At 38.4% G+C, this 109,052-nt stretch carries 106 protein-coding genes, 15 tRNA genes, 2 rRNA genes, 5 pseudogenes and 3 riboswitches (1 of these 131 cut by a window edge); of the genes and pseudogenes, 88 read left to right on the top strand and 40 right to left on the bottom strand.

What is annotated here, in order from left to right:
- From ACFW35_RS16865 to ACFW35_RS16780, 18 genes are all read left to right on the top strand, one after another.
- Nucleotides 1-88: ribosomal RNA gene (locus ACFW35_RS16865) — 23S ribosomal RNA — on the top strand; the annotation flags it as partial.
- A 67-nt stretch (nt 89-155) separates the two neighbouring features.
- Nucleotides 156-271: ribosomal RNA gene (rrf, locus tag ACFW35_RS16860) — 5S ribosomal RNA — on the top strand.
- Nucleotides 272-280: 9 nt separating this feature from the next.
- A tRNA-Asn gene (locus ACFW35_RS16855) sits at nt 281-355 on the top strand.
- Nucleotides 356-359: 4 nt separating this feature from the next.
- A tRNA-Ser gene (locus tag ACFW35_RS16850) sits at nt 360-451 on the top strand.
- 25 nt (nt 452-476) lie between these two features.
- Nucleotides 477-551: transfer RNA gene (locus tag ACFW35_RS16845), tRNA-Glu, on the top strand.
- Nucleotides 552-577: 26 nt separating this feature from the next.
- Nucleotides 578-653: transfer RNA gene (locus ACFW35_RS16840), tRNA-Val, on the top strand.
- 162 nt (nt 654-815) lie between these two features.
- Nucleotides 816-892, top strand: a tRNA-Met gene (locus ACFW35_RS16835).
- Between the two features lie 89 nt (nt 893-981).
- A tRNA-Asp gene (locus ACFW35_RS16830) sits at nt 982-1,057 on the top strand.
- Nucleotides 1,058-1,103: 46 nt separating this feature from the next.
- Nucleotides 1,104-1,179, top strand: a tRNA-Phe gene (locus tag ACFW35_RS16825).
- A 9-nt stretch (nt 1,180-1,188) separates the two neighbouring features.
- Nucleotides 1,189-1,264 (top strand) — tRNA-Thr (locus tag ACFW35_RS16820).
- Nucleotides 1,265-1,345: 81 nt separating this feature from the next.
- Nucleotides 1,346-1,430, top strand: a tRNA-Tyr gene (locus ACFW35_RS16815).
- A gap of 28 nt (nt 1,431-1,458) precedes the next feature.
- A tRNA-Trp gene (locus ACFW35_RS16810) sits at nt 1,459-1,532 on the top strand.
- A 17-nt stretch (nt 1,533-1,549) separates the two neighbouring features.
- A tRNA-His gene (locus tag ACFW35_RS16805) sits at nt 1,550-1,625 on the top strand.
- 9 nt (nt 1,626-1,634) lie between these two features.
- Nucleotides 1,635-1,709, top strand: a tRNA-Gln gene (locus ACFW35_RS16800).
- Between the two features lie 29 nt (nt 1,710-1,738).
- A tRNA-Gly gene (locus ACFW35_RS16795) sits at nt 1,739-1,813 on the top strand.
- 14 nt (nt 1,814-1,827) lie between these two features.
- A tRNA-Cys gene (locus ACFW35_RS16790) sits at nt 1,828-1,902 on the top strand.
- A gap of 24 nt (nt 1,903-1,926) precedes the next feature.
- Nucleotides 1,927-2,011: transfer RNA gene (locus ACFW35_RS16785), tRNA-Leu, on the top strand.
- A gap of 486 nt (nt 2,012-2,497) precedes the next feature.
- Nucleotides 2,498-4,954 (top strand): YhgE/Pip family protein, encoded by a 2,457-nt coding sequence (locus ACFW35_RS16780; protein ID WP_379847333.1) that lies wholly within the window; start codon nt 2,498-2,500, stop codon nt 4,952-4,954.
- A gap of 599 nt (nt 4,955-5,553) precedes the next feature.
- On the opposite strand, the gene ACFW35_RS16775 is transcribed toward ACFW35_RS16780, so the two are convergent.
- A complete protein-coding gene (locus ACFW35_RS16775) occupies nt 5,554-6,207 on the bottom strand; it encodes a B3/B4 domain-containing protein (RefSeq protein WP_379847331.1) in 654 nt (217 codons plus the stop codon).
- 79 nt (nt 6,208-6,286) lie between these two features.
- Between ACFW35_RS16775 and queG the strand changes: the two genes are divergently transcribed.
- The 5 genes from queG to ACFW35_RS16750 all read left to right on the top strand — a co-directional run bounded on the left by queG (nt 6,287) and on the right by ACFW35_RS16750 (nt 10,375).
- A complete protein-coding gene (gene queG, locus ACFW35_RS16770; RefSeq protein WP_379847330.1) occupies nt 6,287-7,432 on the top strand; it encodes a tRNA epoxyqueuosine(34) reductase QueG in 1,146 nt (381 codons plus the stop codon).
- A 59-nt stretch (nt 7,433-7,491) separates the two neighbouring features.
- A complete protein-coding gene (locus ACFW35_RS16765) occupies nt 7,492-8,028 on the top strand; it encodes a methylated-DNA--[protein]-cysteine S-methyltransferase (protein WP_379847328.1) in 537 nt (178 codons plus the stop codon).
- A gap of 67 nt (nt 8,029-8,095) precedes the next feature.
- On the top strand, nt 8,096-8,980 hold the full coding sequence (locus tag ACFW35_RS16760; RefSeq protein ID WP_379847327.1) for an amidase domain-containing protein: 885 nt from the start codon (nt 8,096-8,098) through the stop codon (nt 8,978-8,980).
- An 86-nt stretch (nt 8,981-9,066) separates the two neighbouring features.
- Nucleotides 9,067-9,540: a tRNA (uridine(34)/cytosine(34)/5-carboxymethylaminomethyluridine(34)-2'-O)-methyltransferase TrmL gene (gene trmL / locus ACFW35_RS16755; protein ID WP_379847325.1), complete on the top strand. Its 474-nt coding sequence runs from the start codon at nt 9,067-9,069 to the stop codon at nt 9,538-9,540.
- A 265-nt stretch (nt 9,541-9,805) separates the two neighbouring features.
- A complete protein-coding gene (locus ACFW35_RS16750) occupies nt 9,806-10,375 on the top strand; it encodes a DUF5366 family protein (RefSeq protein WP_379847324.1) in 570 nt (189 codons plus the stop codon).
- 173 nt (nt 10,376-10,548) lie between these two features.
- On the opposite strand, the gene ACFW35_RS16745 is transcribed toward ACFW35_RS16750, so the two are convergent.
- Nucleotides 10,549-12,387: a transglycosylase domain-containing protein gene (locus ACFW35_RS16745; protein WP_379847322.1), complete on the bottom strand. Its 1,839-nt coding sequence runs from the start codon at nt 12,385-12,387 to the stop codon at nt 10,549-10,551.
- 169 nt (nt 12,388-12,556) lie between these two features.
- Between ACFW35_RS16745 and ACFW35_RS16740 the strand changes: the two genes are divergently transcribed.
- The 10 genes from ACFW35_RS16740 to ACFW35_RS16695 all read left to right on the top strand — a co-directional run bounded on the left by ACFW35_RS16740 (nt 12,557) and on the right by ACFW35_RS16695 (nt 23,342).
- Nucleotides 12,557-14,452 carry a PrkA family serine protein kinase gene (locus ACFW35_RS16740; RefSeq protein WP_379847321.1) on the top strand — a complete coding sequence of 632 codons (1,896 nt, stop codon included), beginning with the start codon at nt 12,557-12,559 and terminating at the stop codon, nt 14,450-14,452.
- A 192-nt stretch (nt 14,453-14,644) separates the two neighbouring features.
- Nucleotides 14,645-15,220 (top strand): signal peptidase I, encoded by a 576-nt coding sequence (gene lepB, locus ACFW35_RS16735; RefSeq protein WP_379832565.1) that lies wholly within the window; start codon nt 14,645-14,647, stop codon nt 15,218-15,220.
- Between the two features lie 32 nt (nt 15,221-15,252).
- Nucleotides 15,253-15,429: a hypothetical protein gene (locus ACFW35_RS16730; RefSeq protein WP_379847319.1), complete on the top strand. Its 177-nt coding sequence runs from the start codon at nt 15,253-15,255 to the stop codon at nt 15,427-15,429.
- Between the two features lie 193 nt (nt 15,430-15,622).
- Nucleotides 15,623-16,789: a sporulation protein YhbH gene (yhbH, locus tag ACFW35_RS16725; RefSeq protein WP_379847318.1), complete on the top strand. Its 1,167-nt coding sequence runs from the start codon at nt 15,623-15,625 to the stop codon at nt 16,787-16,789.
- A 384-nt stretch (nt 16,790-17,173) separates the two neighbouring features.
- Nucleotides 17,174-18,031 (top strand): ComEC/Rec2 family competence protein, encoded by an 858-nt coding sequence (locus ACFW35_RS16720; protein ID WP_379847316.1) that lies wholly within the window; start codon nt 17,174-17,176, stop codon nt 18,029-18,031.
- Nucleotides 18,032-18,113: 82 nt separating this feature from the next.
- Complete coding sequence (locus ACFW35_RS16715) at nt 18,114-18,779, top strand: HAD family hydrolase (protein ID WP_379847314.1); 666 nt, start codon at nt 18,114-18,116, stop codon at nt 18,777-18,779.
- A complete protein-coding gene (locus ACFW35_RS16710; RefSeq protein ID WP_379847550.1) occupies nt 18,779-19,171 on the top strand; it encodes a VOC family protein in 393 nt (130 codons plus the stop codon). Before ACFW35_RS16715 ends, ACFW35_RS16710 begins: the two co-directional genes overlap by 1 nt.
- Nucleotides 19,172-19,206: 35 nt before the next feature.
- On the top strand, nt 19,207-20,757 hold the full coding sequence (locus tag ACFW35_RS16705; protein WP_379847313.1) for a GNAT family N-acetyltransferase: 1,551 nt from the start codon (nt 19,207-19,209) through the stop codon (nt 20,755-20,757).
- Between the two features lie 455 nt (nt 20,758-21,212).
- On the top strand, nt 21,213-22,961 hold the full coding sequence (locus ACFW35_RS16700) for a phospho-sugar mutase (protein ID WP_379847311.1): 1,749 nt from the start codon (nt 21,213-21,215) through the stop codon (nt 22,959-22,961).
- 117 nt (nt 22,962-23,078) lie between these two features.
- Nucleotides 23,079-23,342 (top strand): metal-sensitive transcriptional regulator, encoded by a 264-nt coding sequence (locus tag ACFW35_RS16695; RefSeq protein WP_130296841.1) that lies wholly within the window; start codon nt 23,079-23,081, stop codon nt 23,340-23,342.
- Between the two features lie 681 nt (nt 23,343-24,023).
- On the opposite strand, the gene ACFW35_RS16690 is transcribed toward ACFW35_RS16695, so the two are convergent.
- From ACFW35_RS16690 to ACFW35_RS16675, 4 genes are all read right to left on the bottom strand, one after another.
- Nucleotides 24,024-24,611 carry a YitT family protein gene (locus ACFW35_RS16690; protein WP_379847309.1) on the bottom strand — a complete coding sequence of 196 codons (588 nt, stop codon included), beginning with the start codon at nt 24,609-24,611 and terminating at the stop codon, nt 24,024-24,026.
- A gap of 118 nt (nt 24,612-24,729) precedes the next feature.
- Nucleotides 24,730-25,191 (bottom strand): ArsI/CadI family heavy metal resistance metalloenzyme, encoded by a 462-nt coding sequence (locus ACFW35_RS16685; protein WP_379847548.1) that lies wholly within the window; start codon nt 25,189-25,191, stop codon nt 24,730-24,732.
- A 21-nt stretch (nt 25,192-25,212) separates the two neighbouring features.
- Nucleotides 25,213-26,505 (bottom strand): arsenic transporter, encoded by a 1,293-nt coding sequence (locus tag ACFW35_RS16680; protein WP_379847546.1) that lies wholly within the window; start codon nt 26,503-26,505, stop codon nt 25,213-25,215.
- A 41-nt stretch (nt 26,506-26,546) separates the two neighbouring features.
- Nucleotides 26,547-26,867, bottom strand: coding sequence for an ArsR/SmtB family transcription factor (locus tag ACFW35_RS16675; protein WP_077363606.1), 321 nt, complete (start codon nt 26,865-26,867; stop codon nt 26,547-26,549).
- A 137-nt stretch (nt 26,868-27,004) separates the two neighbouring features.
- Here ACFW35_RS16675 and arsC point away from each other — a divergent pair, with 137 nt between their 5' ends.
- The 4 genes from arsC to ACFW35_RS16655 all read left to right on the top strand — a co-directional run bounded on the left by arsC (nt 27,005) and on the right by ACFW35_RS16655 (nt 31,741).
- Entirely contained in the window at nt 27,005-27,406 is a 402-nt protein-coding gene (gene arsC / locus ACFW35_RS16670) for an arsenate reductase (thioredoxin) (protein ID WP_077363604.1), read from the top strand.
- Nucleotides 27,407-27,496: 90 nt separating this feature from the next.
- Complete coding sequence (locus tag ACFW35_RS16665) at nt 27,497-28,732, top strand: TolB family protein (protein ID WP_379847307.1); 1,236 nt, start codon at nt 27,497-27,499, stop codon at nt 28,730-28,732.
- 265 nt (nt 28,733-28,997) lie between these two features.
- The gene (locus ACFW35_RS16660) at nt 28,998-30,236 is read left to right on the top strand and encodes an MFS transporter (RefSeq protein WP_379847306.1); all 1,239 of its coding nucleotides are present in this window, start codon (nt 28,998-29,000) and stop codon (nt 30,234-30,236) included.
- 95 nt (nt 30,237-30,331) lie between these two features.
- Nucleotides 30,332-31,741 (top strand): SpoVR family protein, encoded by a 1,410-nt coding sequence (locus tag ACFW35_RS16655; protein WP_379847304.1) that lies wholly within the window; start codon nt 30,332-30,334, stop codon nt 31,739-31,741.
- Between the two features lie 57 nt (nt 31,742-31,798).
- Here the strand turns inward: ACFW35_RS16655 and ACFW35_RS16650 are convergent, their stop codons facing one another.
- A complete protein-coding gene (locus ACFW35_RS16650) occupies nt 31,799-32,770 on the bottom strand; it encodes a magnesium transporter CorA family protein (protein WP_379847303.1) in 972 nt (323 codons plus the stop codon).
- A 214-nt stretch (nt 32,771-32,984) separates the two neighbouring features.
- Nucleotides 32,985-33,147, bottom strand: a riboswitch (M-box (ykoK) riboswitch).
- 39 nt (nt 33,148-33,186) lie between these two features.
- On the bottom strand, nt 33,187-34,140 hold the full coding sequence (corA, locus tag ACFW35_RS16645) for a magnesium/cobalt transporter CorA (protein WP_379847301.1): 954 nt from the start codon (nt 34,138-34,140) through the stop codon (nt 33,187-33,189).
- Between the two features lie 281 nt (nt 34,141-34,421).
- On the opposite strand from corA, the gene ACFW35_RS16640 reads away from it, so the two are divergent.
- From ACFW35_RS16640 to ACFW35_RS16585, 12 genes and pseudogenes are all read left to right on the top strand, one after another.
- Entirely contained in the window at nt 34,422-35,861 is a 1,440-nt protein-coding gene (locus ACFW35_RS16640; protein WP_379847300.1) for a hypothetical protein, read from the top strand.
- 180 nt (nt 35,862-36,041) lie between these two features.
- A pseudogene (locus tag ACFW35_RS16635) lies at nt 36,042-36,674 on the top strand (SpoVR family protein); the annotation flags it as partial.
- A 191-nt stretch (nt 36,675-36,865) separates the two neighbouring features.
- A complete protein-coding gene (locus ACFW35_RS16630; RefSeq protein WP_379847298.1) occupies nt 36,866-37,159 on the top strand; it encodes a hypothetical protein in 294 nt (97 codons plus the stop codon).
- Between the two features lie 111 nt (nt 37,160-37,270).
- Nucleotides 37,271-37,606, top strand: coding sequence for a hypothetical protein (locus ACFW35_RS16625; protein WP_379847297.1), 336 nt, complete (start codon nt 37,271-37,273; stop codon nt 37,604-37,606).
- Between the two features lie 266 nt (nt 37,607-37,872).
- Entirely contained in the window at nt 37,873-38,328 is a 456-nt protein-coding gene (locus ACFW35_RS16620) for a DUF4304 domain-containing protein (protein WP_379847295.1), read from the top strand.
- A gap of 163 nt (nt 38,329-38,491) precedes the next feature.
- A complete protein-coding gene (locus ACFW35_RS16615; RefSeq protein WP_379847294.1) occupies nt 38,492-38,770 on the top strand; it encodes a hypothetical protein in 279 nt (92 codons plus the stop codon).
- 184 nt (nt 38,771-38,954) lie between these two features.
- Nucleotides 38,955-39,422 (top strand): DUF4188 domain-containing protein, encoded by a 468-nt coding sequence (locus ACFW35_RS16610; RefSeq protein ID WP_379847292.1) that lies wholly within the window; start codon nt 38,955-38,957, stop codon nt 39,420-39,422.
- 122 nt (nt 39,423-39,544) lie between these two features.
- Nucleotides 39,545-40,084: a GNAT family N-acetyltransferase gene (locus ACFW35_RS16605; RefSeq protein WP_379847291.1), complete on the top strand. Its 540-nt coding sequence runs from the start codon at nt 39,545-39,547 to the stop codon at nt 40,082-40,084.
- 731 nt (nt 40,085-40,815) lie between these two features.
- On the top strand, nt 40,816-41,067 hold the full coding sequence (locus tag ACFW35_RS16600) for a hypothetical protein (protein ID WP_379847289.1): 252 nt from the start codon (nt 40,816-40,818) through the stop codon (nt 41,065-41,067).
- A 191-nt stretch (nt 41,068-41,258) separates the two neighbouring features.
- Nucleotides 41,259-41,891 (top strand): annotated as a pseudogene (locus tag ACFW35_RS16595) (SpoVR family protein); the annotation flags it as partial.
- A gap of 450 nt (nt 41,892-42,341) precedes the next feature.
- On the top strand, nt 42,342-42,803 hold the full coding sequence (locus ACFW35_RS16590) for a CarD family transcriptional regulator (RefSeq protein ID WP_139343125.1): 462 nt from the start codon (nt 42,342-42,344) through the stop codon (nt 42,801-42,803).
- A 564-nt stretch (nt 42,804-43,367) separates the two neighbouring features.
- Nucleotides 43,368-43,532: pseudogene (locus tag ACFW35_RS16585) on the top strand (stage V sporulation protein R); the annotation flags it as partial.
- 350 nt (nt 43,533-43,882) lie between these two features.
- Here ACFW35_RS16585 and ACFW35_RS16580 read toward each other — a convergent pair.
- Complete coding sequence (locus tag ACFW35_RS16580; protein WP_379847287.1) at nt 43,883-44,185, bottom strand: hypothetical protein; 303 nt, start codon at nt 44,183-44,185, stop codon at nt 43,883-43,885.
- Between the two features lie 178 nt (nt 44,186-44,363).
- Here ACFW35_RS16580 and ACFW35_RS16575 point away from each other — a divergent pair, with 178 nt between their 5' ends.
- Nucleotides 44,364-44,594, top strand: coding sequence for a WGxxGxxG family protein (locus ACFW35_RS16575; RefSeq protein ID WP_379847286.1), 231 nt, complete (start codon nt 44,364-44,366; stop codon nt 44,592-44,594).
- Nucleotides 44,595-44,733: 139 nt separating this feature from the next.
- On the opposite strand, the gene ACFW35_RS16570 is transcribed toward ACFW35_RS16575, so the two are convergent.
- Nucleotides 44,734-45,240, bottom strand: coding sequence for a DUF3231 family protein (locus ACFW35_RS16570; protein WP_379847544.1), 507 nt, complete (start codon nt 45,238-45,240; stop codon nt 44,734-44,736).
- Between the two features lie 251 nt (nt 45,241-45,491).
- On the opposite strand from ACFW35_RS16570, the pseudogene ACFW35_RS16565 reads away from it, so the two are divergent.
- Nucleotides 45,492-46,126, top strand: a pseudogene (locus tag ACFW35_RS16565) (SpoVR family protein); the annotation flags it as partial.
- A gap of 203 nt (nt 46,127-46,329) precedes the next feature.
- Nucleotides 46,330-47,277, top strand: a complete 948-nt coding sequence (locus ACFW35_RS16560; RefSeq protein WP_379847284.1) for a nucleoside hydrolase — start codon at nt 46,330-46,332, stop codon at nt 47,275-47,277.
- Between the two features lie 236 nt (nt 47,278-47,513).
- On the opposite strand, the gene ACFW35_RS16555 is transcribed toward ACFW35_RS16560, so the two are convergent.
- Nucleotides 47,514-48,404 (bottom strand): LysR substrate-binding domain-containing protein, encoded by an 891-nt coding sequence (locus ACFW35_RS16555; RefSeq protein WP_379847283.1) that lies wholly within the window; start codon nt 48,402-48,404, stop codon nt 47,514-47,516.
- Nucleotides 48,405-48,522: 118 nt separating this feature from the next.
- Here ACFW35_RS16555 and ACFW35_RS16550 point away from each other — a divergent pair, with 118 nt between their 5' ends.
- The 4 genes and pseudogenes from ACFW35_RS16550 to ACFW35_RS16535 all read left to right on the top strand — a co-directional run bounded on the left by ACFW35_RS16550 (nt 48,523) and on the right by ACFW35_RS16535 (nt 51,929).
- Nucleotides 48,523-48,735, top strand: a complete 213-nt coding sequence (locus ACFW35_RS16550; protein WP_379847281.1) for a hypothetical protein — start codon at nt 48,523-48,525, stop codon at nt 48,733-48,735.
- A gap of 2 nt (nt 48,736-48,737) precedes the next feature.
- A pseudogene (locus ACFW35_RS16545) lies at nt 48,738-50,023 on the top strand (MFS transporter).
- A gap of 144 nt (nt 50,024-50,167) precedes the next feature.
- A complete protein-coding gene (locus ACFW35_RS16540) occupies nt 50,168-50,866 on the top strand; it encodes a response regulator transcription factor (RefSeq protein ID WP_379847280.1) in 699 nt (232 codons plus the stop codon).
- Nucleotides 50,859-51,929, top strand: a complete 1,071-nt coding sequence (locus tag ACFW35_RS16535) for a sensor histidine kinase (RefSeq protein WP_379847278.1) — start codon at nt 50,859-50,861, stop codon at nt 51,927-51,929. The genes ACFW35_RS16540 and ACFW35_RS16535 overlap by 8 nt, the downstream gene beginning before the upstream one ends.
- A 33-nt stretch (nt 51,930-51,962) precedes the next feature.
- Here the strand turns inward: ACFW35_RS16535 and ACFW35_RS16530 are convergent, their stop codons facing one another.
- Nucleotides 51,963-52,526 carry a YdhK family protein gene (locus ACFW35_RS16530; protein ID WP_379847277.1) on the bottom strand — a complete coding sequence of 188 codons (564 nt, stop codon included), beginning with the start codon at nt 52,524-52,526 and terminating at the stop codon, nt 51,963-51,965.
- Nucleotides 52,527-52,723: 197 nt separating this feature from the next.
- Here ACFW35_RS16530 and ACFW35_RS16525 point away from each other — a divergent pair, with 197 nt between their 5' ends.
- The 3 genes from ACFW35_RS16525 (at nt 52,724) to ACFW35_RS16515 (ending at nt 54,370) form a co-directional block, all read left to right on the top strand.
- A complete protein-coding gene (locus tag ACFW35_RS16525; protein ID WP_379847275.1) occupies nt 52,724-53,059 on the top strand; it encodes an ArsR/SmtB family transcription factor in 336 nt (111 codons plus the stop codon).
- Nucleotides 53,060-53,343: 284 nt separating this feature from the next.
- Nucleotides 53,344-54,210: a permease gene (locus tag ACFW35_RS16520; protein WP_379847273.1), complete on the top strand. Its 867-nt coding sequence runs from the start codon at nt 53,344-53,346 to the stop codon at nt 54,208-54,210.
- A 28-nt stretch (nt 54,211-54,238) separates the two neighbouring features.
- On the top strand, nt 54,239-54,370 hold the full coding sequence (locus ACFW35_RS16515) for a hypothetical protein (RefSeq protein WP_379847272.1): 132 nt from the start codon (nt 54,239-54,241) through the stop codon (nt 54,368-54,370).
- A gap of 210 nt (nt 54,371-54,580) precedes the next feature.
- On the opposite strand, the gene ACFW35_RS16510 is transcribed toward ACFW35_RS16515, so the two are convergent.
- Complete coding sequence (locus ACFW35_RS16510; protein ID WP_379847270.1) at nt 54,581-55,768, bottom strand: chromate transporter; 1,188 nt, start codon at nt 55,766-55,768, stop codon at nt 54,581-54,583.
- A 16-nt stretch (nt 55,769-55,784) separates the two neighbouring features.
- Nucleotides 55,785-56,093 (bottom strand): PadR family transcriptional regulator, encoded by a 309-nt coding sequence (locus ACFW35_RS16505; RefSeq protein ID WP_379847269.1) that lies wholly within the window; start codon nt 56,091-56,093, stop codon nt 55,785-55,787.
- A gap of 253 nt (nt 56,094-56,346) precedes the next feature.
- On the opposite strand from ACFW35_RS16505, the gene ACFW35_RS16500 reads away from it, so the two are divergent.
- Nucleotides 56,347-57,171: an STAS domain-containing protein gene (locus tag ACFW35_RS16500; protein ID WP_379847267.1), complete on the top strand. Its 825-nt coding sequence runs from the start codon at nt 56,347-56,349 to the stop codon at nt 57,169-57,171.
- A gap of 68 nt (nt 57,172-57,239) precedes the next feature.
- Here the strand turns inward: ACFW35_RS16500 and ACFW35_RS16495 are convergent, their stop codons facing one another.
- Nucleotides 57,240-57,524, bottom strand: a complete 285-nt coding sequence (locus ACFW35_RS16495; protein WP_379847266.1) for a hypothetical protein — start codon at nt 57,522-57,524, stop codon at nt 57,240-57,242.
- Between the two features lie 123 nt (nt 57,525-57,647).
- Here ACFW35_RS16495 and ACFW35_RS16490 point away from each other — a divergent pair, with 123 nt between their 5' ends.
- Entirely contained in the window at nt 57,648-58,913 is a 1,266-nt protein-coding gene (locus ACFW35_RS16490) for an ATP-binding protein (protein WP_379847264.1), read from the top strand.
- A 52-nt stretch (nt 58,914-58,965) separates the two neighbouring features.
- Here the strand turns inward: ACFW35_RS16490 and ACFW35_RS16485 are convergent, their stop codons facing one another.
- From ACFW35_RS16485 to ACFW35_RS16460, 6 genes are all read right to left on the bottom strand, one after another.
- On the bottom strand, nt 58,966-59,334 hold the full coding sequence (locus ACFW35_RS16485) for an SET domain-containing protein (RefSeq protein WP_379847262.1): 369 nt from the start codon (nt 59,332-59,334) through the stop codon (nt 58,966-58,968).
- A gap of 137 nt (nt 59,335-59,471) precedes the next feature.
- Nucleotides 59,472-60,050: a 5' nucleotidase, NT5C type gene (locus tag ACFW35_RS16480; RefSeq protein ID WP_379847261.1), complete on the bottom strand. Its 579-nt coding sequence runs from the start codon at nt 60,048-60,050 to the stop codon at nt 59,472-59,474.
- 12 nt (nt 60,051-60,062) lie between these two features.
- The gene (gene ribD / locus ACFW35_RS16475) at nt 60,063-61,151 is read right to left on the bottom strand and encodes a bifunctional diaminohydroxyphosphoribosylaminopyrimidine deaminase/5-amino-6-(5-phosphoribosylamino)uracil reductase RibD (RefSeq protein ID WP_379847259.1); all 1,089 of its coding nucleotides are present in this window, start codon (nt 61,149-61,151) and stop codon (nt 60,063-60,065) included.
- Nucleotides 61,138-61,899, bottom strand: coding sequence for a GTP cyclohydrolase II (locus tag ACFW35_RS16470; RefSeq protein WP_379847258.1), 762 nt, complete (start codon nt 61,897-61,899; stop codon nt 61,138-61,140). The genes ribD and ACFW35_RS16470 overlap by 14 nt, the downstream gene beginning before the upstream one ends.
- A gap of 159 nt (nt 61,900-62,058) precedes the next feature.
- Nucleotides 62,059-62,709 carry a DUF2642 domain-containing protein gene (locus tag ACFW35_RS16465; protein WP_379847256.1) on the bottom strand — a complete coding sequence of 217 codons (651 nt, stop codon included), beginning with the start codon at nt 62,707-62,709 and terminating at the stop codon, nt 62,059-62,061.
- Between the two features lie 39 nt (nt 62,710-62,748).
- Entirely contained in the window at nt 62,749-64,110 is a 1,362-nt protein-coding gene (locus tag ACFW35_RS16460) for an arsenic transporter (RefSeq protein ID WP_379847255.1), read from the bottom strand.
- Nucleotides 64,111-64,397: 287 nt separating this feature from the next.
- On the opposite strand from ACFW35_RS16460, the gene ACFW35_RS16455 reads away from it, so the two are divergent.
- The 4 genes from ACFW35_RS16455 to ACFW35_RS16440 all read left to right on the top strand — a co-directional run bounded on the left by ACFW35_RS16455 (nt 64,398) and on the right by ACFW35_RS16440 (nt 68,528).
- Nucleotides 64,398-65,891, top strand: coding sequence for a LysM peptidoglycan-binding domain-containing protein (locus ACFW35_RS16455; RefSeq protein ID WP_379847253.1), 1,494 nt, complete (start codon nt 64,398-64,400; stop codon nt 65,889-65,891).
- Between the two features lie 307 nt (nt 65,892-66,198).
- A complete protein-coding gene (locus tag ACFW35_RS16450) occupies nt 66,199-66,750 on the top strand; it encodes a sigma-70 family RNA polymerase sigma factor (RefSeq protein ID WP_379847252.1) in 552 nt (183 codons plus the stop codon).
- On the top strand, nt 66,743-67,852 hold the full coding sequence (locus tag ACFW35_RS16445; protein ID WP_379847250.1) for a hypothetical protein: 1,110 nt from the start codon (nt 66,743-66,745) through the stop codon (nt 67,850-67,852). Before ACFW35_RS16450 ends, ACFW35_RS16445 begins: the two co-directional genes overlap by 8 nt.
- 157 nt (nt 67,853-68,009) lie before the next feature.
- Nucleotides 68,010-68,528, top strand: coding sequence for a DinB family protein (locus ACFW35_RS16440; RefSeq protein WP_379847249.1), 519 nt, complete (start codon nt 68,010-68,012; stop codon nt 68,526-68,528).
- Between the two features lie 54 nt (nt 68,529-68,582).
- Here the strand turns inward: ACFW35_RS16440 and ACFW35_RS16435 are convergent, their stop codons facing one another.
- Both ACFW35_RS16435 and ACFW35_RS16430 read right to left on the bottom strand, forming a co-directional pair.
- A complete protein-coding gene (locus ACFW35_RS16435) occupies nt 68,583-70,040 on the bottom strand; it encodes a flavin monoamine oxidase family protein (RefSeq protein WP_379847247.1) in 1,458 nt (485 codons plus the stop codon).
- Between the two features lie 120 nt (nt 70,041-70,160).
- Entirely contained in the window at nt 70,161-70,523 is a 363-nt protein-coding gene (locus tag ACFW35_RS16430) for a winged helix-turn-helix transcriptional regulator (RefSeq protein WP_379832610.1), read from the bottom strand.
- A 158-nt stretch (nt 70,524-70,681) separates the two neighbouring features.
- Between ACFW35_RS16430 and ACFW35_RS16425 the strand changes: the two genes are divergently transcribed.
- A complete protein-coding gene (locus ACFW35_RS16425) occupies nt 70,682-71,887 on the top strand; it encodes an MFS transporter (RefSeq protein ID WP_379847246.1) in 1,206 nt (401 codons plus the stop codon).
- A 57-nt stretch (nt 71,888-71,944) separates the two neighbouring features.
- Here the strand turns inward: ACFW35_RS16425 and ACFW35_RS16420 are convergent, their stop codons facing one another.
- Together ACFW35_RS16420 and ACFW35_RS16415 are read right to left on the bottom strand one after the other, a co-directional pair.
- Nucleotides 71,945-72,970, bottom strand: coding sequence for a DUF2332 domain-containing protein (locus tag ACFW35_RS16420; RefSeq protein ID WP_379847244.1), 1,026 nt, complete (start codon nt 72,968-72,970; stop codon nt 71,945-71,947).
- 54 nt (nt 72,971-73,024) lie between these two features.
- A complete protein-coding gene (locus ACFW35_RS16415; RefSeq protein ID WP_379847243.1) occupies nt 73,025-74,254 on the bottom strand; it encodes an MFS transporter in 1,230 nt (409 codons plus the stop codon).
- A gap of 112 nt (nt 74,255-74,366) precedes the next feature.
- Between ACFW35_RS16415 and ACFW35_RS16410 the strand changes: the two genes are divergently transcribed.
- The gene (locus ACFW35_RS16410) at nt 74,367-75,281 is read left to right on the top strand and encodes a LysR family transcriptional regulator (protein WP_379847241.1); all 915 of its coding nucleotides are present in this window, start codon (nt 74,367-74,369) and stop codon (nt 75,279-75,281) included.
- A gap of 71 nt (nt 75,282-75,352) precedes the next feature.
- Here ACFW35_RS16410 and ACFW35_RS16405 read toward each other — a convergent pair whose 3' ends face one another.
- On the bottom strand, nt 75,353-75,679 hold the full coding sequence (locus ACFW35_RS16405; RefSeq protein ID WP_379847240.1) for a hypothetical protein: 327 nt from the start codon (nt 75,677-75,679) through the stop codon (nt 75,353-75,355).
- Between the two features lie 120 nt (nt 75,680-75,799).
- Nucleotides 75,800-75,903, top strand: a riboswitch (guanidine-I (ykkC/yxkD leader).
- Nucleotides 75,904-75,951: 48 nt separating this feature from the next.
- Here ACFW35_RS16405 and sugE point away from each other — a divergent pair.
- Nucleotides 75,952-76,275 (top strand): quaternary ammonium compound efflux SMR transporter SugE, encoded by a 324-nt coding sequence (gene sugE, locus ACFW35_RS16400; protein WP_379847238.1) that lies wholly within the window; start codon nt 75,952-75,954, stop codon nt 76,273-76,275.
- Nucleotides 76,276-76,439: 164 nt separating this feature from the next.
- Here sugE and ACFW35_RS16395 read toward each other — a convergent pair whose 3' ends face one another.
- Nucleotides 76,440-77,225 carry a polymer-forming cytoskeletal protein gene (locus ACFW35_RS16395; RefSeq protein WP_379847236.1) on the bottom strand — a complete coding sequence of 262 codons (786 nt, stop codon included), beginning with the start codon at nt 77,223-77,225 and terminating at the stop codon, nt 76,440-76,442.
- Nucleotides 77,226-77,244: 19 nt separating this feature from the next.
- A complete protein-coding gene (locus ACFW35_RS16390; protein ID WP_379847234.1) occupies nt 77,245-77,865 on the bottom strand; it encodes a YhbD family protein in 621 nt (206 codons plus the stop codon).
- Between the two features lie 129 nt (nt 77,866-77,994).
- Between ACFW35_RS16390 and ACFW35_RS16385 the strand changes: the two genes are divergently transcribed.
- From ACFW35_RS16385 to ACFW35_RS16350, 8 genes are all read left to right on the top strand, one after another.
- Nucleotides 77,995-78,726: a TIGR02206 family membrane protein gene (locus ACFW35_RS16385; protein ID WP_379847232.1), complete on the top strand. Its 732-nt coding sequence runs from the start codon at nt 77,995-77,997 to the stop codon at nt 78,724-78,726.
- An 88-nt stretch (nt 78,727-78,814) separates the two neighbouring features.
- Complete coding sequence (locus tag ACFW35_RS16380; protein WP_379847230.1) at nt 78,815-79,885, top strand: hypothetical protein; 1,071 nt, start codon at nt 78,815-78,817, stop codon at nt 79,883-79,885.
- 101 nt (nt 79,886-79,986) lie between these two features.
- Nucleotides 79,987-81,357 carry a TrkH family potassium uptake protein gene (locus ACFW35_RS16375; protein ID WP_379847229.1) on the top strand — a complete coding sequence of 457 codons (1,371 nt, stop codon included), beginning with the start codon at nt 79,987-79,989 and terminating at the stop codon, nt 81,355-81,357.
- A gap of 55 nt (nt 81,358-81,412) precedes the next feature.
- Nucleotides 81,413-81,565, top strand: a riboswitch (FMN riboswitch).
- Nucleotides 81,566-82,055: 490 nt separating this feature from the next.
- On the top strand, nt 82,056-82,706 hold the full coding sequence (ribE, locus tag ACFW35_RS16370) for a riboflavin synthase (protein WP_379847227.1): 651 nt from the start codon (nt 82,056-82,058) through the stop codon (nt 82,704-82,706).
- 11 nt (nt 82,707-82,717) lie between these two features.
- The gene (locus tag ACFW35_RS16365; protein WP_379847226.1) at nt 82,718-83,911 is read left to right on the top strand and encodes a bifunctional 3,4-dihydroxy-2-butanone-4-phosphate synthase/GTP cyclohydrolase II; all 1,194 of its coding nucleotides are present in this window, start codon (nt 82,718-82,720) and stop codon (nt 83,909-83,911) included.
- A gap of 17 nt (nt 83,912-83,928) precedes the next feature.
- Nucleotides 83,929-84,396 carry a 6,7-dimethyl-8-ribityllumazine synthase gene (gene ribH, locus ACFW35_RS16360; protein ID WP_379847225.1) on the top strand — a complete coding sequence of 156 codons (468 nt, stop codon included), beginning with the start codon at nt 83,929-83,931 and terminating at the stop codon, nt 84,394-84,396.
- 880 nt (nt 84,397-85,276) lie between these two features.
- Nucleotides 85,277-87,034 (top strand): ABC transporter ATP-binding protein, encoded by a 1,758-nt coding sequence (locus tag ACFW35_RS16355; RefSeq protein WP_379847224.1) that lies wholly within the window; start codon nt 85,277-85,279, stop codon nt 87,032-87,034.
- A 2-nt stretch (nt 87,035-87,036) separates the two neighbouring features.
- Complete coding sequence (locus ACFW35_RS16350; protein WP_379847223.1) at nt 87,037-89,067, top strand: ABC transporter ATP-binding protein; 2,031 nt, start codon at nt 87,037-87,039, stop codon at nt 89,065-89,067.
- A 205-nt stretch (nt 89,068-89,272) separates the two neighbouring features.
- Here ACFW35_RS16350 and ACFW35_RS16345 read toward each other — a convergent pair whose 3' ends face one another.
- Nucleotides 89,273-89,425, bottom strand: coding sequence for a hypothetical protein (locus ACFW35_RS16345; protein WP_165389501.1), 153 nt, complete (start codon nt 89,423-89,425; stop codon nt 89,273-89,275).
- A 173-nt stretch (nt 89,426-89,598) separates the two neighbouring features.
- On the opposite strand from ACFW35_RS16345, the gene ACFW35_RS16340 reads away from it, so the two are divergent.
- The gene (locus ACFW35_RS16340; RefSeq protein WP_379847222.1) at nt 89,599-90,918 is read left to right on the top strand and encodes a protoglobin domain-containing protein; all 1,320 of its coding nucleotides are present in this window, start codon (nt 89,599-89,601) and stop codon (nt 90,916-90,918) included.
- 47 nt (nt 90,919-90,965) lie between these two features.
- Here the strand turns inward: ACFW35_RS16340 and ACFW35_RS16335 are convergent, their stop codons facing one another.
- The 4 genes from ACFW35_RS16335 to ACFW35_RS16320 form a co-directional block, all read right to left on the bottom strand.
- Complete coding sequence (locus tag ACFW35_RS16335; RefSeq protein WP_379847221.1) at nt 90,966-91,301, bottom strand: hypothetical protein; 336 nt, start codon at nt 91,299-91,301, stop codon at nt 90,966-90,968.
- 81 nt (nt 91,302-91,382) lie between these two features.
- The gene (locus tag ACFW35_RS16330; RefSeq protein ID WP_379847220.1) at nt 91,383-91,904 is read right to left on the bottom strand and encodes a GDYXXLXY domain-containing protein; all 522 of its coding nucleotides are present in this window, start codon (nt 91,902-91,904) and stop codon (nt 91,383-91,385) included.
- Nucleotides 91,897-93,135 (bottom strand): DUF2157 domain-containing protein, encoded by a 1,239-nt coding sequence (locus ACFW35_RS16325; protein WP_379847219.1) that lies wholly within the window; start codon nt 93,133-93,135, stop codon nt 91,897-91,899. The genes ACFW35_RS16330 and ACFW35_RS16325 overlap by 8 nt, the downstream gene beginning before the upstream one ends.
- A gap of 195 nt (nt 93,136-93,330) precedes the next feature.
- Nucleotides 93,331-94,107: an SDR family NAD(P)-dependent oxidoreductase gene (locus ACFW35_RS16320; protein ID WP_379847218.1), complete on the bottom strand. Its 777-nt coding sequence runs from the start codon at nt 94,105-94,107 to the stop codon at nt 93,331-93,333.
- A 143-nt stretch (nt 94,108-94,250) separates the two neighbouring features.
- Between ACFW35_RS16320 and ACFW35_RS16315 the strand changes: the two genes are divergently transcribed.
- On the top strand, nt 94,251-95,768 hold the full coding sequence (locus ACFW35_RS16315; protein ID WP_379847216.1) for an aldehyde dehydrogenase family protein: 1,518 nt from the start codon (nt 94,251-94,253) through the stop codon (nt 95,766-95,768).
- A gap of 243 nt (nt 95,769-96,011) precedes the next feature.
- On the opposite strand, the gene ACFW35_RS16310 is transcribed toward ACFW35_RS16315, so the two are convergent.
- Nucleotides 96,012-96,320, bottom strand: coding sequence for an ArsR/SmtB family transcription factor (locus tag ACFW35_RS16310; protein WP_379847542.1), 309 nt, complete (start codon nt 96,318-96,320; stop codon nt 96,012-96,014).
- A 169-nt stretch (nt 96,321-96,489) separates the two neighbouring features.
- On the opposite strand from ACFW35_RS16310, the gene ACFW35_RS16305 reads away from it, so the two are divergent.
- Both ACFW35_RS16305 and ACFW35_RS16300 read left to right on the top strand, forming a co-directional pair.
- The gene (locus ACFW35_RS16305; protein ID WP_066286545.1) at nt 96,490-96,681 is read left to right on the top strand and encodes an alpha/beta-type small acid-soluble spore protein; all 192 of its coding nucleotides are present in this window, start codon (nt 96,490-96,492) and stop codon (nt 96,679-96,681) included.
- 79 nt (nt 96,682-96,760) lie between these two features.
- Nucleotides 96,761-97,009: a hypothetical protein gene (locus tag ACFW35_RS16300; protein ID WP_379847215.1), complete on the top strand. Its 249-nt coding sequence runs from the start codon at nt 96,761-96,763 to the stop codon at nt 97,007-97,009.
- Nucleotides 97,010-97,042: 33 nt separating this feature from the next.
- Here the strand turns inward: ACFW35_RS16300 and ACFW35_RS16295 are convergent, their stop codons facing one another.
- The 4 genes from ACFW35_RS16295 to ACFW35_RS16280 form a co-directional block, all read right to left on the bottom strand.
- The gene (locus ACFW35_RS16295) at nt 97,043-97,696 is read right to left on the bottom strand and encodes an amino acid ABC transporter permease (RefSeq protein ID WP_379847213.1); all 654 of its coding nucleotides are present in this window, start codon (nt 97,694-97,696) and stop codon (nt 97,043-97,045) included.
- Nucleotides 97,689-98,450, bottom strand: a complete 762-nt coding sequence (locus ACFW35_RS16290; RefSeq protein WP_379847540.1) for a transporter substrate-binding domain-containing protein — start codon at nt 98,448-98,450, stop codon at nt 97,689-97,691. The genes ACFW35_RS16295 and ACFW35_RS16290 overlap by 8 nt, the downstream gene beginning before the upstream one ends.
- Before the next feature lie 325 nt (nt 98,451-98,775).
- The gene (locus tag ACFW35_RS16285) at nt 98,776-99,873 is read right to left on the bottom strand and encodes an ABC transporter ATP-binding protein (RefSeq protein ID WP_379832640.1); all 1,098 of its coding nucleotides are present in this window, start codon (nt 99,871-99,873) and stop codon (nt 98,776-98,778) included.
- Nucleotides 99,874-100,005: 132 nt separating this feature from the next.
- Nucleotides 100,006-100,887 (bottom strand): PucR family transcriptional regulator, encoded by an 882-nt coding sequence (locus tag ACFW35_RS16280; RefSeq protein ID WP_379847211.1) that lies wholly within the window; start codon nt 100,885-100,887, stop codon nt 100,006-100,008.
- A gap of 131 nt (nt 100,888-101,018) precedes the next feature.
- Between ACFW35_RS16280 and ACFW35_RS16275 the strand changes: the two genes are divergently transcribed.
- The 6 genes from ACFW35_RS16275 (at nt 101,019) to ACFW35_RS16250 (ending at nt 106,843) form a co-directional block, all read left to right on the top strand.
- On the top strand, nt 101,019-101,630 hold the full coding sequence (locus ACFW35_RS16275; protein ID WP_379847210.1) for a polysaccharide deacetylase family protein: 612 nt from the start codon (nt 101,019-101,021) through the stop codon (nt 101,628-101,630).
- A 20-nt stretch (nt 101,631-101,650) separates the two neighbouring features.
- Complete coding sequence (locus ACFW35_RS16270; protein WP_379847208.1) at nt 101,651-102,352, top strand: ATP-binding protein; 702 nt, start codon at nt 101,651-101,653, stop codon at nt 102,350-102,352.
- A gap of 79 nt (nt 102,353-102,431) precedes the next feature.
- On the top strand, nt 102,432-103,568 hold the full coding sequence (locus tag ACFW35_RS16265; protein ID WP_379847207.1) for a DUF445 domain-containing protein: 1,137 nt from the start codon (nt 102,432-102,434) through the stop codon (nt 103,566-103,568).
- Nucleotides 103,569-103,618: 50 nt separating this feature from the next.
- Entirely contained in the window at nt 103,619-103,987 is a 369-nt protein-coding gene (locus tag ACFW35_RS16260; protein WP_379847205.1) for a YlbF family regulator, read from the top strand.
- 155 nt (nt 103,988-104,142) lie between these two features.
- Nucleotides 104,143-104,994 (top strand): Cof-type HAD-IIB family hydrolase, encoded by an 852-nt coding sequence (locus ACFW35_RS16255; RefSeq protein WP_379847204.1) that lies wholly within the window; start codon nt 104,143-104,145, stop codon nt 104,992-104,994.
- A 364-nt stretch (nt 104,995-105,358) separates the two neighbouring features.
- A complete protein-coding gene (locus ACFW35_RS16250; RefSeq protein ID WP_379847202.1) occupies nt 105,359-106,843 on the top strand; it encodes an aldehyde dehydrogenase family protein in 1,485 nt (494 codons plus the stop codon).
- A gap of 340 nt (nt 106,844-107,183) precedes the next feature.
- Here the strand turns inward: ACFW35_RS16250 and ACFW35_RS16245 are convergent, their stop codons facing one another.
- Nucleotides 107,184-107,618, bottom strand: a complete 435-nt coding sequence (locus ACFW35_RS16245) for a GNAT family N-acetyltransferase (RefSeq protein WP_379832647.1) — start codon at nt 107,616-107,618, stop codon at nt 107,184-107,186.
- 29 nt (nt 107,619-107,647) lie between these two features.
- Entirely contained in the window at nt 107,648-107,833 is a 186-nt protein-coding gene (locus tag ACFW35_RS16240; RefSeq protein WP_066286575.1) for a YhzD family protein, read from the bottom strand.
- A 149-nt stretch (nt 107,834-107,982) separates the two neighbouring features.
- On the opposite strand from ACFW35_RS16240, the gene ACFW35_RS16235 reads away from it, so the two are divergent.
- Both ACFW35_RS16235 and ACFW35_RS16230 read left to right on the top strand, forming a co-directional pair.
- A complete protein-coding gene (locus tag ACFW35_RS16235; protein WP_379847201.1) occupies nt 107,983-108,879 on the top strand; it encodes an ABC transporter ATP-binding protein in 897 nt (298 codons plus the stop codon).
- Nucleotides 108,872-109,052: the start of an ABC transporter permease gene (locus tag ACFW35_RS16230; RefSeq protein ID WP_379847199.1), read on the top strand. 1,094 nt of this gene lie beyond the right edge of the window; only the first 181 of its 1,275 coding nucleotides appear in the window; it begins with the start codon at nt 108,872-108,874; its stop codon lies off the right edge, out of view. Before ACFW35_RS16235 ends, ACFW35_RS16230 begins: the two co-directional genes overlap by 8 nt.

Genomic DNA, 109,052 nt, shown 5'->3' with positions numbered 1-109,052 from the left:
CTTAGAGATGATGAGGTTGATAGGTCTGGTGTGGAAGCGTGGCGACACGTGGAGCTGACAGATACTAATCGGTCGAGGGCTTATCCTTAAAATTGCATGAAACGTTTGGAAACGTCGTATCTAGTTTTGAGAGAACATACTCTCTATATAATTGGTTCAGTGATGATGGCGAAGAGGTCACACCCGTTCCCATACCGAACACGGAAGTTAAGCTCTTCAGCGCCGATGGTAGTTGGGGGTCTCCCCCTGTTAGAGTAGGACGTCGCTGAGCCATACATATTCCACAGTAGCTCAGTGGTAGAGCTATCGGCTGTTAACCGATCGGTCGTAGGTTCGAGTCCTACCTGTGGAGCCATATTGGAGAGCTGTCCGAGAGGTCGAAGGAGCACGATTGGAAATCGTGTATACGGTCAACCCCGTATCAAGGGTTCGAATCCCTTGCTCTCCGCCAGATACATACTCTCTAACTCAAAGATGGCCCGTTGGTCAAGCGGTTAAGACACCGCCCTTTCACGGCGGTAACACGGGTTCGAATCCCGTACGGGTCACCATTTTTTATACATAACCAACTTTATATGGAGGATTAGCTCAGCTGGGAGAGCACCTGCCTTACAAGCAGGGGGTCGGCGGTTCGAACCCGTCATCCTCCACCATTAACTTTTAATACTTTATATTATCGCGGGGTGGAGCATGGAGCGTAAGCTTCTGTGAAATCACGACGACATGTCTCGACGGATACGCTTCTAAGATAAACATGTAGAGGAAGAGACAGTCAATATCATACTCGGATACATCGTCCGAAACTTTTATATCATCGCGGGGTGGAGCAGTCTGGTAGCTCGTCGGGCTCATAACCCGAAGGTCGCAGGTTCAAATCCTGTCCCCGCAACCAATAATATTTCATGAACAACGTCGAGATTCTTCTTGACCCTGAAATATCTGGAGTGCCCATAGGGTGCAACCAATTTTTTTCATGAACATGGACTCGTGGTGTAGTGGTTAACATGCCTGCCTGTCACGCAGGAGATCGCCGGTTCGACCCCGGTCGGGTCCGCCATTTTTATTTTATGGTGGCTATAAAATACCAAGAATTATTCTTTCTTGGCTCGATAGCTCAGTCGGTAGAGCAGAGGACTGAAAATCCTCGTGTCGGCGGTTCGATTCCGTCTCGAGCCACCATTTTTTTTTGCCGGTTTAGCTCAATTGGTAGAGCAACTGACTTGTAATCAGTAGGTTGGGGGTTCAAGTCCTCTAGCCGGCACCAGTTTTTTCTTCCTTAATTGGAATAAAAAACGTATTGAAAATAGGTCGTAAATAACTTACAATAGAACCTGTCTTCATTTGTGGAGGGGTAGCGAAGTGGCTAAACGCGGCGGACTGTAAATCCGCTCCCTCCGGGTTCGGCGGTTCGAATCCGTCCCCCTCCACCATTTTATTTTTCAGCATATTTATCCTTACAGGGGCATAGTTTAACGGTAGAACGAAGGTCTCCAAAACCTTTGGTGTGGGTTCGATTCCTACTGCCCCTGCCATTTAAATAAATATTGTGGCGGTCGTGGCGAAGTGGTTAACGCATCGGATTGTGGTTCCGACATTCGGGGGTTCGATTCCCCTCGTCCGCCCCATTTATGTGTTGGGCTATAGCCAAGCGGTAAGGCAACGGACTTTGACTCCGTCATGCGTTGGTTCGAATCCATCTAGCCCAGCCATTTTTTATATTTATGAATAAGATGTTTTTGCGGAAGTAGTTCAGTGGTAGAATACAACCTTGCCAAGGTTGGGGTCGCGGGTTCGAATCCCGTCTTCCGCTCCATTTGAATTTTATCTGGCGGCATAGCCAAGTGGTAAGGCACGGGTCTGCAAAACCCTTATCCCCCGGTTCGAATCCGGGTGCCGCCTCCATTCAAGTTTTAAAAGCTTTACAATGCCGGTGTGGCGGAATTGGCAGACGCGCACGACTCAAAATCGTGTTCCTTCTGGAGTGTCGGTTCGACCCCGACCACCGGTACCATTACATACAAATGACAAAGTCAATGCCTAGTGCATTGGCTTTTTATTTGTGTTAAGGATGAGATATCGATTCAACCTGCGCTCTTATGACCGACTGTATTGTTCTATGTTACTTATTCATCTTTATAAGAAATACAATGGTTTGTATAAATTGTCCAATAAAAAGCTTACCTTTTATAGTTATACAGAATAGTTTAGGAACATGGCGAATAAGTGTTTTTATTTGGCGGCATAGCCAAGCTGGGGGGCCATTTTACTAACTTACATATAAATGTAACTTCCCATTTTATAATGGGAAGTTTTTTATATATCTGATCATGAACTATAATAAGGAATAAAGTCTCATGTCATGATAATATTTTACAATTTTCTGATAAGTTAGAAGGATTTATCTGTACTTAATTCGAATAATTATTTTAATGAAATGAATGAGAATTCACTCATTATCTTCATTAGGAATTTATTTTATTATTATGGGGGTTAAGGGATGAATGTCTTTCGCTTATTTATAGCTGAAATGGCAAAGTTAGCAGCAAAGAAAGGGGTGCTGATTTCTGTCATAGCCGCTCTGCTTGTACCTGTCGTGTATGGCGGGATTCTACTGTCACCGACTTGGGGACCATATGACAATTTGTCTAACTTACCTGTTGCAGTTGTCAACAAGGATAAGGGAGCAATGTCTGGTGAGGAGCCGATTAATGTAGGGGAGGATCTGGTTGCAGATTTAAAGAAAGGAAAGGATCTTGGCTGGGAATTTGTTAGTTCAACTGAAGCCAAGAAAGGGTTAGATAATCTAGATTATTATATGGTCATCCAAATTCCAGAAGATTTTTCAGAAAAAGTAACAACAGTACTTGGGAATCAGCCTCAAAAGTTGGAGCTGACTTATATTCAAAATGAAGGTCTGAATTTCATGGCTGCTCAAGTTACAAGAAGTGCAACTGAAAAAATCCGGGAAAAGCTTGGAGACAAAATAACTGAGAAATACGCTAAAAATATGTTTGCAAGTCTTGGAGAAGTTTCTGACGGATTTCAATCAGCTGCAGATGGCTCAAAACAGCTGAATGATGGAATGATTCAACTCAATGATGGAACAAACCAACTTTTGCAATCGCTTACAGAAAAATCAGGGGATATATCAAAGTTAGCAGATGGAGCAAACGAACTTAAGGCTGGTACCGGACAAATGCTCCATTCTTTATCTGGTAAACAAGGCGATATCAGCAAACTTGCTAATGGTTCTAAAGAATTGACTGCAGGCACTGCTGAAATGCTTCGTTCCTTACAAACTAAATCAGGGGACATCTCAAAATTAGCTGCTGGTTCTGCAGCAGCTGATGAAGGAACTGGGATGTTATTGCAAGGTTTAAAGGATAAGCAACCAGGAATTAAAGATTTAGCGGAAGGAGCAAAACAATTAGAAAAAAGCATTCCTGAACTTAAAGCAGGAACTACTGGAATTTTAAATGGTTTAAAAGGTGCTCAGACAGCTATAAAGTCTGAAATTGGTCCTGGGACACAAGCAATCTCTGCCGGAGTAAATACTGTCGTTTCAGAATCACAACAGTTAGGAGCAGGACTGAAAGGTTTGTCAGCAGATTTGGATGCATTCTTAACAGCTAATCCTGCGTTAAAGAATGATCCTGCATTTATGAAAATTTATTTGACGGGTCAAGGATTGTCAGCGGCAGCAAACGATCCTGTAAAGGGTCAAAAGCTAGCAGCTCTTCAGCAAGGTGCAGCAAAGGTCGCTGGTGCTTTCACTGAGAATGCAGTCCCTAGTCCAAATTCATTAGCAGATGGGATGAATCAGCTCGTAGCAGGGCAAACAGCCATTGATAATGGTGTGACTGTACTAAATCAAAAGGTTCCACTGCTGCAAAAGGGAACAGCTTCTGTGGAAAGTGGCTGGGATACACTTGTAGGAAAGGTAGGAGAACTTCGAGCAGGAACGGCCCAGATTGCTGCGGGTAACCAATCTGTAAATAATGGATGGAGTACACTTACAGAAGGAGTCACAAAACTTAATGCGGGGGCGAGCCAGATTTCTGCTGGCAACTCAACAGTGGAAAAGGGCTGGCGTGACCTGACAAGCGGTGCTTCCAGGATTCATTCAGGCATGAGTCAAGTTAGCGATGGAAATGCTTCTGTAGAAAAAGGCTGGGGCGACTTAACAGAAGGTGTTACAAAGCTTAATGACGGAGCAGGTAAACTGAATGATGGAAGCGGAGAACTTTCTTCAGGTCTAATGGAAGGAGCAGAAAAAACGAGCGGGATCAAAAAAGCTACTGATGCCAATATCAGCATGTTCTCTTCTCCAGTTGAATTAAAGAGTGATACGGTTAACAAGTATCCTCTTTACCGGGATTCAACAGCACCATTTGTAATATCACTTGCTTTATTTGTTGGAATCTTAATCATGTCCTTGTTTATTAACTTCAAGAAACCTGAAGAGGTTTCAGCATTATCATGGTTTGGTGCAAAGTTTATGAACCTGGGATCGCTTGCTGTTGTACAAGCATTACTTCTATCTCTGGTAGTACTTCTGTTTTTAAATATGAATGTGTACAATGGTGCCGGTTTTGTATTGTTTGCTCTATTTGTAAGTCTGGTTTTCACGGCAATTGTATTGTTCTTTGCTTTGTTCGGAAATGCCGGACGTTTTATAGCTTTCGCGTTAGTGGTGTTGCAGCTTTCTACAACTGGAGCGAACTTGCCGATAGATATGCTTCCAGAAAATTTGCGTGCATTAAGTGAGTTCCTTCCATTCACTTACTCCATTGCAGGTTTTAAAGCATTTATTTCTTTGAATGATTCCGGTGCTGCTCTATCAAATATGAGCATTTTGCTGATTTACTTCGCAGTTTTTGGAGTGCTGTCAGCTGCTGCATTTTTAATGAAAAGTGGTAAAAGTCAGTCACAAAAGTTTGAAATAGCAGGATAATTGAATATGTAAGGAAGGTTCCTGGCAAGAAGCCGGGAACTTTTTTTTGAATCTTCTTCTTGTACCTTGAATAGTAAAGGGGTAGGGGGAGATGCTGATGAGCAGGAACCAGGTGTTGAGTATCTTCTGTATTGTTGTTATAACAGTTTGTATTACTTCAATCTTTTTTTTAATATTCGATATTGCCCGGTATTTAGATATAATCGATATCATGATTGCTAAAATATTTTATTCGATTAGAACAATTTTTCTTTTAACCATACTTCTTTTCTTCTGCCTGCTTATTTTATATAGAAAATAAATTAAATTTTCAAAAGAACTTGTCATAAATCCAATACATGCTGCCTATATATAGAACAAGTTAGTTGTAGGTTTTAATGCAGGGCTTCGTTGACTCAATGAAGCCCTGCATTTTTTTTGATAGGGGCGTTTAGATAAAATATTGACGAGTTTGCATGTTATATTGAAATTTACATCTAATATATTCACCAAATCACCTATTATATTGACAAAAATACATTATATTTTGACAAATATCCATGATATATTGACGAGCCTACATAATTCAACACTCTCAGCTACATAATTTAGAAACCTGTTTAGATCACCTGAATCTCAGCTGTCCCGCCATTCACCTGGGTAAACATCTTAGCCATGGACTCCAGCAGTTCTCTCGCTTCACTTCCATCCATAGATGGCTGCAAATACACGATATGCAGTGCATTCTTAACACTCTCGTCAACCATCGTCCGTTTAGAATCGACGATAGGGCTGCCAAACGGTCCAATTGAGTCTGCCGACAAAAGTTTGCCCTCCATATTCATCTCACGACCGTTTAGCCCTTCATATGTATCTTCAGCACCGCCGATCCTTACCTCTACATCGCCTTCAATTTTATCAAGGTTATAAAGTCCGATTGGTATAGCAAATCGAATGGAGAAGAAATTATTAACGTCTACACCTGAATTGATAGGCGGGAGATCTTTGCCGCTTAACACGCGGCGCAGCAGTGCTTCTGACGCTGGGCGGTACCGTGAAGGGTCTGTACCGAGCTTTTTAAATACAGATCGGTATTCGGCAACACCTGGGTAATCAGCAGCTGTTTTGTCTTCCAGTTTTAAGGATTCTAGAAAAAGCTGGAATCTTCCTTTTATCATTTGCGGAGACTCGCTAATCGCGATATCATGGTATGTAATTGTGCCTATTTTAAACTGCGGGACAAGTTCCTTTATTTTTGGCGAAATTGTTATCATAAGAGAACCCCGTTTCATAAAAATATATACTTGTAGTTTACCATACGAATTGAAAATAAATGTGAAAGGAGGGATATGCATGACAGGTGCCCAGTTGAAAGAAGAGATTGTTGCATATAGTAAAGAAATCGGAATAGATAAAATTGGCTTCGCTAATGCTGATGTTTTTGCTGAGTTAAAAGAAAGACTCCGGGTTCAGCAAGATCTTCAATACCAATCAGGATTTGAAGAGAAGGACATTGACAAAAGAACAGAGCCTGAACGGCTTTTAACAGGAGCTTCAAGCATCATTTCGATCGCTCTTGCATATCCCTCCAAAATGAAAAATGCTCCGAAAAGTATTAAAGGGGAGCGAAGAGGTATTTTTTGCAGAGCATCATGGGGTAAGGATTACCACCATATATTAAGAGAAAAGCTTGCATTGCTTGAGGCCTTTATTATAGAGAGAGTTCCAGATGCTAATATAAAATCTATGGTTGATACAGGAGAACTGTCCGACCGGGCTGTGGCCGAGAGGGCTGGGATAGGATGGAGCGCCAAAAACTGTGCGATTATGTCACCTGAATTTGGCTCCTATATGTATCTTGGCGAAATGATTACTAATATTGCATTTCCGGCAGACACACCCATGGAAGATCAGTGCGGTTCATGCAATAAATGTGTAGAGGCATGTCCCACAGGTGCTCTTGTACAGGGAGGACAGCTCGATTCATCAAAGTGTATCGCGTTCTTAACCCAGACAAAAGATTTCTTGCCGGATCAATACAGAGAAAAGCTAGGCAACCGTTTATATGGGTGTGATACGTGTCAGACTGTATGTCCGGAAAACAAAGGGAAAGATTTTCATCACCATGCAGAAATGGAGCCGGATCCTGAAATTGCAAAGCCTCTTTTACAGCCTTTATTGACGATGAGCAATAGAGATTTCAAAGAAAAATTCGGGCATGTATCCGGAAGCTGGAGAGGAAAGAAACCAATTCAGAGAAATGCGATTATAGCATTGGCCCATTTTAGAGAAGAAGCTGCAATACCTGATTTAGTTTACCTATTAAAAAATGATCCAAGACCTGTTATAAGAGGGACTGCTGCTTGGGCAATTGGTAAAATAGGCAGAAATGAAGCAGAATTAGAACTTTTATCAGCAAAAGAGCGCGAAAAAGACGATTTAGTGGCGCTAGAGATAGATAAAGGACTTAAAATGCTTCGAAATCAAGAAATTTCGTAATCGCATATCTTTAAAGTGTCCGATATAGTAAGGTCAAGTAATGAAAAGAAGGGATAATTATGTGTCAGATTAAAACGTTACTCTATTATGAAGAAATGGAAAGCGTAATCGGACCGTTAACGATCATTGCAACGGAGAACGGAATCTGCCGTCTCGATTTTTGTTCAATGGAGGATAACCTTCCATCTTTACGTTCTTGGATGGCTAAGCATTTTATTAAAGGAGAACTTATTCATTCTCCTGAATATCTAGCAGATGCTGTTCAGCAATTAAATGCTTATTTTGCAGGCAACCTGCACGAGTTTAACATCCGCTATGATTTGTTTGGTACGGCATTTCAGAAAAAAGTTTGGAACCAGCTAACGAGCATTCCATATGGACTTACGTGTTCTTATAAGGAAGTGGCACAGGGAATCGGCGCACCAAAGGCTGTTCGTGCTGTCGGAAGTGCGAATAACCAGAATCCTGTACCTGTTTTTATTCCGTGTCACCGCGTCATTGGAAGCAATGGTGCACTTGTAGGATATGGCGGAGGATTAGACAAAAAAGAAATATTATTATCGATCGAACAGAATAGCTGCAAGAAAACATCATAGAGCCCTTCAGGGGTTCTTTTTTTTTATATATCTCTCATATGTTAAAAGAAGCAGGGAGGTATGTCTGATGTGGATGGAAACGCTAAAGCAATATATTCAAAATCAGTCCCAATGGATGATACATGCTGATGCAGATGGAAGGGGCTTCTTTTTAAAAGATGAACAAGAAAGCTTTATGCGAAAAAAACAAATGTATACCGATAGAAATGCATTTATTGTTAATAATCAGGCGAACGGGAGTGTACTGCGGACTACGGAAACGGAAGACAAAATTCATGTGGATTATCTTGTTCATTATAGTTTTCTAATTAAACATGGATTTGATTTTTACGTAGAGGAAATGTCTCAGGAGAGGCGTGCTATTTTCTTTCAAGATGGAGAAATGAAAAGTGATGAGCCTGCTAATGCTGAAGGCAATTATCGGGAACTGCCGAAGATTGAACGTGAGAATGAATCCATTGCACCGACAAAGGGCGGTTATGACAGGCTGGCTGCCGTACGGTATGCGGAACGCTGGTGGAATACGTATAATCCTGCTTATAAATCATTCGAGAATGACTGCACCAACTATATCTCACAAAGTATTCATGCAGGTGGAATTCCAATGACCCCGCAATCCATTAAGTCAAAAGGCTGGTGGATGAGGAACAATTCCTGGAGCTACAGCTGGTCGGTGGCAAATGCATTAAGATGGTACTTAAGCGGTTCGAAATCAAGTCTGCAGGCTCAAGAGAAATCAGCTGCCCACCTTTTACTGCCAGGTGATGTTATCTGCTATGATTTTGACGGTGATGGGCATTATCAGCATACGACAATAGTAGTTGCAAAAGATCCGTCGGGAGAGCCGCTTGTAAATGCTCATACAACAAACAGCAGAATGCGCTATTGGGGCTATGAGGATTCAACAGCCTATACGAAAAGAATTCAGTATAAATTTTTTCATATTCTTTAAGAGTAAAGCTCGCCATCTAGAGTGATATTCCTGAAAAAGTGCTATAATAAGTACTTGTTGGAATATTGTTTTTGAGGTGAGCTTTAATGGCTATACATGTTGTTTTATATGAACCATTGATTCCTGCGAACACAGGAAATATCGCACGTACATGCGCGGGTACAGGCACATACTTGCATCTGATTCATCCATTGGGTTTTTCATTGGAAGATAAATATTTAAAGCGTGCAGGTCTTGATTATTGGGAGCACGTTAAAATTCATCACCATGATTCTTTGGATGCTTTTTATAAGGAATATCCGGATGGCGAATTTTATTATATAACGAAATTCGGAGAACAGACGTATTCTGGTTTCGATTATTCCGATTCTGAGAAAGATGTCTTTTTTGTTTTTGGAAAAGAAACGAAGGGACTGCCAAGGGAAGTAATTGATGCAAACATGGATCGATGTCTGCGCATTCCGATGAACGATCATATTCGTTCATTGAACTTATCAAACACAGCAGCGATTCTGATTTATGAGGCGTTACGCCAGCAAAGTTTCGGAGAGTTAAAATAACGAGGAAATAAAAAAACGTCCTTATCAATGAGGGACGTTTTTACTTCCATATGTATTATGGATTAGTTTTTTCCAGGACGATCGTTAAAGCCTGCTGTAAAGATTGCAGTCAGGAAGGCGAGCATCACGAGCAGGATGAGGATAAAATCCATCTGAACTCCTCCTTTGAAAGTAGTCTTATTCTTTCCAATATCTCTCCCCATTATAAATGAAAACCGTTTTCATGTGAATGTATTTCTGCGAAAGTTTACAAATTGAGGGGGATATGAGTAACAGAATGAAGAAAAACGTTTATATGACAGGGTACCTCCCATTATTTTCGATTATCTTATTTAGCTGTGGATTCGCCATTCACCTTGAACGGCTTGTTATAAAAAAGCTTAAATACTTTGGCGTTTACCAGGGGATGCTCGAATTATTTGAGAGCCATGTGATTCATTTATCGGTTGGTTTTTGTTTGTTCTTATTGTTCTTTATGGTATTTGCGGCTTTAAAACTCTTATCGGATGCACTGACGCATTTAAGCATGTTCTTTTTTTCTAAAGATACGGAAGGCATCCTGCTGCAGCAGGGGAAAAGCGGCGGCTGGTTTTTCTTTGGCGGAGGAATGCTTGCGATTGTATTAAATCACTCCATATTCCTGATGTTTATCGTGTTCATTGCCGCTTCTCTCATTTATTTCTTTTATTTTCTTTTGAAGATCGGCTCGAGTTTGTCAACAGCAGGTATCATCGGTATGGTCTTTATGCATTTGTTTTTCTGGACAGGTTTCGGCTTGCTTGTTGTATATACCGTCTTGCGATTGTATAACGCATTCGTAGCGTCGATTACATAAAAATTTTCGTGTGATTTTGTCGGAGAATGTCGACTCGTGGTTATATTTTTATTAACGTGGGATAATTCATATTAAGCAAGGAAATAATCGGTCGCTGACCTGATTTTATTACTATTCAAGAGCACCTTTAAAGCAAAAACCCTGCCACTTTAGTTAGCGGCAGGGTCATCTTTTCATTTTTGATGTGCTTTTATCATAATATCGCGCCAGATCATGACTTCTGGTGAGGATCCTTCAATCGAACGAAGACTCCCAGGTTTGTCACGGCCCACCCAGACGCCTCCCGTATACCGGTCAGTCAGCCCCACGAACCACAAATCTTTAACATCGTTTGTAGTTCCTGTTTTGCCGCCTATGTACACTGAGCCAGGAAACCGTGCATCCCGTGCGGTTCCAGAAATCGTAACCGCTGCCAGCATGTCCCTCATCACTGCATTCGTTTCCGGCTTCCAAACTTTAACCGGCTGCTCATTCCACTCGTATAAAACATTTCCGTTTTGATCTTTAACAGACGTTATTATTCTAGGTTTCACGTAAGTTCCATTATTTGCGAATGCCGTATAGGCACTTGTCAGCTCAAGGGGCGAAAATCCTTTTGAAAATCCGCCAAGTGCGCTGGCGAGCTGATGGTCCTTCTGTTCCACCGCTGAAAACTGAAACGGTTTCAGATAATTAAAGGCTCTCTCGAAACCTGTTTTCTTTACTGCCCGGACAGCAGCCGTGTTAATGGAGCTTGCCATCGCTTTTTTTAAGGAGACTGTACCGTACGAAGCACCTCCATAGTTGCTGGGACAATAGTTTCCTTCACAAATTCGCGCTGCAGATATCATTGAATTCGTTCCAAGACCGAATACATCTATGTATGGGGCATACGCGAGAAGAGGCTTAATGGATGAACCAGGCTGTCTTCTTGCCTGATAAGCCCGGTTAAACTCTTCCATTCCCACATTTTTTCCGCCGATCATTGCAACAATCTTTTTCGAAACATGATCAACTACAACGACCGAACCTTCAATTTCCTTATATAAAAGTCTTTTTTGAACAGCCTTCAATGCTTCAGCTTGCAGCTTCGGATTTAGTGAAGTTTTAATTACTGCACCGCTTCTTAACAAAGCATCTCGCTTTTTCGTCATCTGATCTGTACTCAATGCTTTATTTTCAGGAGCAGATGCGATTAATTCCATAAGCTCTTCTTTTACATAGCCAACGATTTCTGGGAAGGGAACATCGCTCTTTGGAACTTGTAAATTAATCGGTTGTTTAATAGAAGCTTCAAACTTCGGCTGATCAATATAGCCTTCCTCTTTCATCTTGAGCAGAATCCATTCCTGCCTTTTTTTAGCGTTAGCCAGATTTTTTAAAGGGTTGTATAAAACCGGATTATTCGGTATGGCAGCTAAGAGTGCTGTTTCGCTTAGAGTAAGCTCCTTAGATGGTTTACTAAAGTAATAGCGGCTGGCTTTTTCAATACCATATATTCCATTTTGAAAATAGATAGCATTGATGTAAAGCTCCAAAATTTGTTCTTTAGAAAGCTGCTGTTCGATTCGGTAAGAGATCAAAAGCTCTTTCAATTTCCGGTCATACGTCCGCTCATGATTCAGAAAAAGGTTTCGGGCCAGCTGCTGGGTGATTGTACTGCCGCCTTGCTCGATGCCGCCTTCTGAAGAGTTTGTGATAAATGCTCTTGCGATCGCTTTCCCGTCGATGCCATGATGCTCTAAGAAATTTTGATCTTCTGCTGCAATGAAAGCTTGAAGGACGGGAAGCGGAATTTCCTTATATGTAAGATGAATGCGGCTTTCATTCCCTTTAAACTCATAAAGAAGACCGCCATTCATATCTAAAAGGCGGCTGTTCTGTTCGAGAGAGATGATCTTTGCATCACCGAGTGTTTCGACAGCAGTCTGAAAAGGAATATAGTTTTCGAATTCCTTCCGCAACCCGACAAATGATAGAAACACCATACTTAATAATATAAATACAACAAAGACACCAAGCTTAGGATTCATGACTCTTTCTCCGTTTCAAAACAAATGATAAACATATTTTACCATGAAACGGTTTATACAAATTAACACTTTTTCAAATAAAAATCACTATTCAAACAGAATGATTACGGACATCCTCGCATAGAGTAGATTAACACTTGATGGAGCCAATACAATCAAGGAGGTACTCATGGATATTTTATCAAGAATCCAATTGCATCGAGAAGAAGAACAGCGTCTAGCCTGGGAAGGTACCTTCGCTGAATACCTTGATATTTTACGTGATCGGCCATTTGTAGCCCAGTCAGCGCATTCAAGAGTATACAACATGATAAAAGATGCTGGAATTTCAGAAAAAAATGGTCAAAAGGTGTATCATTTTTTCAGCGATCAGATCTTCGGATTAGAAGAATCAATCGAACGACTCGTAGAAGAGTATTTTCACCCTGCCGCTAAACGCCTTGATGTCCGTAAACGTATATTGCTGTTAATGGGTCCTGTATCGGGTGGTAAATCCACTCTTGTAACGATGTTAAAAAGAGGTTTGGAACAGTACACGAAAACACCAGAAGGCGCTGTATATGCGATAAAAGGCTGTCCGATGCATGAAGATCCGCTGCATTTAATTCCGCAGCATCTCAGAAAAGAGTTTCATGATGAATATGGCATTCGTGTAGAAGGAAGCTTATCTCCGTTAAATACAATGAGGCTGGAACAAGAGTATGACAACAGAATTGAAGATGTGATGGTTCAAAGAATCTTCTTCTCAGAAGACAAACGGACTGGTATCGGAACGTTCAGTCCATCTGATCCAAAATCACAGGATATTGCGGATTTAACAGGAAGCATTGATTTTTCTACAATCGCGGAATACGGATCAGAATCAGATCCTCGGGCATATCGTTTTGATGGAGAACTGAACAAAGCGAACAGAGGGATGATGGAGTTCCAGGAGATGCTGAAATGTGATGAAAAGTTCTTATGGCATCTGCTTTCACTTACACAAGAAGGAAACTTTAAGGCGGGAAGATTCGCCTTAATCTCCGCTGATGAATTAATCGTGGCTCACACGAACGAATCGGAGTACCGTTCTTTTATTTCAAATAAAAAGAACGAAGCCTTGCATTCAAGAATTATTGTCATGGGCGTGCCGTACAATCTGAAAGTTTCAGAGGAAGAGAAGATTTACGCAAAAATGATAAGCGAGAGTGACATGTCTCACGTTCATATTGCACCTCATGCCCTTAGGGTAGCAGCTATTTTCTCTGTACTGACAAGATTGAAAGATTCAAAGAAACAAGGTATGGATCTTCTTAAAAAGATGAGGCTGTATGACGGTGAAATTGTAGAAGGTTTCAATCATGTTGATCTGGAAGAACTGAAGAGAGAGTTCTCTGATGAAGGAATGTCAGGCATCGATCCGCGTTATGTAATAAACCGAATTTCATCTGCCATTATACGTAAAGAAACGCCTTCCATAAATGCTTTAGATGTATTACGGTCACTTAAAGATGGTCTCGATCACCATGCTTCCATCTCAAAGGAAGATAAAGAGAGGTTTATCAACTTTATCTCTGCTGCCCGTAAAGAGTACGATGACATTGCGAAAAAAGAAGTTCAAAAAGCATTTGTTTATTCTTATGAAGAATCAGCTAAAACACTTATGGATAACTATTTGGATAATGTAGAGGCATATTGCAACAAGAATAAACTCCGTGATCCGCTCACTGGAGAAGAGATGAGCCCGGATGAAAAGCTCATGAGGTCTATCGAAGAACAGATTGGTATCTCTGAAAACGCGAAGAAAGCATTCCGTGAAGAAATACTTATCCGGATCTCTGCATATGCAAGAAAAGGGAAGAAGTTTGATTACAATTCACATGAGCGTCTAAGAGAAGCGATCCAAAAGAAACTATTTGCAGATCTAAAGGACGTTGTGAAGATTACAACTTCTTCAAAGACACCTGACGAATCACAATTGAAAAAGATTAATGAAGTAATAGCTCGTCTTGTCGATGAGCATGGCTATAATACAACTAGTGCCAACGAACTATTGCGCTATGTTGGAAGCTTGCTGAATCGATAATATGCAGAACACACCCTAAGACACTGATAAGGTCTTTCAGGGTGTGTTTTTTTACACTAAAATAGGGAAAACTAAAAAAATTACAAATGAATCTTTATACATTCATTTTTACTATAAAAATATTGACCTTGTAATTGCTAACTTAAAAATGGTAAATTGATACTAATAAGCTAACTAAAGGAAGTGAGCTGTATGAGCTCGGCTCGAAAAGAAAGAAATGGACTGCTGGATTGGATTAAAGCGATTGGAATTGCACTCATTCTTGCTATTATAATAAAAAAGTTTTTGATTGAGCAGTATGTTGTTTACGGAGAATCGATGATGCCTACGATTCAAAATGGCAATCGCCTTATCGTAAATAAAATCGGCTATGAGATCGGCAACCCGGAACGTTTCGATCTTATTGTGTTTAAAGCAAATCCGAAAGAAGATTATATTAAACGTGTAATAGGTTTGCCCGGTGATCATATCGCATATAAAGATGACAAACTTTATATTAACAATAAGCCAGTAGAGGAACCTTATCTAGAAGAATTTAAAAGATTTGCAGGCAACCGAACCCTGACAGGCAACTTTACTCTCGAAGAAATCACAGGACATGATACAGTTCCAAAAGGAAAGATCTTCGTTCTTGGTGATAACAGGCTTCATAGCATCGACAGCCGCCATATTGGTTTTGTTGAAATGAAGGATATAGTAGGAGAAGCGAATATTCGTTATTGGCCAGTTGATGAACTGAGAGTTTTTAACGGTTTTAAAAAGGAATAATTGGGGGAAATTTCATTAAGAGGTGAATCCCTATGACAAAACCAAATGAAGAAGAACCTAAAAGAAAAAACAGTTCAATGGCATCAAATTTTGAAGAAATGAAAGAACACGGAAAAGTGATGGAACATGTTTCAACAAATGAAGAAGTACGTAAAAGCGGTAAAACACCTGACCCTAAACAGCATGAAAAAAAGGAATATAAGAAATAATGTGCAAGCTCTCTTTTCGATTTTGGAAAAGGGGGCTTTTTTCTCGTGAAAGTTTAGCAATTCTAGTGAGTACTTGCATAAGATAGAGTAACCAACCCTTTTTTTTATAAAAGCGGATTAAAAGGAAACAGGATATGCCCCGGGTTGATCAAGAAAAGCAGCATTGACTCTTGCTGCTCTGGAGGGGAAAACTATGAGCGAACAGGATAAGAACAATTTTGTTGTGTCCCAGGAAAATTGGTCCCTCCACCGAAAAGGATATCAAGATCATCAAAGGCATATGGAAAAAGTGCAGGAAGCCATTAAAAACAACTTGCCGGATTTGATAAGCGAAGAAAATATCATTCTATCCAACGGGCGTGATGTGATCAAAATTCCAATCCGTTCGATGGATGAATACAAAATCCGATACAACTACGACAAAAACAAGCACGTAGGCCAAGGTGACGGAGATAGCCAGGTGGGGGACGTAGTAGCCAAAGATGGACGTGCAGGACAAAATGGCGCAGGAAAAGGAAAAGGTCCAGCGGGTGATAAGCCAGGAGTGGATTATGCAGAAGCAGAAGTTTCCATATTGGAACTTGAAGAGATGCTCTTTAAAGAGCTGGAGCTGCCAAATCTTAAACAAAAAGAGCAAGACCAGATCGTTTTAGAAAAGATTGAATTTAATGATGTTCGCAAAAAAGGCCTAATGGGCAACGTTGACAAAAAAAGAACCATACTGACCGCATTTAAAAGAAATGCACTAATCGGCAAACCAAGTGTAGCACCTATCCATAATGATGATTTGCGTTTTAAAACCTGGAATGAAGTAATAAAACCAGAATCGAAAGCTGTAGTTTTAGCGATGATGGATACATCGGGTTCTATGGGAATATGGGAAAAGTACATGGCGAGAAGTTTCTTTTTCTGGATGACGCGTTTTTTGCGCTCAAAATACGAAAAAGTAGAAATCGAATTTATTGCACATCACACAGAAGCCAAGGTAGTTACTGAAGAAGACTTTTTTAACAAAGGGGAAAGCGGAGGAACGATCTGTTCATCAGCTTACCGAAAAGCGCTGGAACTTATTGAAACGAAATATTCGTCAAACCGCTTTAATATCTACCCGTTTCATTTTTCCGACGGTGACAATCTAACAAGTGATAATGCGAGATGTGTAAAACTCGTGCAGCAGATTATGGAACACTCAAATATGTTTGGATATGGAGAAGTGAATGCTTATAACCGCCACTCTACATTAATGAGTGTATATAAAAATATGGATAACCCGAAATTTAATCATTATATTTTAAAAGAAAAAGCGGATGTTTACCATGCCATGAAGAGTTTCTTCAAAAAAAGTGAAATCACCACATAATTTAGCCGCCCGCCATCCATGTATTGGATAGCGGGTTTTGTTGTTGAAACAGGCGTAATTACATATAACTAAAGATAAGATTTTTTGAACGATTTTTTTTGATTCCCTTCAATGGCAAGTTGATTGGAGCGGAAGGTGCGAGACTCCTGCGTGCCAACTACCTGAATATACATCTTGCAAGGCATGCGACGAGGAACATGCTTCGTTAGGATTGTAGACGCAGGAGCACACAAACTTACTTGAAGGTGAGACCCCGCAGACTTAAATAGCCGAGGAGGCTCACCGCACGCCCCGCGGAAAGCGAGCATCCTGCAGCAGAAATCAACCTCTCAAGGGCTACAAAGGTTAATGATAAATAAACAAAATAATAAAGGGGTGTGAAGTTTGAAGAAATATAACAAATCAGCGGCATTCGTCATTTATTTCTTACTTGCATGGATGCTTGTACCAGGAAAGACTGCACATGCCGACTGGTTTGATCCATTAAAAATCCACTTTTTAGATGTTGGACAAGCCGACTGTATTCTTGTAGAAGCTCCGAACGGACAGACGATGCTGATCGACGGCGGGGATGAGCATGATGCGGAAGAAATTATCACTTACCTGAAGCGAGAAGGCATTACCCATTTAGATATTGTAGTAGCCAGTCATCCCCATCATGATCACATCGGTTCACTAGATGATGTGATTCGTGCATTTCCGGTAAGTGTTCTGTACATGCCAAACCTGCCATATGATACAAAGTACTATCATGACCTTTTTCGTGTGATTAATGAAAAGCAAATTCCAGTAGACCGGGCAAAAGCAGGCGTCCATTTTAAAATGGGATTTTCGGTAAAAGTTGAAATGCTTGCACCTAAAGGATCGTACTACAAACATATAAACGATTATTCGGCAGTTATAAAGATCCAGCACGGAAAAAAGAACTTTTTGCTGATGGCAGATGCGGGTGCAGAGGAAGAAAAAGAAATTATGAGCCGCGGGGGAGTAAAGGCGGATGTTATAAAGATTGGTCATCATGGTGCAAACACCGGATCATCAATGGAGTTTTTAAAGAAGGTTAAAGCCAAAACAGCTGTAATTTCAGTGGGGAAGAACAACCCCTATCAATTTCCTTCTAAAGAAGTCCTATATCGATTAAATAACAGAAAGATGGCTGTCTACAGAACAGATCAGCTCGGAGCAATCATCGCAACAAGCAACGGAAAGAAAATCATGTTCAGAACCAATGTGCTGCATTAAACTGCCAGACCAGAATCGGTTTTCTTGCGTCTTTATAAAAAATTTAAGAAAATAAATAAAAACGCGGATAGGATGATTAGTATTGATTAAAGCACTAGTATTTGATTTTGATGGTACGATTCTGGATACTGAAACTCAGCATTACAATGCATTTCAAGAAATGTTTAAAGAGCATGGAAGTGAGCTGCCTTTGGAAGTGTGGGGCGAAAGCATAGGGACTCATTCTGGTTTTAATCCTTATGAATACTTAGAAAAACAAATTAATAAAAAACTGAATCATGATGAGTTAAGGACAAAGAAAACAGATAGAGCGTTAGCCTTAATTAAAGAACAAAAACCTCTTCCAGGGATAGAGAACTATCTAAAAGCAGCAAAAGAGTTGGGTTTGAAGATAGGGCTTGCATCCAGCTCTTCACGGCAATGGGTAATGGAACATCTTGAAAGAATCGGTCTCAGCCACTATTTTGAAGTGATCAAAACAGCTGATGATGTCGAAAAAGTTAAACCAGATCCTGCGCTATATCTTAAAGCGGTAGATGAACTAGGAGTGAGTCCAGAAGAGGCTATTGCATTCGAGGACTCTGTTAATGGTTCTTTAGCTGCAAAAAAAGCAGGCCTCTATTGTGTAGCTATACCAAACCCGGTAACAAGACATATGCAATTTGACGAAGTGGATCATAAATTGGAGTCAATAGCAGAGCTTGAACTGGCTGCACTTATACAGCTAGTAGAACAACAAAAATCATGATTGAGGTTCAGGGAATCAATCATATAACCGTAAGAGTTTCAGAACTATCTAGAGCCGTTCGTTTTTATCAAAATATTTTAGGTGCAAAAATAGTTCATAAAGGGAATACAGATGTATACTTGGACATTAGCGGAATCTGGTTATGTTTACTGGAAATCAAAAAAGCAAAACCTAAACAAAAAGACCAAATCGGTGTGGATCACTTTGCTTTTTCGGTTTCTGAAAAAAACTTTCATAAAGCTGCTGTTTACCTCGAAGAAAAACAAGTTATGATAACGAGGGGACCTATCGAGAGGGGCGGAGGATGGACGATAAGTTTTCTTGATCCTGACGGCAATGAACTGGAATTATATACAGGTTCTCTTTATGAGCGTATGAAAAAATGGAAGTAAGCTGAACGAGTAAGAAGGTTAGAGGAGTGGAATAGATGAGCGAGATCGATGTTTCAAAATTTGAGAAAAAGATAGAACTAAGAAATATACAATTTGAGGATATTGATGAAATTTTAAAGCTTCAAAAAGTCTGCTTTCCTGGAAACATGGAACCGTGGCAGCGGGATCAGTTGGAGAGCCATCTCCGGATATTCCCTGAGGGTCAATTTTGCGTAACGTATGAAGGGAAAATCATCGGAAGCTGTTCGAGTCTCATGGTGAATTTCGATGAATATGATGATAAACATACATGGGATGGAATCACAGACAAGGGCTATATTACAAATCATGACCCTGAAGGCTTTAATTTGTATGGGATTGAAGTTATGGTTCATCCCGAATACCGCCGTATGAAAATAGGAGCTCGATTGTATGAAGCACGTAAAGAGCTGGCTGAACAAAAAAACTTGAAGAGTATTATCTTAGGCGGAAGGATTCCAAACTATCATAAGTATTCAAAAGAGATGACACCGAGAGAGTATGTTCGAGAAGTTATCCAGCACAATATTTATGACCCTGTTTTAACCTTTCAGCTTATGAATGGTTTCACGATCATGCGTTTAAATAAAAGCTATCTGCCAGATGATAAGCAGTCTAAAGCATATGCGACTTTAATGGAATGGAACAATGTCGATTACATTCCAAATAAAACGAAAAAGTACTTTAAAACAAGTGAACCAGTAAGAATCACAACGATTCAATATATGATGAAATCAATTGATTCCTTTGAAGATTTTGCGACTCAAGTGGAATATTATACGGATGTTGCTTCGGACCAAGGTTCAGACTTTGCTGTTTTCCCTGAATTGCTTACAACACAGCTCTTATCGTTTTGCGAAGAAAAGAGCCCAAGCTTGGCGATCCGTAAATTAACTGAGTTCACGGAGCAGTATATCGAATTGTTTACGAACCTTGCAGTAAGATACAATGTGAACATCATAGGGGGATCGCACTTTGTCGAAGAAGATGGCGACATTTACAATGTAGCGTATTTGTTCAGAAGAGACGGTACAATTGATAAGCAATATAAACTTCATATCACGCCAAATGAACGAAAATGGTGGGGAATTTCAGCTGGGGATAAAGTACAAGTATTTGATACGGATTGCGGTAAAGTTGCTATTCTTATCTGTTATGATATCGAATTCCCTGAACTTTCACGTATTGTTACAGATCAAGGTGCTAAAATTATATTCACACCGTTCTGTACAGAAGACCGTCAAGGATATCTTCGTGTGCGTTATTGTTCCCAAGCTCGTGCGATTGAAAATGAAATCTATACAGCGATTGCTGGAACAGTAGGGAACTTGTCACAAGTTGAAAACATGGACATTCAATATGCCCAGTCAGGTATCTTCACACCTTCTGATTTCTCTTTCCCAAGAGACGGTATTGTCGGAGAATGCCACCCGAATATCGAGACGGTAGTGGTAGGTGATGTCGATCTTGAAATTCTGAGAAGACAGCGGAAAACAGGAAGTGTTACGCTGCTTAGAGATAGACGTCTTGATTTATATAGTGTGATCCAAAAGGATAAGAGTAAATAAACAAGGCTATTTTACTAAAAAATTGTTGCTTTCAGGTCATTGAGTAAATCCTCTTCATTGACAAGTTGATAGGAGTGTAAGATGCGAGACTCCTGCGGGAGTAGCGGGACAGGTGAGACACAGCAGGTGCTAAGCGACAAGGTGGCTCACCGCACGCCCCGCGGAAAGCGAGTATCTGAAACGGAAATCAACCACTTTCAAGAGCAACCATGATTACGAAAACAGACACAAATGCGGGAAACTTCAAAAAGCTTCCCGCATTTTTTCTATTTCTCGGGAAATATAACGAATGCTGTCGAAGTTAAGGGTAACTTTACGATTGGATTTTATTTTTTTTGATGAAAACGATATAATAAAGGCCGTATTTAATAGATAGAGCAGGAAATAATCGATTAAAATCGAAACTTAAGAAAACAAACATTTATTAAGCTTCAATAGAAAAAGGAGGCAGTACAATGTCCTGGGAGAAAACATACGAAAGATGGATACAGCACGAAGCACTTGAACAATCTTTAAAAACTGCATTAAAAGGAATTAAAGATAACAGGACTGCACTAGAAGACTGTTTCTATAAGAACTTAGAGTTTGGCACAGGTGGAATGCGCGGGGAAATTGGTCCTGGTACTAACCGAATGAACACGTATACGGTTCGTAAAGCATCACTTGGGTTAGCGCATTTTATAATGGAACAAGGTGAAAAGGCACAAAAACGCGGAGTAGTGATCGCTTATGATTCAAGACACCAGTCTCCTGAATTTGCGATGGAAGCAGCTAAGACGTTAGCTTCGAAAGGTGTACAGGCATATGTTTTTGAAAGCTTAAGACCTACACCTGAGCTTTCTTTTGCAGTTAGATACTTAAAAGCGTATAGCGGGATTGTAATTACAGCAAGTCACAACCCTCCAGAGTATAACGGTTATAAAGTTTACGGACCAGATGGCGGACAGCTGCCGCCTAAAGAAGCGGATGAAGTAATCGAAAAGGTAAATGCGGTTGATGATGAATTATTAATAGAAGTAAAGACGGAAGAAGAATTAAAAAATGCAGGGTTGATCGAAGTCATCGGTGAAGAGATTGATAAAGCTTATATGGAACAGCTGACTAAGATCAGCTTAAATCGTGAAGTTATTAAAGAAATGCATGATTTAAGCATTGTTTTTACTCCGCTGCATGGAACAGCTAATATTCCAGTAAGAGAAGGACTCAAGCAGCTAGGATTTACAAATGTTACTGTTGTCAAAGAGCAAGAGCAGCCTGATCCGAATTTTTCTACAGTAAAATCACCTAATCCTGAAGAACATGCTGCATTTGAACTGGCAATTCAGTATGGAAAAGAAAATGATGCTGAGATCCTTATGGCGACTGATCCAGATGCAGACAGAGTCGGGATTGCAGTGAAAAATAATAAAGGTGAATATGAGATCTTAACGGGTAACCAAACGGGAGCCCTCATGCTGGAATACATTCTTTCTCAGCGTAAAGAAAAAGGCAGCCTTTGTTCTAAAGGTATCGTATTTAAAACAATTGTAACATCAGAGTTAGGACGTGTTATTGCTGAATCTTATGGTTTAACATGTGAAGATACACTTACAGGATTCAAATTTATTGGTGAAAAAATAAAAGAATATGAAAAGAGCGGAGAACATTCCTTTATTTTCGGGTACGAAGAAAGCTATGGTTCATTAATTGGTGACTTTGTGCGTGATAAAGATGCTGTACAAGCATGTTTAATGGGTGCAGAAATGGCTGCATATTATAAAAAACAAGGCAAAACGCTTTATGATGCGTTAACGGATGTTTATGAAAAGTACGGTTATTATAAGGAAGGACTCGAATCTCTGACGTTAAAAGGCAAATCTGGCGCTGAGCAGATCGAAAACCTGCTTGCTGGATTTAGAGCTGATCTGCCGCTTGAGATCAACGGACAAAAGATGAATGTTACGGAGGATTATCAATCAAGTATCCGATATACTATAGATAGTGATACGAATAATGATATTATTCTTCCGAAATCAAATGTGCTTAAATATAAGTTAGCTGACGGATCGTGGTTCTGTGTAAGACCTTCAGGAACAGAACCGAAAATTAAGTTTTATTTCGGAGTACAAGCTAAATCAAACGAGAAAGCCAACGAATCATTAGCTTCATTAAAGCAGGCCGTTATGGATTTGGTTCATGAAAGAATGCAAAAGGTGGCACAATAATAAATAATGAATGGCTGTAAGGCAGTGCCTGCAGCCAATTTCATTACTTTTAATGAAACGTTTGACATAATGATGTAATATACCTCTATAGGTATTTTGCAAAGAGGAGGTGCTGATTTGGAATACACACAAGAAATGAAAAATCGTCTAAGAAGAATTGAGGGGCAAATTCGTGGTGTCTTGCGTATGTTAGAAGAAGAGCAAGATTGTAAAGCCGTTATTACACAGCTTTCTGCCTCACGAACTGCTATTGATCGTACGATTGGATTAATTGTCGGCACGAATCTTGAACAATGCTTGCGTGATCAAATGGAAAACGGAGAAGAAATGAACTCTGATCTTGTAAAAGAAGCCGTTCAGCTTCTTGTGAAAAGCCGTTAATATCTGTCATAAGGATAGCCTGTTGACAGATTCTCTTTTATCATTCAACATACCCATATGGGTATAAGTTTATAATTTTTATAAAATTTTTTGAATTTTCATATACCTATGTGGGTATATGGGTTCAAAAAAATATGGAGTAATAAGCATGAGTATTAAAGTAGATCAAGTTTTAGACTGTAAAGGGTTATCATGCACAATGCCGATTGTACGTACGAACGCTTAATAGATGCTCTTCGAAGTGGTTGATTTCCGTTCCAGGTTGCTCGTTTTCCGCGGGGCGTGCGGTGAGCCTCCTTGGCGCTATGCACCATTAGGAGGCTCACCTGACCTCTTCATGGAAGTATCCTTGCTCCTGCGTCTACAAGTAAATGCTACCGACGTGTGCTTACTCGTCGCATGCCTAGCGAGAAGCTTCTCTTGTGGTAGGCACGCACATTGCACTTCAATCAACTTGTCAATGAAGAGAAGGAACAAAATGAGCCGAAAACAACAATCTTCTAGGAAAATCTTTTAGAAAAGAGCCTTTTTGACTTTTGGATAATGTCTATAATTCTAAGAAGATAGGTTATCTAAAAATTCACAATGTGAAATTCGAGGATATGATTTATTTTTTATTTCTAAAATAAAAAATTCGGGGCTGCCAAAAGTAAGTTTACCTTATTTTTGGGACAGCCCCCTTTATGTGCTCCTATAAAATTGAATCGACCGGATCAGTGTCATTGTCATCGTTGCAAACCCTACTGAAAGAATCGTAACGAGGGAATAAAATAGAATTCCTTCTCCCATTACATAGAGTCCTCCCAATATAACGGCCGCATCAATCAAAAAGATGACCATACCGACATTGATTGAAAGCCAGCGTGATACGAAAAGTGCCAGCAGATCCGTTCCTCCAGTACTTGTTTCGTGCCTCAGCATCCAGCCGATACCTGTTCCAATAAACAAACCGCCAATTACAGAGCTCTCAATGATTGAAACAGAAAACATACCTCTTAATGGGGTCAAAAGATCAATAATTAAGGAAGAAACTAAGAGACCATGAATGCTGTTAATAAAATAGCGGCGTTCCAGCTTCCAAGCTAAAAGATAGATCGGAATGCTTAATAATATCAAGGTTAGCCCTACTTTATAGCCCCATACATATTTTACGAGAAGACTGATCCCGATCATCCCGCCATCTAATAAATGAAAAGGGACAATAAATCCATTTATTCCTATACCAAGCAGCACGCTGCCCAAAAAGATTGCTACAGTACGTCTCATCATGGCAATCATCCCTGTCTAATGTGATTAGTAAATAATATGCGGGATTGTCCAAGAATAGTCATTATGGGGAGCGATTAACATACAAAACCCCCTTGCTATTCAGCAAGGGGATGTGTGTTTATTTCTTTGTGAATCCTAATTGAATCGTTTGCGGTTTTTGTGGCGGAGCACAGCAAAGTGAAAGGTCGCGTGCATCTCCAGCGGATTCAAACTCAGAGTCTTCTTTTGTATAAAAAATCTCCCAAGCATTTCCGTCCGGGTCATAGACCCATACCTTATCTTGAACGGCATAGCAGCATGTCGTATCCATCTCGTCGATTAATAGCAGACCTGCACTGCGAAGACGTTCGCCCATAGCGAGCACATCTTCAGTGTTATTTACTTGAAAACCTAAGTGATTCAACACGCCTTCTTTTTCGAAGGGACGCACATTCAGAGAAAAGTGAAGTCCAGGTTCATCGAGCTCGAATTTCGCGTAGTTTTCTTTTACTTTTGCTGGTTCTTGCCCGAAGAAGTTTTTATAAAACACAAGTGATTTCTCTAAATTTGTACAGTTAACAGCAACATGCATACGCTGGATCATAATTTTGCACTCTCCTTTTTACGTTAGAAGCAGCAGCCATAGATATAGGCCGGTTAGAGTTATGAACAAAGTCGGGACAGTTAATAGGATCCCAATTTTAAAGTAATAGCCCCACGTGATTTTTACACCCTTTTTAGATAATACGTGCAGCCATAAAAGGGTTGCTAATGACCCAATAGGCGTAATCTTTGGTCCAAGGTCTGAACCGATAACGTTTGCGTAAATTAATGCTTCGCGGATGACGCCAGATGTTTCTGTGCCTTGAATAGCTAAAGCGTCAATCATTACAGTCGGCATATTATTCATGACGGATGAAAGAACCGCTGCAATAAGGCCCATACCAATCGTAGCAGCAAACAATCCTTGGTCTGCAACAGCTTGAATTACGTTTCCAAGCATCTCTGTAAGCCCTGCATTACGAAGGCCGTAAACAACTACATACATACCGATTGAAAATACAACAACCGTCCATGGTGCGTCTTTAATCACTTTTTTCGTATAGATAGCCGGACTTTTACGAGCAGCTAAGATAAAGATTAGTGCTGCTGCTCCTGCGATAAATGATACAGGAACACCGATAAACTCACTTGTTAAATAACCTGCTAAAAGAACAGCAAGTATCAACCATGACAGTTTGAAGAGCTTCTGATCACGAATGGCTTCTTTTGGTTGTTTTAGTTGTGAAAGGTCATAGTTTTCAGGGATATCTTTACCGAAGAAGATAAGCAGAACAAGCATGCTCGCAATTAAAGAAAAGAAGTTCGGAACGATCATCCGGCTTGCGTATTCAACGAATCCAATGTTGAAAAAATCAGCTGAAACAATGTTTACTAAGTTTGATACCACAAGCGGCAAAGAAGTCGTGTCTGCGATAAATCCGCTCGCCATGATAAAAGGAAGAACCATTGATTCTTTGAAATTAAGCGCCCGGACTTGAGCAAGTACGATCGGTGTCAGGATTAAAGCTGCACCATCGTTAGCAAAGAATGCGGAAACAGCAGCCCCAAGAAGGATGACATATGTAAACATCTTCTTACCGTTGCCGCCAGCAAGTCTTGCCATATGAAGGGCAGACCATTCAAAAAAGCCGATTTCGTCCAATATGATTGATATGAGAATGATTGCAACAAAAGCTAATGTTGCGTTCCAAACGATTCCCGTAACGGTCCAGACGTCTGCAGGACTTACTACTTTTAAAAGTAGTGCAATGGCTGCACCAATCGTAGCAGACCATCCAATTGAAAGCCCTCTAGGCTGCCAGATAACAAAAATGATTGTAACTAAAAATACAGCGAAGGCCGTTATTGCCATGCTGTCCATAATAATTCCCCCAATTGCTTTGTTTCTCTAAGTTAGCAGCAAACCTTACCGCCTGAAGCTTTAAGTTGTTCAATTTTCTCTGACATATCAGGCAGAGCATCTAAGTTTGCTTTTATAAATGGATAGATCTCACCGTCGATGGAGTAGAATATCCATTGACTGTTTCGTCTTTCTTTCACTAATTTAGCTTGCTTTAATTTTCTTAAATGCTGTGAAATACTAGGTTGTGTCATCTTCAATATTTCAACCAGCTCACATACACATAATTCTTCGTGGCGGAGTAAGGCTAAAATATTTAAACGAGTTTTGTCTGCCATTGCTTTATAGCATTCCGTTAATTGATCCAATTCCATATCGATCTCACCTCATTAGTATATAACCATATGTTTATATAGAATGTCAAAGAATATATAAATAGATATTGATATAAGGATATACTTATATTATGATGGTCACGAAAGAAGTTCTTTTATCTTAGGAGGTTTTAAACATGGCAAAACCAATTATCTATTTCCTTTGCACAGGAAACTCTTGCCGTTCTCAGATGGCTGAAGGATTCGGACACCACTATCTTAGTGATAAATATGACGTATATTCTGCTGGAATTGAAGCGCACGGGGTAAACCCGAATGCAGTTAAAGCGATGAAAGAAGTAGATATCGATATTACAAATCAGACTTCTGACGTAATTGATAAAGATATTTTAGAAAAAGCGGACTTAGTTGTAACGCTTTGTGGACATGCCAATGACGTATGTCCGGCAACTCCACCTCACAAAAAACGTGAACACTGGGGATTTGATGATCCTGCAGGAAAAGAGTGGAGCGAGTTCCAGCGTGTACGTGACGAAATCGCAGCACGAATCAAACGTTTTTCTGAAACAGGAGAATAATTGTAGCAGACGAGCTCAGAAACTAATGGTTTCTGAGCTTTTTTGTATGATTTCCCTCATTTAGTTCATGTTAGTAATGAGGTGAATGATTTGAAACGATTAACCATTCTGTTGGTTTGTATGCTGATTATTATTATGAATGTTCCGAGCCATTCTAAAGCTGCCGAGGGAAAAGCTGCTTTTATTCGTAAAGATGGACTTTGGTTAAAAGATGGGGATGTGGAAAGAAGGTTAGTTGAAGGCACTAAGCTGTCACACCCGAAATTCTCTAGTGATGGCATGTATATCAGTTACATGTCTGGTGAGGGTGCAGCAAAAGAGTTATGGGTGTACAACCGGGTGACTCGTTTAAAAAGAAAAGTGTTTACTGGTGATGTTGAGATGCCAAGATGGTCACCTGGAGGTCAGTTGCTCGCTTTCAAAAGCGGGAGTGTTCTAAATGTAATAAATGTTTCGAAGCCGGCGTCATCTTTTCAAAATGTGACCCTTGGTGCAGGAAACTATAGCTGGACTCCTGACAGTAAAGGGTTTGTTGTTTCATCATCAGCCAATCTGCTGCCAGATGGATGGACCCCTGTTCAGATTTTTACTGTCCCAGCAGATACAAAAGGCGATTTGAAAAAAGTAAAGAAGATCACGACATTGCCAGAAATGAGTGAATCATTTTTTGCAATTGGTACAACACAATTTAAATGGGGCATGAAGAACAGCGTTTTCGCTTTTATTGCCTGCCCGACTGCATCAATGTCAGCTGACAGCAATACATTGATGATTGTTTCAAAGAATGGATCAACAACGAAAATGATTGCAAATATGTTAAATAATTCAAATTGGTTTCATTGGTCTCTAAAAACTGAAAGATTGGCTTATATCAAAGGGATTGGAAGGTTGATCTCTGAAAATAAACGGTTAACTGTTTGGGACTCGCGAAGCGGAAAAGGAGTGGATCTTGGTTTCCATGGATATGCAGATGGCGATTTCACATGGAGAAGTGACCGTGAAATTGTTGTAAGCAGGCAGATTGAATGGGGATGGGAAGTGACTGAAGAAAAAAGATCTAAGCCTTTCCTAGCTTTAGTTGATACAACTACAAGAAGTGCTAAAAGATTAACTCAGCCCGTGAAAATAGCTGCAGACGAATATCCAAAAACTTTACCTAATGGGGGGATTGTTTGGGTAAGATCAGTTGAAAGTTTCAATCAATCAAAAGTGATGAAAAAGGTCGATCCGGAATCTAAAGAAACCGTTTGGATCGATAAATTAGCAAAACCTGCCGAAGAATACTACGGATGGCCAAGCGTACTCGATGTTTATCAAGTCCGATAGCAGAACAAAGAAGCATTCTCTGTTCAGAGGTGCTTCTTTTAGTATGTTGGGAAATAATTGTCAAGGAACTAGAAGATTTATGAAAGGGAAAAAGTAAAAGGTGAAAGATCAGAGTCCTTTTGGAGGATTTATATAGCTCAGAAAGCCGAAACGACGAAGGGAAATAAATTGTGGGGGGACTGTCCCCCAACAATTTATTTTTTTATAAAGGATTCTCTCTGCTTAATAAGTAATCTTATTAAGCAGAGAGAAAGGGGATTTAAGTATGCAGTCTTTACGTCAAAATTCACACCAAGAAACACAGCCATTATATAAGAATGTAAAAGTAATGAACTTGCTTGGAAGTAAGTTCATATCATTTTTAGGAGATCAAGTTTATCTCCTCGCACTTCCGTTGATTGTACTTCAGCTTACTGGTTCGGCGGTCTCTATGGGAATAATAGCCGCGGTAGAAAGGATCCCGGTTTTCTTTCAGCCTATTGCAGGATGGATTGCAGATACATATAACCGGAAAAGAATCCTTTATTTCAGTGATCTCTCAAGAGGATTTTTACTGCTGCTGCTTGCTGTGCTCTACCAAACGAATACACTTGAATTTTGGCATATTGCTGCGGGTGCATTATTGATGGGTTGGCTGACGCAGTTACATAATTCTGCTGGATTTGCTTTTCTGCCTCATCTTGTCCAAAAAGAAAGGCTTCATGAAGCGAACGCATGGGATGAAGGGTTATTTCAAACGGCAATTGTCATTGGTCCTGCTATCGGAGGACTGCTTGTGTCTATTACAGTACCAGGTGCAGGTCTATTCTTAAACGCTATCTCTTTCTTTTTAACTTTTTATATGATAACTAAAATCCAAGTTGTACCGGATAACAAAGTTACCAGTTTTAACCGACAGACATTTTTTCAAATCTTTGCTTCTGAACTCAAAGAAGGATTTAAACATGTGTTTAATACGAAGATCATTTGGTATACCAATTTGGCGCTCATGATATCAACTTTTGGAACCACGATGTTTTTAACCTTGCTTATTTTTCACTTTAAAGAAGTTCTCTTTTTAAAACCTGCTGAAATTGGGTTCATACTCTCTATAGGCGGTTTAATGGCGATTACCGGAGCTCTTGTAACAAACAGAATGAGCCGGATTTTCAGATTTCAGACGATTTTAATGATCGCCCATCTAATAGGAGGACTTTCCATAATTGGGCTCGCTTTCTCTGAAACTTTTATTACAGTCGCGGTAACGAATGCAATTGGTGTATTAGCAGCATGTATGATAAACCCGTGTATTCGAACGATTCGTCAGACGCACACTCCTGATTATTTATTAGGCAGAGTGCAAGCAACAAGCCGGTGGATGACATGGCTATTACTGCCTGTCGCAGCAATGCTATCAGGTTATTTAGCGGCATCAACCAGTTCCGCGTTTATCATCACAATAGGTGGAATTGTAACAGCGAGTACGTTTCTGTTTTATTTATTGCCCGCAGTTCGAAAAGCATAATTTTAAAACACGTCCGATTTTCGCTCTTGTTTTCTCATGAATGTCCGTTTTCTTTCATACAGTTAAAAGTAAGGAAAAAGCAGGAGGGGGAAAACATGAACTGGGACTTGCAAAATAAAGAGCTTGAAAGAGCAATTGCTGAAATTACTGAGATTGCAGACCACTTTGGCCTCGATTTTTACCCTATGCGGTATGAGATATGTCCGGCAGATATTATTTATACGTTTGGTGCGTACGGAATGCCCACACGATTTTCACACTGGAGTTTCGGAAAACAGTTTCACAAAATGAAGCTTCAATACGATTTAGGATTGAGCAAAATCTATGAATTGGTTATCAATTCAGACCCATGTTATGCATTTTTGCTAGATACAAACTCACTGATACAAAATAAGCTCATCATTGCCCATGTTCTTGCTCATTGTGACTTCTTTAAGAATAATGTCCGTTTTTCAAACACAAGAAGGGACATGGTAGAGTGCATGACAGCTACTGCAGAACGAGTGGCTCAGTACGAACTTCTTTATGGAAAAAAAGAAGTGGAAGAGTTTCTTGATGCCGTACTTGCTATTCAAGAACACATCGACCCTTCAATCGTTAGGAACAAGCTAAACTATGTATTTGGGGAAGATGATGAAATAACACCTAAGAAAGAAACGCCTTATGATGACTTATGGAAAATCGATGATAAAAAAGGTCCTAAGCCTGCACTGAAAAAGAAAAAATCTTTTCCGCCTCAGCCAGAAAAAGATATTCTTCTGTTTATCGAGCAATACAGCCGTGAACTCGAAGAATGGCAGCGGGATATATTATCAATGATGAGAGAGGAAATGCTTTATTTCTGGCCGCAGCTTGAAACAAAAATCATGAACGAAGGCTGGGCTAGCTACTGGCACGCTAAAATTCTACAAGAAATGGACCTGACCTCTCACGAGACGATCGAGTTTGCCAAATTAAACGCGGGCGTCGTGCAGCCATCGAAGACATCGATCAACCCATATTACTTAGGGCTACAAATCTTTAAAGACATCGAAGACCGCTACAACAACCCTAATGAAGAGCTGATTAGGCAAGGCGTTAAACCAGGATCTGGCCGTGAGAAAATGTTCGAAGTCCGCGAGTTGGAGTCCGACATGTCGTTTATCCGAAACTACCTAACCAAAGATCTAGCTCAGCGGGAAGACATGTACCTTTTCCAAAAGCAGGGTAAAGAATATAAGATCGTCGACAAACAATGGGAGGAAGTTCGAGATCAGCTTGTTAGTATGAGGGTGAACGGAGGGTTTCCGTATATCACAGTAAATGATGCAGATTATATGAAGAATGGGGAGCTATATCTCAATCATAGCTATGAAGATATGGAACTCGATGTGAAGTATCTTGAGAAGGTATTGCCGCAACTTCATCACCTTTGGGGACGTCCCGTACACATGGAAACGAAGATTGAACAGAAGCCAGTTTTGTTTACGTTTGATGGGAAGACTGTTCATCGGAAGTATCTCTAAAATAAAAATGTTTACAAGAAAAAGCACGCTGCTGCGTGCTTTTCGTTGTCTTTTTTCTTATAAAAGCTGATTTTTCTTAAAATATCTCCACATTCCCCAAGTCAGTATTATTAAAAAAACAAAAATAACAATTGTGGACCTAGGGTTATCCTGAAATGGTAGTGGGACATTCATTCCAAAAAATCCTGTTACGAATGTAAGGGGTAACATGATGGTTGAAATCAGTGTTAAAACGTTTAGTTTTTCAGAAGACTTAGCATTGATAATTGAATAATAAGTGTCTAGAGCACTGTTTACCAAATCTCTAAACGTCTCCGATGAATCCACTATTCGTTCAAGATGATCGATCAAATCAGTATAAAAAGGAACGTTTTCTTCCCGAATATCAAATTTCCATTTGCCATCAACTGTTAGGAAGATTCGGCGTTGTGGTAAGATGACACGACGAATTAAAATAATTGTCCTTTTTAGTGCAAGGAACTCTTCGGTAACTCCTCGGACCTCTTCATCGTAAATTTCATTCTCTAATTCATCAATACGGATACTGATGCGATCTAAGATAGGAAAATATTCATCCGTGATACCATCAATAAGAGCATATAAAAGGAAATCTGCTCCCTTATCCATATACCTCGTATGTTTGGAACAAATGGCATCCATCTTACCTAGCCATTTTAACTTGTGTTTATGGATGGTTACGACGTAATTTTCACCTACAAAAACATTTAACTCAAGGGTTGTGATTTCATTATCGCTTTCCTCGTTATAACGCAAAGCGTGAAAAACAAAAAACTTATAATCCTCGTAATTATCCACTTTTGCTCTTGGACTGTCATGTAGACAGTCTTCTAAGGCTAATGGATGGAAATCGAAGATCTTAGCTACTTCTTTTAACTCCTGTATACTTAGGTCGAAAATATCTATCCACAATAGATTGTCAGGGTTTTTTAGGTAATCTTTTGTTTTAGTTAAATCAATATCAACCTTTGTTTCTTGTGTGTCATTGTCATAAAAATATGTTTTAATCATCACTTTCACCTCTTCTTTTTTGAGGCAATGAAAGGTATTGGTATTCTCGCGTTAACTTATAGCGAGGATACAAAAAGTACCTTTGCAGCCTCGTTGTAATATGGATATGAATTTCCCGAATTGGGGTCATCCGTACTCACTGTATCCTCACCTCCAATAAAAAAAGCCCCCTTTAATCAAAAAGGAGCTTTAATAGCAATATTAATACCACTACAAAGTCCCCCCATGTTGAGTTTTAGCACTGTATAGCATAGGTTTTCACCAGCTACGTTAAAAAAGACCTTAATCCGATCTTTCCTGTTGACCCATTGGCGTCTCTCGACATTTTTGGGCAGCAGCATATCTCTATACAGGAGCCTCACCTAACAGAAGACTTTATTCAACTAACCACACTATATGCCATTGGGGATATCGTGTCAATCCTCTCTGAACCAGCCCTTTCTAATAAAATAGCTAATCATCCCTGACCCGACAAAAAACATAATTCCAAGAACAATATAATACCCATAATGCCATTCCAGTTCAGGCATGTTTTCAAAATTCATGCCATAAATACCTGCAATAAAAGTTAAGGGCATAAAGATCGTAGTAATCACCGTTAATGTCTTCATGATCCTGTTCATTCGGAATGAGTTTAGAGAAATATAGTTATCTCTTATTTCAGAAGTCATATCACGGCTAGAATCAACCATTGCACTTAATTTAATTAAGTGATCATGAATGTCATGAAAGTAAGCCATCTTCTTATTTGGAATCGGCAGCCGTTTGGATTCAGTGATTCGATAAAATAATTCACGCATCGGTAGTATGGATTTTCTAAGTTTCAGTAGATCGGTTCTAACTGAAAAGGTTTCTTGGATTATTGTCTGGTTAGAAATATTAAATTCACTTTCAATCGCTAAAATGTGATCTTCAACTTGCTGGAGGATAGGGAAATATGTATCTACGATCTTATCCATAATCTTATGGATTACCTCAGTGGGTCCTATTTGAGATAAGTTTTTTGTGCGTTGAATCACATTAAATAACTGTGTAATCTCAACATTGTCTTCCAAATGGAAGGAGACTACAAAATTCTCTCCCAAAAAAATATCGACCTCATTAGAGTTTAGTGTCTCCGCGTCAAGTGCATGAATGACAAAAAAACTGTGGTCTTCATAATATTCTAGTTTAGGTCGTTGTAAGGAATGAAGGCAATCTTCTACCGCCAAGGGGTGAAACTGAAAAAAATCGTTGAGCAATTCACTTTCATTTACAGATGGGTTGCTAAAATCTACCCAGTACCATTTGATGGCGTTATTTCGTAATGTTTCGAGTGAAGGGTCAATTAGTAGTTTGTTTTGATGATCTACTGCAATTATTCGTAGCATAAGGTCTCCTACTCATCTTTATTTAATATTAGATTATCAATTAAAAGGAACACCCCAACTAAAGGAAAACAAATTGAAAAAAAACTAAGGCCAAAGGGCACAAAAATTAACCCAATTATGATTAAGGCTATTCCTAAAAGTTTTAAAAACATCATTTCCCCCCTCCTTTTAACAGGTGCCTTCCTTGTTATGGAGGTTTTTAAACATTATTGCACAGTTACGTTTATTCATATAAGGAATGAGGAAAATATATCATAACTTTAATATAAGGGAGCCAACCGATGAACCAAGTAAACATAACAAATAAAAATTTAAATAATGCTCTCTTTCAATTTGTCTTCCCCTTCTCTTTGAAAAGTGACAAGGAACGTGAGTTAATGGACCAGCTTGAAAGTGAGGGTTACACAAGATTCAACCTTCAGGACACAGACTTAGAAACTGCTTATTACGGACCTCATCATCAAGTGTCGCATCGAAATATGGAACATTATTACTTGCCTTTTACCGCAAATGTATTATTCCCAAAATCAAGGCAAGATAAAGGCTTTCAAAGATATTCGAAAAAATTGAGCATGCATGCAGAATTCAATTCTCAAACCTTTAATCTACCTTTTATCATACATTCAGTTGACCTTTTCATCTGTCCTTTTCAATTAGGTCTTCTCACCGTACGAACAGAAATTAATAAAGAGAGCATACCCTATGATGAGGGGATTGAATTTGCTGCACGATTTAGAGTACTAGAGGACCGAACGCATCTGGATAAAAAAAGTCAAATCATTTATAACCAACAGTCATTTGATCAGGTTGAAAATTTTATATTTAATGCACTAGTCCCAAACATCCTCCCCTTTTTTAATAAAGGAGAGGTCGGCGGCTCTCACTTTGAGACGTTACCCTATTTCATTGATGAGCGAATGTATGTACAGGGATTCTTTAGTTTTAAAGAAGGAACAGAAATTGATAACACGGATGTTTTTCGAGCAGGTCAACTGGATGGATTGAACGAAGAAGGAGAACCGTGTATAGGTTCAAGTAGTATGAAATATATTGACGAATATGTTGAGAGACAGGCATACAGTAGATGGGCTCCTGATACCTATTACGTTACTGATGAACATATCTTTTGTTGTTTAACCAATCAGAAAAAGGCTAAAGTGGATGATCTAGTTAACCAGATGTATGGTGAGTATTATTATGGGTTACTCCTTAATCTCTTCCATAAAATTGTACTATTGAAACTATCTAACGAATATTCAAAAGTAAAGCTAGAAAAAGATATTGATAAAATTGAAGACTTGATTCGATCCATCACCAATTTTTCATCAAAATATTTTTTCTTGGAGTTGGCAACACAAACCCAAGGAAGAGAAGTCTTCACCCAATTAAGGAAATTATTCGGCAGTAATGAACTGTATCAAGATGTTAAGGATACTTTGGCCAGTTTATTTCAATATCAGGATAAATTGTCTTCCATACGAAACAGTTATCTTTTATTGATCCTTACGCTATATACCGTTGTGGGTGGAATATACGGTATGAATCAAGTCATTGAAGATTTAAAAGGAAACATCGAATGGAGCAAGGTTGCTGATTACTCAATATTTGAATACATCGCACTGTTTATCACACTTAGTGGATTAGTTGTAGGTTCCGTTTTAGGGGTAACGAGCATTGTGAAATGGTTCAAGGAAAAACAAAGACAACGAAAAGAATTTTAAAGTGTTTTGCCAAAAGTATTACCAGTAGCTTTAAATTGGTAATGCTTTTTGTGTGATTATATAATCAAAATCAATGAGTATCCTTGTTAATTTGGAGGCTTATTTGGGTAGTCTTGGGATGTGATTGTAGGAGGTATTTCCCTCAATTTAAAGGGTTCTCTCTGAGATCCTTAGGAGAAGGAAGGCTGGGCTAGCTACTGGCACGCCAAAATTCTCCAAGAAATGGACTTAACCTCTCATGAGACGATCGAGTTCGCGAAACTGAACGCTGGGGTAGTCCAACCATCAAAGACATCGATCAACCCGTATTATCTAGGCTTACAGATTTTTAAAGACATCGAAGACCGCTACAACAACCCTAATGAAGAGCTGATTAGGCAAGGCGTTAAACCAGGATCTGGCCGTGAGAAAATGTTCGAAGTCCGCGAGTTGGAATCCGACATGTCGTTTATCCGAAACTACCTAACCAAAGATCTAGCTCAGCGGGAAGACATGTACCTTTTCCAAAAGCAGGGTAAAGAATATAAGATCGTCGACAAACAATGGGAGGAAGTTCGAGATCAGCTCGTGAGTATGCGGGTAAACGGTGGATTTCCTTATATCACAGTCAATGACGCAGACTATATGAAGAATGGAGAGCTATACCTAAATCATAGCTATGAAGATATGGAACTCGATGTGAAGTATCTAGAGAAGGTATTGCCGCATCTCCATCACCTCTGGGGGCGTCCCGTTCACATGGAGACGAGAATCGAGCAAAAGCCCGTACTCTTCACGTTTGATGGGAAAACGGTTCATCGGAAGTATCTCTAAAATTAAAGCAAATATTTAAAAATAATGAGGAAAAGCACGCTGCTAATGGCGTGCTTTTTGTTGTATTTAGTTTTAGCTAACAGGTACTTTAAAGAATTAGAAGGAAAACGATTTATTAAATGGAAATAAGTAACAATAAAAAATGAACGGAGGTAATATAAATTTACATTTCATTTAAACGGATTCAGTTATTGTTTTTAATAATTATTTTGTTTGTAGGATTAATTGGATGTTCAAGTAAAGAGAGTGTTTTTGATATAGCGGAAGATGATCTTTTAGTTGAGCATTGGTCACAAATAGATGATGAAAGAAAATTTACTGTTGTGAGGAATGCAATGGATGAAGGTAAGATTTATATGTATCCTGAAGGCTATAAAGAGTATATAGAATATCATATTAAAATAATGGATATTACTTTTCAGAATCAAGAATATCAGTCAATTAAATTAAAAAAAGCAATAATTAAAATTTTAAATAACACTTAAATAGAACAAGTTTTTATTTGCTGATAAAACTAAATGAATCTTCAACAAACGTAGCAGGATTGCGGAGTAACTTAATTAACTAATTGATTAAAAAGGAGTAGTAATTTGAAGGTGAAAACTAAAATTTTTATAGTTATATGTCTTACTTTTCTTATTACTGGGTGTAAAATATTTAAAAATGATAAGTTGCCGATAGAAATGATTGCCTTTAATTACTTAACAAATGAAGAGCAAAATAAAATTCCAGTATCTCCTAAGGACTCCGTAGTCAAAGAAATAACTGTTAGTGAAGAATTAGGTCAAAAATTAGGCAAAAAATTAATCGGTAAAACGATTTATACTATAACCTTTAACCATACCGAAGACGATTCTTCAGGAAAACTTGTTGTATATATTGCTAAAGACAAAAAGACAGTAATAGGAAAAGGGTATGAGAAGAAAAAGTAAAATAGATATACAAGTATCGGGTGTTTTTCTTCAAGAAGGAGAAGTGCTCTTTTTATTGAAGTTAAGGGCAATTTAGTGAATTAGACCTGAATTTTACCGATATATCTTATAAGGATATTAAGGAGAACTTAAGAATGAAAAAATTATCTTTAACGTTATACATTTCTTCAAGAAAGATAAGTGCCCTTTTATTAGGTTAGATAAAGAAGGAATATTGGGATAAAATAATTTGAGAAATAATTGTAGTTAAAAAAAAGGAGTTCTTTATGGCTTCTGAACGTGATGAAATGATTAAAGTACTGAAATCAATTCTTATACCTTTATTAAGAGAAAAGGGGTTTAAAGGAACTTTTCCTCATTTTCGACGAAGATTAGATACCCGAATTGACCTTTTTTCAATCTTCTTTGATAAGTATGGTGGTGGGTTTATAGTTGAAATTGGTGCCTCGCCAATCAATGGATTTAGCATTAAGGGTGGACCTTCTATTCCCCCAGATAAGGTGAACACTACTCACCACGTTCCATATACACGACTTGAACCAACAGAGGAGCACGACTCATTTAGATATGACGAAGAACCTGTTCCAGATAATATTTACGAAAAATTAGTATATGAGGTTGTCTCTCTTTTACCCAAAGCCGAAGAATGGTGGAATTCAGATAAAATAGCTCGGATTATTAAGAAAAAAGCGAAACAACAAGGTGAAATAAATTTTGATTGAACATATCCTTCCTTATTAAACAAACGGGTTCATTTCTTTAAGATCGAGAAGTGCACTTTTTTATTAAAGTAATGGGTAAGTTAGTTTATAAAGATTGATTGGAATTTTATGGACATAGGAAACGTATAGATGCAAAATAAAGCAATAAAAAGGAACTAGATATATGGATGCTTTAATAGTAGGTTTGATGTTTTTTATTCCTGGAATACTCTTTTTCTTTTGGGTCTTATTTAAATATACAGAAGAAGAGCATCGGAAAGAAATTAAAAAGTGGAGATGGTTTCGTGAGGATAAGTCTTTGTGGGTGTGGGATCCAGAATTTGCACTTTTCCAAAAGATAGCTAATAAATCCTATTATATAGCGAAAGTGATTATTATGTTGTCAGCACTTATCCCAGTTATAATTGGTGCTTTTGCTTTATGGGTCTTCTTTAGTGGATAAAACAAAATTAATATTGTTAGGTTAACGGGTTGTTAGCTTTGGTTATTCAACGGGTGCATTTCTTCAAAAAGAGGAAATGCACTTTTTGATTTAATTAAGGCTAAAATCATATTGATTTATCCATTTATTGTTAATTTAAGATATACTTATATTATTACTGAACCATAAAAAAGGGGATATCCTTATGAATAAAATTAATAAAGGAAGATATATAGCAGAAGTAGATGATGATTTTGTATTGTTTATCATAGGAATGCGTATTAATAAATTTTTCTCTTTTAATAAGTGGATTCCAGTTTTTAAAGCTATGGGTCCAATGATAAGAGAATTATATCAAAATCCTCAATTAGGTTTTCTTCATACTGAGTTTCTTTTTAGTTGGAGAAGGATAACCCTGATTCAATATTGGAGAAGTTTTGAACAGCTCGAAGCCTACGCTCATGGTAAAACACATTTGGTTGCCTGGAAAGAATTTAATAATAAAATAGGAAACGATGGAACCGTTGGTATTTATCATGAGAGTTACAGGATCACTAAAAATAATGCAGAGGCAATTTACAATAATATGCCAAGATTTGGGCTAGCTCAAGCGTATTCTATAGCTCCTGTAACTAAAAAAACGAACTCAGCCAGAGAGAGAACTAATAAATAGATATAGTTGGTAGTAATAACTTATTCCACAATCGGGTGCATTTCTTCAAGAAGGAGAAGTGCTCTTTTTTATTGAATTAAAGGAGTGTTTAATGACAATGTATTTAGATTTGAGGTGTTAAATTGCAAATTAGAGCTGTAAAAAAAGAAGAATATAGTTTTACAGAAGATTTTGTATATCAAGTATTCAGAAACACTCCGAATTCAGACGGAATTGTTCAAAGAGCTCTAGTCAAAGAAATTAGAGAAAAGCAATTCTATATACCTGAGCTTGATATAGTTGTAGAGGAAGAGGGAACGATTATCGGCCACTTTATCCTTTCAAAATTTCCAATAAGTAATAAGTATGAAAATGAAGTTCTAATGCTATCACCGGTTTCAGTTGCTATTCAAAGGCAAGGTCAGGGTGTGGGTACATTTATGCTACAAGCAGGCATTGAAAGAGCAGCTAAAAAGGGATATAAAGGAATTATTGTTGAAGGGGATTATCGTTACTATCGGCAGTTTGGATTTAGAACTTCAACTGATTTCGGTATTTATGCATCTAAGAAAAACCTGCCTCCTGCGAATGAATATTTAATGGCTATGGAGCTATGTGCTAATGGATTGGCAGTAATCATGGGTGAAGTAGACTATTCAATGTATAAGGCTTTGGCCGAATAACTTTGATGAAACTTATTTCTTCAACAATCGGGTGCGATTGTTGAAGAAGGGATTGCTTAATTAAATTTGAAATAATTGGAATTAAATATCTAATCAAATCTTATTGAATTAGGAATTATTACAATTATTGCTATCCATATTAGTAAAAAACAAGGTAAGTAGAGTGCAAGTTAGTTTAAGATCCTTAGAGCTGTTCATTTATCTAAAGATGAAACCAATAGTGCTACTGAATTGAATGAGGATAGCAGCGTATCAAATGATAATTTTCAATTAAACGGCGTACAGGTTGCTGTTTTTATAGTAGGGCTTTTAATTCTAGTGACTTGGATAAACAAAAGGAAAAAAGAAAGAGGTTATTTTCACCCAAGAAAGTTAAGGAAATCCTTCCTGTAATATGTGTAACGGCTGCAATTATATTAGGTATGTGGTTATCATCATATTATGGAAGCAACAATGAAACTATAAGTTACTATGAGGAAGATGAAAATCCTTATAGCGAAACTAGTATCGACCATAATTGCAGTGATTTTGATACTCAAGAAGATGCACAGTTGTTTTTTGAGGCAAATGGAGGCTCTGATGAAGATCCACATGATCTTGACTGAGACGGAGATGGGATGGCATGTGACTGGAATCCTTAACGTTGAGCACATTTGCCGAATGGTTCTTATTCAACAAAAGTAGCAGTTTAGTTCATTAAAAGAGGTAATAACTCAATTGAAGGTGATTGAATGAAAGCAAATGAAAAATGGTGGTTATGGGTACTAGTCATCACATTAGCAATACTCACACCAATTATGAATCACTATTTTAAATACAGTTATTTCCTTTCAACTTTAATATTAATTATTGGATTGAATTCCACAAAAGAGTTAAGGCAAGATTTTAAATTAAATTTTTGGGGTAAATACAGGATTTTCATCATTATCTATTTGGCAATTATTTTTGTGTGTTTAATATTAGCAATATTTGTGTTTGAATAATTTTTGTATACTTTATGCTTTTTTTTACAGATACGATTGGTCTGAAATACAAAGCTTGTTTTTTATTCAAGTAACGGGGCCACATTCCTATAATTAAACTGAGTTTGTGAAAAAATGTACTTAAATTAAAGGGTGCGATTGTGGAATAAGCTATCTGAATAATAAGTTCGATCTGAAATCCTTAGGAGAAGGAAGGCTGGGCTAGCTATTGGCACGCCAAGATCCTGCAGGAAATGGACTTAACCTCACATGAAACGATCGAATTTGCGAAACTAAACGCGGGTGTCGTACAGCCATCCAAGACATCCATCAATCCATATTATCTGGGACTCCAGATTTTTAAAGACATTGAAGAACGCTACAACAACCCAGGTAAGGAACTGCTCAGACAAGGCGTTAAACCAGGCTCTGGCCGTGAAAAAATGTTCGAAGTCCGCGAACTCGAATCTGATATGTCGTTCATCCGAAACTATTTAACTAAAGATCTAGCACAGCGGGAAGACATGTATCTATTCCAAAAGCAAGGCAAGGAATACAAGATCGTCGAAAAGCAATGGGAGGAAGTACGCGATCAGCTCGTTAGTATGAGGGTAAACGGAGGTTTTCCGTACATCACAGTAAATGATGCAGATTACATGAAGAATGGAGAACTCTACCTCAATCATAGCTATGAAGATATGGAACTTGATGTGAAGTATCTTGAGAAGGTGCTTCCACATCTTCATCATCTGTGGGGAAGACCTGTTCACATGGAGACAAGGATCGAACAGAAGCCTGTATTGTTCACGTTTGACGGGAAGACGGTGCATCGGAAGTATCTATAAATTTAAACAAGTGTTTAAAAGTAAAGGTTAAAAAGCACGCTGCTAGCGTGCTTTTTGTAGTCTTTCTTCATCAATAAACGATCCATATTTTGGAATAAGGAAGGGATTTTGATGGTAATCTTGAAATTATAAGATATTCCGTTAAAGTAGCAGTTTTATTGAAGAAGGAGTTCAATGAAACTAAGCAGTTTACCCACAATTTTGACCTTCAAGGAAAAACTGATCTATGTTAATTAGTCGAGGTTTCAGGATATTCACCGAACAATTGACCTCGCCCTTATATTGGGAATCCGACACGTTCCCTATTGTTTTATGTTGTTTTTGCTTGATCTGATTTATTGAAAAAAATTTATTGACACTGAAAATAAACCCGTGTTATTATTAAATTTTTGATAAAAAAATGCTTATATGGTATGCTTTAGAAGGTTACCATATATGGAGGTGGATTATTTGTTCCAAATTGGCGATAACATTGTTTATCCAATGCAAGGAGTAGGTATAATTGAAGCCATAGAAGAAAAAGAATTCCCAGAGGGAAAACAACAGTATTATGTTATAAAAATGTCAATCAGTAATATGCAAGTTATGATTCCAACGTGTAAAATATTGAGTTCAAGTATACGACCAGTTACTGATCTACTTGCATTAAAACAAATTATACACATTTTTCAGCATGGAGAATCAGATAGATTACTAACGTGGAAACAAAGGTATAAAGTAAACACGGACAAACTTAAAACGGGTGAAATACAGGAAGGTGCTGAAGTTGTACGTGATTTAATGCGTATGAAGAAAGATAAAGCACTTAATGGAAGCGAAAAAAAAATGTTGGATAATGCATATGAATTTTTGATTAGTGAACTGGAAGTAATTAAAGGAATCACTGAAAATCAAATAAAAAGTTTCTGTTAAGGTTAATTATAGATAATGTATTGCATTCTAATAAATATCTGAATTTTTTCGGGAATATTATGATTAAAAGTAAATCATTTCAAAGACATTCAACTTCTTCAACTTACTTTTAGAACATTAACCTCTTTTGTTATTTCTACAATCTAATCCATTTTTATTATTTAGACTTCCTCTACAAACATTTGAAGTTTTATCAAAAAACTCGATATAATAATCACTTGATATTTGTAATACTGATTCACACTGGCACGGACAAGGAACCGTAAGGATGGAAGAGAGGTAGGGCTTTCATTGTTTTAGGTATATCTAAGTGATTATTTTTAGTAGAAAAAACAATCAATCTCATCTCTTTCCTTAAGAATTTCTTACATCCACAGTGTCTGTGAATAGTAATTGTTTATCTTCTTTTCAAAATAGAGATACTCCAGTTGGTAACATCTAAATATATGGTCAACGAAAAAAAATGAAGGAATTTCTAGAACGATTGTTAAGATTGTTCTTCAACAATCGGGCGATTGTTGAGCATTCGTTATTATAAGAAGTTCGATCTGAAATCCTTAGGAGAAGGAAGGCTATGAAGATATGGAGCTTGATGTGAAGTATCTAGAAAAAGTATTGCCGCATCTTCATCACCTATGGGGACGTCCTGTTCATATGGAGACAAGGATTGAGCAGAAGCCTGTTTTGTTCACTTATGACGGGAAGACGGTGCATCGGAAGTATCTCTAAATTTTAAACAAGTGTTTAAAATAAAAAAGGAAAGCACGTTGCTGGCGTGCTTTTTTCGCTGTCTTTGTACTTTAACTAAGGGCATTTTAGTTAAAGAGTCACCTTTCCTTTCTAATCAACAATCGGACAAGAAAGTGGAAGAATTGAAGGCCGAGTTTATGGATGACGGTTAACGACTTTGAATCGCTTTCTTTAAGAAGACAACCACCATACATAATAGATGTAGAAAGTGCAGAAAGAGAAGTTTCCATGCCACGACCCTTGGAGAAAAATATTGTTTTAGGTAAGACAACTAATTCCGTTTTGAGAATAAATTAGACTCAACACTTTGTTGAGTCTAATTAACAAGGTCAATATGGATATGAATATACATAAGGAGGAGCGTAACCTGTCGGGTAGTAATATGGATAATAAAATATTCTTCTTATAAAGGGAAATGGAAACCGTCTGCGGTGAAAATCATCATCGCCACCAAATCCACCTGGGACAAATTCACGATCTTCTGTATTCATCTCTTCGGAAACCATCATTGTAACGCCTGGGTCTTCCGTACCTTCTATGATACCATCAACCGTTTGTCCATCCGTGGTTTCAAGAAGCATATTAGCACCAATATGTTTTTTACATTGTTCCTGCATATTTCTTTCATCCATTGAATCGCACTCCTTTTTACCATCTGGGTTGAAAAATAAAAATCATTATATCCAACCATTTTAAAAAAGGTGCTAGTACAGATACACCAGAAAGATTTTACAATAATACGAATAAAAAAATATAAACACTGAGGATACTACTTTATGTATAAAAAATAAAGCAAAAAGGAGAAATACAATGAAACGAAAACAACTAGCTTTTATTACACCAATCATCTTATCAATAGGACTTTTGTTCGGTGGGAATATTGCTTCAGCAAATAATAATGACAATTATAATAATACAAACATGACAAGAAATGTTGCAGCAACAAATGATGACGATAACGATATGGATTGGGGCTGGCTCGGTTTAATTGGTCTGGCAGGGTTATTAGGTAGAAGAAGAAGAGATGACCGAAAAGACTAATCCAAACTTATATTTTCTACCCATTTTAAACAAATGGGTATTTTTTATTTTCCATTAATAAAATAAGATTTGAAGTGGTGGTTTGTTGGATGGATGTAACTAAAAAAGGGCAAAAATATTGCCCTGAGGTCTTGAAAAATTATTCACTGGCTTTAACTTGTAATGGAGGCGGAATTAGCCATCCCTTTTCTTTATTAAGTTTTAACATTTTAGCACCAAATTGAGCCTTTGCTAAATGAAACTGACCATACATCATTGCTATATCTTCTCGGATAGATTGACCCATTACTTGACTGCACGCTATTAGTCCAGCTGCTACATCTTTTGAAACTGACGCACTAATTTCTGGATCACTATATCTTGCTCCAACAGGAATATCTTCTAATTTAGCAATAGGGCGGTCTGGTGGTGCAGGAGGTAAACCAATCCCATTAGTTTTTAGAAGCTCTTCTAGTTGTTTATTTTCATTTTGCAAACCTTGAATGGCTTCTTCAATTAGCTTTTTTAAATCCTGATCACCAGTGTGATTAATATAAACTTGGTAGCCAGCAATTAATCCATTATTCGTTAATAGGTTAGTCCAAGTTCCAAAAATTTCACCATAATGCATTGGTTCATCTTGTGGGTTACCACTTAATATTCCCATAACTACACTCCTAATCGTCTTTTGAAAATTCATGATTTACTCCTTTTAAAAGGATATAGAACACAGGGAATATTATTAGTTATTAAAATCGGATTTATTCATACTAAAAAATTATTAGGGCAGACATTGTTTCATTGGAAGATGAAGTGCTTCTTCAACTAACGGGTCCGTTAATTGAATAACTTCCGATTCGGATTATTTATGTAGTCTATCTGAAAATAAGGGTTCTATGGAAGAAGCACCTATACCAACATGAGGGCTGGGCGTCTTATTGGCACGCCAAAATTCTACAAGAAATGGACTTAACCTCTCATGAGACGATCGAGTTCGCGAAACTTAACGCGGGGGTCGTTCAGCCTTCGAAAACATCAATCAATCCGTATTACTTAGGACTTCAAGTATTTAAAGACATTGAAGAACGATACAACAATCCAGACGAGGAGTTAATAAGACAAGGCGTAAAACCAGGATCAGGACGCGAAAAAATGTTCGAAGTCCGTGAACTGGAATCCGACATGTCATTCATCCGAAACTATCTAACTAGGATCAAGTTCAGCGGGAAGACATGTACCTTTTTCAAAAGCAGGGGAAGGAATACAAAATCGTCGATAAACAGTGGGAAGAGGTCCGTGATCAGCACGTTAGTATGCGTGTAAACGGAGGTTTTCCGTATATCACAGTAAATGATGCGGATTACATGAAGAACGGAGAACTCTATCTCAATCATAGCTATGAAGATATGGAACTCGATGTGATGTATCTGGAGAAAGTAATGCCGCACCTCCATCATCTATGGGGACGTCCAGTTCATATGGAAACGAAGATTGAGCAGAAGCCTGTTATTTTCACGTTTGATGGGAAGACCGTGCATCGGAAGTACCTGTAAAATTAAACAAGTGTTTAAAAAATAAAGTTTAAAAAATAAAGTTAAAAGCACGCTGTTGGCGTGCTTTTTGTAATTTCCTTGGTCAAACAAGTTCGTATTAAATATAGCTGAGTTAAAAATTCTGATATCACATTGTTTTCATGATTATTGTTCTTTTAATTATAACTTGTGTCATATACATTTTCAGATAAGGAGGAATGTGTATGCCCAAAAAGGTTCTTCTTTTTACGGATTTGGGAATAGATGATGCTTTTGCTCTTATTTATGCCTTTTTTCGAAAAGACGTAAAAATATTGGGAATCGTTGCTGACTATGGAAATGTATCGAGAACAAATGCCATTAGGAATATTAATTATATAAAGTACATTATGGGACAAGAAAAAATTCCTGTATTTCTCGGTGCATCTGTTCCACTAACTGGCATATCGGTTCAGTTTTTTCCAGAAGTACATGGAGAAGCCGGCTTAGGTCCAATCATTCCTCCAGATATTCCTTACCCAGTTTTCCCAATTAATGATATTTATCAGATAATAGATGCAAATATAGAGGATATCACAATCATCAACCTTGGAAGATTATCTTCGTTAGCAACTACATTTATTCTTAATTTAGAAAAGATGAAGAAAGTAAAGGAGTATATTTGCATGGGAGGAGCGTTCTTCTATCCAGGGAATGTAACAGCCGTAGCAGAAGCCAATTTTTACTCTGACCCCTATGCAGCAAATCTAGTCTTGCTTCATGCTAGAAATTTGACGATAATTCCATTAAACATTACACAAAACGCACTCGTTACTCCCGAAATGGTTCAAACGATTGATAGATTCCATCAGAATACTCAGGATCCCGCAGGACTCATAATCAAACCAATGTTGGACTATTATTATAATTTTTACTCTAAATCAAACCCAGGTATAAAAGGATGTCCTATGCATGATTTTATGACGATATGGTTCATGTTGTATCCAGAGTTTGTGAACGTTTCGAGAGTGCCAATAAAAGTTATACCTGATAGAGGGGAAGGCTTTGGACAAAGCATTGCTGACTTTCGCTTTACAACAAACCCAGAGTATAGAACCCATAGTGTCGCTTTTTCTTTTAATTATGAAGCCTTTAAACAAAGCATTATAGATACCCTTTTAACAAGAAGATAGAGCGATTATAGTTCACATTTGATGGAAAGACAGTACATCGGAAGCATCTTTAAAATTAAACAAGTGTTTATCAAGAACAAAAAAGTACGCTGCTGGCGTGCTTTTTTGTTCTCTTCTTAGTGGAGGTAAATTTTAAAAAATCGATGCAACGGTTAGATTGGTCCATAAAACCTGCGTCTGCTCCAGAATAAAAAATTGACGCTCAATTCCCTTAGGATTTAAGCGTCTTATTTTGCTTAAATAACACAGGAGTCATGATTAATAAATCTAATAAATGCATCTACTGCAGGGCTGGGGAAAGTCTCCTTATGCCGGACGATATGAAAGTTTCTAAGGGCTCTTAAGTCTTTTCCTTCTAATACTTGAATCTCTCCAAACTTTGTTTCCATTTGAATCGTTCTTTTAGAAACGAAACTGATGTATTCTCCAGTTAAAACGGCTTGTTTGATCGCTTCAGTTGAGTCTAGTTCAATATACTTTTGAAGATGAACCTCATGTTGTTTAAGGTGCTTTTCAATAGTTTTACGTGTATTTGAATCTTGCCCTCTTATTACGAACTTCTCATTCATTATGTCTTCAAGTCTTAAATTTTTCTTCTTAGTAAGGTGGTGGTTCTTTTTTGCGATCAAGACAATCTCATCCTGCAGCAGAATCTCGTTAATTACCGATGTAATTACAGGTACTTCAGGAATTATAGCTATATCAATTAAATTATTTTTAACTTTAATTAGAATTTCATCCGTTGGCTGGATTTCTAATTTAATGCTTACACCAGGATATTTTTTCATGAAATTGATGACAATCGGAGCCATCAAGTAGTTCCCGATTGTAGTACTAGCTCCAACCACGATTGATCCACTTTCTAGATTTTTCATTCCTTCCATAAAAGATTCCGTTTTGCCTACTAAAGAGAGAATTTTTTCTGCCATTTCAAACAAAACCAAACCAGAATCGGTCAATTTAATCTCTCTTCCAACGCGATGGAAAAGAGTTAATCCAAACTTCTTTTCCATTGATTCTATTTGTCTTGAAACAGCTGGTTGACTAATGGAGAGTTCATTTGCAGCGCGTGTAAAACTTTTTTGCTTGGCAACATGATAAAACGTTTTAAGCTGATAAAAATCCATGGATTACTTCTCCTTTTTCATAACGAAACCGTATAGAGGTTATTATAAATATGCATTTTTATTATATTTCAATTAAGAATAGAATGGAAGAAAGGTAACTTATTCGGGAGAGGATCTTATGTCTTGGTTTAAAAGAAACCCAATATATTTAGTCCATTTAACGATAAGTTCTGGTGAGTCATTTAAGGTTCAACAATTATTAAGTACATGGGGAATTCCCTTTAAACTTGAAATATCTTCATCCTGCATCCTTCTAAAAGTAAAAGAAGAGCATATAGCACTTGCGAAAGACGTTGTTAAGATTGCTGGCAATAAGACAGGGGATGTATAAGTATGCTAAATGAAAAAATAGAAACATTAGATCAGAGAAATAGCGATTTAAAACAGATATATAAGAGAACATTGTTTGTTGTAAGCATTTCGCAAATTTTTGGTGGGGTTGGACTAGCTGCTGGAATTACTGTGGGTGCACTTCTTGCACAGCAAATGATGGGAACAGATGCATTTTCAGGTTTGCCTGCTGCCCTTTTTACAATAGGTTAAGCAGCAGCTGCGTTTATAGTGGGTCGTCTTTCTCAACGGTATGGACGCAGAACAGGGTTAACGATTGGATTTTTTGCAGGGGGGCTGGAGCGTTAGGTATTGTTATTTCTGCTATAACAAATAGCCTTTTGCTATTATTTGTTTCTCTTTTTATATACGGTGCGGGTACAGCTACAAATTTACAAGCTCGTTATGCAGGTACTGATTTGGCAAATCAAAACCAGCGTGCGACAGCGATTAGTATTATTTTAGTTTCAACAACAATTGGTGCTTTTGCAGGTCCAAACTTAGTTGTTGTGATGGGGGATTTTGCTTCATCTATTGGTGTTCCGGCCCTTGCAGGACCTTTCATCTTATCGGGAACTGCATTTTTAATAGCTGGTCTTATAATTTTTCTTTTGCTGCGTCCAGATCCTTTCTTAATCGTTAAAATGTTGGAATCTAGTAAAAATAAGAAAGTTAATAAAGTATCTTTAACAAATAGTAAACAATCAAACGATAAAAGGGGCATTGCAATCGGTGCAGCTGTCATGAATCTTACACAGCTTGTGATGATTGCTATAATGACAATGACTCCTGTTCACATGAAACATCATGGACACGGTCTTAGCGAAATTGGTCTAGTCATTGGTGTTCATATCGGCTCGATGTATCTGCCTTCACTCGTGACAGGTGTCCTTGTTGATAAAATTGGCCGTACTGCGATGGTTATTGCTTCAGGAATCACATTGCTTCTTGCAGGAGTGATAGCAGCGATTGCCCCAGGTGATTCTATGTTTCTTCTAATTATTGCTCTTTCTTTACTTGGAGTAGGCTGGAATTTCGGATTAATTAGCGGCACCACTATATTAGTGGATTCCACAGAGTCTTCAACCCGGGCTCAAACTCAAGGAACGATTGATGTATTAATAGCATTGGCGGGGGCAACTGGAGGAGCTATGTCTGGAATGATTGTAGCTTACTCCAGTTATGCAGCATTATCATTTGCTGGGGGAGTATTGTCCTTAATGCTGATTCCAGTTGTGGTTTATTTTCGAGGAAGCAGCAAAAAAATTATCAAGCATAGAGGATTGTAATAAGAAGGGGACTGTTTGTATAAAAACTTTTGGCGGTAAACTTAAACAAGTGTTTAAATCTGCATTCTGAGAAGCACGCTTAATTGCGTGCTTTTTGTTATGCTCAGTTATAATACAGATATATCAAGCTGGAGGAGACGTTAAATGAAAACCATTTTAATTGTTGATGATGAACCAAAATTACTGGAAGTGGTCTCTTCTTATTTAAAGAAAGATGGATTTCTGACTCTGGAAGCGTCTAACGGAAAGGACGCTCTTCACTATATTTCTAGTAACAATGTGGATCTTGTCGTACTTGATTTAATGCTGCCGGATATGAGTGGAGAAGAGATCTGCCAAACGATACGGAGACAATTTAGCGTTCCGATCCTTATGCTGACTGCAAAAGTAAATGAAGAAGATCGAATTAAAGGATTATCAATAGGTGCTGATGATTATATGGTAAAACCATTTAGTCCCCGTGAGTTTGTTTTGAGAGTGAAAACGATTTTACGACGTTCAGGGGATAGGGAATTATTAGCTGAACAGATTACATATAACGATGGTGAACTTACGATAGCAGCTAACAAACAAGAGGTGTATGTAAAGGGACAGCTAGTAAACCTTACTCCAAATGAATATAAATTGCTGATTACTTTTGCAAGACATCCAAACCGTATTTTCTCTAGAGATGAACTGATTGAAAAGATTCTAGGGTTTGATTATGAAGGCGGCACACGAACAATCGATCAGCATGTGAAGAACCTGCGTCAAAAGATTGAAAGCAACCCAAAGGCACCAAAGTATATCGTTACCGTTTTTGCGATGGGGTATAAATTTACAGGAGGGAGTTCTCATGTTTAGAGGACTGCATGCAAGATTAGCGATTAGTTTTGTGTTTGCTGCTTCATCAATTCTTATCATTGCAAGTATCATTATCATGCTTGAGGTGCATTATCATTTGAGTATGTTTAAAGAAGATGTACCAGACTTTAATAGTATAAGTCCACTAACGCATCATTTTGAAAAGGCCTTGTTAAGTTCTATACTTTGGACATCAATTGGAGCAGTCCTCTTAGTCACCATCATTAGTTATTTTGTTGCCAAAAGCTTATCCACTCCACTTATTCAAATGAGGAATGCGGCAGAAAAAATGGCTAAGGGAGACCTTGGGGTAAGAACCGAAACATTAGGCAACGATGAATTAAATAATCTGGGCGTCTCTCTTAATCAGTTAGCCTCACAGCTTCAGCAACAAGAAACAGCACGAAAGAATATGACTTCAGATATTGCGCATGAATTACGAACACCTCTAGCGACCATCAAAAGTCATCTTGAAGCCTTTGAAGACGGTGTTTTTCATCCAACGCAAGAGAGAATTCACTCGCTTAAAGAAGAAATAGAACGGCTGATACTATTAGTACAAGATCTTGAACACCTTACCGAAATGGAATCTCCGCAATCTGTCCTTGAGCTTAAGAAAGAGGACTTAAATAAAGTTATCTACAAAAGTATTGAAGCAGTATCAGCTTCATATGTACAGAAAGGTGTCAGACTTGAAAGTAGTTCTAACGCTCCCATTGAATTAAGGCTGGATACAAAGCGTATGACTCAGGTGTTTATCAATCTTTTAAGCAATGCATTAACCTACACTCCTGCTGGTGGAAATGTAAAGGTTACAGCTGCGGAAGAAATTAATCACGTTCATATTACGGTAAAGGATACAGGAAAAGGAATTCCAAATAATGAAGTTGAACATGTGTTTGAACGTTTTTACAGAAGCGAGAAGTCAAGAAATAGAGAATATGGCGGAAGCGGAATTGGTTTGACCATTGTTAAAAGAATCATAGAAGCTCATGACGGCCAAATCTGGATTGAAAGTGAACCTGGTAAAGGTACTGAAGTCCATATTCGTTTTCCTAAATAAAAAAAGTCTCCGGCGCTGGAGACTTTTTTGTATTTATTTTTCAGCGGATAATTCGCTTTCTGTTACCCATTTATGGTTTGTTACTTTTTCGCCGCCAGTAGTTGGAGTGTAATCAACCATATAAACTGTCGTTTGTTCTGCTGAATCTATAGTAGCCTTAGCACCTTTCATACCTTTCATATGGTTGGCGTTAAGTGTAACTTCTGTACCTTCCTTTAACGGTTGTTCTCCAGGATTTTCAAGCTCCTCATGAATTACCCATTTATGATCAGTTACTTTTTTACCGCCAGTTGTTGGTGTGTAAGATACCGTATAAACAGTAGTATCATAAGCTCCTACATTCGTTGCTTCAGCGCCATCCATTCCTTTCATATGATCGGCCTTAATGATGGCTTTGCTATCAACTGGAAAAGCAGGATCTTTAGCTTCTTTTAAACCTTTTGGTATTTCGCCAGAACCTGTATGATCCATATTGCCATGATCCATTCCTTCGTGTGTTTCTTCTTTTTGATTTTCTTTTTCGTCATTGCCACAAGCTGCGAGAGTAAGAGAGAATACAAGCAGCAATGTTAAGAATAGATTGTTCTTTAGCTTCATTTTATTATTCCTCCTTCTGTTATCAGGTTGCCCACATTAAAGTGTTAAAAACTACAATACTGTTTCATTATAAAACGCAATTATGAAGAAGTTGTGAAGAGGAAAAATCAATTTTTTTTGATTTAATAGTTGTAAATTAGAAAATAAAGGATATAATGAAATTACATCAAATAAATTTGATGTTAGGAGTGGTAAAAATGAAAAAAGAAATTCCTTTATTAAACAACATGAATCCAGGATCAAACTTAGACTTTGAAAAGTACGAACAAAAATTTAAGGCATTAGCCGATCAGCAGAGGCTGCAAATCATAAATATTTTAGCGCTTAAAGAAAGTGTATGTGTTTGTGATCTGACACCGATGATTGATATGCCACAATCGAAGCTATCGTATCACTTAAAGATTTTATTAGAAGCTGACTTAATTCAAAAAGAAAAAAGAGGGACCTGGAACTATTATTCTTTGAACATTAAGGAACTTAAAGGTCTTTTATCAGATCAGTTGTGTTGTGTGTTCTTGCCATCTTGTTGTTAATGAGTACTACAATTTGTAGTATTTCATTTTTAGACAAAACATCAATTTTTTTTGATGTATAAAACAAATTTTTTTGATATAAGTGGATGATATTTTATGAACTTTTATTATCTTGAAAACATCTTGCAAAATCAGCGGAAAGAATTAGAAAAAGTGAGCACGGAGCATTGGAAACTCCAAACAGGAGAAAAGAAAAAAACATCTTTTAGAAATTTATTTACAAGAAAGGCAGCCATTCAAAATAACCAAGTGTGCTGTGCTTGATTGAAAAGGAGAAGAAAATCATGTGGATGGAAAGCTTTAAAAGTTTTTTAAGCATTGCTTTAGAACTTACCGTATTATTCGTGGTTATCTCATTTGTTATCAACCTTCTTCAGTCTTATATTCCATACGAAAAAGTGGAGAAGTTTTTGAGTGGTAAGAACAAAGGTTTAGCTGCAGTTTTTGCTTTGATTTTTGCCTTTATTACTCCGTTTTGTTCATGTTCCACGATTCCTGTTGTCGTGAACATGCTAAAAAAGAAGATGCCTTTCTCGATTGTAATGGTTTTCTTGTTCTCCTCTCCGGTACTTGATCCAACCATCATTACGATAATGGGGGTTATTCTAGGCTGGAAAGTTACGATAATCTACACCATTATTACGGCTGTTTTTTCTGTGATAATCGGTTTCGCATTAGAAGCTTTCGGATTTGAGAAATCAGTGAAAAATGTCGTAATGACAGGATATAAAGTAGAATCAAAAAAGTTTGACGTGAGAGCCGCACTGCGTGAGACGCTTGGATTGATGAAGAGCGTTTATCCTTATCTCATATTAGGTGCAGCAATAGGCGCAATCATTCATGGTTTAGTACCGACGAACTGGATTGCAAGTACGTTTGGAAGTGATAACTGGTGGGTCGTTCCAATCGCTGCAATAGTAGGAATTCCATTATACATCAGGCTTTCCAGCATGATTCCAATCTCACAGGTTCTCATTGCAAAAGGAATGGCATTAGGACCGGTTATGGCACTCATGATTAGTTCTGCCGGTGCTAGTTTGCCAGAAGTAGTGTTATTAAAATCTATTTTTAAAAAGGAGCTAGTCATTACATTTGTAGCCTCAGTTATCACTATGTCTACAGTCTCGGGTTTCATATTTTATCTTGTTTAAGTTGCTTTATTAAAAGGAGGTGAATAATATGAGCTTTATCAAAATACTAATAGGCGATAAAAAAGAAAGCGACTGCTGCAGCATTGAGATTAAAGAAGTTAAGAGCGAAGACGAATCTTGCTGTGAAAATGATAAGAAAGATAATAAGTGCTGTGTTTAAGAAAGTGAAAGTTCACTCAATAACATTTCAAAACCCTCACATATTAGTGAGGGTTTCATCTTTTATATGGATTGATCATCAGATACCTACCTAATTCAATCTCCATTTTTCTCCTCAAAAGAACAAAAAAATAATTACATCAAAAAATGTCCTAGAGCCAAAATAAATCAGAAAAATACCCAAGCACTATTGCTTGGGTATTTTTGTTTATTATAATGAGGACATCAACAATCCGCCAATGGCACCTGTTACAACAATAACCCATGGTGGAAGCTTCCAATAAACCAGCATGCTAAAGAGTACTGCAGCGAATGCGAAATCGAGTGGTTTGATGATCGTACTCGTCCAAATGGGATTATAAAATGCTGAGATCAGTATCCCGACAACAGCTGCATTCACACCCATTAACGCTCCTTTAATTTTGGGGTTTCGACGCAGCATATTCCAGAAAGGAAGTGTTCCCAAAATCAAAAGAAAAGCTGGAAGGAAAATGGCGAAAGTTGCTAATAATCCTCCTTGCCATCCATTCATAACTGCTCCGATATATGCTGCAAAGGTAAATAAAGGTCCAGGTACAGCTTGGGCAGCACCGTATCCAGCTAAAAATGCTTCTTCACTGATCCAGTCTGTTGGAACAAATTCACGCTCCAACAAAGGCAAGACAACATGTCCGCCGCCAAATACTAAGGAACCTGAGCGGTAAAAGCTGTCAAAGAGTGCAATCCAACTGATTGATGTTGTTTCTCTCAGGATTGGTAGTATCACAAGCAACCCAAAGAACATTGTTAAACAAATCACTGCAAATGTGCGCGAGACAGGAAATTTAAAGTCTGTATCTTCACTATCTGCTTGCTGTCGGTACATTATAAAACCAATAATTCCAGCAGCAAGAATGACTCCAACTTGTGAAAAAGCTGTTTGCCAAAGAAGTGTAACTACTAATGCTAACAAAGCGATGGTCTTTCGTTTTAAATCAGGAGTTAATTTTTCAGCCATGCCTATGATGGCATGTGCAACAACAGCGACAGCAACAATTTTTAATCCATGTATCCAGCTGACGTCGCCAACATTAAGTCCTTCTAATACGAGTGCAAATAGAATAAGCGCGATAACAGATGGAAGTGTAAACCCGATAAAAGAAATAATTCCTCCTAAGATGCCTCCGCGCATAACGCCGATTCCTATACCTACTTGACTGCTCGCTGGCCCAGGGAGAAACTGGCACAGTGCAACAAGATCCGCATAGCTTTTTTCATCCAGCCATTTTCTTTTTCTTACATATTCTTCGTGAAAGTACCCCAAGTGTGCAATAGGCCCACCAAAGGAAGTTAAGCCAAGCCTGGTGGAGACCAAGAGTATTTCTAATAATGTTTTTAAACGATTTTGTTCATGCTTCAATTCTCTTTCACCTCAGTTAATCTTTTATTTCTTTGAAAAGTTCATAAGCTTTTTTTCTTGCTTCAATCAGCACGGTATTTCCTTTTTCTGTGGAAGTGTAGTATTTTCTGATTTTACCTTCCACATTTTTTTCTTCTTTATTTAAAAGGCCATCTGATTCCATATTGTGAAGGATCGGATAGAGAGTGCCGGTACTTATATTGTAGCCATGCTCTTTAAGCTCCTCTAACATCCATACTCCATAAATGGGATGTTCTTTTGCGTGGTGTAAGATGTGTATTTGTATAAATCCAAGGAAAAGTTTTCTTAATACCTTTTCTTCCATTGCGTCACCTTCCTTAATTTCGAAACTCAATATCGACTTTCGAAAACAAAAATAACATGACTTCTTTCAGATTTCAACCGATTACCTATAAGATTTACATTAAGTTAACAATTCTTACATTCATATAGGACGTCGAATAAATGCATAGAATCTTATATTATTTTTCACAGTTTAGGCAGTTTATGGTTTTTTAATGTTACAATAAAAAGAAACTGATATATTAAAACTAATATAGATGCGGAGAGTGAAAGCTGTGGAATCGACATTAACGGTTGCCAATTATCTAAAAGAAAACGCTGACCTTCTAGCTAATAAAATCGTTGATGATATTATTAAAAAGTTTGGTTTTCAAGTTCCTCCAAACGATATCTTACAAGCAAAAAAGGTGTATGCAGAATTTCTAGAATTCTTGAGTGAATCTATTGACTGCAAAGAAGGATCTGTTCCAGAAAAACTTGTTGAATGGAGCAGAGATAACGGTAAGAAGACCGCAGCTAAACATAATAGAATCTCTGATATTCTGATTCGTTACCCTGACACTCGGATGGTATTTGCAGATTTTATTATGGATATTAGTTTGGAACATGGATTGGGTACAAAAGACGTAGTGCTAATCCTTAAACGTGTTCACCACATGCTCGATGTCAGCTTAAATGAGACGGTTCTTGCATTTGAAAGACGATCTGAGGAGCTTCTATTAAATGCAAAAAAAGAGCTTAGGGAATTGTCTACACCTATCGTTCCGATTCAGGACGGACTGGCAGTGTTGCCATTAATCGGCTCAATTGATGCTGACAGAACCGAACATTTAATGAACGGGGTACTGCCAAAAATACCCGAAATGAATATTGAACGGCTTATCATAGATTTTTCAGGAATTGTTGCCATTGATACTGAAGTGGCGGCTAATATTTATAATGTATACAGAGTGCTTGGTTTGTTAGGAATTGATGTACTCGTAACAGGTCTTCGTCCGGAACTGGCGATCAGTGCTGTTTCAGAGGGAATTGACTTTTCTTCGATAAAAACATTCGCTAACGTGAAACAGGCGATTGAGAGCATAAGATCGTATTCTTAATTAAACACCTGTTTAAAAAAACCAGCATAATGAGGCTTGCTGGTTTCTTTTTGTTAGATATGACGGTTTTACTTAGCTTTATTTTTTATATAATTGATATATCCATCACGATGTCCGCCATTCTCTATAATTTTGCGGACATAATAAGGGTCTTTTAATAATCCGTTTTGTTTATCAAGTAATACCCATTCTTTTAACTTGGGATCACTGATTAGCTCTTCATACCATTCTTCGCTCTCTAATTGTGCCCAAAGTTCTTTTATATCAGGGTCTTTTATTTTTAAAACTCTTTTTTGGATGACTTCGATAATAAGTCCTGCTGTGATCAAACAAAGTAATAAGAAAAGCATCATCTTTTGCAGCCTCCGATTATATAAAACATTTTCGAAATTTTTTTGAAAGTAAAAGTATTATTTAATAATTCTATTGTCATTCTTTGGAACTAAATGTAATATTTTCAGTAATAGGTCTAATGGATGGTGAATGAATTGGAGATTACCCAGCATTTATTGTTTAACTTGTCTCTATTACTCATTTTTATTTTCATATGTATCATCTGGTCTTTAAAAAGAAAAGATCCCGCTTTAATTTCTAAAAGAGCTGCGATCGTTTGCGGCATCGCGGCGATATGGGCATGTATAGCGCTTGCCTACGAACTGACGGACACAACTCGCTTTGATTTAAGAGAAGTACCTGTGATAATCGGCGGCCTATACATGGGAATCGGGCCTATACTGTCATTAGCAATCATATTTTTAAGAGGGTTGCATGGTGTAGACACCGGTTTCTTTTTAAATACCTTAATATACGGACCCCTCGCTATACTATTGTGGCGTGTATATCCATTGTTTTGGAAGAAGAGTCCAAAGCAGAGGATTATCATCTCGGTAAGTATAACCTTATTTACCAGTTTAGCAACTATCGCAACGATGGAAATCAGTAATATAGATTTGAACCGTTTTGATGCTTATTTTGCTTTTCTGGTTATTCCACCACTGGGGATACTGATTACTTCGAGTACTATTGAATTTGTCAGATCGAATCTGATGATGAGACAACAGTTGTTTAAATCGGAAAAATTAGCAGCTGTCGAACAAATGGGAGCGGCGATTTCACATGAGATCAGAAATCCTCTTACTGTATCAAAAGGATTTGTTCAGCTTTTAGAAGAAGAAACTATACATCCTGATAAACAGAAGGAATACTTAAGTTTAATAAGGGAAGGTCTCGATTCTGCAGAACAAGTTATTCAAGACTATTTAACGTTCTCCAAACCTACCATTGATTCTATGGAAGAATTAAACGTCCAGCATGAGCTTAGCCAGATTATTTCAATATTAATTCCTACAGCAAATCAGCACTCAGTACTCCTTACAGCAGAATTTTCACCCTCGGCATTTGTTTCAGGCGACAGGCAAAAATTCAGGCAATGCATGTTAAATGTTATAAAAAACGGGATAGAGTCTATGCCTCATGGAGGAAAACTTTTTATTGAAGTACATAAGGATAATAAACAAATAACCATAAAGATCAAAGACACGGGTATAGGCATGACAAAGGATCAAATTAATCGTTTAGGAGAGCCATATTACTCAACAAAGGGCGCCAAAGGCACTGGCCTTGGAATGATGGTGGCTTTTAGTGTCATAAGAGCGATGAACGGAACAGTTCATATTACGAGTGAACTAAAAAAAGGTACAACCTTTTCATTTCAATTCCCTGCACAAATTCCGGAAAAATAGTAAGAAACAGCACGCTTCTGAAGGAGGGCTGTTTCTTTTTTATACTATAAATTCACCAAACATCGAACCACAGGGCACTTTTGTCGTCAGGATCGCCATTATAATTCACAAAAATTTCTTCACCAGCTTTAATTCTTTTGAGTGCAAAGAAATCAACGGTTTCTTTTTTTAGATTATTTTCAAACATTGCATTGGGAGAATAGGAATGGTTAAATAATGACCCATATCCGAGCGCGATAGCTACATGATCATAATTTTCTCCCCAGTTAAAATAATAGTTACGCAATGCAGTTTTTTTCAGCTTTTTGTATTGATCGTCGGGGCATACAATCACAGGTGCCTGATGAATCAATTCGCCTTTTTGAATAGTGCGTGCAGCAAAAATTCCTCTGCCGTATCGAGATTTTTTAATTTCAATCAATTTCTAGTCACCACCATTCTTCTGCATAAAAAAAATTCATGTCATCATAAGGTATGTACCATGGGGAATTAAAGAAAGTGCGTGTGCCTACTAATACAAGATATTTGAGCAAAAAAAATAGTGCGCAGAGATGCGCACTATTTGCTCGTATTATGTTTTTTTACAATATCTTTTAATTCTGACCAATTTGTTAATCGAGGAAATTCCATATGCTGATTATAGGATTGGTCCCTAACATACAGCTGTACAGATTCATTTGTAAGAGTCTCTAATACATTTGGTTTGTCGTCAAAATAATAATCTAAATGTAGCTCTTTGATGGTATGTATCTTTTCTTCATCCTTCATACCACAAAAGAATCTGCCTTCCTGCACAGGAAAACCAGCTTTTTCTACCCACTTTTTTGTTTCTTCACAATGTTTTGCAGGTCTTGCTGTAATATAGTAAATTTCATGGCCTTTTTTATGAAGTTCTTGTAGGACTTCTACTGCATCAGGATATGCGGGACAATCACTGAAGTAGATTTCTTCCATGGAATCGATCCATAACTGATTGCCTTCCTGTTTTGAAAGCCCGAACGGCTCATGTATTTCTAACGTTTTGATCGTATGAAAAACATCAATGGGAAGATCTTGTTTTAGCTTTTTATTATATATATGAAAAGCATGTTCTCGTAAACCTATTAAAGTATCGTCAATATCGAAACCTAATCGCATGTGCAAAACCTCTTAATTGTATTTTGGGTAACCGGTAAATTTAAAATCAGGACCGATTTGAGTGACGCGCAAATCAGTCAATTCAATAGCATCTGCCATTTTATCAATTCCTGTGCCTCCGAAGAATGAAGGAGATTCCTTGCCGCCAATCAATTTCGGTGCCATATAAAAAATAGCTTTATCGACAAGCTTGTTCTCAAGGAAAGCTGCGTTTATCGTCCCGCCGCCCTCAATTAGAAGTGAAGAAACCAGATTCTCTCCTAATATTTCAAGAACACGTGTCGGATCTACTTGTGAGGTACTTGTAATGAACACTTTAGCTCCAAGTGCTTCTATTTGATCTTTCTTTTCTTTAACATGGTTTTCAGTAGTGAAAACCCATGTTTCAGCTTGATGATCGTTAAGTACTTTTGATTCTAAAGGGATCTTTAGTTTTGAATCCATGATCACACGTAATGGATTGCGGCCGTTTGGAATTCTAGCGGTTAGTTCAGGGTCATCATGAATGACAGTGTTGACCCCGACAAGAATGGCTTGGTTTTCATTTCTAAGCTTATGAACATCTAATCTGGATTCTGAAGAGGTAATCCATTTGCTGTTATTTGAATAGCTTGCTATTTTGCCATCAAGGGTTATTCCGGACTTAAGTGTAACAAAAGGCAGTTTCTTTACGATAAATTTATTGAATACCTCATTCATGTTACGAGACTTTACTTCAAGTATACCGATTTCTACCTCAATACCGGCTTCCTCTAGAATCTTTACTCCTCGCCCAGAAACGAGAGGGTTAGGGTCTAATGCTGCAATTACTACTTTTTTTATGCCGGCTTCTGCAATCGCCACAGCACATGGTCCAGTCCTGCCGTGATGAGAACAGGGTTCTAGAGTAACATAGATCGTACCGCCCCGTGCTTTCTCACCAGCCATTCGTAAAGCATGAATTTCCGCATGAGGTTCACCAGCTTTAAGATGCGTTCCCACTCCTACGATCCGGCTCTCATTCACAATCACAGAACCTACAAGAGGATTAGGATCAGTCTGGCCTTTCATAGCCACAGCATTATCTAGCGCCAGCTGCATATAAAATTCATGACTGCTCATCTGGGAAAGTCCCTTCGTCTTCTAAGTGGCCGGATCGTTGTATCTTTGTCTGGAGGTATTTTTCGTTGAATTCAGAGATATCTCCCCAGATCGGTGTCCTACCTGAAACCGGTAATCCGGCTTTTATAAGCGCATCTAGTTTTTTAGGATTATTCGTGATTAAAGTGACAGGTTTCGTACGTAAAGCTTTTAAAACTTCAATAGCATCATCATAGTTTCTGGAATCATCTACAAAACCTAAGCTTTCATTTGCTTCTACAGTATCTTGTCCATTTTCTTGCAGTACATAAGCCATAGCTTTACTGAATAGTCCAATTCCGCGTCCTTCATGGTTTGCTAGATAAAATAATGCGCCTGTACCGTGTTCTGTGATCATTTTCATCGACTGTTTAAGCTGATAGCCGCAGTCACAGCGTTTGCTGCCGAAAATATCTCCAGTGTGACAAATAGAGTGCATACGAATAAGCGCATCTTCGCTGTATTCAAAGTCTCCGTACACTAAAACACTGGATTGCTGATATTCAGCCAGGTTTGATGAAGACAATTTATTAATAATTTCTTCAAAGTTATCGGTTTGCTCACAGCCCTCCAGCCAGCAATACCATTTGAACACAACGGTTTCACCATATAAGTTTACAGGAAGCCTTATAGGTCCTACTAAAAAGATGGCTCTTTCATCTTTTTTGATCACTTGTATCTTATCTTCTAGAATAGAAAGGACTTTTTCGTTGAAAGTGCTTTGTATCATGTTATTTTCCCCTTTAGGTTTGCGTAATAAAACAATTAGAGTATACGTCTATTTTATACTACATAAATCATTTGAAAGAAGTGTTTTGCTCTTATTGGAAAAAAAAAGCATTGAATCTCCGTGTATAGGCGATTCAATCTAATATCCAAAACATATTATTTAGGGAATATACACCGATTTTACATGATTCAGCTTAAAATAAACGGTTTCTTTATTAGCGTTAATCAATTCAATCAGGTTGCCTTTCCCATTCTTGAGCAATCCAATTTTATCTGGATCCTCTCCCATATCGAAAACTGCAATTTTCCCCTCGAATTTCTTTAATTGTTCTTCAAATGAACGGCTAAGTGAAGGTGCAGCAGGCAGGTCAGAATGAACAGAGTAGGGGGATGTGTTCTGTTCATATAGCGTCAGCCATTTCAAATGAGCTAAAGGAATATAAATAAGCTTGTATACGGGTGCATAAAAAACTAAATAATCGCTTAATACATTGATTATTGTTCCATGAAGCGGTGTTTTTCCTAAAACGTGTATCTGAGTGTACAAACCCTTAGCATTTGTTAGGATGCTGCGGTATGAAATGGGTGTATCATCTTCTGAGAAAGGCAGTACTGAAGGCTGATTGATTTCCTGGTTTTCCTCTTCGATAAGGACTGCCTTTTTGACATGCAAAAGAGGAATATAGAAAAACTTTTTTCCATCAAAAAGTACTAAAATGTCATTTCCAAAATCGGTCAGTATTCCTTTAAAACTATGTCCGGTTATTTTTAGTTTTATTTGTTTATTTAACATGCGGCTAAAATGGTTCAATTATAATCTTCTCCTATAAATATTTATTCGTTTAGACGGTCAACTTAAGATGAAAATGAAATGTACCCATGTATATAGCAATATTAGTGTTACTGCTAAAGTGAGAGGGACCGCTATTAACGAAATGCGTAAATAGTCCATCCATTTTATTTTAATTTTGTTTTGTTTTAAAAGATGCATCCATATTAATGATGCCAGTGTCCCAATCGGCAGTAATAATGCACCGATGTCACTGCCTGCTATACTTGCGAGATACATTGTTTTTAGCGTGATGGGATCAAGCTTCATTTCTGTCAGGGTTATCGTTCCTATCAGCAATGCAGGATGGTTGTTAAAGAGGTTTGAAAGTAGTGTAACCAGCCCGCTCATTAATAAAGTTGCTTGAAACATACCTTGATCAACAATCGGTACGCAAATTTTCAGGAGTAAATCAGTAAGTCCGATATTATGAAGACCGTAGATAATTACATACATAGAAAAAGCAAAGATAAGAATGTGCCATGGGGTTTTCTTTAAAATATCCAAGGGGTTGGTTCTGAGATAATACCATCTCCATATTAACAGTACGAGTGAACCGAGAACTGCTATAAGTTCAATGGGGATAGAGAAGTATGAAGCAATAAAGATTGAGCACCTGATCAGTAAAACAAACATCAAGATTTTTAACATAAATTTCGTTCGCTGACGTTTCGTTTCAACAGTTACCGTTCCTTTTAAAGGATGAAATTTCTTAGTGAAAAAGGCTTGTTCAATATCATACGTCATATGAGGAAGCTTTTTTGGAAGCCTCTTTTTTACGAGAATATACATTAGATAAGACATAAAGAGTAAGCCTAGCGTAGCTGGCACTATCATCATCGCTGTATACATATAAAGGGTCATGTCCACTATTTTTAAAGAGATTAGATTTACAATGTTGCTTACCCCAATTGGAGTACTCGATGCTGTTGCAGTAAGAGCACCAGTTAACAGATAAGGTATTTGCTGGTGCGGTTTTAACCTGAAATTTTTGAGAAGCAAAATTAATATCGGAGTGGTTATTAAAATACTTCCGTCATTATTAAATAAAAGGGTCATTAGAAAACATAAAAGTTGGATGTCCCAATATAGACGGTATCCGGATCCTTTAGATAGAATAGCAAGACGGGAAGCAGACCAATGAAAAAAACCAAAGCTTTCAAGAATAACTGCCATGACGATGGTTGAGATGATGGTGATCGATGCTCCGCCAATCTTATGAAGGATTTCAAATACATCAGCTTGAGTCACTATGCCTGTAATCAGTATGATGCAGGCTCCGATTGCGGCTGGCCAAGCCTCGTTGATGCCTTTTGGTCTCCAAAATATAACTAACATAGTCATAAGGAAGACGAAAACGGAAATCATGATGTGAAGATTCATTGACGTTCTTCGTCCCTTCTTTCTTTTAATATCAATAAGTAAATACTTGTCCTACATTATATGAAAAACAATCCCTGGTGACTGTATACTAGACTATAAAAGTAAAAATGGTCCTATCGTCTAACAAGAACTTGTTAGTTATATGACCATATAAGTTTAGAACGCTGTGATTTCTAATAGACAGGAGCGGAGGAAACATACCTCTTTTCCACAAAGTACCTGTTCAGTTCCACTCGATCAGACGGTAATCTATTTAAGTAGTTAAATAGATTCATCTGGAGGGAACTGTGAATAAGTGTGTTTTTGTTTTAACGATTGGTTTTATTCTATCTATTAACGGTGCTAAAACTTCATATGCTGCAGATACAATGACAGTTGGTTCTGTTTCTGCGGATAAAGCATCTATTTATGAACGGCCAAAATTAAATTCAAATATAGTAACGAATCTTGTAAAGGGTGAAGAATATCCGATCCTTGAAGCAAAGGACGCTTCAGCATCAGTTCAGGTACATACTGTTAAAATGGGAGATACGTTTTACCTCATTGCTAAACAATATGGAATAACCGTTAGTGAGCTGCAAGGTGCAAACGATTTATTAGGTACACGATTATATATCGGACAGAGACTTATCATTCCTCAAGATATGTTGAGTCATCGTATAAATATAAGAGATTCATTATGGAAGATTGCAAGACAATATCATGTTTCCGCAGATACCCTAATAAAACATAATGGTTTAAAGGCTATTATTCTTGAAACTGGAAATGAGCTGAAGGTTCCATCAGGTTTTTATAAGGTGCAGCTTTTAGGTGGAAAAAAAGGGTGGATTCCTAAATCAAATGTTTATGCAGAGGAAGTAAACCGCTTCAACCTCGGCTGGAAGTATAATGGAACAGGAGATACTTATATGAAGCAGCTGAAGATAGCTGGACTGGATGTAGTTTCACCAAGATGGTATACATTAAGCACAACAGAAATCGTCAGCATGAATACAGATGAAGGTTATGCCAAAGCCGCTGCTGAAGCGGGAAAACAAGTGTGGCCCCTCTTTGGAAATAAGTTCGATCCGGAACTGACAAACTTTATACTTTCAAATCCTGATAAACGAATTAAAGTGATTGAGATGATAAAGAAATCTCTGCTCCGTACTAAAAGCCAGGGAATTAATGTGGATTTTGAAAATATTGATCCTAAGAATAAACAAGATTATGTGGTATTTGTTCAGGAACTGAAAACCGCACTTGAACCATACAATATTGTCGTTTCCGTTGATGTCAGCAGGGAGAATGCAGATCCATTCTGGTCAGGCAGCTTAGACAGAGAAGGACTGGGGGAAGCGGCTGATTATATTGTTATGATGGGTTATGATGAACATTGGGCGAGCAGTCCTAAAGCTGGTTCTGTTGCTTCAATGCCTTGGACGCGTGAAGGAATTGAGCTCTTAATGAAGGAAGTTCCTGCTCATAAAATTGTTTTGGGAGTACCATTTTATACACGTGAATGGATTACAAACGCTAACGGCCAAGTAAAAAGCATCGACAGAACGATACTTGAAACAGAAAAGCTGATTCAGGAAAAAGGACTTAAGAAAAAGTGGGATAGGAAGACATCGCAAAACTATGTGGAGTTTATGGAAAACGGGGAAAAACACCAGATCTGGGTGGAGGACAAGGATTCCATGAAACTTCGCTATGATCTAGTGGAGAAGTATCACTTGAGGGGAACAGCTGCCTGGTATGTAGGCGGAGCCTCGGATGATATTTGGAACATATTAAAATAGAGCAAATTTATTAGAAGCTGACTTTAAGGGTTAAGATGAATGACCTAGAAAAGTCAGTTCTTTTTTTGGTTTCGTTTGAAAATTAGGTTATTTATGTGATCGGCTTCATTTTTTATGTGATGAAGTGTGTTTTTTATGTGATGACACGCTGTTTTTATGTGAATTGTTAGGCTGCACCATTAAATGACTGCCTTCAAATAACAAAATTACGTTAAAATAAACAAATGGAAATAAGTTCATATTTAGTGCAACTTTTTATAAATGGTCACCGTCTAACAAACGATTAATACTTGGGAGGGCGACATATGTGGTAAAGGGCAATACGGCCGTAAAAGAGTATCCACAAAGTGAGATTGATCAATTAAATTACCTTATGGATGAATACGGTGAAGAAATCAAAAGATTAGCGTTCACGTATACAAAGAACTGGCAGCAGGCTGAAGATATCACACAAGAAATATTTATAAGTGCTTATAATCACCTGAATGATTTTCGGGAACAATCAACAATCAAAACGTGGATTTACCGAATCGCGATAAATAAATGCAAAGATTATGTGCGAAGCTGGCATTACACGAAAACGTTATTAACCAATACGTTTTATCAAAAATCAAACAGTTTGTCCCCAGAAGAAGAATATCTTGAATCCGAGCAAAAAGAACAGATAAGCAAACTGATTCTTGAGCTGCCAATCAAATACAGAGAAGTCATTATTTTATATTATTTTAAAGAGTTTTCATTAGAAGAAATTTCTGCAACATTAAGTATCAATCTTAATACTGTTAAATCCCGTCTGAGAAGAGCTAAGAAAAACCTGGAAAACAAATTGGAAAGGGAAGGAGGGGGTTACAATGGATAAAATGCTTAAAGAAATGAAAGACGACTTTGAGAATTATTTGAATGAAGATAAGGTCTTCACTGAACAAGAAAAAAGAAGAATCATAAATCAAGTGAGATATTCAAGAGCAGAAAACAAGAGACAGATGTTTTTTCCAAAAGTCATTAGTTCGGTTACATTGATATCTCTTTGTGCTTTAATCTTTTTTCTAGTCTTAAACTTCACTGATGCAGGCGAGAAAAGTCAGCCTGCAGATCTACATAAAGAAAAAACGCTTGTTAAAAAAGATCCTGTGGAAAAAGAAGATCCCGTAAAAACCCTCCCAAAATACAGTGATAAAGAAATAGCGGATAAAGTAAACTTTCTTCAAAGTAGGATTGTGATGGGTATGGCTGAAAAAGAAGTGGTTGCTCTATTAGGAAATGATTATGTGGAAATTAATAACTCTGATAGCGAAAGCGGCTCTGTTAAACAAATCGGCTATAATTTTTTAGTCAACGATTCAGCTTATCAGCTTAACATATCACACGAAATTGCTGTAGAAAGTATCCATAATAGAAAGATTGGAGTTCAGTTATACATCGGTTTTTCGGATCAATCCGAAGTACTGTGGACGTCCATTAATTTTGCAGAGGGGGACTCTGTAATTATGATGTCGGAAGGAATGAATGGCCGAACAACAGAGAAAATATATCCTGAAACTAACGATGATGTCATTAGATTCACCTTAACACCAGAGGAAGAAGTTATTTATCAGAAATTCCTGCAAGACTTGGATGAGAAACATCTTAAAGATGTAAATCCGATATCCATTGCAAAGCTATATGTTCAAGCTCAATTAGATAGAAGATACGATGCGAAATATGCGCTTTATACAGATCGGGAAGGTTTTGTCCAATGGACGAAGGAAGAGGATGAAAAAATTCCGGAGAGAGACCGGGGTACAATTCTGCAAACTTTAACAACTTTTAATAATATTGGTGCAGGCAGCTTTATTCCAGACGGAGAATATGATGGATATATTGAGTATGAAGCAAGTAAGGATGCAGATGCTAAATCTGGTTTTAAAATGATAAAGGATGAGGACGGAATATGGAACGTTGCATTTATGCCGATTCAATAAGCAAAGGGCTAACCGAGTTAATTGGTTAGCTCTTCTTAATTTTAGGAGGATAAAAGGGGAGGTGAACCGAAATAAAAATGAAACATATCTGTTTGTCGAAAATACAGCTTATAAATATTTTAAAGCTGTAAAATCAACTAAAAAATGAGGTGTAACCATGGACAAATTTCCATCAGCCTACGAATATGCAGATTATTATGCTTCCTATGTAAAATTAGTTCCGCCGGGTGATATTATCCAGATCTTAAGAGACCAAATGAAAGAAACAGTGGCCTTGCTCAACACACTAACTGAACCACAAAGTGAATACAGATATGCAGAGGGGAAGTGGAGTATAAAAGAAGTCATTGGACATATTACTGACACGGAGAGGATTATGAGCTACAGACTTCTTTCTATTGCAAGAGGAGAAAAAGCAACTCTTCCAGGCTATGATGAAAATGAATATGTAGCGGAGGCTAATTTTGATAAACAATCATTAAAAGATCTTCAGGATCACTTTGCATGTGTACGCCAGTCAACTATTCATCTCATCAAAAGCTTGAGTGACGAATCACTTTCACGCAGGGGAACTGCAAATAATAGTGAAGTTACAGCTCAAGCCCTGATTACGATTATGGCAGGTCATGAACTGCATCACCGAAAGATTATTCAAGAACGATATTTGAACTTCTAATTAAACAAACGTTTAAAAAACAGCACGTCATTGCGTGCTGTTTAATCATCTTGTTCAGCCATTTATTTCTTTCGCTGCCCGGATTCCTGACTCAACAGCACCTTCAATCCAACCGTGTTTCAGTGTAGTATGTTCACCAGCAAAATGAAGCCTGCCTTCTGGAGCTTTAATGGCATCGTATAGTTCACTTTCCTGATAAGGCTTAAACATAGCAAAGCAGCCTCCCGCGTTGGGGTCGAATGACCAGCTGTGAGCATGACCTGTTACAAAATGATGATAGACCTGCTCACCGTGAAAATGGGACAAAAAGTGAAGAGTCTCCTTAATTCTCATCTCATTCGTAGCAGTTCTCCATGGTACTGTATCATCCTCCCATGTATAACTTCCTAAAACGATCCCAGATGATATACCTTGTTTGTTCTTGTTTGGGTAATAAGAGAATCGTGACGAAAAGTCTGTAACGGACTTGCCGCCCGTTAAACCGTTTTTTTCCCAGAAACGGTGTTTGAATTCAATTCCTATTTTCGTTGAAGGAACATAATGAAGCTCTCTGATGGCTTTTCTTTTGTTATAGGAAAGGGTATTAAAAGGCTCGATGTGCACAAAATTGAGTACAGAAAACGGGATCGTAATGATGACTCGATCCGCTTCAAACCTGTAGCAGTGCAAGGTTTGAGGACTTTCCGTGTATACAATAACCTTATTCTGATCGTTTACAACTCGAGTCAGCTTTTGTCCAAAGTAAATATGGTGTCTTAATTCTTTAAGAAAAGCTCGCGGAAGCAAATCGTTTCCGCCTGTTATTTCTATATATTTTAATTCTGGTTTTATAAAAATAATCAGGATATCACGGAGGACTTCGAGAAAAGACAGCTCAGGAAGTCCTTCGAGGGATAGGAGAACTTTAATCTTGTCAATTGCACCAGAAGTTAAAGACCTTCCAAAAGGGTTGTGTCTTAAAAAGTTGTCTAAGGAGTAATGCTGAAAGTTTTGTATAACGATCGGCCAGTTTTTTTCAGGATCTTTTTCTATAAAATCGATTACTGGCTGTACAGCGTATTGCATGAGCTGCTCAGCGGTTTTTCCTTTTTCAGCCTCTGCCACCGGGAAACGAAGAATGTCTGGATTTTGTTCGTACAAGTTCTGATTAGTAAGAATGCCATTTACATAGATGATGTCATGAGGATTGGTATTGATGAATTCATTCGTTGGTAAGTTAAACTTTTTAATGTATTCCAAAACAAGTTTATGGGTTTCAGGGATACGCATCGCTCCAGCTTCAAAATAATGACCATGTGAAAAAGGAGCTCGTATCGTATAAACCCGTCCACCAACCCTATGAGTAGATTCAAGAATTTGTACATCATGACCGGCAGCTTTTAGAAGGGAAGCTGCAGTCAGTCCAGCCATACCAGCTCCGACTATGATAATTTTTTGGGGAGCTGACGTCTTATTTAAGCCATATTTAATCGCACTTAGCATCTCTTCGTCTGTTAATAGGCTGGTGTTCATCGGTTTTCCCCCTGTTTCTCTATCCCGTCTTTTGTTTTTATAATGTATTTCATGTTTTTGTAAAATATTAATTTGTAAATAAAACTAAAACGGCAGCCGTTCAGGCTGCCGTTTGTTATGTCATATTTGCTTAATCTCTACAGGTTTAACTAAAACATTTTCTTTGTCAGGGTACGTTTTCTCAATATGCTGTTCTCCCCAAGCGCAAAGTGCATCCAGAATGCTTTTTAATGACCATCCATAGTCCGTTAACGAATACTCAACACGCGGGGGAACTTGATTATACACCTCACGCAGAATCACGCCGTCTTCTTCCAATTCTCGGAGCTGCTGTGTCAGCATTTTTTGTGTAATACCTGGCATCAATCTTTTTAACTCCCCAGTCCTGCGCTTTTCTTTTATTAGGTGGCATAAGATTACCACTTTCCATTTTCCGCCAATTACTTCGAGTGCAGCTTCAACAGGGATATTATATTTTTTCATGAGATTAAAGCCTCCATTATTCAATTATTACTTTTTGGTGCCTACATTACTTTAAAGTGCGTACTTACTTAAAGTTTGTATATGAAACATAATAGCATCAAGTCATCCAGTTGACCAGCTAGCATGGCTTAAACAAAAGTTAATGGAGGGCATTATAAATGAATACAGCAGCAGTAAAAGCGGATTCCGCAAAAACAAAAGGCGGTTTTCCAGCATTATTAGCATTAGCGATTTCAGCATTTGGAATCGGAACAACAGAATTTGTGCCAGTAGGTTTATTATCATCATTAGCCAGTGATCTAAATATATCCATCACATTAGCGGGATTATTAATATCTGGTTATGCAATGGGTGTTGCGTTTGGAGCTCCTATTCTTACAGCTTTAACGAATAAAATGAATAGAAAAACATTGCTTATGCTGCTCATGATTGTTTTTATAGCAGGGAACAGCGTTGCAGCTCTTTCTACTAGTTTTAGTTTGCTGCTGGTTGCGCGTTTTATTACAGCTTTCTCTCATGGCGTTTTCTTTTCAATTGGGGCAACAATTGCCGCTGATTTAGTTCCAGAGCATAAGCGTGCAAGTGCAATAGCCTTTATGTTTACGGGATTAACCGTTGCAACAGTTACCGGAGTTCCTTTAGGTACATTCATTGGACAAACCTTTGGATGGAGAGCAACGTTTTGGGCAGTAGCGCTTCTAGGAGTAGTGGCGATTATCGCAAGTGCAATCTTAGTACCAAAGAATTTAAAAGAAGCACCGCATGCAAGTTTGAAGGATCAAGTGAAAGTCATTAAAAATGGACGATTGCTGCTTGCTTTTGCCATAACAGCACTGGGTTACGGCGGAACATTTGTCGCCTTCACTTATTTAGCACCGATTTTAGAAGATGTGACCGGTTATGCTCCTAAAGCAGTCAGCTTTATTTTATTAGGTTACGGAATAGCAGTTGCGATCGGTAATACAATTGGGGGTAAAGCTGCAGATAAAAATCCTGTAAAAGCTTTGTTCTGGATGTTTGTTGTCCAGGCGATTGTCCTTGTTATCTTATCGTTTACTGCGCCATATAAGATAGCTGGAACAATTACGATATTCTTCTTAGGATTGCTAGCTTTCATGAATGTTCCTGGTCTTCAGGTGTATGTGGTAAAACTAGCTGAGATATATGTCCCTTCAGCTGTTAATGTAGCATCTGCAATTAATATCGCTGCATTTAACCTAGGTATCGCAATAGGAGCTTTTGTTGGAGGAGTCATTGTGGATTCAATAGGAATCATTCATACTCCATGGATTGGCGGAGTAATGGTGTTTGGTGCAGTTCTTTTAACAGCATGGAGCGGCCAGCTTGAAAAAAGAGAAGTGTAACACGAAAGGCAGTCTCTGAAAGAGGCTGCCTTTTTTAAACAGTTGTTTAATTTAAGCTTATATCTTCCAAGTGAACCATCGTCCGTGACCATCAGTTTCAGCAGCAATTTCAGTTTTTTCTATGCCATTCACATAGGAATCGATGTGCAGTTCACGGTCCCACATATTGTTGTAGATATGGGCGATATCACGTATTTGTCCGATGTTGCGTATGGTTTCCTGCAGATGTGTTTTAAGTGTATCAGGAATTTGGTTAGCAACATGTGTATGGAAAACGCAGATCATTGAACTTTCTGGAATTTGTTTAATAATTTCAGGAAGCAGCGAAACGCCATCACCTTCGATAAAGACTGCACCTTTTTTATTTACACAGGATGCTGCTTTGTTGAATAACTCTCTCCGTTCATGATGCTCAGGCCAAATTAAAGCTTCAAGCCATTGTTTATCTTGAGGATCTTTCACATCATTTATATGTAAATCAAGGCCAAAACGATGGAATACAGGCGGACTATCTGGTGAAAAGGGGGGAACTTTTTCGCCTTTGTACTCAGACGTTATTAAAACATTAGATTCATTGGCTCCATAGACTTTACCATTATTATAAGAATAGCGGTATTTGTCCCAAAAAAGCTGTAACCCGGCACTCGTTCCAATTTCGATTATTGCTAGAGGTTTTTCCGCCTTAGCATGAAGATAAGAAAAACATGGATAAAGATACCCGCATCTCCTTACTTCATTAGTTTGTACGAGTTTTGTTTGAAGTAAAGAGATAATTTCATCACGGTACTTCAAACAGAAATTTTTAAACGCTTCATAGGAATCTGCAGCCTTTTTAGGTTGTTTTGTCAGGCTAGGAAAAAAATCCATTAATTCATGCTGTGTTCCGGTCAATAAAAGATAATGAACAGCACCGAATAAGAGGTTTGGAGCAGGCTGTCCTTCGCGGGCATATGTACTTAGCAGAAGCAGATCATTGTCATTTGCTGTTTTTAAAGACAAGAATTCATACAAATCACTTGACCCAGAACATTCAAGTTTTGAAAAGTTCTCAAATCTTTGTGATAAAGTATCAAGCTTTAGCATATTTTCCACCTCATAAAAGTTTGTAAATACCTTCATTTAGTTTAACACTAAATGTCAGGAAGCGTTCTTTATGTGAAGAGAAGATATCATGCGAATACGAAAGATTCCGATAGCTCCGACGGCGATAATCATCATTGAAAAAATAATCATAATCGAAGGGATAGAGGCTATTTTATAGGCAAAGCTTGCGATAAAAGTACCCATAGCGAGACCTAGCCCCCCGATTAGCGCACGAAAGCTATAAATTTTTCCGATATGGGTTTCGGGAAAATCAGTTTGAATCATAGTTAACAGCATAATGTCACCCATTGGACTGCCAAACGCCGCAATTACCGCTCCCATTAAAGCAACCGAAAGAGACTCTGCTGAAGCAATCACAAAAAAACCTGCACCTAAAATAACGTGGCCGGCATACATGAATAAAATGCTTCTTTTCAATGTACCGACTGCAAAGAGGCTCAACAAATTTCCGATACCGTACGCTCCGCCAATGAGACCGAATGCTCCTGCACTTTCCTTTAAGATTCGCTCTGTAAAAAGAGGAACACCTACCATATAGACAGCACTCCAGCATAAATTAACCATTCCAAGACTTATTAATGCCCACAGAAGGACTTTATGATTTTTTAATAGTGAGATAGCTATCTTGAAATCTATCATGGGGGATTTTTGTACATGTTTAATCTCATTCATATCATTCATCTGAATAAATGCTTTTCTAATAAAAACGAGAGCGATGGCTGAAAGGATAAAGGTGACAGCATCTAACGTGAAAAAGTGAGGCAAAGGCATGAACGCAAGGAAGGCTCCCGTTAAACCCGGTCCGAAAATCCTAGCCAGCCTATGCGTTGTATCCATCAACGCATTTGTTTGCTGAAGAATTTCTGAATCCCTGCACAAAGATGGCAGGCTTGCCTGAAGAGAAGGATTAAAAAAGGTCCCCAATCCGGATACAATTACACTGATTATTACGAGATGCCAAACGTTAAGTGTTGAGTACCACTCAATGAGAGGGAGCAGACCAACAAATAATGCACGCAGGATATCCGTTAAAATCATTGTTCTGTGACGGTTCCACCGGTCTGCGTAAATTCCGCCTAAAATACCAAAAAACAAAGCGGAGAAAGTACCCGCCCCAATTACGTATGCTGCTGAGGCACCTAATTCTTTTATTGCGATCCACGTTATTGCTACCACATACAAATGATCACCAATAGCAGAAAATAATTGGCTTACCCATAAAATCACTAAGTTAGGATTTTTAAAGACTCTATGAAAACCCAAAGTAAACACCCTTTCTTTTCGTATATTCAGAAAAAGTGTAAGATAACAACGAATATTAAACAATATAATATAGACTATATGATTTATTAAAAATATTAATAGAGGTGATGATTTGGATATAAATCAATTATTAGCTTTTGAACATGTTGTTCGCCACGGTAGTTTCAGTAAAGCTGCTAGAATGATGGATATTTCTCAGCCGACAATCAGTATACGTATCAAGAACTTAGAGGAGGAAGTGGGCGGTGAACTTTTCAAAAGGGGAGGGAACAAGCTGGAGTTGTCGGAATTAGGAAGAACATTTCTGCCTTTTGCGCAGCAAGCCATTGAAACATTAAACAAAGGGATGGAGCAGGCAAAGCTTGCGAAAGAAGGTAGAGGTGGAAAAATAGCGATTGGAACATTGCCGACGCTTGCTGCTCATTATTTTTCTTCTGCACTGGCAACATTGTATAAAACGCATCCTCACATAGGAATTATCGTACATACTGGTCATAATCAGGAGTTGTTAGAAATGCTGTATGAAGGCTATGTAAAACTGTGTATCATGACATATCCTTTCTTTAATACTGAGTTGAAGAGTTTATTGCACATTAAAGAACCATTAGTCTTAGTAACTCACCCTGCCTATCCTTTAGCACATAGAGGTGAAATTGAGATAAGTGATTTAAGAAAAACGGCAGATCCTTTTTTATTAGTAGACTGGAGTGTTGAAACAAAAAGAGTTCAAAGAGATATGATAGGAAGCGATAGTGATTTTGAAGTGCCGCCGCAGACAGCTTATGATTTGCTGAAGAGCGGGATGGGGGTCGCTCTTTTGACAGAAACAATGGTCTCTCATGATATTAAGCAAGGCACTCTTGTTTCATTGTCTGTGAAGAGGTTTCCTAAACTATATAGGGAAAGTGCCTTAGTACAGTTGAAAAAGGAAAAGGAGATTTCCTCGTCGTTAAGGACTTTTATTAAAGTATTTAGTGATCAAATCGAAAAGGAAAAATCCTGTGTGTTAAAGTCATTTACATTCTGATTAAAAGGGAGGAAGCCAAAGAAAAAGGTTACCGCAGACTGCATCACAGATCCTGATTCTCAAGTTCAATTTCATTTTTTATACATAGTGGGAGAGAGCATGACAGGTCTTAAAGCTATTCCTTTGTTTTCAAAGAAATTCTTGATTTGACGATAGTAACTGAAGGGAGGGTGAGCTTCGAAATCCGGCATATCTTTAATGATCGTGTGAAGCAAGTTAGACTTTTCTTCTTGAACAAGAAAGTCACAGTGTACAACAAAAGCTTCTTGTTTATAATTTCTTCCGAATTGGAAATTTCGAATTTTAATATCATCACAGTTTTTATACAGATTACGGATATACTCTTCATTGTCTTGAAGATTTTGATAAATAGGAATTTCTATTTTTGTTGTATCCAATGATCTCACCTGCCTTATTCTTAATAATGTTTGATAAGCAGGTGAAATCTATACATTATTTACCATGAAAACAGCAAGTTGATTCTTGACACTCATAAAGTTTTTTTCAATAATATAGGGAGAATAGTTTTCTAGGGTTCCGCAGTGAGTGTTCACTGGTCTGGTCCGAGAGAAAGCGCACAATGGATACATTGTGTACACGGAGGGATAAAAGCCTGGGAGGATATAGATCATATATCTTTCTGGGCTTTATTTATTTTAGGAGGGCTATCATGGCTTGGGTATATTTGTTTGTTGCAGGTATCTTTGAAATCGTATGGGCGATAGGGCTTAAATATACGAATGGATTCACTAGATTGTGGCCATCGGTTGTAACCGTAGTTGGAATGATCATCAGTTTTTATTATTTGTCACAAGCTACAAAAGTTCTGCCGATCGGGACGGCTTATACGATTTGGACGGGAATAGGAGCAGCTGGAGCAGTTATTTTAGGAATTGTCCTTTTCGGTGAGCCGAAAACCGTGCTTCGTTTTGTATTTTTAGCATTTGTTATTACAGGAATTATTGGTTTGAAGGTTACTGCGGGTAGTCAGTAGGGTGTAATAGTAAAAAAATTAAGGCTGCCCTTAAACAGGTGTATAAATCAACCTGAGTGGCAGCCATTTTGATTATGAGGATCTATTTGATTGAGAATTATGCTGGCCCTGGGGGATTTATGCTCGCCCCATGAAATTTATGCTTGCATTAATGAATGCTTCTATCAGATTTTCTCTTGCGCGCCTACCTTAGCATTTTCGTCCAGCTCAAGACTTTGTTTATATTCGATGCGATCAATAACACATCCCGGGCCAATCGATATCGTATTGCCCCTAACTACTTTTGCATGTGTGTATTCAAGGGATACATGATCACCTTCGATAACATCTGCAGTAAGTTGATCTGTTTGCTGACCAATAAAAAATTTTATGAGTTTTTTGAAACCGGAAGAATCAATGTTCCTTTTTACGATGATATTTTCACCGCCTATTTCTTTTGCTTCACAAAGACGCAGGAGCTCAATGTCGATGTTTCCGGCATTTAGAAGACCATTGATTTTAAAATTGCCGCGGGCATTAAAGGATTCTGCCTCGCAGTCACCGCCAATTTTCACTTGTCCCTTAACATCTATCTCATCCCCAGACACATTGCCTTTAATTGAAGCAGATCCTCTGACGATGATTTCTTTTCCTTTTAGATCACCTTTAATATTAGATGAGCCTTGAATCTTCACTTCGCTGCAAGTTAAATTTCCGTCAATATCAGTGCTTCCATTGATGGTCATTTCTTCAGCTTCCATGTTTCCTTCAATATGGGAAGAACCATTAACCTTGGCAGTGCCAGTTTTAATATTTCCCTCTATATGTGCACTTCCGTTACATTTGAAAACTTCGCACTGAATATCACTGTTTATATGTGCTGACCCATTAACTTTCACTTGATCATATTCGCCACCAGCAGCAGTACCTGAACCTGAAATGCTAATGTTTCTTTGTTTTGTTTTTTCCATATCTATTCCTCCTCAACGTTTATGATATCTTTAATTTTAACTCTTCAATGCATTGATTCAGTTTGTAATGGGCGATAATTTTTGTTTGAGATTCTACGAACAGCTTAGCTGGTTCAGGTGTGAGGATAAAGAAAGATACACCCATCTTTCGAATGAAAACAAGTTCGCTTTCCTTGCCTTTTATTTCGTTCGAATGTTGCTGAAGGATGTGAAGAAGTTCCATTCCCTCTGAGCGGTTCACTTCACCAGTCTGAAGCAGGGTATCTAGTAAGTATATGGTTAATAATTGATCAAAGGAGAAAGTGGGAGTGTTGCCATGATGATTGTTATACATTTCTAAAGCAGTATAAGAAACAATGTTACGTTTTGTTAATTCCTCTGCTGATAAGGAAGTAATAGTAGGGGATGGGGAGAACATATCAGCAAGTTCATCTAGCGACAAATCATCTTTTAAATTCTTAATTTTTTCAATTCGCTGCAGAATATCTTCTTTTGGAAAGAAAGTCTCTTGGCCTGTAAAGGTTGATTTGCGTATAAACCAGTTTTCAGGGATCAGATTTTTTCGTTTCCAGCGATATAACTGGCCATAAGAAATGTTTGCAGCTTCAAGAAGATCTTTCTTTGAGATTAAATTTTCCATGCTCAACCTCCTTCTGAAACTAATGTAACATAACACTGTTACGTTATGCAATTATTTTTTCCATTTTTTTAAAGGAAATGCTCTAATGGTTGTGAATATCAATAAGTAATAGCGTTGAGGGGGGAGTGTATGAAGCAATGGTTTAGTGAAGGGGAGTCAGGGTTTGTTATGTTCGGCGCTGAACATATCTTCACCCTGCTAGTTATCGTTCTTATCGTAATATTGATGTACCTCTTTCGGTTTCGCATAAAAGAAATGCATTCGATAAAATATGTCCTTTTGATCAGTCTCGCTTTATCGGAAGCGGGTTATCAGTGCTGGGCAATATATAACGAGATATGGACAGTGAAATTGTATCTGCCGCTTCAGCTTTGCAGTTTAAATATTCTTTTAAGCATGATCTTGCTGTTAACAGATAATAAGAAGCTTTTTGCTTTTGTGTATCTGTTTGGTTTTACAGGTGCCTTACAAGGATTGCTCACTCCTGAACTCTATCAGCAGCCATGGCATTTTCGTTTCATCCAATATTTTTTTGCACATGGTCTAATCGTTTGGACCGCTATGTATTATGCGATTGTAAAGTCATTTAGATTATCGTGGGGCAGATTTTTTAAGTCGTTTCTATGGCTCAATCTCTATGCAGCATGTGTCTATGTAATTAATTTTTTGCTGAATACGAATTATATGTTTCTTATGAGTAAGCCAGGCAGTGCTTCACTGCTGGATCTCCTGGGTCCTCACCCTTGGTACATCATTGGATTAGAACTGATTGCATTTTTCATGTGCTTGATTGTCTTTATCCCTGTTATAGAGAAGCCATCTAATTCCATTAATAAAGATCACTCGCCGATTAGTGCGTAGTGGTCTTTTTGTATGTTTTGTGACAGTAATTGGAATGAAAAGAATTGATTGGTATTTATTGTATAATAGAAGTGAGGAGGAATATTTTATGAACCAAGCTGTTATTAAGCCAATTAAATGGGTGCCGTTTCTCGCTCTATGTATATTAGTAATTGGGAGTAATATGGTTTTGTACATGACACCATTCTTTCAGCCGGTGCCAAATCTAGTAGTAGCAGGCTCCATGTTTGATTTTCTTCTAGTTATTCCGCTTCTTGTATACTACTTTATTATTCGTAAAAGATATTCTTGGAAACTCACTGTCCTTACAGCCATCGCAAGCTATGGGCTGGCGACATTTATTATTCCAGATTCATTATTAGAGAATGTATCCATGATCCCAAAAGCTTTACTCCTATTAGAAGCGGGATTCGTTTCAATTGAACTGTATTTGTTAATTATAGTTATAAGGAAGTTTCCTAAAGTAAAAGCGTCGTACAGAAAGCTTCCGAATGAACTTCCATTTCTGATAAAAATTAAACAAGCGTTTAACTCTCATTTTGCAAAAAGCCGTATGCTCGATGCTGTTGTCAGTGAGATCACGATGTTGTACTATGCTTTGTTCTCCTGGAGAAAACCAGCTTTGACGACCGGTGAGGTTTTTACTTTTCATAAAAAAACAAGCTTTGTCGCTCTTAATCTGATGCTGATCCATGCACTTATCATCGAATCAGTAGGACTTCACTACTTCTTCAGCAAGATCGACCACACGCTTTCTCTCGTACTGCTTTTTATCAATGTCTACTCAGTGCTTTTCCTATTCGGCCAGATGCAGGCAGTTAAGAAAACCCCCTTAATCACTACGGAAGATTCTATCATTATGAATATCGGCTTCTTTAAGGGAATGTCACTTCCTTATACAGCCATAAAGGAACTAAAAAAATATGAAGGACCGGATACGATATCCGCTTCAGAAAAGAAATACACTTTCGAAGCACTCGTGAGTGATTTTATCCCGGAAAAGCCATCAATTGAAATTCTTTTAAAGGAACCTGTAGTGACAGATCTCATTTATGGATTTAAAAAGAAAGTTACTAGAGTAGTAATAAAAGTAGATGAACCCTCATCTTTAATGAACATAATAGAAAAGAGAATGACTTCTGAAAACGAAACCGATTGAAATATTTTAACAAATGTTCGATTTCACCTTGTTAAAAGGAAATGCTATTGTTACTATTTCAAAGAGTATAGAAAAATTCCCTCGACAGGTGAAAATAGACTATGTTTAAAAACAATACTGCAACTACACAACAAAAAAAGAATTTCTTAACTTCTGTTCAGCTTATCGTAATCTTTTATTTATTGTCCGTTATTGCGGCTACGATTCTATTAAGTTTGCCAGTCGGACATAAAGAGGGAGTAAAGCTTTCTTTTATTGATACGTTGTTTACAGCTGTAAGTGCTGTGAGTGTTACAGGGCTCACTTCTGTAAATATTTCTGAAACATTCAATCATACAGGTGTTGTTTTGCTCGCTATTGTTGTTCAGATTGGCGGTATCGGTGTAATGACACTAGGAACTGCTATTTGGCTGCTGATTGGCAAAAGGATCGGTATGAGAGAGCGGCAGCTGATCATGACAGATCAAAACCAGTCGACTTTAGCGGGTCTTGTTCAGCTGATGAAACAAATTTTGGCTTTGATTATAGGAATTGAAATTTTGGGGACCGTGCTTTTCTTTATTCTTTTCCAGCCATATTATGATACGGAACTGGATGTCCTGTACCATGCTTTCTTCGCCTCGGTTACAGCAACAACAAATGCTGGATTTGATATTACGGGAAGCTCACTGATTCCGTTTCGTCACGATTACCTTGTTCAGATCGTGACCATGTTTTTGATTACGTCTGGAGCGATCGGTTTTCCGGTTTTAGTAGAAATCAACAACTTTATAAAAGAAAGAAAGTATCTAGAGCGCTATACATTTACTCTTTTTACAAAAGTAACAACAATTACGTTTGCATTACTAGTAGTAACGGGAGCTTTGGGAATCTACCTATTGGAGATGAATGCCTTTTTTGAAGGTAAATCATGGCATGAAACATTTTTCTATTCCATGTTTCAGTCTGTAACAACCCGAAGCGGCGGATTATCTACAATGGACGTTTCTGAGTTTACTGTTCCGACTTTGCTCTTTTTAGGTGTAATGATGTTTATTGGAGCCTCTCCGAGCAGTGTCGGCGGCGGGATCAGGACAACAACATTTGCAGTAGCTGCTTTAGCGATTTTCTTTTATGCAAAAGGACGAAATACGATCAAAATCTTTAATCGGGAAATCTACCCGGAAGATATACAAAAATCATTTATCGTAATCATTGTTGCCATGGTTCTGTGTACAACATCAACCATTATTCTGTCAATCACAGATCCTATGCCGATCGAGTACTTGTTCTTTGAAGTGTGTTCAGCGTTCGGAACAACGGGTCTATCTGTTGGCATAACTGGAACATTAAGCTCTACCGGCAAAGTAATTTTAATGATATTAATGTTTCTTGGAAGAATAGGAATGCTTTCTTTCCTATTTATCATCCGAGGCAAAGTAGCAACTGAACACATCCATTATCCAAAAGAAAAATTAATAATTGGACAGTAAAAGCAATCATGTTTGAATTCAGCCTAATGTTTACTTATAATGTACATAAGTAAATAGTGTCCTTCGGGGTCGGGTGAAATTCCCAACCGGCGGTGATGAGGTAGATGGATGCCTCTTAGTCCGTGACCCGGTTTTGTTTTTAAGCAAAAACGGTGGATTCGGTGAAAGTCCGAAGCCGACAGTATAGTCTGGATGGGAGAAGGAACGTGAATGCTTTTAAACACTTGTTTAATAAAACAGTGATTTTAAAGGTGTATTTAGTTATAACTTTTAACAACAACCCCGGGAGCGATTACGTTCTCGGGGTATTTTTTTACAAGGTTCTTTTCTAAAAGATTGTTGCTACAGAGAGCTTTGAAGTTCTTCATTGAAGAGTAGATTGCAGTGGAAGGTGCGTGCCTACCACCTGAGAAGCTTCTCGCTAGGCATGCGACGAGGAAGCTCACATTGTAGTTTTTACTTGCAGACGCAGGAGCAAGGATACTTCTATGAAGCGGGTCAGGTGAGACACTTAAAAGTGAAACGTACGAATGTGGCTCACCGCCTGCCCGCGGAAAGCGAGCAACCTGGAACGGAAATCAACATCTTCCAAAAACAACAAAGTTTACGAGAACAGCCTTTTACAAAAAAACTCCCGGATTCATGCACATTTACGATCAGCGAATATTGAAAAAGAACGAGCAAGGGAGGTAAAGTTTTTGTTTACAGGAATTATTGAAGAACTGGGTACGATTAAGTCTATTAACAAAGGAAATGAAACAATCGTACTTACTATATCTGCTGAAAAAGTTTTGCAGGATGTAAACCTTGGTGACAGTATTTCAGTCAACGGGGTATGTCTTACTGTAACATCATATAACTCTCATCAATTCACAGTAGATGTTATGCCTGAAACGTTCAGGTCCTCAACTTTGAAACTTTTGAACAATCGTGACCATGTTAATTTAGAACGGGCAATGGCTGCCGGGGGGCGGTTTGGCGGCCATTTTGTTTCAGGTCATGTAGATGGAACCGGAGAAATCACGGAGAAACGTCCAGAAAAGAATGCAATTTACTATACCATTTCTCTTCCTGATCATTTGATGAGGTACTTTATGTTAAAAGGGTCCGTATGCGTTGATGGAACGAGCCTTACTGTTTTTGATGTAACGAAGAATTCAATTATGGTTTCCCTCATTCCTCATACCGCGGGACATACTATTTTAGGAAAGAAAACCACTGGAGATCTTGTGAACATCGAATGCGATATGCTTGCCAAATACGTATCCAGAATGCTGTCTCCAGAAAAAGAAGAAACTAAACAAAAGTCGAAGCTGTCTCTTGATTTCTTACAAGAGCACGGATTTTAGGAGGAGAGTCAATGTTCCACACCATAGAGCAAGCTGTTGAAGATCTAAAATCAGGGAAAATTGTTATTGTAGTTGATGATGAAGATCGGGAAAATGAAGGGGATTTTGTTGCCCTGGCAGAAGGGATAACAGCTGAATCCATCAATTTTATGGTTACACATGGCAGAGGGTTAGTATGTACACCGATCTCAGAAGAAATTGCAGTTAAGCTTGATTTATCGCCAATGGTTGCAGCCAATACAGATTCCCATGGCACGGCTTTTACGATTAGTGTGGATCATGTATCAACTACAACTGGAATATCAGCACAAGAAAGAGCAGCCACTGTTCGTGAGCTGGTGAATGAGGACTCGGTTCCATCCGATTTCAAACGTCCTGGTCATATTTTTCCATTAATCGGTAAAAAAGGTGGAGTACTAAGAAGAGCCGGTCATACTGAAGCTGCTATCGACCTGGCAAAAATGGCGGGAAGCAAATCTGCAGGCGTTATCTGTGAAATTATGAAAGAAGACGGGACTATGGCACGTGTTCCTGAACTTGTAGAATTAGCGAAACAGCACAATATGAAGCTGATTACGATAAAAGATCTGATCACATACCGAAACAAAACCGAGCAAATGGTGAAAAGAGAAGTCGAAATCAACCTTCCAACAGAGTATGGTGATTTTAAAGCGGTCGGCTTTTCCAATGTATTGGATAACAAAGAACACGTTGCACTTGTAAAAGGTGATATAAGCGACGGTGAGCCTGTACTGGTGCGGGTTCACTCTGAATGTCTGACTGGAGATGTTTTTGGTTCAAACCGCTGTGACTGCGGACCGCAGCTCCATGCAGCACTTTCACAGATCGAGAAAGAAGGCCGCGGAGTCTTATTGTACATGAGACAAGAGGGAAGAGGCATCGGACTCATTAACAAAATGAAAGCTTACAAACTTCAAGAAGAAGGTCTTGATACAGTTGAAGCGAACGAACAGCTCGGGTTTGCACCAGATTTGCGTGATTACGGAATCGGAGCGCAAATCTTAAAAGATTTAGGCATTAATAAAATGAAACTTCTAACGAATAATCCGAGAAAAATTGCAGGTCTCAAAGGCTATGACCTTGAAGTTACCGAGCGAATTGCGCTTCAGATGCCTCACAATGAAAGCAATGAAGACTATTTGAAAACAAAGAAAAACAAATTGGGGCATATGCTTCATTTCTAAAACAGGAGGAACCAAAAATGGCAAAATTATTTGAAGGACATTTAGTTGGATCAGGGTTAACAGTAGGAATCGTTGCAGGACGTTTTAATGATTTTATTTCAGATAAATTAGTTTCTGGCGCACAGGACGCTTTCAAAAGACACGGGGTTTCAGAAGAAGATGTGGATATCGCCTGGGTTCCAGGAGCATTTGAAATTCCTTTAATCGCAAAAAAGATGGCGGACAGCGGAAACTATGATGCCATTATTACGTTAGGAGCTGTCATTCGCGGATCGACTCCTCACTTTGATTATGTGTGCAACGAAGCTGCTAAAGGTGTAGCGCAAGCATCAATGACGAGCGGTGTGCCTGTCATTTTCGGTGTATTAACAGTAGACTCTATCGAACAGGCTATTGAAAGAGCTGGAACAAAAGCAGGAAATAAGGGCTGGGAAGCTGCGGTTTCTGCAATTGAGATGGCAAACCTAACTCGCCAGTTTTCATAAAAATATTTACAGATTACCCGTCACATTGTGGCGGGTTTATTTGTATTCATAATTTATAAAATTGGACACACATTTTTAAATTTCAGGACATATATTAACAAATAAATTATTTTATTTAGCATATCTAAAATGAATTGACATAGTTATTAGAATAGTGTTAAGATTACCAAAGTTACAAACTACAAAATTATGGAAAGGATGGTTGTGTCATGGTGAAAGAAATGATTGTTTCTCAATTAACGGTCTGTATTGCAATGGGCAAAGACTCTACAATTTCATATCATGGCCTGCCGGAAGAGTTGTATTAGGATTCCTTTCTCTTAGTTTTGTCCGATCTCTATACATATTCAATACGCAGGTCACTCCAGTCGTGACGTGTGTTTTTTTATGGTTATTAAAGCATATCGCCTTCGAGTGGTATGCTTTTTTATTTTCATTTGCACGAAGAGGCTGCTCTTCTTATGCAATATATATAAAGGCTCTTCCCTAAAAGATTGTTGCTTTGGTTCATTTCTTTCATTTTCTGCATTGGCAAGTTGATTGGAGAGCAAGGTGTGAGACTCCTACGGGATCAGCGTGCCAGCTACCTGAGTATTCTTCTCGAGGAAGCCCGCTTCAGCAGAATTTTCTCGCAGACGCAGGAGCAGTACTTTCGTGGCTCACCGCATTCCCCGTGGAAAGCGAGCAACCTGGAGCGGAAATCAACCACTTTCAAGAGCAACAAAGTTTTACTGAAACAGCCCAAAAAAATCTGGAGGTAAAGGAAATGGAAAATGGAGTGTTAATGGTGTGGCTAGAACGCAAGGATCATACACTTTTTGGGTAGCTCATTTAAACAATTGTTTAATTGTAGACAGCGAGATAGAGAGGAGAGAACGATATGTTTTCGGTTTTAGGAAAGTTAGCCTGGTTTTTTAAGAGGCATTGGATACGGTATACGGTGGCGGTCGTTCTGTTAACCGGCGTTGGAATTATTGAGATTATTCCTCCTAAACTAATAGGAAATACAATAGATTCCATTCATATGGGTACGATCACTAGAGAAGATATGATGAAAACTCTTGGTATTTTTGTAGCAGTACTGATATCGATGTATATAACGATGTACATCTGGATGTACCAGCTTTTTGGAGGCGCTTTTATTATAGAACGGACGATGCGTTCAAGATTCATGCGTCACCTATTAAAAATGACTCCTACATTTTTTGAGAAAAATAGAACAGGAGATTTGATGGCGCGTGCGACAAACGACTTGAAAGCCATTTCAATGACTGCTGGGTTCGGTATTTTAACACTCGTTGATTCCAGTCTTTTCATGCTTACGATCTTGTTTGTCATGGGTTTTATGATCAGCTGGAAATTGACGTTTGCGGCTCTTATACCGCTGCCGGTTATTGCATTTATTATTAAGAAGTACGGTAAAAAAGTGCATCAGCGTTTTACGGTTGCACAGGATGCTTTTGGGGAAATGAACGATTCGGTTCTAGAAAGTATTCAAGGCGTCCGTGTAATCCGTGCTTATGTACAGGAAGAAGCGGATGTAGAACGCTTCAATAAAGTAACGGAAGACGTTTTTGAAAAGAACCTTGCTGTTTCGAGGATCGATGCTCTTTTCGAACCGACGATTAAGATTCTTGTAGGGATGAGTTATTTGATCGGATTAGGTTATGGAGCATACATGGTTTTCCATAATACGATAACCCTTGGAGAACTTGTTACCTTCAACGTTTATTTAGGGATGCTGATCTGGCCGATGATCGCAGTTGGCGAATTGATCAATGTAATGGAACGCGGAAGTGCTTCCCTTGATCGCGTAAATGAAACGCTCGCGTACGAAGCAGATGTTAAAAATGGTGAAGATCTTGTTCCTTTATCAGATCCGGGAACGATTAAATTTGAGGATGTCACTTTCCGATACCCTTCATCAGAGTCTGATAACTTAAAAGATATAAACGTTACGGTTAAGAAAGGTGAAACACTCGGAATTGTGGGGCGTACCGGAAGCGGTAAGACTACATTGCTGAAGCAATTGCTGAGAGAGTATCCTGCTGGTGAAGGGAGAATCAGCTTCTCTGGTGTTGACATTGAAGATATCGCCTTAGAGGATCTTCAAGGCTGGATCGGGTATGTACCGCAGGATGCGATTCTTTTTTCTAAAACCGTTCAGGAAAACATCTTGTTCGGTAATCGTTTAGCCGATACAGATAAGCTTAATCACGTTATGGAGATGGCATCATTTAAGAATGATGTTGAGTATCTGCCTGAGGGCTTAAACACACTTGTTGGAGAAAAAGGTGTAGCGTTATCAGGAGGACAGAAACAGCGTGTATCTATCGCGCGTGCACTTTGTGTTGATCCTGAAATATTAATTCTTGATGATGCGCTTTCTGCAGTTGATGCAAAAACGGAGACGGCTATTATCGGAAATATTCGTAAAGAACGTGCGGGTAAAACGACGTTTATTACGACACATAGATTATCTGCAGTTGAACACGCAGACTGGATCATCGTTATTGATGACGGGATGATTGTGGATGAAGGCAGACATGAGGATTTGATTGCAAGAGATGGCTGGTATAAAGAGCAGCACGAACGCCAGCAGATTGAACAAAACTTAAATGATAATAAGGCGGTGTAGCCATGAACGTTGGAAAGCGCCTGTTTCAATACGCACTTCAATATAAAAAGAACTTCATTCTAGGATTGCTCATGCTGACTGTTGCAATTGCAGCCGAGCTAACGGGACCATTTATCGCTAAAACAATGATTGATGATCACATCCTTGGTATTGAAAAGCCATGGTATCAGGTCAGTCAAGAAGAAAAAGCGGCAGTGAAGTACGATGGAAACTGGTATAAACGAAGTGATCATTTTGATCAGGGAGAAAATAAAGGAAAAGAAATACGGGTTGTGCAGGTTAAGCGTGAATATTTTGTAATTGATCAGCCTGTTTCAATTACCGGTGAACGATCAGCTAAAAACGGAGAAGTTACGATTTCATATAAAGGAAAATCTGAAACTTACCCGGCGGATAAGCTGAGTATCAATGAAACATTCTCTTTTTATGAACCTGAAATTGCAGGAATCATGAAGCTTATGATGATCTATTTAGGACTGCTTTTATTCGCAGCATTCTTTCAGTACGGTCAGCGCTATATGCTGCAGCGATCATCAAACTTGGTTATCAAAAAAATTCGTCAGGACGTATTCGCCCACGTACAGCGGGTAGCGATCACGTATTTTGATAATCAGCCAGCAGGTAAAATCGTTTCTCGCATAACAAACGATACTGAAGCGATAAAAGAGCTGTTTATAAACGTACTTGCAAACTTCTTTACGGGAATCATCTATCTGACAGGTATCTTCACAGCATTGTTCTTGCTTGATGTTAAGCTTGCAACGATCTGTTTGATTCTCGTACCTATACTGGTAGTTTGGATTAAGATTTACCGGAAATTTGCATCAAAGTATAATCATAAAATCCGTTCAACACTGAGTGACATTAACGGAATGATTAACGAATCAATAAACGGTATGACGATCATTCAGGCATTTAAGAGACAGAAGGAAACTACAGAAGAGTTTGAGACAATGAATAAAGAATATTTCACGTTTCAAAACAAACTGTTAAGCCTGAATGCCATGACAGGACACAATCTAGTGTTATTCCTGAAGAACCTTGCATTCATGGCCTTCATCTGGCATTTTGGAGGTCAGGCGCTGGGGATAGGTTCAGCCATATCGATCGGTGTGCTATATGCATTCGTAGATTATTTGAACCGAATGTTCCACCCTGTTACAGGGATGGTAAATCAGCTTGCTCAACTGGAACAGGCACTTGTTTCCGCTGAGAGAGTTTTTGTATTAATGGATGAACCAGGCCAAACGGTTACGAAGAACGAGATCACTCGCTATAAAGGTAATGTAGCATTCAAGGACGTTACGTTCAGCTATGTGGATGGAGAACCTGTGCTGAAAAATATTGACTTTGAAGCAAATCAAGGTGAAACAGTAGCCCTTGTTGGTCATACCGGTTCTGGTAAGAGTTCAATCATGAACTTGCTTTTCCGTTTTTATGACATTAAGCAGGGTAAAATTACGATTGACGATCAGGATATTATGGAACTGTCCAAACAAGAAATGCGTCAGCATATGGGAATTGTACTTCAAGATCCATTCTTGTTTACAGGAACCATCGCTTCTAACGTAAGCCTTGATAATCCAGAGATTACGAGGGAACAAGTAGAAAAAGCATTAACGGATGTAGGAGCGATGCCTTTTATTAAGAACTTGCCCAAAGGATTGGATGAACCGGTTATTGAAAAGGGAAGCACACTCTCTTCAGGACAGCGCCAGCTGATCTCGTTTGCTAGAGCACTCGCTTATAATCCGGCGATTTTAATACTGGATGAAGCAACCGCAAGTATTGATACTGAAACAGAAGCGGTCATTCAGGAAGCACTGGATGTATTGAAGCGGGGAAGAACGACGTTCATTATAGCTCACCGTCTTTCAACGATTAAGAGTGCAGACCAGATTCTCGTCCTTGACCGCGGTGTAATCGTGGAACGCGGAAATCATGATGAATTGATGGAGCATAAAGGACGATACTTCCAAATGTATCAGCTTCAGCAAGGAAAGACAGAAAAACGTGCTGAAAAAACAGCTTAATTGCTCTGTAGATATGGTAAATAGAAGTTTTTGAGCGAAACGGGATGGGTTTTGAGCGTAGCTCGAGCAATTTGAGCGTAACTGGACGTATTCTGAGCGTAATAAGCCATTCTTGAGCGAACGTGTAATAAATAAAAGAACACGTACCGTAAACAGCAAAAACGAGCTGGTTCAACTTAGGTTGAGTCAGCTCGTTTTCTTGTATTTAACCTTCTTCTTTATTCTTTTCATCCATTTCATCGTTTTGTTCGCCGTCATCTACACCGTTATCCTGGTCGACGCCATCACCGCAAGCAGTTAATCCACCTAATGTTAACATCGCAGCCAAAGTACCGGCTGCCCATCTTTTTTTCCACATGTGAACCACTCCTCGTTTCATTATTTTAGTAATAGTTATTTTTGCTTACTTGAAGATACCCGATTTGTTGTCGATAAAACATAGGAGTGACAAAATGTGATAAAAGTCACATCGATTCGCTAAATTTTGGATTAAATTAAATAAGTGATCATAAAGGAAGAAGGAAAATAACTATGGCTTCAATCTTAAGCATACTAACTAAAAAAGCTGAAAAAAAACCTGTAACGAATTTACCTAATGATTTTATTCATGATGTGAAAATTAATGTGCAGGCAGACAGTGAGTGGCAGAAGCAACTAAACATGATATCTCTTACACTGCAAGATCTGTCTCTTATCCGGTCGCTAAAGCCTTTAATTTCAGAAAACATTGAGGGAATTGTGGATCAGTTTTATAAAAATATTGAACACGTTCCTGGCCTTCTGCAAATTATTCAAAAACACAGTTCAGTCAACCGTTTGAAAGTAACGCTGATTAAACATATCCAGGAAATGTTCGATGGTGTCATTGATGAGAGTTATGTAGATCAAAGAAGAGTAATAGCCCATATACACTTTAAAATAGGATTGCAGCCTAAATGGTATATTTGTTCGTTTCAGGATATGCTCCTTTCCATTCTTTCCATTTTAGATAAGAACATCGAAGGTAAGGTGGAATACCAGCAAGCTGTTAAAGCAGTAACGAAAATCTTGAATTTTGAGCAGCAGATTGTTTTGGAAGCTTTTGAATTTGAACAGATTAAAGAAAGAGCACGCCACGAGGAACAGAAACAGCAGATTACGCAATCTGTAGGGAATTCTGTAGAAGAGCTGGCAAGCATCTCAGAGGAAACTAGTGCAGCGCTGCAAGAACTTACGTCAAAAGCAGATGAAGTTGTGGTTTTCGCAAAAGATACAGCTGAATCAGCGGGAGAAGTTTCGAAGAACTCACTAGCAGGTAAAAACAAACTTGAAGAGCATCAGCAGATGATCAATAAAGTAAAAGAGCAATCTGAACAGATTTCTGCAGAGCTTGTAAACCTTGAACAAGCAACGGTTAAAATCAATGATGTGGTCGATATCGTAACAGCTATTGCTGAACAAACCAATCTTCTATCACTGAATGCGGCAATTGAAGCGGCGAGAGCTGGAGAAGCAGGTAAAGGGTTCTCGGTTGTTGCTCATGAAGTCAGGAAATTAGCTGACCAGACTAAAACTTCAGTGTCTGGTGTATCCGATCTTGTGAAAAATACTCATAAAAGGATTGAGGCTGTCTCGGAATCTGTAGCGAGCATCCATCACTTCATTAATGACAGTGTTTCTGAAGCTACGGAGATAACGGATTTCTTTAATGCGATTTTATCAAAAATGGATGAAAGCACGGAGAGAAGCGGGAAACTTGAAAATGAAGTTGAAGTAATGGCAGAAGTAATAGAAGAACTCAGCCATGCAGTAGGACAAATCGCTATTTCTGCTGACTCACTTTCAGATGTGACTAAAAGCATTCAAGACTAAAAAAAAGGGCTCCCAAAAGTAAGTTCACCTTACCTTTGGGAAGCCCTTTAATTTTTATTTACTACATATTGAGCTCTGCTTGTTTCAAAGGACACGATATCAGAATCAAGTCTTATGTCCGTAATTCCATCAATTGGGATTTCGTAAGTGATTGCAGGAAGTTCTACTGAAATACCTTCTTCTGCTGCATAAGCTGTTCCATGTAAAAACAATATGTGGTCTCCTAAATATTCATCTGCTGCATCTCGCTGTTCAAATGTTGCTTTCTGCAGGGAAATTCTTATTTGGTCAATATCGCCTGTTTCTTCCTTGCGAATTGAAATCTGATTTCCAGCCCAGCCGTTAATTACATCTTTAAGTTCAATTATTTTAGTATCAGACATTGTTTTCACCTCATTATCAATTTTCCCGTAATACGCAATCTTAAACCGAAGAAAAAAAGCCCCTTTTAAAGAGGCTTTAAATTAACGAGGCTTTATATCTGTAATCTTATGTGCTCCCCAGGGTGCAATCCTTACTGTAACAGTCATATCGCTTGCTTGCTGTTCTAAAGTTTTCCCCGTGTTTTCCTCTACATAATACCGTTCTATTCCATAATGAATCTGCATCTGTTCAATTGTATCTCCCCATATTCTTTCGGCTTTCCCTTTTAAAATAACCTGGTCATCGTTTACTGCAGGTTTATCGGGATGAACACTATGAACTTCATAATAACCTTCTTTATTTTCTTCCAGCACAACAAATGCTGTTTGCTGTCTGCTTGTTAACAAGTGTGTTTCACCTTTCCATTTAGAAACAGGAACAGTGCTGATATCAAAACGAAGCGTCACGTAATCTCCGTATAAGATATCTCTTGGATCGACCGGAACGGTTTTTATTTTGATCTCTTTGCCAAAATAATCGATACTGTAGTAGCTCCCAGCGATTAAAAGTAAAAATACAACTTGAAGGATAGCCGCTATGATCCAGCTTTTTTTTCTATTCATGATGCGGCCCTCCATTTTTCAAAATTTGCTTTTTCTTGCGCTGAAGGAAACCATTAAGCATAAATAACAAAATGCCGCCGATTAAGAAAAACACGGACTTCGGCATGAAAGCCCATGCGAGGTTAAAGTAACCCATTAAACATACAAGCAAGAACAGAACGATTCCAAAATTGATTTGTGAACGATTTTCTTTTCTGTAACCCTCTGCGAGCATAAAACCAGAGTAGGCAAACATAACAACTAGATACAACAGACCAGTCAGCAGCGGATCTGCCACTTTTGCCAAATAGAAATATGGTACAAAGATCATTAATTCCCACATAGGCGGATTAACGCTATCTTTTCTTTTTCTAAGAATGGCTAAAGCAAAAATAATGATCAAGGCTGGCAGATAAAATGCAGTATTCGGGAATTCAAAATCTGATAAAAATTCATTTGTAAGAGTGAAATATAAACCGTACGCATAAGCAAACCCGATTAGAGAGCCCATTCGTTTAAACGATTGTTTAAACAACGTTTTATTTATCCATATGCTAGCTGTATATAATGCAAAACCAAACAGGAAGAACCAGAGCAGGTTTAGATCTTCAATATTAACTAACAAGAATGCTTGAATACTTAATCCAATTGTAAAAAACCATGTTTCCAATGTTCTTCGGTATAAATAAACAAAGCCTCCAATACTTATCAGAAAGACGGCGAAAAGGAGATAACTAAAGGTATCAAATTCTCCCATACTGTATAGCTGTCCGCCTATTGTTAAAACAGCTAAAAGAAAGAAATACAGTTTGTGTCTGTCTCTAAATAAATAGAATAAGGCAGGCAAGCTCCAAAATACAAAAAGCCTTGCATCTGTGGCAGTCAGATGAAAAGTTTGACCTAACAAAATAATACTTGCTCCGAAGGTCACGATGCCAAGAAGATTGAGCGAAGTTCCAAGCGTTTCATTTCCTTTTTTAAGATATTTATCACCGGTTAAGTAAAAACTGATCATGATTAGAATCAAAAGACCGAGCCTTGCTAGGGGAGGAATATCACTCCAGTTGGATGCGATAAATGATAAAATGCCGAGTGCGATTAATATGCTTGCTAAAACAGGTAGAATGCCAGTAGATTTTTTGATTTCTTTTGAATCTGGATATCGGGCAACGATTAAATCAAGCTGGTCAAGCGTAATAATTTTCTCTTCAACCCATTTTCGTCCTTCATGTCTCATCCATTTTTGGTTCATCTTATCCCCACCTCACCACAAGTATATGTAAGTATTTCTGGATTCAGATTAATTTTTAAAAAGTTCTCTATAAGTGTAATATTACACTAAAGAAATGCGGCCATTCAAGATATAAAATTAAAATTAAATTCGAACTGTTTATTGTCGATATAAAAGTCTAGGAACAGCCTGAAAGCAGGCTGTTCCTAGCGAAGTTTACTTTTTATCTTGAACATAATGAACAATTTCTAAAACGGACTTTCGAGGCAGGAATCGAACCAAATAAGCTAAAGCTTTGTTTTTAAAGCCAGGAATCTCTAGTGATTTCTTTTCCTTTAAAGCTTTATATCCCTCAAGCGCAACGTCACGGGCATCCATAGCTCCAGATTGGAATAGTCTTGATGACTCAAGGTTTGCTCTTTTTTCAAAGTTTGTTGCTGTAGCTCCCGGGCAAAGAGCCGTCACGCTCACATTTGTATTTCTTAGTTCGTAATTAACTGCTTCAGAAAATGAGAGTACATATGCTTTCGTTGCATAATAAACAGCCATTAATGGACCAGGCTGAAATGCTGCGGTTGAGGCTACATTTAAGATCTTGCCGGAATTGCGTTTGATCATTCCGGGAAGAAGCTGTTTTGTTAAGGCTGTTAAGGCCATAATATTTACTTGGATCATATCTTTTTCTTCTTTCCAAAATGTCTCATTAAAAGGTCCGTATGCTGCAAATCCAGCATTATTGATCAGCACATCTACTTCTATTCCAGCAGAGGCAAGTTCTGATGATAATTCATCTGCACTTTCGGGAATACTCAAATCTTTGGCAGCAACTGTAACTGTTACGCCATACTTGGATTTTAGCTCATTTGCGATCTCTTGAAGTCTTGATTCGTTTCTAGCATTAAGCACAAGTTGATAGCCATCTTTAGCGAAAAGTGAGGCAAACTCTAATCCGATTCCGCTTGAAGCGCCGGTAATTAAAACTGTTTTATTCATGATGAGTTAACTCCTTTTAGTTTATGTTTATATGTTTAAGTATATCGACATATTATCACATTGTAAAAAATAAATAAACATTAAGACCTGAAAAAGGTATGATAAAAGATGTATGAATATTTTGATAAAAGGAGGTGCGCAACATGAAAAACGTATTGATTGCAAAGCATCCTGCTACAGGCGAAACGATCGATCAATGGCTTGAAACAGACATTCAGCAAGTGCCTGAAATGTATGAGAAAGCATCAGCTGCATATAAGTTTTGGTCCAGTCGCTCATTGGAAACGAGACTTTCTTTTATAATGAAGATGAAGCATTATTTATTGGAAAATATGGATGGAATTGTTGAAGAAATATGTTCAGCAACAGGAAAAGTAAAGACAGAAGCTTTGACTGCAGACCTTATGCCTGTTATTGATATTCTGCAGCATTATGAAAAGCGCGCACCAAAAATATTAAAGCGCAAAAGGGTATCAACACCACTACTTTTTGTAGGAAAATCTTCATATGTGGATTATTTTCCTTTAGGAACGGTTTTAATCATCTCTCCGTGGAATTATCCGTTTCAGCTTTCCATGACACCTGTTATATCCGCATTAATTGCAGGAAATTCAGTGATTTTAAAACCCTCTGAAGTGACACCTACAATTGGTTTGTTAATAGAAAAGATCGCAAGGGAAATCAATCTGCCTAAAAACCTGCTGCAAGTTGCGCACGGCGGTAAAGAACTCGGTCAAGAACTTGTTTCGGGGACACCGGACAGTATTTTTTTTACGGGGTCAGTAGAAACGGGACGAAAAATCGGGATAGAAGCAAGCAAGAGGTTTATTCCGTACACGCTGGAGCTTGGCGGAAAGGATCCAATGATTGTATTTGAAGATGCTCCTTTAAAAAGGGCTGTTCATGGTGCGATATGGGGCTCCTTTACGAACGCTGGCCAAGTATGTATGTCAGTGGAGCGTGTATACGTTCAAAGCTCGGTTCATGGAGAATTTATAGACCGTCTTGTGGAGGAAACGAAAAAACTGAAAATGGGTGAAGACGTTGGTTCTTTAACTTTTCAGAATCAAAAAGAGATCGTAAAAGATCATGTGCTGGATGCCATTGAAAAAGGAGCATTATTGCTTACTGGCAAACACCCCGATCAGTGGGGGGAAAGCATGTATATCGAGCCGATGATTTTAACAAATATCACAGAAGATATGAAGGTTGTCAGGGAAGAAACGTTTGGTCCTGTAATGCCTGTCATTGCATTTTCTACCGAGGAAGAAGCAATTCAAAAAGCGAATAGTACGGAATTCGGCTTAAATGCAAGTGTCTGGACGAAAGATAGTGGAAAAGCGAACCGCGTTACGTCAAAACTTGTTACAGGCAATGCCGTGATTAATGATGTTCTTGTTTCCGTAGCAAATCCTCATCTTCCTTTTGGGGGTGTCAAGAGCAGCGGCACCGGGAGATATCATGGAGATGAAGGATTATACACATTCAGCCGTCAAATGTCGGTTATGAAAGATCCTGGACTTAAGCAAAAAGAGATCAACTGGTATCCTTATCAGAATAAATATAATAAAGTACGAACCCTAATCCAGGCTTACTTTTCAAATAACAAACAAAAAGCAGAGCTATTACGTTCATTCTATAAACAGCTGCTTAAAAAATAAAAGCGATTCAGCATAAGCTGAGTCGCATTTTTTAGGCTGTTTTTGAAGAATTTGATACCTTTCTTCATCTGACAAGTTGATTGGAGCGCAAGGTGCGAGACTCCTGCGGGACGAGCGGTCAGGTGGAGACTCCTGAACGCGCAAAGCGCGAGGAGGCTCACCGCACGCCCCGCGGAAAGCGAGCATCCTGGAGCGGAAATCAACCACTTACAAGAGCGACTAGAATTACGAAACACTGCCTTTTTATAAAATACATTCTTGTTCGATGATGTTAATCAGTTGTTTAAGCTGCACTACTGTTTGATCCAGCGTTAAAAAGTAAAAGATTTCTTTCCCTCGTTTTTCTGTTCCAACGATTCCAGCTTCCCTTAAAATCTTTAGATGATGGGAAACTGTCGGACGTGACATGGGAGATTGATTTGCTATATCTGTTACGTTCATTTTTTCTGTTTCAGCTAAAAGTAAAACAAGATCTTGCCGGACGGGGTCGCCGAGTGCCTGAAATAAAGGGATTGTTTTACGGAACATTTCAACTGCATGTTCATTTGACATCATTTCACCAACTTTGTTTCGTTTCAACTTCCTATAACTCAGTATAAACCATTCAAAGAAATAATGAAAAAACCCTTTTTGTGTGGGAAGAACACTATAAATTGCCAGGAAGAGAAGCGCATACAGAATTTGTGAAGGAAACACAATATGAATAAGGGGGTGAAACAAAATGGCAAGAAGAAATAAATTAGTGGTACCTGGTGCACAACAGGCTATCGATCAAATGAAGTATGAAATTGCATCTGAGTTCGGTGTAACACTTGGACCAGATACAACTGCACGTGCTAACGGTTCAGTCGGCGGGGAGATGACGAAGCGTTTAGTTGCGATGGCACAACAACAATTAGGCGGATCTCGCTAACACTATACAAATCATGGCTGTAAAGGGGTGGAGTAATCCACTCCTTTTTATGAAGACTGTACGAATAGGAGTAATTATTATGGCAATGTGCCCGATATGCAATAACTTTCAAACGATAAATGTCCGCTGTCCTGAATGTGGAAGAGCTGTCCAAGATCAGGGAAGAGCGAGTGATTTTTTTGATGATTACAGTCCTTACATGGAAGTGGATGAACTGAAGCTGGAAGATGGCTATCCGACAGATTTTAAAGACAGTCAATGCCCGCATGTCTTTTATTGTGATTCCTGTCATCAGGAGGTTCTGTTTTTTATTGGTGAATGGGCATAAAAAAGCTTCATATCCTTATTAGAGACATGAAGCTTATTGACTTAATTTGATACGTCGTTCCAGTAAAACTCTTAAACCATCCAGCAGAGAAGTTAAGATCCAATATATAACCGCAGCCTCTAATAACACAGGCAATACAATCAGCTGTGATGCGCTGATCTGATCTGCCATAAGTGTTAGCTCTGGAACCGTTATGACAGAAGCAAGAGATGAGGCTTTAACAATATCGATTAAAGAATTCCATACAGATGGAATCGATATTCTCCAAGCTTGCGGCAGTATGACTTCTTTATATGTCAGATATCGGTTCATTCCTAATGAGAAAGCGGCTTCCCATTGTCCTTTTTCAATGGATTGAATAGCACCGCGATAAGATTCGGCGATATACGCACTAAAATGCAGGATCAATCCGGCTAATGCAGCTTGCCATCCCTCTGGTACATAAATAAATGTAAATCCGTTATAAAGAATCAACAATTGAATTAATAATGGCGTTCCTCTAAAAAAGGAAATATATCCTTTAGCAAACCCCGAAAGAATCTTGCTTGATGACATTCTGCACAAGGCGATCCCGAGCCCGAAGATAAGTGCTCCCAAAATAGAAAATAAGCTGATGAGGATAGTAAAAACAGCTCCCTCCAGCAAATAGGGGAGGGAGTTGATCAGAATCTCTGATAGGTTATTCACTTACATCTTCTCCAAAATACTTTTCAGAGATCTTTTTTAACGTGCCGTCTTTTTTCATTTCCTCGAGAGCTTTATTAACCTTTTCAGAAAGTTCTTTATCGTCTTTTCGGAATGCAAAGGCCATTTCATTTTTGTTAAAAGGTTCGCCTACAGCTTTTACTTTATAATCGGTTTTCTTTAGTTCAGTTAAGATAAACAGCTGATCATTCATCGCTGCATCAACACGATTAACATCAAGGTCAGTTAATACTTGTGCGATCCCTTTGTAGTACTTTATTTTTGCTCCAGCTTTTTCAGCTTCTGCAGCATAGTTGCTTCCTTGTGTCGTTCCAACTACTTTTCCTTTTAAGTCATCGATGCCTTTAATGTCATTATTATCATTGTTTACGATGACTTGACCACCTGAAACTGTATATGGAGTCGAGAAAACATATTTTTGTTTTCTTTCATCTGTAATTGTTACTTGGTTCGCAACAAGATCAAAACGCTTTGAGTCGAGTGACGTAAACATGTTTTTCCACTCTGTTGCTACAAATTTTGGTTTCATATCAAGTCTTTTTGCTACTTCTTTCGCAACTTCAACATCATAACCCGTAATGTCGTTTGTTTTTTTGTCACGGTATGAGAATGGCGGATATGTAGCTTCGGTACCAATCGTCAAAACTTTTTTATCTTTATCAGAGCCGCTATCCTTAGATTCATTAGATGTGCCGCATGCTGATAAAAGAATAGCTGAGAGGGCAAGTGCCAACATAAGTTTAACTGTATTTTTCAAAAGAAGTCCTCCTAGCCGGGTTAATCCCGACAATTTTTATAGAATTAATTGTAATAACCCTTTTCTTTTTCGTCAATCATTAAACATTTTCCCCGAGAAAGAAAAAAATAACAGGGAATTTTGTTCTATTTTTTAACTGGGTATACATGATCACTTAAAAATTAAGGACGGTCACATAAAAATGGAGAGTTATCTCATAAAAACAAGACTTCATCACATATTTTTACATTTTATGGATGGTGTGGTTCTCATACAACAAAAAAAAGCCCTGCTTTAAATTAGCAGAGCTTGTTAGAAAGGTATATTAACGAATGCGAAGTTCTGTTTCTTTATCGAAGAAATGCGCTTTATTCATATCGAATGCAAGGGAAATGCTTTGTCCGTTGCGGATATCGGTACGTGAATCAACACGTGCAATGAAATCTTGTCCGCTTACTGTTGAGTAAAGGAATGTTTCAGCACCCATTAATTCAGCAACATCAATTTTCGCATCAATCTTCGTGTTTGAAGAAGACTCTAAGAATACAGGCTCATCATGAATGTCTTCAGGGCGAATACCAAGTACGATTTCTTTCCCTGTATAGCCTTTATCCTGAAGGATTTTCATCTTGCCGCCTGGAACTGCAATCTTCATGTCACCGATCTTAAAGAAACCGTCTTCTAAAGTGCCGTTCAGGAAGTTCATTGCCGGGCTTCCGATAAATCCGCCAACGAAGATATTTTCAGGTGTGTCATAAACTTCTTTTGGAGATCCAACTTGCTGGATGCGCCCGTCTTTCATAACAACGATACGAGTCGCCATCGTCATTGCTTCTGTTTGGTCATGCGTTACATAAATTGTAGTTGTTTGCAGACGCTGGTGAAGCTTCGTGATTTCCGCACGCATTTGAACACGAAGTTTAGCATCCAAGTTAGATAAAGGTTCATCCATTAAGAATACTTTTGCGTCACGAACGATTGCACGTCCTAAGGCAACACGCTGACGCTGACCACCGGAAAGAGCTTTAGGTTTACGATCTAAGTATTGCTCAAGACCAAGAATACGAGCCGCTTCTTTAACACGCTTATCGATTTCATCTTTGCTGAACTTACGCAGCTTAAGGCCGAATGCCATATTGTCATATACGTTCATGTGAGGATATAGCGCATAGTTTTGGAATACCATCGCGATGTCACGGTCTTTTGGTGCAACATCGTTTACAACGCGCTCGTCAATTACTAGTTCACCTTCAGAAATTTCTTCAAGACCAGCGATCATACGAAGAGTTGTTGATTTACCACATCCTGATGGACCTACGAATACGATGAATTCCTTATCAGAAATATCAAGATTGAAGTCATGTACAGCTGTTACTTTGTTGTCATATCGTTTAACGATGTTGTTTAACTTAATACCTGCCATTTTAATAATCCCCTTCCGATGTAAACGTTTTCTTGATGTTTTAAGTTTACGCTTTCATAATGACGGCGTAAATGGACGACATGCCCAAAATAAAAAGCCCTCTTTATGCAAACTGCACAAAGAGGGAGAACACTATAACTGTTCCAGTGACAATATAGCCATGTACACAGAAAGGGCATTATTAAACTGTTTTACATCGATTCCTGTTCGATCAAAGAACTTATCCACTCGATACTGCAGGCTGTTGCGGTGGATGTATAGTTTCTTTGCTGCAAGAGAAATGTTCATGTTGCACTCAACAAAAACTTTGATTGTATTAAGGGTTTCTTTGTCTTCTTCCATCCATTCAGCCAGCAGTCCTGTTAACGTTTTTTTTGTGTCAGGACTCGCGTTGTGAAGCAGCATTAGGGGTAAAAGATCGGCAATGGTATAAACTGCTTTAGGCTGCAAGTACCCTTGAACACTTAAGAAGTCATTTTTTTCACGATCATAGATTTCTTTTGCCACCGCTCTATCGGTTTGAAATAAACCAATATAGATTGACAAATCCATGTAAAAATCAGTAGACAATGTATCTTTCAAAGCTTCATAAGGTGTTTCATTAAATTCTTGTTTAGACGTTTCAATAATGACTCCGCTTTTGTTGCCTTCATTTAAAAGCAGAACAGCTTCTTCAGGAAAAAGTCCGCTGACAGCCTCTGAGAAAGAGGTGTAATCCAGTATGGGCTGCTTGCTGAAAAAATGAATAAAACGATAGAATCCTTGTTCATTCACGTTGTTTTTACCTGAAAGGATCTCTTTCCACCTTAACTGTGCAGGTGTATCCTGAAGCACTAACTCATTTTCATATGTATCAAACATGCTCTTCAGCAGCTGTACTTCTGAATCAGTAATTGCAGATTGTTTTATGCCAAACGGTTCTCCGGCATGTGTAGTGAACCACATATACCCTGATTGGTTTGAAAGGTCAGTAGTCATTGTCTCTTTATAGTGATTCTTTAGTTTATTGAGCATCCTATTTCATATCCTTTCAAGGGAAAGCTTGTTATTATTATAGCAATGTTATGCTGTATTAAAAAACGGAATTGAAAGAACAGGAGGAGAGGGAGATGAAAAAATGCCCTTGAGTAACGTCATCAACGGTCGTGTACGACTGGGAGAATAAAGAAATATGGACGAATAAACGAGACTGGTATGATCGTTCATCAAAATCTCTGATTCTGACTTTCGATGATGGACCTTCTTCAGTATTGGTTCCGATTTTAGATATTTTAAAGAAGCATGAAGTAAAAGCGATGTTCTTCTGGCAGTCCCGATTGCTGCACAAAAGTCGTCCGTGGAAGAGGGTGTTAGATGATGGCCACATAATAGGCGGCCATTCCCTCAGGCATAGAGATTTGACGAGACTTAGCTATAAGGAACAGCTTCACGATATCAAATCAAATAAATGGCATATTGAACAATTAACCGGTCAGCAGATGAAATATTTTCGTCCGCCATACGGCCAGTTTAATGAAGATACACTTGAGGTTCTGAAGGAGTTAGATGTTACACCGTTTTTATGGGAAGTAGCGGGATTGGATTGGGAGCATAAAGAAAATCCGGTTCATATCGTTCATAACATCCTTAATCATGCTGAGGATGGTTCAGTCATTCTGCTTCATGAACTCAAGCAAACGGTAAAAATTCTAGATGAACTGATAACAGAACTGAAAGCGGTAGGCTATTCGTTCACGGTGCCTCCTTTAAAATTATAAAAAAGGTGGGGGGATCATCTATGAAGAAAAAAATTGTTGTTTCGTTCAGCGGGGGTAAAGACTCTGTTTTAGCCTTACATAGATTGCAGAGATCCGGTGAGTGGGAGGTTGATTCGCTGCTGACCACGTTAACAGAAGACTATGACAGGACAACGATGCATGGCGTACGGAACAGACTTTTGGAAGCTCAAGCAGAATCCTTAGACATCCCGCTAAGAAAAGTTTGGATACCGTGTGAGTGCCCAAATGAAATCTATCAGCAGAGAATGGAAGAAGCGGTTGATGGAATAATAGCTGATGGCATTTCTTATATTATGTTCGGAGATATTTTTTTAGAGGATGTTAAAGACTATCGTGAAAAGATGCTTGAAGGAACAGGACTAACCCCTGTTTTTCCTATTTGGGGAGAAGAGACGAAAAAGCTGATAAATGAATTTGTGGAAAATGGTTTTAAAACGGTAGTTTGCTGCGTGGACACATTTAAAATAGATTCCTCCTTTTCCGGAAGAGTGATCGATGAACATTTTATTCGAGAGTATCCTCCTGAACATGACATATGCGGAGAAAATGGAGAGTTTCATACATTTGTGTTTAACGGACCGAACTTTTCTTTTCCTATTGCGTATAAGTTAGATGAGTTCAGGCTCGCAAAAGATATGTATACCGGTGAAGACCGCTTTTATTATGTAGATCTGCTTCTGGACAATGGTGATAAAGAGTAAGCCTTAAGTCCAAATTGCTTGCAGCTTTTATAATGGCGTATACTTAGAAGATAGATTAAGCAGTAATGGAGAGAATGCTATGAATATGTGGGTTACATTGACAATCATGGTCGTTGTCGGAGCATTTATTGGCGGTTTGACAAATTTGATTGCCATCAAAATGTTATTCCGGCCATTTAATACGTTATATATTGGTAAATTCAAAGTGCCTTTTACTCCTGGACTCATTCCGAAAAGAAGGCATCAGTTAGCTGTCCAGTTAGGAGAAACAGTTACGAAGCATCTTTTGACTGCTGAAGGAGTGCAGGCGAAAATCAATGACTCCGGTTTTCGCTCAGAGATGGTTGAACTGGTCCAAGGTGAGGTTAAAAGCTTTTTACAGAGTGACATTACGATACAAGAACTGCTGAAAAAAGACTTTGGCGTTGAAGATGTTCAAAGCCGTATCCAAACAACGACTGAAACCTGGCTGGCGAACAGAATGAAAAAAATGCTCGAGGAATCGGACAGCAAAGAAATGAGAGATGTCCTGCCTGAAAAGTTTGTAGCAGCATGTGAGGAAAAGCTGCCTGAAGTTGTGGACTGGCTATTAAATAGAGGTGTGAACTATTTAGAGAGCACAGAAGGCAGAAAGGCTTTAGCGAGTGGTATTGACGCATTTCTAATGGATAAGGGCATGCTTGTAAACATGGTTTCTATGTTCTTCGGAAACGTTAGCATTGCTGAAAAGGTACAGCCAGAACTTATGAAATTTTTAAAACATGAAAATACTCGTGAGACATTGCTTAATCTGCTTCAGCAAGAATACCGCGGTTTTATGGAAAAAAGAATGGGAGAAGCTGTTGCGTTGCTGAACATGCCGGATATTACGGCAGGACTGGCAAAAGAAATTACGGAAAGACTGCCGGTCGAAGAATATTTAAACACTCCTCTCAGTACTTTGGGAGAAACATTCGAAAACTGGCTGATTGATGAACTAACACCAAAAGCAGTTGCTGCTGGTTTGGATCTATTTGGATCAAGACTTGACGTGCTTCTTGAAAAGATGCATTTGGCCAAAATTGTGGAAGAGCAAGTTGAGACGTTTTCACTTGAGCGATTAGAGGAAATCATTATATCGATTGCAAAAAGTGAATTGAAGATGATTACGTGGCTCGGAGCACTTTTAGGCGGAATTATTGGTCTGTTTCAGGGTATCCTTGTACTATTTTTGTAGAGTCTGTTATAGTGGGTACCGTACTTTAATTCATGGGAGGTATTTTACCAATGGCAAACGTATATGATGTTGCATACGATCTAGAAAAAGCATTAAGAAACAGTGAAGACTTCCAAGCTTTAAAAAATAGCTATGATGAAGTTAATAATAATCCGGAAACAAAAGAACTGTTTGGCAAATTCCGCGATATTCAAGTAGATCTTCAGCAGAAGCAAATGAGCGGCCAAGAAGTTACGCAAGAAGAAATTGAAGAAGCTCAAAAGCTATTCGCTGACGTTCAGCAAAACGAGACGATCTCAAAGCTTATGGCTGCTGAACAGCGCATGAGCATGATTATTAATGATCTGAATAAAGTTATTACAAAACCGCTGGAAGAGCTTTATGGTCCAATGGTTGAAGAAGATGGACAACAGCAATAATCGTTCGTAGATATGAACCCCTGTTTCTTAAATAGAAACAGGGGTTTTTGTATGTGTATAAGTTTATAGGCTTGTCAGCGTTCTAAAGCATGTTTAAAGGTCATAGACTTAACTCGAGTTCTTATACTTTATTTTCGCGAAATGGGGGGAGCAACATGGTATACCGTTTACTGGCGATTGACATCGACGGAACCCTACTGCGAAGCAATTTCCGCATCGATAAAGAAACGAAAGAAGCCATTGATTATGTGCAGCAAAAAGGGGTCTATGTCACACTCGCTTCGGGAAGGAGCTTTCCATCTACACAAAAGATAGCCAAGGCACTAAAGATCAACAATTATCTCATCAGCCATAATGGCGGTTTCATTGCTTCATCTCTTGACGAACCGCTTCAGGAAAATCGGCTGTCAGTGGAGGATACCTACAGAATTGTAGATATACTCGAGAACTACGAATGTCATATGCGAGTTGTGCATGAACGTTTTTCAATCGGAAATCAGCTGAAACAAAAAAGCCAGCTTGTTGCAAAGTTAACATTAAGCACTGGCGACCCACTGTTTTATCCTGTTTCTTTTACAGAGAACCTCGGAGATTACGTATTATCACAAGAAGTTTCACCGCCTAAGATGGATGTTCAGTTTTTTGATGAAAAAGAATGTGAATCAGCTATTAAGTATTTGAAAGAACAAATGCCAGACTTTGAGTATTCCTCTTCAACGAAATGCCAGCTGGAGATTACAGCGAAAAAAGTAACAAAAGGGAATGCACTGCGGTTCTTAGGCGAGAAGCTTGGGATCGCACCTAATGAAATGGTGGCGATCGGTGACTCTTACAATGATATGGATATGATCGAGTTTGTGGGGTTAGGTGTGGCGATGGGCAATGCACCTGATGAAGTAAAGAAGAAAGCGAAGTGGATCACACGCACAAACGATCAGCTAGGCGTTCCGTACATGGTAAAAGAAGTATTCCGAAAGCAAATGCGTTTCCAAACGCTGAAAAGATAACGAGTTTAGAGAAAAAGAGAGCCTTTTATGGATGCTAGTGTCCAGAGAGGGTTCTTTTTTGTATGAAGGAAGGTGCTTTTAGGGATTTATTCGCGCTCGGGGGAGTTTTTGCTCGCCTTGAGGGATTTATGCTCGCCTTGATGGATATATGCTCGTCTTGAGAGATTTATGCTCGCCATGAGGTTATTCATCCCTCCAAGCCTAACCATCATCCTTCAACAATAACTATTATTTTCCGACATCCCATTGCCGAAATTAGTCAAAAACGTTTCATTTTTATTACAATTGTAGAAAATGAAAGGGTTTTCATGAATCGTGCCGAATATTATTTACGTAAGATTCACTTAGTAAAGGGAGGATTCAAATGGAAAAAACATTAGACCTACAATTAAAACCAAAGGTGGCCGAGTTCCTGAACGGAACAAAAAAACATTTTATCAATGGAGAATGGGTCTCCTCAGCAAGCGGAAAAACATTTGAAACATTAAACCCTTCAACTGGCGATGTACTTGCAGTGGTTTCAGAAGGTGGACCAGAAGACATTGATAAGGCAGTAAAAGCTGCTAGAGCAGCATTCGAAACTGGATACTGGTCAAAGATGCCTGCATCAAAGCGCAGTTACTTAATTTACAAACTAGCTGACTTAATGGAAGAGAATAAAGAAGAATTAGCACAGCTTGATACATTGGACAACGGTAAGCCGATCGGAGAAACGATGAACGCAGACGTTCCGTTGGCAATTGAGCATTTCCGTTACTATGCAGGATGGTCAACAAAGATTGTTGGACAGACTATTCCTGTTGCAGGAAGCTTTTTCAACTATACACGCCACGAAGCACTAGGTGTAGTTGGACAAATCATTCCTTGGAATTTCCCATTATTAATGGCGGCTTGGAAGCTTGGAGCAGCACTAGCGACTGGATGTACAGTTATATTAAAGCCTGCAGAACAAACTCCGCTTTCTGCATTATACCTTGCAAAATTAGCTCAAGAAGCTGGCTTCCCTGAAGGCGTGCTTAACGTTGTAACAGGTGCTGGTGAAACTGGAGCAGCTCTAGTTGACCATCCAAATGTGGACAAGATCGCATTTACTGGATCAACTGAAGTTGGTAAGCTGATTATGCGTAATGCTTCTAACTCATTGAAGCGTGTTACATTAGAGCTTGGTGGTAAGTCGCCGAACATTATCTTGCCGGATGCTGACATGAGCCGTGCAGTTCCAGGGGCATTAAGCGGAATCATGTTCAACCAGGGACAAGTTTGCTGTGCGGGATCTCGTTTATATATCCAGAAAAAATCGTTTGATAACGTAGTAGCTGATCTTGTGTCACACGCTAAAAAGATCAAACAGGGACCTGGACTTGATCCTGAAACAACAATGGGACCTCTAGTATCTCAAGAACAGCATAACCGCGTTCTTAGCTATATCCAAAAAGGTAAAGATGAGGGTGCTGAGCTTCTTTCAGGAGGATCTGTTCCTTTTGATAAGGGATATTTCGTAGAGCCTACGATTTTTGCTGACGTTGATGATAAGATGACGATCGCAAAAGAAGAAATCTTTGGACCAGTTGTTGCGGCGATGCCGTTTGATGACTTGGATGATGTTATCGCTCGTGCGAACGATTCTGAGTATGGTCTTGCTGCAGGACTATGGACAGAGAATTTAAAAACAGCTCACTATGTCTCTAGCAAGCTACGTGCAGGTACAGTTTGGGTGAACTGCTATAATGCGTTTGATGCTGCATCACCATTTGGCGGATACAAGCAATCAGGTATCGGCCGTGAAATGGGATCTTATGCTTTGAACAACTACACTGAAGTTAAGAGTGTGTGGGTTAATCTTAAATAGACAACATAGACATTACGGGGTCAATAAAATGATCGGAAAATAGAAGAAAACCGGGTGCAACGATCCAGCACCCGGTTTTCTTTTATTTTTTTTTTTTTTTCTAAAAGTTTGTTGTTTTTGTGTTTTTGTATTTACTTCTTTAGCAAGTTGATTGGAGTGTAAGGTGCGAGACTCCTCGAAAATGAAAATCACATTTTCTTCGTGCGATGTATCGCTGTCGAAGCCTTCCTTGTCCTGCGGGATCAGTGGGACAGGTGAGACTCCTAAGGGCGCAAAGCGGCAAGGGGCTCACCGCACGCCCCGCGGAAAGCGAAGCAACCTGGAACGGAAATCAACCACTTTAAAGCATTACTTTTATAAATCGAAGCCCTGTATCATCATAATCTAAACTCCGGTAAAAATCATGAGTATCAGTCCGGTGTTTTCCGCTATTCAGCAAGATGGAAGTTGCCCCTTGTTCTTTTGCCCATTCTTCTCCATAGTATACAAGCTGTTTACCAATGCCGTTGCCTCTGAATTCTTCACTCACGACAAGCGCTGAGATCCTCGCATAGCAGCCATTTTTCTCGAAGTAAATTCCTTTTGTCAGACCGATCATGCCAATAACTTGATCGTTTATGCAGGCTACAAAACAAGCATATGCTTCGTTAGGAAGCAGCGTTTCTAATCGCTCTGTCATTTCTTCAGGAGCAGTGGGGTAGCCAAGTTCACCCATTAATAAAGAAAGTTCATAACTGTCCTCATAGCGTGCTTCTCGAATTATAACTTCACTCACTGTTTTTCCCCTCGTTTCCATGAGTTTCATTAGCGATGGAAAAGAAGCAGCTGTCCCTTTGGTGAAGTCAGACGATGCGTTTTTTCTTGCATGTTTAATTCAGCCAGACGGGCTTCTCCACGTTGTTTTGCTTCAGAATCATTTGATGCCGTAATGGCTTCATCCAATATCTTTTCACCGTTCTTTTCGTAGGCAGTTAATGCATATGTATTCATGAAAAGTCTAGCTCCTTTCTTATCTAAAAAGTGATTTCAACATTCGACGGATTTTTCCTGCCAAATCATCAATAAATTGTGTGAAACTTAGGATTACACGATACGTATAAGGTAGAATATGGTATATTTTACAACGGGGAGGGAAGTTGATGTTAACTATTAAAGACGTCCGTAAACAGTTCGGTTCTTTTGCTGCGGTAAAAGGATTAAATTTAGAAATTCCTAAAGGTGAAATTTTCGGTTTGTTAGGTGCAAACGGTGCTGGTAAAACAACAACATTCAGAATGATTCTCGGTTTATTGACTCCTACTCAGGGCAAGATTACTTGGAATCATAAAGAAATATCTTATCAAACAAGTGATCTTGTTGGTTATTTACCCGAAGAAAGAGGTCTTTATCCCAAACTTACAGTACGGGAGCAGTTAATCTATTTAGGACAGCTTCGGGGAATGTCTCGTTCGCTCATTCAAGAACAAACTAATAAATGGTTAAAGCGATTTGGAGCGGAAGAATACTTGAATAAAAAAGTAGAATCTCTTTCAAAAGGAAATCAGCAAAAAATACAGTTTATTGCGGCAGTTATTCATCGTCCTGAACTATTAATCTTGGATGAACCGTTCAGCGGACTGGATCCCGTAAATGTTGAACTTCTAAAGAGTGCTGTTCATGAATTGAAAAAAGAAGGTACGACTATTGTGTTCTCCAGTCACAGAATGGAGCACGTAGAGGAACTGTGTCAGCATTTGTGCATCATGCATAGAGGGGCATCAGTCGTACAGGGCAATTTAAAAGAGATTAAGAGATCTTTTGGAAAGAAAAATGTGTCGGTAAAAGCAGATTTTGATCTTGCTTATTTAAAAGATACAAGCGGCGTTTTGAAGCACCGCATGACTGCAGATGGCATTACACTGCAAGTTGAACGGGAAGAAGTTGCACATGACTTGTTCCAAGCGATCAAGTCCAAAGGATTTGTTAGAAAGTTTGAACTCGAAGAACCATCATTAAACGATATTTTCATTGAAAAGGTAGGTGTGGTTCATGAGTAAATTCATTACGGTAATGATGCATACATACCGCTCTAAGATTAAATCAAAACCGTTCTTGATCACGACTCTTATTACCATCGCCTTGTTATTTGTAGTAACGAACATGAATGAGATTACAAAAGTGTTCGGTGGAGATGAAGAATCAAAGGTAGGCGTAATCGATAAAACAGGCA

It is taken from the genome of Fictibacillus sp. NPDC058756, assembly GCF_042746035.1.
Lineage (GTDB): Bacteria > Bacillota > Bacilli > Bacillales > Fictibacillaceae > Fictibacillus.
This window is presented reverse-complemented; position numbering and strand designations above follow the sequence as displayed.

Excerpts from the sequence above, each read along its gene's own strand:
- ACFW35_RS16375 (WP_379847229.1), top strand. The coding sequence starts at position 79,987 with ATGTTTAAAAACAATACTGCAACTACACAACAAAAAAAGAATTTCTTA.
- ACFW35_RS16425 (WP_379847246.1), top strand. The coding sequence starts at position 70,682 with ATGAATACAGCAGCAGTAAAAGCGGATTCCGCAAAAACAAAAGGCGGT.
- ACFW35_RS16460 (WP_379847255.1), bottom strand. The coding sequence starts at position 64,110 with ATGAATCTTCACATCATGATTTCCGTTTTCGTCTTCCTTATGACTATG.
- ACFW35_RS16650 (WP_379847303.1), bottom strand. The coding sequence starts at position 32,770 with ATGATTAAAACATATTTTTATGACAATGACACACAAGAAACAAAGGTT.
- ribD (WP_379847259.1), bottom strand. The coding sequence starts at position 61,151 with ATGAGCAGTCATGAATTTTATATGCAGCTGGCGCTAGATAATGCTGTG.
- ACFW35_RS16390 (WP_379847234.1), bottom strand. The coding sequence starts at position 77,865 with ATGGAAAATTTAATCTCAAAGAAAGATCTTCTTGAAGCTGCAAACATT.
- ACFW35_RS16335 (WP_379847221.1), bottom strand. The coding sequence starts at position 91,301 with ATGTCTGATACTAAAATAATTGAACTTAAAGATGTAATTAACGGCTGG.
- ACFW35_RS16325 (WP_379847219.1), bottom strand. The coding sequence starts at position 93,135 with ATGAACCAAAAATGGATGAGACATGAAGGACGAAAATGGGTTGAAGAG.
- yhbH (WP_379847318.1), top strand. The coding sequence starts at position 15,623 with ATGAGCGAACAGGATAAGAACAATTTTGTTGTGTCCCAGGAAAATTGG.
- ACFW35_RS16270 (WP_379847208.1), top strand. The coding sequence starts at position 101,651 with ATGAAGAAAAAAATTGTTGTTTCGTTCAGCGGGGGTAAAGACTCTGTT.
- ACFW35_RS16780 (WP_379847333.1), top strand. The coding sequence starts at position 2,498 with ATGAATGTCTTTCGCTTATTTATAGCTGAAATGGCAAAGTTAGCAGCA.
- ACFW35_RS16495 (WP_379847266.1), bottom strand. The coding sequence starts at position 57,524 with ATGATGCTTTTCTTATTACTTTGTTTGATCACAGCAGGACTTATTATC.
- ACFW35_RS16615 (WP_379847294.1), top strand. The coding sequence starts at position 38,492 with ATGGATGCTTTAATAGTAGGTTTGATGTTTTTTATTCCTGGAATACTC.
- ACFW35_RS16575 (WP_379847286.1), top strand. The coding sequence starts at position 44,364 with ATGAAACGAAAACAACTAGCTTTTATTACACCAATCATCTTATCAATA.
- ACFW35_RS16235 (WP_379847201.1), top strand. The coding sequence starts at position 107,983 with ATGTTAACTATTAAAGACGTCCGTAAACAGTTCGGTTCTTTTGCTGCG.
- ACFW35_RS16440 (WP_379847249.1), top strand. The coding sequence starts at position 68,010 with ATGGACAAATTTCCATCAGCCTACGAATATGCAGATTATTATGCTTCC.
- ACFW35_RS16330 (WP_379847220.1), bottom strand. The coding sequence starts at position 91,904 with ATGAATAGAAAAAAAAGCTGGATCATAGCGGCTATCCTTCAAGTTGTA.
- ACFW35_RS16350 (WP_379847223.1), top strand. The coding sequence starts at position 87,037 with ATGAACGTTGGAAAGCGCCTGTTTCAATACGCACTTCAATATAAAAAG.
- ACFW35_RS16740 (WP_379847321.1), top strand. The coding sequence starts at position 12,557 with ATGGATATTTTATCAAGAATCCAATTGCATCGAGAAGAAGAACAGCGT.
- ACFW35_RS16285 (WP_379832640.1), bottom strand. The coding sequence starts at position 99,873 with ATGGCAGGTATTAAGTTAAACAACATCGTTAAACGATATGACAACAAA.
- ACFW35_RS16345 (WP_165389501.1), bottom strand. The coding sequence starts at position 89,425 with ATGTGGAAAAAAAGATGGGCAGCCGGTACTTTGGCTGCGATGTTAACA.
- ACFW35_RS16560 (WP_379847284.1), top strand. The coding sequence starts at position 46,330 with ATGCCCAAAAAGGTTCTTCTTTTTACGGATTTGGGAATAGATGATGCT.
- ACFW35_RS16580 (WP_379847287.1), bottom strand. The coding sequence starts at position 44,185 with ATGGATGAAAGAAATATGCAGGAACAATGTAAAAAACATATTGGTGCT.
- ACFW35_RS16520 (WP_379847273.1), top strand. The coding sequence starts at position 53,344 with ATGTGGATGGAAAGCTTTAAAAGTTTTTTAAGCATTGCTTTAGAACTT.
- ACFW35_RS16660 (WP_379847306.1), top strand. The coding sequence starts at position 28,998 with ATGCAGTCTTTACGTCAAAATTCACACCAAGAAACACAGCCATTATAT.
- ribH (WP_379847225.1), top strand. The coding sequence starts at position 83,929 with ATGGCAAAATTATTTGAAGGACATTTAGTTGGATCAGGGTTAACAGTA.
- ACFW35_RS16760 (WP_379847327.1), top strand. The coding sequence starts at position 8,096 with ATGTGGATGGAAACGCTAAAGCAATATATTCAAAATCAGTCCCAATGG.
- ACFW35_RS16750 (WP_379847324.1), top strand. The coding sequence starts at position 9,806 with ATGAGTAACAGAATGAAGAAAAACGTTTATATGACAGGGTACCTCCCA.
- ACFW35_RS16380 (WP_379847230.1), top strand. The coding sequence starts at position 78,815 with ATGAACCAAGCTGTTATTAAGCCAATTAAATGGGTGCCGTTTCTCGCT.
- ACFW35_RS16355 (WP_379847224.1), top strand. The coding sequence starts at position 85,277 with ATGTTTTCGGTTTTAGGAAAGTTAGCCTGGTTTTTTAAGAGGCATTGG.
- ACFW35_RS16505 (WP_379847269.1), bottom strand. The coding sequence starts at position 56,093 with ATGGAAGAAAAGGTATTAAGAAAACTTTTCCTTGGATTTATACAAATA.
- ACFW35_RS16525 (WP_379847275.1), top strand. The coding sequence starts at position 52,724 with ATGAAAAAAGAAATTCCTTTATTAAACAACATGAATCCAGGATCAAAC.
- ACFW35_RS16365 (WP_379847226.1), top strand. The coding sequence starts at position 82,718 with ATGTTCCACACCATAGAGCAAGCTGTTGAAGATCTAAAATCAGGGAAA.
- ACFW35_RS16305 (WP_066286545.1), top strand. The coding sequence starts at position 96,490 with ATGGCAAGAAGAAATAAATTAGTGGTACCTGGTGCACAACAGGCTATC.
- ACFW35_RS16280 (WP_379847211.1), bottom strand. The coding sequence starts at position 100,887 with ATGCTCAATAAACTAAAGAATCACTATAAAGAGACAATGACTACTGAC.
- ACFW35_RS16435 (WP_379847247.1), bottom strand. The coding sequence starts at position 70,040 with ATGAACACCAGCCTATTAACAGACGAAGAGATGCTAAGTGCGATTAAA.
- ACFW35_RS16570 (WP_379847544.1), bottom strand. The coding sequence starts at position 45,240 with ATGGGAATATTAAGTGGTAACCCACAAGATGAACCAATGCATTATGGT.
- ACFW35_RS16250 (WP_379847202.1), top strand. The coding sequence starts at position 105,359 with ATGGAAAAAACATTAGACCTACAATTAAAACCAAAGGTGGCCGAGTTC.
- ACFW35_RS16535 (WP_379847278.1), top strand. The coding sequence starts at position 50,859 with ATGTTTAGAGGACTGCATGCAAGATTAGCGATTAGTTTTGTGTTTGCT.
- ACFW35_RS16315 (WP_379847216.1), top strand. The coding sequence starts at position 94,251 with ATGAAAAACGTATTGATTGCAAAGCATCCTGCTACAGGCGAAACGATC.
- ACFW35_RS16775 (WP_379847331.1), bottom strand. The coding sequence starts at position 6,207 with ATGATAACAATTTCGCCAAAAATAAAGGAACTTGTCCCGCAGTTTAAA.
- ACFW35_RS16300 (WP_379847215.1), top strand. The coding sequence starts at position 96,761 with ATGGCAATGTGCCCGATATGCAATAACTTTCAAACGATAAATGTCCGC.
- ACFW35_RS16480 (WP_379847261.1), bottom strand. The coding sequence starts at position 60,050 with ATGCGATTAGGTTTCGATATTGACGATACTTTAATAGGTTTACGAGAA.
- ACFW35_RS16240 (WP_066286575.1), bottom strand. The coding sequence starts at position 107,833 with ATGAATACATATGCATTAACTGCCTACGAAAAGAACGGTGAAAAGATA.
- ACFW35_RS16265 (WP_379847207.1), top strand. The coding sequence starts at position 102,432 with ATGAATATGTGGGTTACATTGACAATCATGGTCGTTGTCGGAGCATTT.
- ACFW35_RS16765 (WP_379847328.1), top strand. The coding sequence starts at position 7,492 with ATGTGTCAGATTAAAACGTTACTCTATTATGAAGAAATGGAAAGCGTA.
- sugE (WP_379847238.1), top strand. The coding sequence starts at position 75,952 with ATGGCTTGGGTATATTTGTTTGTTGCAGGTATCTTTGAAATCGTATGG.
- ACFW35_RS16260 (WP_379847205.1), top strand. The coding sequence starts at position 103,619 with ATGGCAAACGTATATGATGTTGCATACGATCTAGAAAAAGCATTAAGA.
- ACFW35_RS16675 (WP_077363606.1), bottom strand. The coding sequence starts at position 26,867 with ATGGAATTGGATCAATTAACGGAATGCTATAAAGCAATGGCAGACAAA.
- ACFW35_RS16540 (WP_379847280.1), top strand. The coding sequence starts at position 50,168 with ATGAAAACCATTTTAATTGTTGATGATGAACCAAAATTACTGGAAGTG.
- ACFW35_RS16700 (WP_379847311.1), top strand. The coding sequence starts at position 21,213 with ATGTCCTGGGAGAAAACATACGAAAGATGGATACAGCACGAAGCACTT.
- lepB (WP_379832565.1), top strand. The coding sequence starts at position 14,645 with ATGAGCTCGGCTCGAAAAGAAAGAAATGGACTGCTGGATTGGATTAAA.
- ACFW35_RS16515 (WP_379847272.1), top strand. The coding sequence starts at position 54,239 with ATGAGCTTTATCAAAATACTAATAGGCGATAAAAAAGAAAGCGACTGC.
- ACFW35_RS16680 (WP_379847546.1), bottom strand. The coding sequence starts at position 26,505 with ATGGCAATAACGGCCTTCGCTGTATTTTTAGTTACAATCATTTTTGTT.
- ACFW35_RS16705 (WP_379847313.1), top strand. The coding sequence starts at position 19,207 with ATGAGCGAGATCGATGTTTCAAAATTTGAGAAAAAGATAGAACTAAGA.
- ACFW35_RS16385 (WP_379847232.1), top strand. The coding sequence starts at position 77,995 with ATGAAGCAATGGTTTAGTGAAGGGGAGTCAGGGTTTGTTATGTTCGGC.
- ACFW35_RS16340 (WP_379847222.1), top strand. The coding sequence starts at position 89,599 with ATGGCTTCAATCTTAAGCATACTAACTAAAAAAGCTGAAAAAAAACCT.
- ACFW35_RS16730 (WP_379847319.1), top strand. The coding sequence starts at position 15,253 with ATGACAAAACCAAATGAAGAAGAACCTAAAAGAAAAAACAGTTCAATG.
- ACFW35_RS16550 (WP_379847281.1), top strand. The coding sequence starts at position 48,523 with ATGTCTTGGTTTAAAAGAAACCCAATATATTTAGTCCATTTAACGATA.
- ACFW35_RS16610 (WP_379847292.1), top strand. The coding sequence starts at position 38,955 with ATGAATAAAATTAATAAAGGAAGATATATAGCAGAAGTAGATGATGAT.
- ACFW35_RS16600 (WP_379847289.1), top strand. The coding sequence starts at position 40,816 with ATGAAAGCAAATGAAAAATGGTGGTTATGGGTACTAGTCATCACATTA.
- ACFW35_RS16430 (WP_379832610.1), bottom strand. The coding sequence starts at position 70,523 with ATGAAAAAATATAATATCCCTGTTGAAGCTGCACTCGAAGTAATTGGC.
- ACFW35_RS16620 (WP_379847295.1), top strand. The coding sequence starts at position 37,873 with ATGGCTTCTGAACGTGATGAAATGATTAAAGTACTGAAATCAATTCTT.
- ACFW35_RS16555 (WP_379847283.1), bottom strand. The coding sequence starts at position 48,404 with ATGGATTTTTATCAGCTTAAAACGTTTTATCATGTTGCCAAGCAAAAA.
- ACFW35_RS16470 (WP_379847258.1), bottom strand. The coding sequence starts at position 61,899 with ATGATACAAAGCACTTTCAACGAAAAAGTCCTTTCTATTCTAGAAGAT.
- trmL (WP_379847325.1), top strand. The coding sequence starts at position 9,067 with ATGGCTATACATGTTGTTTTATATGAACCATTGATTCCTGCGAACACA.
- ACFW35_RS16530 (WP_379847277.1), bottom strand. The coding sequence starts at position 52,526 with ATGAAGCTAAAGAACAATCTATTCTTAACATTGCTGCTTGTATTCTCT.
- ACFW35_RS16745 (WP_379847322.1), bottom strand. The coding sequence starts at position 12,387 with ATGAATCCTAAGCTTGGTGTCTTTGTTGTATTTATATTATTAAGTATG.
- corA (WP_379847301.1), bottom strand. The coding sequence starts at position 34,140 with ATGCTACGAATAATTGCAGTAGATCATCAAAACAAACTACTAATTGAC.
- arsC (WP_077363604.1), top strand. The coding sequence starts at position 27,005 with ATGGCAAAACCAATTATCTATTTCCTTTGCACAGGAAACTCTTGCCGT.
- ACFW35_RS16490 (WP_379847264.1), top strand. The coding sequence starts at position 57,648 with ATGGTGAATGAATTGGAGATTACCCAGCATTTATTGTTTAACTTGTCT.
- ACFW35_RS16290 (WP_379847540.1), bottom strand. The coding sequence starts at position 98,450 with ATGTTGGCACTTGCCCTCTCAGCTATTCTTTTATCAGCATGCGGCACA.
- ACFW35_RS16395 (WP_379847236.1), bottom strand. The coding sequence starts at position 77,225 with ATGGAAAAAACAAAACAAAGAAACATTAGCATTTCAGGTTCAGGTACT.
- queG (WP_379847330.1), top strand. The coding sequence starts at position 6,287 with ATGACAGGTGCCCAGTTGAAAGAAGAGATTGTTGCATATAGTAAAGAA.
- ACFW35_RS16655 (WP_379847304.1), top strand. The coding sequence starts at position 30,332 with ATGAACTGGGACTTGCAAAATAAAGAGCTTGAAAGAGCAATTGCTGAA.
- ACFW35_RS16255 (WP_379847204.1), top strand. The coding sequence starts at position 104,143 with ATGGTATACCGTTTACTGGCGATTGACATCGACGGAACCCTACTGCGA.
- ACFW35_RS16310 (WP_379847542.1), bottom strand. The coding sequence starts at position 96,320 with ATGTCAAATGAACATGCAGTTGAAATGTTCCGTAAAACAATCCCTTTA.
- ACFW35_RS16690 (WP_379847309.1), bottom strand. The coding sequence starts at position 24,611 with ATGATGAGACGTACTGTAGCAATCTTTTTGGGCAGCGTGCTGCTTGGT.
- ACFW35_RS16445 (WP_379847250.1), top strand. The coding sequence starts at position 66,743 with ATGGATAAAATGCTTAAAGAAATGAAAGACGACTTTGAGAATTATTTG.
- ACFW35_RS16640 (WP_379847300.1), top strand. The coding sequence starts at position 34,422 with ATGAACCAAGTAAACATAACAAATAAAAATTTAAATAATGCTCTCTTT.
- ACFW35_RS16320 (WP_379847218.1), bottom strand. The coding sequence starts at position 94,107 with ATGAATAAAACAGTTTTAATTACCGGCGCTTCAAGCGGAATCGGATTA.
- ACFW35_RS16420 (WP_379847244.1), bottom strand. The coding sequence starts at position 72,970 with ATGCTAAAGCTTGATACTTTATCACAAAGATTTGAGAACTTTTCAAAA.